At 65.7% G+C, this 115006-nt stretch carries 107 protein-coding genes and 1 pseudogene (2 of these 108 running past the window's edge); 58 read left to right on the top strand and 50 right to left on the bottom strand.

What is annotated here, in order from left to right; all coding sequences use genetic code 11:
• The 3 genes and pseudogenes from H3H55_RS34180 to H3H55_RS34170 all read left to right on the top strand — a co-directional run.
• On the top strand, positions 1–195 hold the 3' portion of the coding sequence (locus H3H55_RS34180) for an AAA family ATPase (RefSeq protein ID WP_193102623.1). Its footprint begins 1008 nt before the window's first position; only the last 195 of its 1203 coding nucleotides appear in the window; the start codon falls outside the window, past its left edge; the stop codon is at positions 193–195.
• Entirely contained in the window at positions 143–1903 is a 1761-nt protein-coding gene (locus H3H55_RS34175) for a cobaltochelatase CobT-related protein (protein ID WP_226800682.1), read from the top strand. The genes H3H55_RS34180 and H3H55_RS34175 overlap by 53 nt, the downstream gene beginning before the upstream one ends.
• A 135-nt stretch (positions 1904–2038) precedes the next feature.
• Positions 2039–2374: pseudogene (locus H3H55_RS34170) on the top strand (transposase); the annotation flags it as partial.
• 222 nt (positions 2375–2596) lie between these two features.
• Here H3H55_RS34170 and H3H55_RS34165 read toward each other — a convergent pair.
• From H3H55_RS34165 to H3H55_RS34130, 8 genes are all read right to left on the bottom strand, one after another.
• The gene (locus H3H55_RS34165) at positions 2597–3466 is read right to left on the bottom strand and encodes a S66 peptidase family protein (protein ID WP_193102622.1); all 870 of its coding nucleotides are present in this window, start codon (positions 3464–3466) and stop codon (positions 2597–2599) included.
• Between the two features lie 402 nt (positions 3467–3868).
• Entirely contained in the window at positions 3869–5638 is a 1770-nt protein-coding gene (locus tag H3H55_RS34160; RefSeq protein WP_193103108.1) for a histidine kinase, read from the bottom strand.
• Positions 5639–5720: 82 nt separating this feature from the next.
• Positions 5721–7142 (bottom strand): HD domain-containing phosphohydrolase, encoded by a 1422-nt coding sequence (locus tag H3H55_RS34155; RefSeq protein ID WP_193102621.1) that lies wholly within the window; start codon positions 7140–7142, stop codon positions 5721–5723.
• 94 nt (positions 7143–7236) lie between these two features.
• The gene (locus H3H55_RS34150) at positions 7237–7674 is read right to left on the bottom strand and encodes a tetratricopeptide repeat protein (RefSeq protein WP_193102620.1); all 438 of its coding nucleotides are present in this window, start codon (positions 7672–7674) and stop codon (positions 7237–7239) included.
• Between the two features lie 368 nt (positions 7675–8042).
• Positions 8043–8642, bottom strand: a complete 600-nt coding sequence (locus tag H3H55_RS34145; RefSeq protein WP_193102619.1) for a hypothetical protein — start codon at positions 8640–8642, stop codon at positions 8043–8045.
• 263 nt (positions 8643–8905) lie between these two features.
• Positions 8906–9646, bottom strand: a complete 741-nt coding sequence (locus H3H55_RS34140; protein WP_193102618.1) for a hypothetical protein — start codon at positions 9644–9646, stop codon at positions 8906–8908.
• Between the two features lie 586 nt (positions 9647–10232).
• Positions 10233–11678: a DEAD/DEAH box helicase gene (locus tag H3H55_RS34135; RefSeq protein ID WP_193102617.1), complete on the bottom strand. Its 1446-nt coding sequence runs from the start codon at positions 11676–11678 to the stop codon at positions 10233–10235.
• A gap of 186 nt (positions 11679–11864) precedes the next feature.
• Complete coding sequence (locus H3H55_RS34130; RefSeq protein ID WP_193102616.1) at positions 11865–12836, bottom strand: LysR family transcriptional regulator; 972 nt, start codon at positions 12834–12836, stop codon at positions 11865–11867.
• Between the two features lie 197 nt (positions 12837–13033).
• Between H3H55_RS34130 and H3H55_RS34125 the strand changes: the two genes are divergently transcribed.
• A complete protein-coding gene (locus H3H55_RS34125; RefSeq protein WP_193103107.1) occupies positions 13034–13885 on the top strand; it encodes an aldo/keto reductase in 852 nt (283 codons plus the stop codon).
• A 92-nt stretch (positions 13886–13977) separates the two neighbouring features.
• Here H3H55_RS34125 and H3H55_RS34120 read toward each other — a convergent pair whose 3' ends face one another.
• Positions 13978–14586: a cupin domain-containing protein gene (locus H3H55_RS34120; protein WP_193102615.1), complete on the bottom strand. Its 609-nt coding sequence runs from the start codon at positions 14584–14586 to the stop codon at positions 13978–13980.
• Positions 14587–15022: 436 nt separating this feature from the next.
• Positions 15023–15337 carry a hypothetical protein gene (locus tag H3H55_RS34115; protein ID WP_129518262.1) on the bottom strand — a complete coding sequence of 105 codons (315 nt, stop codon included), beginning with the start codon at positions 15335–15337 and terminating at the stop codon, positions 15023–15025.
• Between the two features lie 201 nt (positions 15338–15538).
• Between H3H55_RS34115 and H3H55_RS34110 the strand changes: the two genes are divergently transcribed.
• The 4 genes from H3H55_RS34110 (at position 15539) to H3H55_RS34095 (ending at position 18797) form a co-directional block, all read left to right on the top strand.
• Complete coding sequence (locus H3H55_RS34110) at positions 15539–15754, top strand: hypothetical protein (protein WP_193102614.1); 216 nt, start codon at positions 15539–15541, stop codon at positions 15752–15754.
• Between the two features lie 368 nt (positions 15755–16122).
• Positions 16123–17148: a phosphate ABC transporter substrate-binding protein PstS gene (gene pstS, locus H3H55_RS34105; RefSeq protein ID WP_193102613.1), complete on the top strand. Its 1026-nt coding sequence runs from the start codon at positions 16123–16125 to the stop codon at positions 17146–17148.
• 307 nt (positions 17149–17455) lie between these two features.
• Positions 17456–18301 carry a GNAT family N-acetyltransferase gene (locus tag H3H55_RS34100; RefSeq protein WP_193103106.1) on the top strand — a complete coding sequence of 282 codons (846 nt, stop codon included), beginning with the start codon at positions 17456–17458 and terminating at the stop codon, positions 18299–18301.
• Between the two features lie 139 nt (positions 18302–18440).
• Positions 18441–18797, top strand: a complete 357-nt coding sequence (locus H3H55_RS34095) for an STAS/SEC14 domain-containing protein (RefSeq protein WP_129518265.1) — start codon at positions 18441–18443, stop codon at positions 18795–18797.
• A gap of 58 nt (positions 18798–18855) precedes the next feature.
• Here H3H55_RS34095 and H3H55_RS34090 read toward each other — a convergent pair whose 3' ends face one another.
• On the bottom strand, positions 18856–19554 hold the full coding sequence (locus H3H55_RS34090; protein WP_193102612.1) for a hypothetical protein: 699 nt from the start codon (positions 19552–19554) through the stop codon (positions 18856–18858).
• A gap of 284 nt (positions 19555–19838) precedes the next feature.
• Between H3H55_RS34090 and H3H55_RS34085 the strand changes: the two genes are divergently transcribed.
• Complete coding sequence (locus H3H55_RS34085) at positions 19839–20096, top strand: transposase (protein ID WP_413464003.1); 258 nt, start codon at positions 19839–19841, stop codon at positions 20094–20096.
• Here H3H55_RS34085 and H3H55_RS34080 read toward each other — a convergent pair.
• Positions 20089–21357 carry an alginate lyase family protein gene (locus H3H55_RS34080; RefSeq protein ID WP_226800681.1) on the bottom strand — a complete coding sequence of 423 codons (1269 nt, stop codon included), beginning with the start codon at positions 21355–21357 and terminating at the stop codon, positions 20089–20091. The genes H3H55_RS34085 and H3H55_RS34080 overlap by 8 nt on opposite strands.
• A 419-nt stretch (positions 21358–21776) precedes the next feature.
• On the opposite strand from H3H55_RS34080, the gene H3H55_RS34075 reads away from it, so the two are divergent.
• From H3H55_RS34075 to H3H55_RS34065, 3 genes are all read left to right on the top strand, one after another.
• Entirely contained in the window at positions 21777–22370 is a 594-nt protein-coding gene (locus tag H3H55_RS34075; RefSeq protein WP_193102611.1) for a sigma-70 family RNA polymerase sigma factor, read from the top strand.
• Positions 22367–23089, top strand: a complete 723-nt coding sequence (locus H3H55_RS34070) for an anti-sigma factor domain-containing protein (RefSeq protein ID WP_193102610.1) — start codon at positions 22367–22369, stop codon at positions 23087–23089. The genes H3H55_RS34075 and H3H55_RS34070 overlap by 4 nt, the downstream gene beginning before the upstream one ends.
• Positions 23090–23306: 217 nt before the next feature.
• A complete protein-coding gene (locus H3H55_RS34065) occupies positions 23307–23798 on the top strand; it encodes a fasciclin domain-containing protein (RefSeq protein WP_226800729.1) in 492 nt (163 codons plus the stop codon).
• 116 nt (positions 23799–23914) lie between these two features.
• Here the strand turns inward: H3H55_RS34065 and H3H55_RS34060 are convergent, their stop codons facing one another.
• Both H3H55_RS34060 and H3H55_RS34055 read right to left on the bottom strand, forming a co-directional pair.
• Positions 23915–24379: a GNAT family N-acetyltransferase gene (locus tag H3H55_RS34060; protein WP_193102608.1), complete on the bottom strand. Its 465-nt coding sequence runs from the start codon at positions 24377–24379 to the stop codon at positions 23915–23917.
• Between the two features lie 210 nt (positions 24380–24589).
• Entirely contained in the window at positions 24590–24937 is a 348-nt protein-coding gene (locus H3H55_RS34055; protein ID WP_193102607.1) for an energy transducer TonB, read from the bottom strand.
• A 311-nt stretch (positions 24938–25248) separates the two neighbouring features.
• On the opposite strand from H3H55_RS34055, the gene H3H55_RS34050 reads away from it, so the two are divergent.
• Positions 25249–25875 carry a GNAT family N-acetyltransferase gene (locus H3H55_RS34050; protein WP_193102606.1) on the top strand — a complete coding sequence of 209 codons (627 nt, stop codon included), beginning with the start codon at positions 25249–25251 and terminating at the stop codon, positions 25873–25875.
• Positions 25876–25931: 56 nt separating this feature from the next.
• Positions 25932–26300 carry a hypothetical protein gene (locus H3H55_RS34045; protein WP_193102605.1) on the top strand — a complete coding sequence of 123 codons (369 nt, stop codon included), beginning with the start codon at positions 25932–25934 and terminating at the stop codon, positions 26298–26300.
• 119 nt (positions 26301–26419) lie between these two features.
• Here the strand turns inward: H3H55_RS34045 and H3H55_RS34040 are convergent, their stop codons facing one another.
• The 5 genes from H3H55_RS34040 to H3H55_RS34020 form a co-directional block, all read right to left on the bottom strand.
• Positions 26420–26746, bottom strand: coding sequence for an EthD family reductase (locus H3H55_RS34040; protein ID WP_193102604.1), 327 nt, complete (start codon positions 26744–26746; stop codon positions 26420–26422).
• Positions 26747–26811: 65 nt separating this feature from the next.
• Positions 26812–27615, bottom strand: coding sequence for a hypothetical protein (locus H3H55_RS34035; RefSeq protein ID WP_193102603.1), 804 nt, complete (start codon positions 27613–27615; stop codon positions 26812–26814).
• Between the two features lie 238 nt (positions 27616–27853).
• Positions 27854–28144 (bottom strand): toxin-antitoxin system YwqK family antitoxin, encoded by a 291-nt coding sequence (locus H3H55_RS34030; RefSeq protein ID WP_193102602.1) that lies wholly within the window; start codon positions 28142–28144, stop codon positions 27854–27856.
• 138 nt (positions 28145–28282) lie between these two features.
• Positions 28283–28813 (bottom strand): GNAT family N-acetyltransferase, encoded by a 531-nt coding sequence (locus H3H55_RS34025; protein ID WP_193102601.1) that lies wholly within the window; start codon positions 28811–28813, stop codon positions 28283–28285.
• Positions 28810–29403 (bottom strand): helix-turn-helix domain-containing protein, encoded by a 594-nt coding sequence (locus tag H3H55_RS34020; protein ID WP_193102600.1) that lies wholly within the window; start codon positions 29401–29403, stop codon positions 28810–28812. The genes H3H55_RS34025 and H3H55_RS34020 overlap by 4 nt, the downstream gene beginning before the upstream one ends.
• Before the next feature lie 138 nt (positions 29404–29541).
• Between H3H55_RS34020 and H3H55_RS34015 the strand changes: the two genes are divergently transcribed.
• The 3 genes from H3H55_RS34015 (at position 29542) to H3H55_RS34010 (ending at position 30753) form a co-directional block, all read left to right on the top strand.
• Positions 29542–30024 carry a cupin domain-containing protein gene (locus H3H55_RS34015; protein WP_193102599.1) on the top strand — a complete coding sequence of 161 codons (483 nt, stop codon included), beginning with the start codon at positions 29542–29544 and terminating at the stop codon, positions 30022–30024.
• Between the two features lie 170 nt (positions 30025–30194).
• Positions 30195–30383: a hypothetical protein gene (locus H3H55_RS37715; protein WP_319022364.1), complete on the top strand. Its 189-nt coding sequence runs from the start codon at positions 30195–30197 to the stop codon at positions 30381–30383.
• Between the two features lie 13 nt (positions 30384–30396).
• Positions 30397–30753: a helix-turn-helix transcriptional regulator gene (locus H3H55_RS34010; protein ID WP_319022351.1), complete on the top strand. Its 357-nt coding sequence runs from the start codon at positions 30397–30399 to the stop codon at positions 30751–30753.
• A 43-nt stretch (positions 30754–30796) separates the two neighbouring features.
• Here the strand turns inward: H3H55_RS34010 and H3H55_RS34005 are convergent, their stop codons facing one another.
• Both H3H55_RS34005 and H3H55_RS34000 read right to left on the bottom strand, forming a co-directional pair.
• A complete protein-coding gene (locus H3H55_RS34005) occupies positions 30797–31696 on the bottom strand; it encodes a hypothetical protein (RefSeq protein WP_193102597.1) in 900 nt (299 codons plus the stop codon).
• Between the two features lie 124 nt (positions 31697–31820).
• Complete coding sequence (locus H3H55_RS34000; protein WP_193102596.1) at positions 31821–33002, bottom strand: hypothetical protein; 1182 nt, start codon at positions 33000–33002, stop codon at positions 31821–31823.
• A gap of 460 nt (positions 33003–33462) precedes the next feature.
• Here H3H55_RS34000 and H3H55_RS33995 point away from each other — a divergent pair, with 460 nt between their 5' ends.
• Positions 33463–33651, top strand: coding sequence for a hypothetical protein (locus H3H55_RS33995; protein ID WP_193102595.1), 189 nt, complete (start codon positions 33463–33465; stop codon positions 33649–33651).
• 62 nt (positions 33652–33713) lie between these two features.
• Positions 33714–34448 carry an ABC transporter substrate-binding protein gene (locus tag H3H55_RS33990; protein ID WP_193102594.1) on the top strand — a complete coding sequence of 245 codons (735 nt, stop codon included), beginning with the start codon at positions 33714–33716 and terminating at the stop codon, positions 34446–34448.
• A 78-nt stretch (positions 34449–34526) separates the two neighbouring features.
• Here the strand turns inward: H3H55_RS33990 and uvrA are convergent, their stop codons facing one another.
• Positions 34527–40430 carry an excinuclease ABC subunit UvrA gene (gene uvrA / locus H3H55_RS33985; protein WP_193102593.1) on the bottom strand — a complete coding sequence of 1968 codons (5904 nt, stop codon included), beginning with the start codon at positions 40428–40430 and terminating at the stop codon, positions 34527–34529.
• 470 nt (positions 40431–40900) lie between these two features.
• A complete protein-coding gene (locus tag H3H55_RS33980; RefSeq protein ID WP_193102592.1) occupies positions 40901–41059 on the bottom strand; it encodes a hypothetical protein in 159 nt (52 codons plus the stop codon).
• A 413-nt stretch (positions 41060–41472) separates the two neighbouring features.
• Between H3H55_RS33980 and H3H55_RS33975 the strand changes: the two genes are divergently transcribed.
• The 3 genes from H3H55_RS33975 to H3H55_RS33965 are packed head-to-tail and all read left to right on the top strand — an operon-like array spanning position 41473 to position 42763.
• Positions 41473–41943, top strand: a complete 471-nt coding sequence (locus tag H3H55_RS33975) for a DsrE family protein (protein WP_226800680.1) — start codon at positions 41473–41475, stop codon at positions 41941–41943.
• A 15-nt stretch (positions 41944–41958) separates the two neighbouring features.
• Complete coding sequence (locus H3H55_RS33970; protein ID WP_193102591.1) at positions 41959–42372, top strand: DsrE/DsrF/TusD sulfur relay family protein; 414 nt, start codon at positions 41959–41961, stop codon at positions 42370–42372.
• Between the two features lie 10 nt (positions 42373–42382).
• A complete protein-coding gene (locus H3H55_RS33965; RefSeq protein ID WP_193102590.1) occupies positions 42383–42763 on the top strand; it encodes a DsrE family protein in 381 nt (126 codons plus the stop codon).
• Between the two features lie 278 nt (positions 42764–43041).
• Here the strand turns inward: H3H55_RS33965 and H3H55_RS33960 are convergent, their stop codons facing one another.
• From H3H55_RS33960 to H3H55_RS33920, 9 genes are all read right to left on the bottom strand, one after another.
• Positions 43042–43362, bottom strand: a complete 321-nt coding sequence (locus H3H55_RS33960; RefSeq protein ID WP_193102589.1) for a high-potential iron-sulfur protein — start codon at positions 43360–43362, stop codon at positions 43042–43044.
• 283 nt (positions 43363–43645) lie between these two features.
• Positions 43646–43987, bottom strand: coding sequence for a cytochrome C oxidase subunit IV family protein (locus H3H55_RS33955; RefSeq protein ID WP_129518279.1), 342 nt, complete (start codon positions 43985–43987; stop codon positions 43646–43648).
• Between the two features lie 8 nt (positions 43988–43995).
• Positions 43996–44715, bottom strand: a complete 720-nt coding sequence (locus H3H55_RS33950) for a heme-copper oxidase subunit III family protein (protein WP_129518280.1) — start codon at positions 44713–44715, stop codon at positions 43996–43998.
• Positions 44712–45323, bottom strand: coding sequence for a cytochrome c oxidase subunit 3 (locus H3H55_RS33945; RefSeq protein ID WP_193102588.1), 612 nt, complete (start codon positions 45321–45323; stop codon positions 44712–44714). The genes H3H55_RS33950 and H3H55_RS33945 overlap by 4 nt, the downstream gene beginning before the upstream one ends.
• Positions 45320–47074 (bottom strand): cytochrome c oxidase subunit I, encoded by a 1755-nt coding sequence (gene ctaD, locus H3H55_RS33940; protein ID WP_193102587.1) that lies wholly within the window; start codon positions 47072–47074, stop codon positions 45320–45322. Before ctaD ends, H3H55_RS33945 begins: the two co-directional genes overlap by 4 nt.
• Positions 47075–47085: 11 nt before the next feature.
• Positions 47086–48234, bottom strand: a complete 1149-nt coding sequence (locus H3H55_RS33935; protein ID WP_193102586.1) for a c-type cytochrome — start codon at positions 48232–48234, stop codon at positions 47086–47088.
• 325 nt (positions 48235–48559) lie between these two features.
• Positions 48560–49075, bottom strand: coding sequence for a hypothetical protein (locus H3H55_RS33930; RefSeq protein ID WP_193103103.1), 516 nt, complete (start codon positions 49073–49075; stop codon positions 48560–48562).
• Between the two features lie 265 nt (positions 49076–49340).
• Positions 49341–49850 (bottom strand): DUF1269 domain-containing protein, encoded by a 510-nt coding sequence (locus H3H55_RS33925; RefSeq protein WP_193102585.1) that lies wholly within the window; start codon positions 49848–49850, stop codon positions 49341–49343.
• A 266-nt stretch (positions 49851–50116) separates the two neighbouring features.
• Entirely contained in the window at positions 50117–50332 is a 216-nt protein-coding gene (locus tag H3H55_RS33920) for a DUF3820 family protein (protein WP_129518290.1), read from the bottom strand.
• A gap of 215 nt (positions 50333–50547) precedes the next feature.
• On the opposite strand from H3H55_RS33920, the gene H3H55_RS33915 reads away from it, so the two are divergent.
• The gene (locus H3H55_RS33915; protein ID WP_048248396.1) at positions 50548–50736 is read left to right on the top strand and encodes a hypothetical protein; all 189 of its coding nucleotides are present in this window, start codon (positions 50548–50550) and stop codon (positions 50734–50736) included.
• 459 nt (positions 50737–51195) lie between these two features.
• Here H3H55_RS33915 and H3H55_RS33910 read toward each other — a convergent pair whose 3' ends face one another.
• Both H3H55_RS33910 and H3H55_RS33905 read right to left on the bottom strand, forming a co-directional pair.
• A complete protein-coding gene (locus H3H55_RS33910; RefSeq protein WP_226800727.1) occupies positions 51196–51894 on the bottom strand; it encodes an OmpA family protein in 699 nt (232 codons plus the stop codon).
• A gap of 54 nt (positions 51895–51948) precedes the next feature.
• On the bottom strand, positions 51949–56748 hold the full coding sequence (locus H3H55_RS33905) for a YadA-like family protein (protein ID WP_193102584.1): 4800 nt from the start codon (positions 56746–56748) through the stop codon (positions 51949–51951).
• Between the two features lie 1472 nt (positions 56749–58220).
• Here H3H55_RS33905 and H3H55_RS33900 point away from each other — a divergent pair.
• The 3 genes from H3H55_RS33900 to H3H55_RS33890 all read left to right on the top strand — a co-directional run bounded on the left by H3H55_RS33900 (position 58221) and on the right by H3H55_RS33890 (position 61856).
• Positions 58221–59054, top strand: coding sequence for a response regulator (locus tag H3H55_RS33900; RefSeq protein WP_193102583.1), 834 nt, complete (start codon positions 58221–58223; stop codon positions 59052–59054).
• Positions 59047–61401 (top strand): sensor histidine kinase, encoded by a 2355-nt coding sequence (locus tag H3H55_RS33895; protein WP_193103101.1) that lies wholly within the window; start codon positions 59047–59049, stop codon positions 61399–61401. Before H3H55_RS33900 ends, H3H55_RS33895 begins: the two co-directional genes overlap by 8 nt.
• Before the next feature lie 62 nt (positions 61402–61463).
• Positions 61464–61856 (top strand): cupin domain-containing protein, encoded by a 393-nt coding sequence (locus H3H55_RS33890; RefSeq protein ID WP_413464002.1) that lies wholly within the window; start codon positions 61464–61466, stop codon positions 61854–61856.
• 18 nt (positions 61857–61874) lie between these two features.
• Here the strand turns inward: H3H55_RS33890 and H3H55_RS33885 are convergent, their stop codons facing one another.
• The 3 genes from H3H55_RS33885 to H3H55_RS33875 all read right to left on the bottom strand — a co-directional run bounded on the left by H3H55_RS33885 (position 61875) and on the right by H3H55_RS33875 (position 65289).
• Entirely contained in the window at positions 61875–62867 is a 993-nt protein-coding gene (locus tag H3H55_RS33885; protein WP_193102582.1) for a LysR substrate-binding domain-containing protein, read from the bottom strand.
• A 582-nt stretch (positions 62868–63449) separates the two neighbouring features.
• Positions 63450–64310, bottom strand: a complete 861-nt coding sequence (locus tag H3H55_RS33880; protein ID WP_193102581.1) for a ferritin-like domain-containing protein — start codon at positions 64308–64310, stop codon at positions 63450–63452.
• Positions 64311–64341: 31 nt separating this feature from the next.
• A complete protein-coding gene (locus H3H55_RS33875; protein WP_193102580.1) occupies positions 64342–65289 on the bottom strand; it encodes a fatty acid desaturase family protein in 948 nt (315 codons plus the stop codon).
• Positions 65290–65960: 671 nt separating this feature from the next.
• On the opposite strand from H3H55_RS33875, the gene H3H55_RS33870 reads away from it, so the two are divergent.
• Genes H3H55_RS33870 through H3H55_RS33760 form a run of 23 tightly spaced genes read left to right on the top strand, consistent with a single transcriptional unit; the run spans position 65961 to position 89661 of the window.
• Positions 65961–67721 carry a fatty acyl-AMP ligase gene (locus H3H55_RS33870; protein WP_193102579.1) on the top strand — a complete coding sequence of 587 codons (1761 nt, stop codon included), beginning with the start codon at positions 65961–65963 and terminating at the stop codon, positions 67719–67721.
• Positions 67718–68428, top strand: coding sequence for an ABC transporter ATP-binding protein (locus H3H55_RS33865; protein ID WP_193102578.1), 711 nt, complete (start codon positions 67718–67720; stop codon positions 68426–68428). The genes H3H55_RS33870 and H3H55_RS33865 overlap by 4 nt, the downstream gene beginning before the upstream one ends.
• Positions 68400–69617, top strand: coding sequence for an ABC transporter permease (locus tag H3H55_RS33860; RefSeq protein ID WP_193102577.1), 1218 nt, complete (start codon positions 68400–68402; stop codon positions 69615–69617). The genes H3H55_RS33865 and H3H55_RS33860 overlap by 29 nt, the downstream gene beginning before the upstream one ends.
• Entirely contained in the window at positions 69614–70354 is a 741-nt protein-coding gene (locus tag H3H55_RS33855; RefSeq protein WP_193102576.1) for an outer membrane lipoprotein-sorting protein, read from the top strand. Before H3H55_RS33860 ends, H3H55_RS33855 begins: the two co-directional genes overlap by 4 nt.
• On the top strand, positions 70344–71684 hold the full coding sequence (locus H3H55_RS33850; RefSeq protein WP_193102575.1) for a hypothetical protein: 1341 nt from the start codon (positions 70344–70346) through the stop codon (positions 71682–71684). Before H3H55_RS33855 ends, H3H55_RS33850 begins: the two co-directional genes overlap by 11 nt.
• A gap of 13 nt (positions 71685–71697) precedes the next feature.
• A complete protein-coding gene (locus H3H55_RS33845; protein ID WP_193102574.1) occupies positions 71698–72795 on the top strand; it encodes a hypothetical protein in 1098 nt (365 codons plus the stop codon).
• A 59-nt stretch (positions 72796–72854) separates the two neighbouring features.
• Entirely contained in the window at positions 72855–73109 is a 255-nt protein-coding gene (locus H3H55_RS33840) for an acyl carrier protein (RefSeq protein WP_048248936.1), read from the top strand.
• 7 nt (positions 73110–73116) lie between these two features.
• The gene (locus tag H3H55_RS33835; protein ID WP_193102573.1) at positions 73117–73992 is read left to right on the top strand and encodes a hypothetical protein; all 876 of its coding nucleotides are present in this window, start codon (positions 73117–73119) and stop codon (positions 73990–73992) included.
• Between the two features lies 1 nt (position 73993).
• Positions 73994–74614, top strand: a complete 621-nt coding sequence (locus H3H55_RS33830) for a hypothetical protein (protein WP_193102572.1) — start codon at positions 73994–73996, stop codon at positions 74612–74614.
• A 1-nt stretch (position 74615) separates the two neighbouring features.
• Positions 74616–75599, top strand: coding sequence for a ferritin-like domain-containing protein (locus tag H3H55_RS33825; RefSeq protein ID WP_048248940.1), 984 nt, complete (start codon positions 74616–74618; stop codon positions 75597–75599).
• 1 nt (position 75600) lies between these two features.
• The gene (locus H3H55_RS33820) at positions 75601–76590 is read left to right on the top strand and encodes a 3-oxoacyl-ACP synthase (protein ID WP_193102571.1); all 990 of its coding nucleotides are present in this window, start codon (positions 75601–75603) and stop codon (positions 76588–76590) included.
• Positions 76580–77755 (top strand): PLP-dependent decarboxylase, encoded by a 1176-nt coding sequence (locus H3H55_RS33815; protein ID WP_193102570.1) that lies wholly within the window; start codon positions 76580–76582, stop codon positions 77753–77755. The genes H3H55_RS33820 and H3H55_RS33815 overlap by 11 nt, the downstream gene beginning before the upstream one ends.
• 20 nt (positions 77756–77775) lie before the next feature.
• Positions 77776–79350 (top strand): acyl-CoA ligase (AMP-forming), exosortase A system-associated, encoded by a 1575-nt coding sequence (locus tag H3H55_RS33810; protein ID WP_193102569.1) that lies wholly within the window; start codon positions 77776–77778, stop codon positions 79348–79350.
• Entirely contained in the window at positions 79347–80438 is a 1092-nt protein-coding gene (locus tag H3H55_RS33805; RefSeq protein WP_193102568.1) for a hypothetical protein, read from the top strand. Before H3H55_RS33810 ends, H3H55_RS33805 begins: the two co-directional genes overlap by 4 nt.
• Positions 80438–82285, top strand: a complete 1848-nt coding sequence (locus tag H3H55_RS33800; RefSeq protein WP_048248945.1) for an acyl-CoA dehydrogenase — start codon at positions 80438–80440, stop codon at positions 82283–82285. Before H3H55_RS33805 ends, H3H55_RS33800 begins: the two co-directional genes overlap by 1 nt.
• Position 82286: 1 nt before the next feature.
• Complete coding sequence (locus H3H55_RS33795) at positions 82287–83516, top strand: citrate/2-methylcitrate synthase (RefSeq protein ID WP_193102567.1); 1230 nt, start codon at positions 82287–82289, stop codon at positions 83514–83516.
• A 29-nt stretch (positions 83517–83545) separates the two neighbouring features.
• Positions 83546–84208, top strand: a complete 663-nt coding sequence (locus tag H3H55_RS33790; protein ID WP_193102566.1) for a class I SAM-dependent methyltransferase — start codon at positions 83546–83548, stop codon at positions 84206–84208.
• A gap of 3 nt (positions 84209–84211) precedes the next feature.
• The gene (locus tag H3H55_RS33785; protein WP_193102565.1) at positions 84212–85285 is read left to right on the top strand and encodes a TauD/TfdA family dioxygenase; all 1074 of its coding nucleotides are present in this window, start codon (positions 84212–84214) and stop codon (positions 85283–85285) included.
• Positions 85286–85298: 13 nt separating this feature from the next.
• On the top strand, positions 85299–86312 hold the full coding sequence (locus H3H55_RS33780; protein ID WP_193102564.1) for an ATP-binding cassette domain-containing protein: 1014 nt from the start codon (positions 85299–85301) through the stop codon (positions 86310–86312).
• On the top strand, positions 86305–87384 hold the full coding sequence (locus H3H55_RS33775; protein WP_193102563.1) for an ABC transporter permease: 1080 nt from the start codon (positions 86305–86307) through the stop codon (positions 87382–87384). The genes H3H55_RS33780 and H3H55_RS33775 overlap by 8 nt, the downstream gene beginning before the upstream one ends.
• Before the next feature lie 37 nt (positions 87385–87421).
• Complete coding sequence (locus H3H55_RS33770; RefSeq protein ID WP_129518314.1) at positions 87422–87964, top strand: permease; 543 nt, start codon at positions 87422–87424, stop codon at positions 87962–87964.
• Between the two features lie 2 nt (positions 87965–87966).
• Positions 87967–89376 carry an FAD-binding oxidoreductase gene (locus H3H55_RS33765; RefSeq protein ID WP_193102562.1) on the top strand — a complete coding sequence of 470 codons (1410 nt, stop codon included), beginning with the start codon at positions 87967–87969 and terminating at the stop codon, positions 89374–89376.
• 30 nt (positions 89377–89406) lie between these two features.
• A complete protein-coding gene (locus H3H55_RS33760) occupies positions 89407–89661 on the top strand; it encodes a hypothetical protein (RefSeq protein ID WP_193102561.1) in 255 nt (84 codons plus the stop codon).
• 58 nt (positions 89662–89719) lie between these two features.
• Here the strand turns inward: H3H55_RS33760 and H3H55_RS33755 are convergent, their stop codons facing one another.
• The 10 genes from H3H55_RS33755 to H3H55_RS33710 form a co-directional block, all read right to left on the bottom strand.
• Positions 89720–90175, bottom strand: coding sequence for a helix-turn-helix domain-containing protein (locus H3H55_RS33755; RefSeq protein WP_193102560.1), 456 nt, complete (start codon positions 90173–90175; stop codon positions 89720–89722).
• Positions 90176–90186: 11 nt separating this feature from the next.
• Entirely contained in the window at positions 90187–91341 is a 1155-nt protein-coding gene (locus H3H55_RS33750; RefSeq protein ID WP_193102559.1) for an NAD(P)/FAD-dependent oxidoreductase, read from the bottom strand.
• Positions 91338–92759, bottom strand: a complete 1422-nt coding sequence (locus H3H55_RS33745) for an NAD(P)/FAD-dependent oxidoreductase (protein ID WP_193102558.1) — start codon at positions 92757–92759, stop codon at positions 91338–91340. The genes H3H55_RS33750 and H3H55_RS33745 overlap by 4 nt, the downstream gene beginning before the upstream one ends.
• Complete coding sequence (locus H3H55_RS33740) at positions 92741–93049, bottom strand: (2Fe-2S)-binding protein (protein WP_193102557.1); 309 nt, start codon at positions 93047–93049, stop codon at positions 92741–92743. Before H3H55_RS33740 ends, H3H55_RS33745 begins: the two co-directional genes overlap by 19 nt.
• A gap of 65 nt (positions 93050–93114) precedes the next feature.
• Complete coding sequence (locus H3H55_RS33735) at positions 93115–94392, bottom strand: NAD(P)/FAD-dependent oxidoreductase (RefSeq protein ID WP_193102556.1); 1278 nt, start codon at positions 94390–94392, stop codon at positions 93115–93117.
• 168 nt (positions 94393–94560) lie between these two features.
• On the bottom strand, positions 94561–96042 hold the full coding sequence (locus H3H55_RS33730; RefSeq protein ID WP_193102555.1) for an aldehyde dehydrogenase family protein: 1482 nt from the start codon (positions 96040–96042) through the stop codon (positions 94561–94563).
• A gap of 86 nt (positions 96043–96128) precedes the next feature.
• Positions 96129–98003, bottom strand: a complete 1875-nt coding sequence (locus H3H55_RS33725; RefSeq protein WP_193102554.1) for an ABC transporter ATP-binding protein — start codon at positions 98001–98003, stop codon at positions 96129–96131.
• Positions 98003–98959, bottom strand: a complete 957-nt coding sequence (locus H3H55_RS33720; protein ID WP_048248960.1) for an ABC transporter permease — start codon at positions 98957–98959, stop codon at positions 98003–98005. The genes H3H55_RS33725 and H3H55_RS33720 overlap by 1 nt, the downstream gene beginning before the upstream one ends.
• Before the next feature lie 30 nt (positions 98960–98989).
• Entirely contained in the window at positions 98990–99943 is a 954-nt protein-coding gene (locus H3H55_RS33715) for an ABC transporter permease (RefSeq protein ID WP_193102553.1), read from the bottom strand.
• Between the two features lie 79 nt (positions 99944–100022).
• Positions 100023–101609, bottom strand: a complete 1587-nt coding sequence (locus H3H55_RS33710) for an ABC transporter substrate-binding protein (protein WP_193102552.1) — start codon at positions 101607–101609, stop codon at positions 100023–100025.
• Positions 101610–102092: 483 nt separating this feature from the next.
• Between H3H55_RS33710 and H3H55_RS33705 the strand changes: the two genes are divergently transcribed.
• The gene (locus H3H55_RS33705) at positions 102093–102437 is read left to right on the top strand and encodes a cupin domain-containing protein (RefSeq protein ID WP_193102551.1); all 345 of its coding nucleotides are present in this window, start codon (positions 102093–102095) and stop codon (positions 102435–102437) included.
• Between the two features lie 96 nt (positions 102438–102533).
• Here the strand turns inward: H3H55_RS33705 and H3H55_RS33700 are convergent, their stop codons facing one another.
• Positions 102534–103202 carry a haloacid dehalogenase type II gene (locus H3H55_RS33700; protein ID WP_193102550.1) on the bottom strand — a complete coding sequence of 223 codons (669 nt, stop codon included), beginning with the start codon at positions 103200–103202 and terminating at the stop codon, positions 102534–102536.
• Between the two features lie 410 nt (positions 103203–103612).
• On the opposite strand from H3H55_RS33700, the gene H3H55_RS33695 reads away from it, so the two are divergent.
• From H3H55_RS33695 to H3H55_RS33660, 8 genes are all read left to right on the top strand, one after another.
• Positions 103613–104473 (top strand): GNAT family N-acetyltransferase, encoded by an 861-nt coding sequence (locus H3H55_RS33695; RefSeq protein WP_129518329.1) that lies wholly within the window; start codon positions 103613–103615, stop codon positions 104471–104473.
• Positions 104474–104485: 12 nt separating this feature from the next.
• Positions 104486–105412: a 2-hydroxyacid dehydrogenase gene (locus H3H55_RS33690; protein ID WP_129518330.1), complete on the top strand. Its 927-nt coding sequence runs from the start codon at positions 104486–104488 to the stop codon at positions 105410–105412.
• 161 nt (positions 105413–105573) lie between these two features.
• Entirely contained in the window at positions 105574–106974 is a 1401-nt protein-coding gene (locus H3H55_RS33685; RefSeq protein ID WP_193102549.1) for an aspartate aminotransferase family protein, read from the top strand.
• 86 nt (positions 106975–107060) lie between these two features.
• On the top strand, positions 107061–107552 hold the full coding sequence (locus tag H3H55_RS33680) for an Lrp/AsnC family transcriptional regulator (protein ID WP_048248968.1): 492 nt from the start codon (positions 107061–107063) through the stop codon (positions 107550–107552).
• 70 nt (positions 107553–107622) lie between these two features.
• Complete coding sequence (locus H3H55_RS33675; protein ID WP_193102548.1) at positions 107623–109095, top strand: NAD-dependent succinate-semialdehyde dehydrogenase; 1473 nt, start codon at positions 107623–107625, stop codon at positions 109093–109095.
• Between the two features lie 43 nt (positions 109096–109138).
• Positions 109139–110119 (top strand): M14 family metallopeptidase, encoded by a 981-nt coding sequence (locus tag H3H55_RS33670; RefSeq protein ID WP_193102547.1) that lies wholly within the window; start codon positions 109139–109141, stop codon positions 110117–110119.
• A gap of 164 nt (positions 110120–110283) precedes the next feature.
• Positions 110284–111804 (top strand): sensor domain-containing diguanylate cyclase, encoded by a 1521-nt coding sequence (locus H3H55_RS33665; RefSeq protein WP_193102546.1) that lies wholly within the window; start codon positions 110284–110286, stop codon positions 111802–111804.
• 252 nt (positions 111805–112056) lie between these two features.
• Entirely contained in the window at positions 112057–113643 is a 1587-nt protein-coding gene (locus H3H55_RS33660) for a methyl-accepting chemotaxis protein (protein WP_193102545.1), read from the top strand.
• Positions 113644–113716: 73 nt separating this feature from the next.
• On the opposite strand, the gene H3H55_RS33655 is transcribed toward H3H55_RS33660, so the two are convergent.
• The gene (locus H3H55_RS33655; RefSeq protein ID WP_193102544.1) at positions 113717–114025 is read right to left on the bottom strand and encodes a hypothetical protein; all 309 of its coding nucleotides are present in this window, start codon (positions 114023–114025) and stop codon (positions 113717–113719) included.
• A gap of 58 nt (positions 114026–114083) precedes the next feature.
• On the bottom strand, positions 114084–115006 hold the 3' portion of the coding sequence (locus H3H55_RS33650; protein ID WP_193102543.1) for a sugar ABC transporter permease. 277 nt of this gene lie beyond the right edge of the window; 923 of the gene's 1200 nt are visible here — the last part of the coding sequence; the start codon falls outside the window, past its right edge — the gene reads right to left on this strand; the stop codon is at positions 114084–114086.

Genomic DNA, 115006 nt, shown 5'->3' with positions numbered 1-115006 from the left:
TGCCGCGCCGCGTTCGTCCGCGAGGACCTGACCAGCGCGTTCTCGACGCGGCGCCTGCTCGACTGGGCCGAGCTGATGCTGCGCACCGGCGACCCCGAATCGGCCGCCGGCCCGACCATCTATGCGAAGGTCAGCGCGGAAGATGCCGACCTTATCCGCAGCATCATCCGCCACTACATCGACGTCGAGGCCTAGCGCGATGGACCGGGACGACGATGCGCGCGCGCTCCACCTGACACGGCTGGCCCGCACGCTCACGCAACGGCACGGCATCGAAGTGCGGTTCGCGAGCCACGGGCCGGTCGTGCAGCGCGACGTGCTGGTGTTGCCCGATACGCTGCTCATCGGCGATGTCGACGACGACGCGATCACCGGCTTCGTCGACCTCCATGCGGCACGCACACGCTTCGGCGCAATCGACGACGTGGCCGCGCTGGCATCGCCCCGTGTGCGGGCCATCGCGCAAGTGATCGACGATCGGCGCGTGGCCACTCGCCTCGTCGCGATCTATCCCGGCGCGAACACGTTCCTGCGCCGGATGCGCGCGGCGTCGGCCACCGAAACGCTCGGCCGATGGCCCGGGATCGCGTGGCGCGACAAACTGCTGTGGCGCATCGAACGCGCGCTGTGGGACGAACAGCCGTCCGCCATCGAGCGCGTGCCGTCGCTCGACGCGACGATGGCCGCGTCCGACGATCTCGTCGACGACGCGCGCGCCGCGACATCGACGGCCGACAGCATCCGCGCGGCGTACCGAATTGTCGAACGCGTACGCGCGCTCGCGTCGGCCGGCGCCAACAACATGATGTTCACGGCCGATCCGGGCAGCACGATCGACAGCGCGAGCATCGCCGCCGAGTTCGAATCGGACGGACAAAGCGCATCGGACGACGCGCGCGCGCCGGTCAGCGCCGAATCCGGCGCCGGTGCGATCGCCGATACCGAGCCGTCGACCGAAGCGCCCACGCTGGGCGATGCGGCGCCCGGCTCGATCCGCCTGTCCGCCGACAATCGGCCGCTGTTCTCCGTCCCGCTGACCACCGCGTTCGATACGATCACCGACTTCACGGGAAAAGGCGAACCGGCTCGCTGGCATCGCCTCCGTGGCGCGGCCCGCGCGCAGACGGAGCCGCTCAAGATACGGCTCGAACGCGCGTTGAAGGTGGACGAGCAGACGCGCTGGAAGCGCGAACAGGAGCGCGGCCAGCTCGACCGGACTTCGCTCGTCCGCCTGGCGACCACGCCCGGCTATCGCACGCCGTTTCGCGTCAAACGCGCGGCGCCGGGGCGCGACGCGGCGGTCAGCCTGCTGATCGACTGCAGCGGCTCGATGGCCGGCAAGAAGATCGAACTCGCGACCCTCTGCGCGGCCGCGCTATGCGACGCGCTGATGCAGCTCGGCTTCGCGTGCGAAGTGCTCGGCTACAGCTCCGTCGAGGATGCCGCGATGCGCGCGCATTACCGGCGCTGGATCGACGACGGTAAAGAAACCTTCGGCTATAACCGCTTCGTCGAACGGCTCGACTTGCGCGTCTACAAGCGGTTCGATTCCGACAACCCGAGCGGCCTGGCCTGCATCGAATGCGGCCACGAGAATCCCGACGGCGAGGCGTTGAGCTGGGCCGCCGAGCGGCTGCTGTCGAAGCGCGCGCGCCGGCGCATCCTGATGGTGCTGTCGGACGGCTATCCGGCAACCGGCGACGGCAACCCGGCAATCCTGCGCACCGACCTGCGCGCACGCGTCGATGCGCTGCGCGAGCAACGTGTCGAACTGATCGGCGTCGGGATTCTCGACGATGCGGTCGAAGCGTTCTATCCGGTCAGCAGCGTGGTCGAACACTTGCAGGAGCTGCCAGGCGCGGCGTTCAGCGTGCTGAGCGACACGCTGCTGGATCGGCGGTAGTGGCCGGGGCGGCTACCTGACGCGGTTCGCGTGCTTAGAGCGACTAACACAACCTGGACATGATGCTGCGGGCGTCGTATCGTCTACGGCATGGCAGGACGCAAAATCAGTAACGAATTATGGGTGGCGCTGGAATTCGAGCCCACGCTTGATTCCATTCCTGCGGTATCGGGCCTGAACGGGCAGCCGCGCAAGCAGCCGAGCAAACTGCACGCCGACAAAGGGTATGACTTTGCTCGTTGCCGGCGCTATCTGAGACAGCGCGGTGTCAAGGCCCATATTGCCCGCCGTGGTATCGAAAGCAGTGAGCGGCTCGGGCGTCATCGTTGGGTCGTCGAGCGCACACATGCCTGGTTTGCTGGCTTCGGCAAGCTCCGGATTCGCTTCGAGCGCCGCCTCGATATTCATGCCGCTTTGCTCGCTCTGGCTGCCGCCGTCATCTGCTCTAGATTCGTGGATAACTTGTGTTAGCGACTCTAAGCTGGCACACATGGAAGGCTGCGGGAACAGATGAAATCAAGGTGTTGGCGTTCAACGAATCTTGACCGCGCGGGGCGCGAGACGGCAAAAATCTTGGACTGGTATATGCCGCAATTCCGAGACTCCTCCGGTATTCGACCGGGCACCGGCCCTTGTGCCTGTGCCCGGGACGGCCGGCTTTGAATACGCGTTCCTGTCCTTCTAGATTCGACGCTACGCGACGAACCGAATCGCGCTGTTCTCGATGGCAGCCTGGTTGCCGTATTGCCAAGTAATGTTGCGGTGTTCATGTCCGATCGGCAGACCCGAGTAGATCGGCAGGCCGAAGCCGCCCAGCACGTCGACAAGCATCTGCTCGAGCGTGAAATCCGCGCCGTCCGGGATCGGGCAGTGCGTGAATTGCCCGAGCACGAACGCACGGGCTCCGTCGAACGCACCGCTCAGACGCAGTTGCGTCAGGCTGCGGTCGAGCCGGTAGCCGAACTCCGTCACGTCCTCCAGCAGTACGATCGCGTCGCGTGAGCGAAGCGACCAGCGCGTACCCGCGACGCTCGCGAGTACCGTCACGTTGCCGCCGCACAGACGTCCCCGCACTGCACCAGGGGCGCCGGACAAATGCCGCAGACTCAGCGCGGCGCGTTCGTCGCCGGTCAGCACAGCGCGAATGTCGGCACGCGTCGCGTCGTCGACCTTGGTCGCCAGACTGTGAAATGTCGGGCCATGCAGCAAACGCACGCCGGGCCGATCCGCGAGTGCGCAGAACAGTGACGTTGCGTCGGAAAAGCCGATGATCGTCTTTGGCGTTGCGATCTCGTCGGGCAAGTGCTCAAGCAAATGCGCGCAACCGAATCCCCCCCGCGCGAGCCACACGATCTCGATCGACGGATCCATCAGGGTGCGCCGCAAGTCGTCCGCGCGCTCCTCGGCGGTACCGGCGAAATAGCGGTACCGGCTGCCGAGATGCGCGCCCGCCCTGACCTCGAAGCCCCAACTTTCGACGAGCGCAATGCCACGCGCGATGCCTTCCGGATCGGGCGCACCCGCAGGCGCGACCACGCCCACTGCCTTGCGTCGTGATTCCATTGAATGGCTACCTTGATGATGGAGAACCTGCTGAATATACCCGACACCGCTTGCTAACGGCTCAGCCTTGTAACGCAGCGTCGTGCGCGCGGGGATGACGATCGCCGGCGTCCGCGAAACCGCTGCGTTATGTGTCGCTTCGATCCGAGCTTGCCTCGGTCCGTTGGTCCAGCGCCACCCATAATTCGTTACTGATTTTGCGTCCTGACATGCCGTAGACGATACGACGCCCGCAGCATCATGTCCAGGTTGTGTTAGCCGCTCTTGGTCGATGTCTCATTCCGCTTCGTCGGTCCGCGCGAAGCCGTGCCATTCGTCGAGCCGGTTGCGACATGCCCGAGGAAGGTGTCGAGCCCGGCGATTCAGTTGAATTCGACTCGTTCGGCGAACGGTGGCCGCTTCTCACACCCGTTGCTCCAACGCCGCCGCGTTCGCGTTGTCGCTGGCCCGCCGGACCGGCAGCCGAATGCAGAACGTCGTGCCGCGCCCGGGCTCGCTCGTCACGTCGATCGCGCCGCGATGGCGCTCGACGATGCCGTGCGAGACCGACAGGCCGAGCCCGGTTCCCTGCCCGACCGGCTTCGTCGTGAAGAACGGATCGAAGATCCGCCGGACCACGTCGGGCGTCATGCCCGTCCCGGTGTCGCTGATCGCGATCGACACCTGCTCGCCATCGCTCGACGTGCGGATCGTGATCACGCCGCGCTCGGGAATCGCCTGCGCCGCGTTGACCAGCAGGTTCATGAATACCTGGTTCAACTGCGACGGCAAGCATTCGACCTGCGGCAGGTCACCGTAATCGCGCACGATGTCGGCCTTGTACTTGAGTTCGTTATGCACGACGTTGAGCGTGCTCTCGATCCCTGCATGGAGATCGACCACGCTCCATTCATCGCTGACCGGGCGCGAGAAATCGCGCAGGTCCTGCACGATGCGCCGCACCCGTACCGCGCCGTCGATCGATTCGTCGATCAGCGTCACGATCTCGTCGCGGACGTAGTCCAGATCAGCGGCGCGGCCCATCGCCGTCAGCGCGTCGCGGGCGCCGGGGTCGAGCTGCGGCAGCGCCGCCTCATGCGCCGCGACCACATCGAGCAGACTGCGCACCCAGGTCTTCAAGGTATTGAGGTTCGCGCTGACGAAGCCGATCGGATTGTTGATCTCGTGCGCAACGCCCGCCGCGAGCTGGCCGATCGACGCGAGTTTTTCCGACTGCAGCAACTGCACGTGGGATTCCTCGAGCGCATGCAGAAGACGCCGCTGCTCATCCTTCTCCTGTTCGAGCCGTGCCTGCGCGGCCTTGCGTTCGTCGATCTCCGTCGCCATGTTCTCGCGCGTACGCTGCAGCATCTCCGTCGACTGCTCGTAGCGGCGCAACGCGCGTTCGAGTTCCGCGGTGCGCAGTTGCACGAGCCTCTCCAGCGTGTCGGCCATCCCGCGCAAAAAGGTTGTGCGCGCATCGAAGCGGCTGAGCAGCAGCGTGACAATCAGCGTCGCCATCGTAAACAGCGCGACGGTCGTCGCGAGCCACGGCGTGTCGATCCCGTTCGCGGCGCCGCATCGCGCGTCCGGCGCGAAATGCGCGGCCGCCATCCCCGTATAGTGCATGCCGGTAATCGCGATGCCCATGATGAAGGCCGCGCCGACTCGCTGTGCGGTCGCATGGCGCGCCTGCTGCACGCGCAGTGCCTGCGCAATCCATAGCGCGGCCGTCGACGCGACCACCGCGACGCCGATCGATGCGGCGAACAGCGCGGGATCGTAGCGAATGCCGGGCTCCATGTGCATCGCGGCCATCCCCGTGTAGTGCATGCCGGCAATCCCGCCGCCCATCAGCGCCCCGCCCGCGAGCAGCCGCCGCCAGCCCAGCCGCGCACGCGTAACGACGGTCAGCGCGAAATACGACACGAGCACCGCGATCGCGAGCGATGCGCCCGTGTCCAGCAGCGCATAACCCAGCGGGATCGGCAGCGAAAACGCGAGCATGCCGACGAAATGCATCGACCAGATCCCGGTGCCCATCGCGGCCGCGCCACCGCCCAGCCACGCATGCTTGAGCTTCGGGTTGTCGAGCAGCGAAATGAACGCGGCCAGATCGAGCGTCGTATAGGACGCCAGCGTCGCAATGGCGAGCGACAGCAGGACGAGCAGGAGGTTGTAGGTGCCGTGCATGATCGAGCGCCCGAATCGATGAGGATGCATGGCTGCGGCGCGCAGTCGAGCGCACCGCGGCCAGCCCGCCGCGCGTCGTGTGTCAGCCGGGCGGCGCGCTCGCGTTGTGCGTCTGCTTCGAGGCGGCCGAGCCGGCCAGAACAAGGATATCGAACGGCGCCCCTTCCCGCGTCTCGAAGCGGCGCACGAGTTCGATCTGGTGCGCCGACATCACGCTGCCCTTCGTCATCAGCAGCACGCCGCGATGCGTGCGCAGGTCGTCGGCCAGTTGCATCCCTTCGCGCAGCTGCGCGGACTTGATCTCCGCGACCGACGCCGCGATACCGAGACTCGCCGGGTCACGCATCAGCTCGATGCAACGCTCGACGATCTGCGGGTCGTAACGCACGCCCGCCTGCGACTGCAACGCATCGAGCGCCTGCTCGAGCGAATGCGGCGCCCCGATTTCGCCGTTGCGCAGCCCTTCGAAATCGCGTGCGATCGCAACGATCCGCGAGCCGAGCGGGATCGCATCGCCGGCCAGCCCGTCCGGCGTGCCGCGCCCGTTGAAGCGCTCGTACTGGTGCAGCACGATCGATGCGACCTTGTGCAATTGCGCGACAGGCGTCAGCACCATCTGCGCGCGCAGCGGATGCTCCTGGAACAGGCGGTGTTCGTCCGTCGTCATCCGCGTGGTCGGCTTGTGCAGCAATTCGTCGGGCAGCGACAGCTTGCCGATACCGTGCAGCAGCCCCGCGTAATAGACGTCCTGCGCGTGCAGACTGCTCATCCCCGACGACAACGCGAGCCGGCGCGCGATCTCGCCGACCCGCATCGCGTGGCCGCTGGCGGTCCCGCACCGCATTTCGATCATGCTCGCGCACACCTGGACCATCGCCGTGAAGCTGCTTTTCAGGTCGCGTTGTGCCGCTTCGAGGAACATCACGGTCTGGCCGAGTTCCTCGGTGCGCGCGCGCACCTGCGTTTCGAGTTCCGTGTTGAAACGGCGCAGCGCTTCATTCTGTGCCTCCGTCAGCGCGGCCAGCCGGGCGGCTTCGCGGCGCAAGCGCCGCTGCTCCAGCGCCTGTTCGATGGTCATCAGCAGATCGTGGTCGTCCCACGGCTTGTTCAGATAGCGATACACGCCGCCTTCGTTGACGGCCTGCACGACCGACGCGATCTCCGCATAGCCGGTCAGCAGGATGCGCATCGTGTCCGGGTACATGGCCCGTGCGCGGGCCAGAAATTCCGCACCGCTCATGTGCGGCATCCGCATGTCGGACACGATCAGGTCGACTTCGGTCGACGCCAGTATTTCCAGCGCGGCTTCGCCGCTGTCGGCTGTCAGGATGTCGTAACCTGCGGGCCGGAACACGCGCTTGAGCGCCGACATCATGCTCGGCTCGTCGTCGACCAGCAGGATCGACGGTGCGCTGCATGCGTCGTCGGATGCTGCTGCCGCGTCGGCCGCCTCAGCCGTTTCAGGCGATGTCGCGTTCGGTCCGTTTGTTTCGGATGTCGTCATAATTGGCCTCGGATCAATTATTTACATCTTCTCTCTCTGCAACATCGGCTGGCGCGGCGGTTTCCGCATTGGGGGAAACGCTAATGCATTCGGGTCAGGGCGTCTCGATTCCTTCCGCCCGCGTGGCGAGGAATCGCAGGTACTTGCCGTGCTCGTCCTCGAACAGTTCCGGTCCGCCGCCCATGTAGGCGCGCATCAGTTCGTCAGCCGCGCGATCGAGATTGCCGAGTTCGAGTTGGCACTGCCCGAGCCGCAGGTGCAGAAACGGATTGCCGATCGCGTCGGGGAAATGCATCGCGTGGCCAAGATTGTCGCGGCCGGCCGCGTAGTCGCCTCGATGGAAATTCGCGTCGCCGATCGCGGCCAGCAACCAGGTTCCCGCCTCCCAATCGGTCCTGGGCTCGGGAAGCAGGTCGAACGCTTCCCAGTATTTTGCGAGTGCGCCTTCGTAGTTTTCGTCTTCCGCCAATGCATCGCCGGCTTCGCTCAGCGCTACGATTCGCTCGTGAAGCAGGTTGTCCAGTTCTGCCATGTGCGGCCTCCTTTCCGGGAGATGAATGCGGCGTGGTGTGGCGAATGGTTGCGATGCGATCAGGCTGTTACCCGCTCTATCGAAGCCGCATGCGATTGGTTCGCCGCGCCGATTTTGACGCAGCATACCCGAGCGCAGTGAGGCGTGCGCGTCGACTTCGAGAGAGACGGCCGCTCGAGCACAGAATGATCGTCATGCCCCGCGACGGGTGGCGCGTGAATGTGAATGAAGAACGTCGTTGGTGACGGATTTCGGGATCGTCCGTTACCGACCCATTGCGGCCAGCAGCGGCACTTCGAAGCGGACACTCAAAAGCAGGGGAAAGTCCCCATCACTGGTTGTTCCCACTGCTGAAAATTGTCGTCCTATCAGCTCTCTTGAGAAGCTGACATGTAGACATTGATGTACTCCTCTAAATGCCGTTCTCGCAATAGTGACAAATCAATTACATCCTTACCCGATTTTCCATTGGCGTTTTTAAATTTCACCACGACCGATGGTGTCCTCCTGTATCCACCAGTCACAGTTACCTTTTCAATGAAAGCCCATGGGAGTTGCAAATCTCCGTGTTGATAGCCAGTTTTTGAAAGCGTTACTGCAGGCGTGTTGATATTCCACAAAATTCGGACAACGTCGCGAGCCTTCTTTCCAAAGAAAATCGTTGCGGGTAACAACATGGTGCCAAACACGATTGCGGCCAGATGATCATTTGGCTGCTTCGCGGGAGCCCAAAACCACACCGTGTTTATGAACATAAACACTCCGGTGAGGACTAGTAAAGCCATCGCTTCGAACGCAACGGCCCCTCTTGAATAGAAAAAATTCGTGGATTGAGGGATATCTTTGGTTTCTAATATTTTTTTGACCTCGGCATGCCACTTTTCGGCGTCTCTGCCAATTTTTACCATTCCATACGGAACGATGACGAGGAGTGTGGGCAATATCAGTAAAAAAATCAATTTACCCAATTCTCACCCCCCTGACTCAAGCGATAGATCATGGATTATTTTCAATTCATCTTCGAGACTTTTATAGAAGAAAGTGGCCCCGAACTAAGCGTATTGCAATGTAACCCGACCCAACCATTTGCACGCAGTAACTGGCACCCTACAGCTAGAGTATCGCCGATTGTCGGCGATTTCGCCTGATGTGTCGAATGTCGCTTCCTGGCCGGCAGGCGACGGCGAGATCGATGCAGCCGACTAGGTGGGATCGCGACTAGTCCTGGCGATTAGTCAGCTCGGTGCCACCGACCTGACTTGTCACACACGCTGACTCTTTCATCATTCAGCCGGACGTGCTCCTCATTTACCTTCAGCGAGGTCGAAAGATCGATGTCAAAGGCGACGTTGAGCGCCTGCCTGACATGGATAGCCTCAACGGGAAGCTCCCAGGTCAGGAATACCTGAGTGCAATCCTGGCCGGGCGGGAAGTCGTCCACATCAAAACCGCTGCTGCCGCGCCGAATGACGCCATGAGACTGGCAGGTATCGAATATCAGAACCGAACCCCGGGTCAGGGGGATTCGAAGACCCAACGATGGAAAGTGTACGTCCTGACCCTTATCCTCGCTCAGGAAGAGATTGCAGAAGGCCGCGCCGCCATACTGCTCTCCGTCGTGGTGATACCTCGCGCCGCGGCAAGCCATGAGAGCGACGTCACTGGAGGCAAGTACTCCGGGCAGTCCAAGCTTGCTCGCCCAATCAGCCACTGCCTGCACGCAGTGCGAGTAGTCCGGCCAGCGCGCTCGTGCTCGTGCCAGAGGTAACGCCTCAACATCCCCAGGTTCCAGGGTCATGCGGGACGAAATCTCCCTAGCCCAATCCGCGAGCAGACGCGCCGGCGGCTCTGGCACGTCGACCGTGCCGGACAGCACGATGTCACTTACGCGCCGACTGCGGATGGTGTCGCCGCTCCAGAAATAGGAGGTGAGGACGTTTTGGGGCTGGGGTTGCAGGGAAGAGTAGCTCATTTGTCGCAGTGTAAAGCGGCTACCTTGGTCGCCGTGCCATCTCGCGCCAGCGAATGGCGCTTCCCGGACCCATTGCAGCTACTCGATCTGCTCAATAGCGGTCATTCACCGCCCGGACCGGCATGCGCAATTCCCGCTTAATTCTCAATGAGCGATTCGCTGACGAAGACGTTATAAGCACAGAGTCTGAGTATCTCTGCATTCGCGAACTGCGCCGCAAGCGCGTCTCGATTTGGAAACGGGCAGTGCTCATGTATAAACGAAACCCAATAGGCTGCCTGGTTCAGATCGTTTGGCATATTACGTCCTAGCATCGCGGCTTCCGGCGTCAACGCGTCGATTGTCAGCGATTCAGCCGCACCGTCGAACGTCTCAATGTGGCCGAACCTCGCCGATCGGCTACCGATCGACGCTCGCCCCGCGGCCAGCGGCCAGCGGCAGAGCGCGCCGCAGAACGGCCGGTCGACCGTAGGAACTCAGGTGATCGGTCGCCGAACTTTACCGGCCATCCTGTCAAGCTCAGAATCGTCGATACCCAATACGCAGGCTTCGGCTCACTGCGATGGCGTTACTCATCCCCCACGAATCAGGGTTGACGTTTTCCGCGACCACCGGCGGGTTTGCCAGCCGGTTTGCCTGCACCCGCAGCCGGCTTGCTGGCGGGCTTGCCGCGCGGCTTCTGCACACTGAACGGGTTCCCGCTGGACAAACTCGTGCCTTTGCCTGCGGCGACAGCACGCTGCGCCCCGGGCTTGCGTTTGTTTTCGCCGCCTTGCGAGTGCGGCTTCTTGCCGGTTGCCTGCTTGGCGCCCGGCACAGCCTGCGGCACTTTCGGCTTCTTGGGCTTTTTCGGTTTCTTGATGATCTCGCCCGTTGCACTGGTTTCCGGCACACGGTGATCAGCTTCAAAACCCGGCTCTTCTTCACGGGGCAGCGATTGCCGGATCAGCGCTTCGATCGCGGCCAGTTGCGGCGCTTCATCGGCACACACGAGGGACACAGCCACGCCGCTCGCGCCCGCGCGGCCGGTACGGCCAATACGGTGCACGTAGTCTTGCGCCACGATCGGCAGATCAACGTTGATCACCAGCGGCAGGTCGTCGATATCCAGCCCGCGCGCAGCCACGTCGGTGGCGACCAGCATCTGTACTTCGCGTGTCTTGAAGCGCTCCAGCGCACGCAGGCGTGCGGGTTGCGGCTTGTCGCCGTGGATGGTGTCGACCGCGTAACCCGCTTCATCCAGCATGGCCGCGAGGTAATCCACGCCTTTGCGGGTCTTGACGAACACCAGCGCGTGCTCCCATTTGTTCTCGGCCACCAGGTGCATGAAAAGGTCGGGCTTGTTCCTTTTGTCCACCGGCACCACCCACTGCTTGATCTTGCTCGCCGTGACATTGGGCGGGCTGACGCTGATATTGACCGGGCTGCTCAGAATGCCCGCCGCCATCGCGCGGATATCGTCGGTAAACGTCGCCGAGAACAGCAGCGTCTGGCGCCGAGCGGGCAACGCGGCAAACACGGCGTCGAGCTCGCGCGCAAAGCCCAGATCCAGCATGCGGTCGGCTTCATCCAGCACCAGCGTCTGGACCTGATCGAACTGCACCGCGTTCTGGCGATTCAGATCCAGCAACCGGCCCGGCGTGGCAACGAGCACGTCCACGCCTTTGCGCAACTTCATCATCTGCGGGTTGATACTCACGCCGCCGTAGGCAGCCAGAAATCGCAAGTCGAGGCCTTTGCCGTAAGCGACAAAGCTTTGCAGCACTTGTTCGGCCAGTTCACGCGTGGGCACCAGCACCAGCACGCGCGCACGGTTGCTGGACACCGCCGGGCCGTGCTGCACCAGCCGTTGCAACAGCGGAAGCGCGAAACCCGCCGTTTTGCCGGTGCCGGTCTGTGCCGCAGCCATGACGTCCTTGCCACCGAGCACGGCAGGAATCGCCTTGGCCTGCACCGGCGTCGGTGTCTGGTAATTGAGGTCCTGCACATTACGCAGCAAGGGGTCGATCAGGCCGAGCGAGGCAAAAGACATGGACGTGTTCCGGGCTAAAACCGCAATTCTAGCGGTTACCGCGCCGATTGCAGCGCGTACATCAATGGATGGGCGGCCATGGCGGCGTTGGACGCCCGGGCGTTTCGTGGCCTGCTTTCGCGGCCGCTGTCGATCTCTGGCCGGCAATCGCCCGGAAAGAAAATCACACGTGATGAACCGGCCAACTTACCGCGCGCGGACAGATCGCTTCGACCGCACCTTGAACCGCTCGATCTCTTTATCCGTGAGCATGAAATCGTGGCAGTCATGCAGGCGCTCGAACGCGAGATCCAGAAACGCTCGCACGCGCTTCGGCAGAGCAGTTCGGCTTCCGTAGTAAACGTGCAGGCCGATGTGCGTGCTCATATGCTGCACGAGAACCGGCACCAGTCGTCCCGCCTGGATATGCGGCACGGCCGAGAACCCCGCGAGCTGCCCCATCACCTGCCCGGCGAGCACCGCGTGCACTTCGAGCTCCGAGTCGTTCGTCGCGAACGCAGGAGACATCTGCCGATGTTCGAGCTTGCCGTCGACGTTCAGGTACCAGGGCGCCACCTTGCCCGTGGCCGGATGCCGGAACACGCCGCAACGGTGCGCCGCGAGGTCATCCAGTGTCGATGGCGTGCCGTGTGCTTCGAGATAGTCAGGCGCGGCGCACACGATCATCTGGATCGGGAAGAGCTGCCGACCGATTACGCCTTCGCTGGCCGATGCGCCGATCCTGAAGCCGACATCGACGCGATCCAGCACCCAGTTGCCGATTCCGTCATCGAGCTGGACGTCCGGTTGAATACCGGGGTGCGCGCGACAGAACGCGTCGAGCAACGGCATCAGGACGGCCGCGAACGACGATTTCGGCCCGACGATACGCAACGGCCCCGCGATCTCGTCCTTCGATTCCCGTGCGAGGACAAGCGCCCTGTCCAGCGCCTCCAGTGCGGGCTGCGTGTTCTCCAGAAACCGCTGCCCTTCCTCGGTCAGCGCGAGGCTGCGCGTGGTTCGATGCAATAGCCGGACGCCGAGGCGCTGCTCCAGTTGCGCAATGGTTTGACTCGCCGCCTGAGGCGTGACGCCTTGGGCCAGCGCAGCCTTCCGGATGCTGCCGAGTTCCACCGCTTTGGCGAAGGTCGCGATGGCCTTGAAGTCGTTGCTGGGCATGGTCGATGCTTGTGTTGAAGCGCGCATGGTCGAATGCGCATTGCACCAGTATCAATCTCAGCTTGATACTGATGCAACCGGAATTCGACTATTCGCTTGAAACCGCACCTTCTAAAGTAGCGCCTCAGGACCATGAAATCCGGTTCGCCCCGAGCCGGCCTCGTACCGCCATCGACTTTCCGCACCAAGGACCGACCATGCAGGATGTGACACTGAACAACGGGATGACGATGCCGATCCTCGGCTACGGCGTCTTTCAGATTGCGGACGAGGCGGAATGCGAACGCTGCGTCGTCGACGCGGTACAGGCAGGCTATCGCCTGATCGACACCGCTGCGTCCTACAAGAACGAGGAGGCTGTTGGGCGCGGCCTCAAACGGTGCGGGGTGCCGCGCGACCAGCTTTTCGTCACCAGCAAGCTGTGGGTCGAGGATGTCGGATATGAACGGGCTCGGGTGGCCATCGACAAGTCGCTGAAGCGCCTGGGCCTCGACTACCTCGATCTGTTCCTGATCCATCAGCCGTTCTCCGACGTTCACGGTGCGTGGAGAGCGATGGAGGAAGCGCATCGTGCCGGCAAGCTGCGCGCGATCGGCCTGAGCAACTTCCACCCGGATCGTCTGATGGATATCGCGTGTTTCAACGAGGTGACGCCGGCGGTCAACCAGATCGAAGTCAACCCGTTCCACCAGCAGGACGAAAGCGTCGATTTCATGCGCGGGCTTGGCATTCAGCCCGAGGCGTGGGCGCCCTTCGCCGAAGGGCGCAACAACCTGTTCGAGAACGCGCAGCTCGCGGCGATTGCGCAGCGCCACGGCAAGACCGTGGGACAGGTCGTGCTGCGATGGGTGGTTCAGCGTGGAATCGTCGCGCTGGCGAAGTCCGTGCGCAAGGAGCGGATGCTGGAAAACCTGGCCGTCTTCGACTTCGAACTGTCCGACGAAGACATGCAGGCCATCGCAACGCTGGAAACTGGCACGAGCAGTTTCTTCTCCCATCGCGATCCGGCGATCGTGAAATGGATGAGCGAACGAAAACTCGGCCTCTGACGCGCATGCGTCGGGACTGCCGCCGCCGCACGCCAAAGTAACTTTCCGTTCCGCAGACCCAAGATTCGCGAACGCACGCAACGCCTACGCCTTCAACTTTCTGAAGCAGCTCCCGAGGGGTTTGCGGCAGCGAGCAATGACTGCGCGAGGTCCAGCACCTTCGGCCGGGCCAATTCGCCATCCATATAGGGCGCCTCGGCCAACCGCCCGACGGTTTTCAGGCTGCGGACCATGACCTTGCCGCTGTCCGGGTAGGTACAGACCTCGTGCGGATCGTTCATTCCGACCGCAAGATAGACAAGGTCCTCGTCGAACGGATTGGCCAGCTGGTGACCGACGCCGGTGCCCGCGGGGCACGAGATGCAGTCGCCTGCCCGGATTTCCTGCACGGTATCGCCGTAGCGGAAGACCCCTCGGCCGGACAGCACGAAGAACACCTCGTCCTCTCTTGCGTGCGTGTGGAAAGGAAAGGCCGTTCTGCCCGGTGGTATCCGCAACAGGTTCGCACCGAGACGGCCCGGCCTGGCATCAAGGGCCGGCGTCAGAGCCTTCCGTGCGCTTCCCCAATGATCGCCCCCGATGTGCTCGACTTCGTTGACGTCTCCAACGTTGACGACAAGCGATGGCATCGCCGCAGGCTGAGACTCTTGCTCCATTTCTTCTCCGTCGTTGATTATGTGTTTCGAAACGATGGGATCCACTATTTTTCCGTGACCGCGTTCGCTCGAATGACCGGAATCATCGCCCTCACTGAGGCTCGCACGATTTTCCGGGCTGTGTTGTGGGTGCGGGACACGACGGCTTTCCTGCCGTGATGAAGGAGTACGTCCAGTGTAGGACGCTGCGTGGCCAGATTCTGTCACCATTGAAACGGCGGGCAATGGTGTCACCAACATGACTGTCCGCCCGCGCGTTGCCGATCGGCAGCGAGGGAGTCAATGAATTTGCCGGATTGCGGAAAGCGAAAGCCCATCGTCGCGGGCGGTTCGTTCCACGCAGGCAGCAACGCTCGAAACGCTTGGCCGGGTCGCGAAAGTGATTGGCGATGCGGACAAGGATCGTGCCGTTACGCGTGAACGAACCGTCATCCTGCGCGCGGTCTTCAAGCCGCGAGGCTCGTCGACCGCTCGGCGGTGCTCATCGTGTCACCGCCCGGGCATCGTGCCCGGCCCACGTCTTGCCCGTTCTGACGAAATCGGAAATCTTCAAGGGGACAGTATCGGCCTTGGCATTCGAACGCGTCTTCCGGGCGGCGCCCAGGATCGGCGTCAAGTGCTCGTAAAAGCACTCGAGCTGCCGCGCATCGGTCGCCAACCGCTCGAGATCGAGCGCCTTCTCAAGCACCGTCCGCGCGATATGAAAGCGCTGAAGCCCGCGCCCCACGCGAACCTGAAAGACCACGCCATCACTGTTATGCGGCACCCCTGCCCACACAAGCGAACCGCTTTCCATGATGCCTCCGAAAAATCACAATCGTCACATCAATATGCCAGTAAGCTCTCACGGTGCATATGGCGTTTCAAAATTATGACGCTTGGCGGCTCGGTATTTTTACCGCAACGCGTATGTTGCGACGCAACAAAAATGCCCGTAGACTGAGCTCGCACCTTCGATGTAGTTGCCCGCAGTCGCCTGATGACGGGAGAGCACGCCATGACGACTTCTTCATCAGCACCGAGCCAGGCGCCCCCCGCCCTCCACGTATTCGAACAGGATGGAGGCTGGCATTGGGGCATCACGGTTCCTCGCTCAATGGGAAGTGGCTTCAAGCTGATCGCATTCAGCGAGCACGTCTTTACCGCCGAAGACACGGCCCAACGCGACGGCGATCGCGCGTTGGCCTCGATAGTGGCAAGCGACGGGAACTGATCCGGGCGGTTCGGGCAGTTGCACGTTCCTTGAGTTTTCGCATCCAGATGCAATACTCCTATCACCCTTCGACGCGGGACCGCTCGAAGGTCACTGTCGCGGTCAACCGACAGTCATTGCCGAACGACAGCCGGCACATCCAGCTCGACATACCAGACTTCCAGATCAGAACCAGCATGCGGGCGACGCATGGATCCTTGCGTGTTGCCTGAGCCGGCAATTCTGGTCGCCCATGTCGAACGGTCTGCCGGTTACGGCGTTGCAAGCGGTTGCAAGCGACTACAACGACATCGCCGCACGTCGTGAAGTAGTCACAAGCGGGCAGTAGCGTGTAGAACAGCATGCCGACCGAAGACAGGAGGTGTTACATGAACATCCGGATCCTGGTTCCCTGCACCCTGGCCCTTGTTGCCGTCGCCGCTCACGCTGCCGATATCACCGGTGCAGGCAGCACGTTTGCCGCGCCGATTTACACGAAATGGGCCGATGCATACAAGAAATCGGGCGGCGGCAAGGTCAACTACCAAGGCATCGGTTCATCCGGTGGTCTGAAACAGATCAACGCAAAGACGATCGATTTTGCCGGTTCGGACGCGCCGCTGAAGGATGACGAACTCGCGAAGCAAGGCCTGTTCCAGTTCCCGACGGTGGTCGGCGGCGTGGTGCCGGTCGTCAACGTGCCGGGCATGAAGGCCGGCACGCTGACGCTGTCGGGCCCGGTGCTCGGCGACATCTACCTCGGCAAGATCAAGAAGTGGAACGACCCGGCGATCGCCTCGCTGAACCCGAAGGTCAAGCTGCCGGATACCGACATCGCGGTCGTTCGTCGTGCTGATGGCTCCGGCACGAGCTTCATCTGGACGAACTACCTGTCGAAGGTCAACGGCGAGTGGAAGTCGAAGATCGGCGAAGGCACGACGGTCAACTGGCCGACGGGCACCGGCGGCAAGGGCAACGACGGTGTCGCGGCGTTCGTGCAGCGCCTGCCGGGTGCGATCGGCTACGTCGAATGGGCGTACGCGAAGAAGAACAACATGGTCTACACCGCGCTGAAGAACTCGACGGGCTCCGTGGTCGAGCCAAAGACGGAAACGTTCAAGGCCGCTGCTGCGGGCGCGAACTGGTCGAAATCGTTCTACCAGATCCTGACGGACGAGCCGGGCAAGGACGCATGGCCCGTCGTCGGCGCGACGTTCGTGCTGCTATACGCGAAGCAGGACAAGCCGGATCAGGGCAAGGAAACGCTGAAGTTCTTCGACTGGGCGTTCAAGAACGGCAACCAGGCCGCCACGGAACTCGACTACATCTCGCTTCCCGATCCGGTCGTGTCCGAAATCCGCAAGCAATGGAAAGCGAAAATCAAGGACGCCTCCGGTAAAGCGCTGGCGGAGTGAGTGCGCCGGACGGGACGCGATATCGACCGCATACGTCCGTTGGCGAAGCGGGAGCGTCCCTTCAAAAATCGTTCCAAAACGGCCGGTATGACCAGCAGCAGTCGGTCGTGATCGCCGGAAACCGACCGAAACGCGAACCGCCTGGTTGCGCGTCGAGACCCCTGAAAATTTCGTCCGGCAGTCCTGACGTTGAGCACGCTTGCACGGTCTATTCTGTCAGTTGATAGGTGCCCGCTTGCCGGCGCCTGCTCGTTGCATTTTCCGTAACACGAAGCGGCAATATTTTGCGCCGCGACCGGGACGAACCATGGATCAAGGCGGAGACTTTGTCGTGCGCACGATGGCGGCCGACGAGGTGGCGATGTCGGTCGAATGGGCGGCGGCAGAAGGGTGGAACCCCGGCCTGCATGACCCGCACTGTTTCAGGGAAGCTGACCCGGCCGGTTTCTTCGTCGGCATCTGGCGCGGCGAACCGGTCGCGTGCCTCGCCGCTGTTGCCTATGACGATCGCTTTGGCTTCATCGGTCTCTACATCGTGAAATCCGGGTTTCGCGGCAAAGGTTTCGGTATGCGAATCTGGCAGCACGGCATGCGTTACCTGGGAGACCGCAACATCGGTCTCGACGGAGTCGTCGCGCAACAGGCGAACTACAGGAAGTCCGGGTTCCGGCTCGCGTACCGCAACATCCGCTACCAGGGTCGCGTGGACGGCATCGGGTGCGCGCATGTGACGGCAGCGGCCAACGTGCCGTTCGAGCAGTTGCTTGCCTACGATCGCCCGTGTTTTCCCGCGGCGCGCGAGCGTTTCGTCTCCGCGTGGATCGCGCAGCCGGATGCCGTTGCGCTCGCAACAGTCGACGCCGGCCGCATCGCCGGATACGGTGTCGTGCGCCGCTGCAAGGCGGGCTGCAAGATCGGCCCGCTCTTCGCCGATGACGCAGGCGTCGCCACCGGGCTGTTTCGCGCGCTGGCGGCGCGCATGCCCGGCGAGGTCATCGTGCTCGACGTGCCGGAAACGAACCCTGCAGCCGTCGCGCTGGCGGAACGGCACGGCATGACGAGCGTCTTCGAAACCGCGCGGATGTACACGCAAGACGCACCCGCGATCGCGATCGATCGCGTATTCGGGGTGACGTCGTTCGAGCTGGGGTGATGGCGCGAACACGTCGGCCTGCCCTGCCCGGTGCCAACCGGGCGATAGGGAAAGGGGTAGCATGAAGCAATCATCGAACGCCAGGCGCATCCACGCCGCGCCTGATTGTGTGACGTCTCCCTAGTCAGGAGGTCTTACCATGATCCTCTATCACACCGAGCCCGATTCCCCTGTCGTCGAAATTTCCGTCGAAGGCAAAATCACCGACCACGATCTGCGCGAAGCCATCGAGCGCATGCGTGGTGATCTCGAACAGAACGGCAAGACCCGCGTGCTCGAACGCATCGAGCATTTCACCGGCATCGAGCCGAAGGCGTTGTGGACCGATATCACGCTCGGCGTGCCGCTGGCGCGCAAGGTCACGCGCGCCGCCGTGGTGGCCGATGCAGGATGGATCCATGCGGCAATGCATCTGGCGCGGTTCTTTACGAAGGCCGAAGTCAAGGCGTTCCACGTCAACGAGCTGGAGCAGGCGCGCGACTGGATCAAAGCCTGAGCGCCGCGCCGGCTGGCGATCCGACCGGCGGTCGACGGGTCATTCAAATTCGTAGAACTTATCTTCTGCTGAACATCTGCGACAGCAACCAGGCCATGACCATGTTGAACCATGTCACTGGACCATAGAACGGGAATCCCGCGGCGATCTGACCATTAATCGGGTTAAGCGGGCCCGTCATGGTGAACATGCCGAATACGGCGCAGCAGTTCATTAAAACGGCAACCAGCGTGAGGATATTCAGCCAGCCGGGCAGCAGACCGGATTTGATCGAGATGTAAAAGCACGAAAGCCCGAATGGCGCCCAAAGCACCCCAAGCACCGACGCAACCGACCCGAAACCCGCCACGAGCGTATATGGAACCGTCTGAGGCGCGTACTCCTGCACGCCCATGGCGGCCAGGCCGAGTCCAATGGCAGCCCCCCATGCGCCGAGAAAGGCAATATCACTGATCAATGCGATCCAGCTCAACTGATGATATTGGCTGGTGTCCGCATGCCATAGACGGCCTGCCAGCATCCCCGAGATGACGATCATCGGCCCCAGCAGGAACGCGAGCAGGATGGTAGTCGCTTTGAACTGCAATGCATGCGCCGTATAAGCCGACAGCATCGCGGGAATCGATGTTCCGTCGTGAAAGTTCGCCAGATAAAAATAAAGAACGACGTTCAACAAGACCGAGACGATTGCGCCCTGGATGTAGAAGAAAGCCCTGGGCACGTAAAACGTCGGCTTTTCAGCATAAGAAGCGCTCACGATTCGTTCATCCTTGACTTGTCCTGACTGGCCGCGTGGCCCGGAATATCGGGGGGCTGGCATGGAACGCGGCAAGCAACCGAAATGACACGTTCTCGATACAACAATTACATTGACGACTGTAATAGTTGCGTTGACCGAAAGTATTAGGGAAACCCCGCAGGTAGAGGTGAGTGCCGAATCTGGCCGTTGAAGTCGAACGTAAGCGATCCATGATCGGCGTCTACCCAACGGCGCTCTGAGCGACGCGCATAGGTGTCCACCTATTTGGGAGGTGGGCACCTATGGCTGACAAAAACTCAGCGTTGAGACGAGTTCGTCAAAACAGCGACGGCCGTCGCCGCTATGACGAGAAAGGCAAACGCGCATTGGCCGAGGCTGCGTTACGCCCGGGCGTATCGGTGGCTCGCCTGGCGCAGGAGCACGGGATCAACGCCAACCTGCGACGCAAGGGATTTCAAAATATTGGATGGCGCGTGAGAAAGGCCTCGTGCCGGCGTCGCATCCCGGATAGTCTGCCTGAGTCGCTGGCCGTCATTTAAGCGTATAGGTCAACGTCCCATATCCCAGTTGATCGAAGCCACCGCTGTTGGGACCGTAGTCGCCACCGCCGCCTTCCGGCGCGACCTGGCGGGCATAGGCTTCGACGTCCGGCGCGGAGAGTCCTTTGAGCACAACGTAGTGGTTGTAGACGAGTGCCCAGATCGGACGCCCGTAACCGCGCGAATTCGACGAGATGACGGGCTGCGTGACGTCGCTGTTCGTGTATTGCGTGTAAGGCACGTCCTTCCCGAGGTTGTATCGGGCGGCGTATTCCGCTCCGCGCAGGAACCGGTTATCGTCATATCCGTAAAGATCGTCCCCCTGGCTCCAGGCCATCTGGCAGAACGCCCCGAGCAGCGCGATATCGAGCATGGTATGCCCCTGGTCGCGCCCGCTTTCCTGCACCTGACCCAGCCCATCCGGATACAGCTTCCACACCACGTGTTCGATTGAACCGTTGCCGGCGCCATGCCTGAAATAGTCGACCGCTTCGGCATAGATGTCGTGACGGTCGGTCAGGACCCCGATTGCCAGCATGGATGCCATGTTTGCGAGATCCCAGTTGGCCCAGTAGTGGTCGATCTTTCCGCCGTTGTGCCGCGCCAGGAAGTCGTGGTTCATGGGATAGAACACGCCCAGCATCATCGACTGGAAGCGCCGGAAATCGTCGGCGCGCCACAGTGGGGACGTGCGCAGGATTTCGCCGGCGTTCGCCAGCTGGTAGCCGTAAATGCCGGAAGCCAGGAACTTGTCGGAACTGCCACCGATCATCGTCAGCGTGCGCGACCACGCATTCAGGATTTCTATGGCGTGTTGCGCGTAGGCGTCGTCGCCGGTGATCTTCCACCGAAGTGCAAGCGCGTAGGCCGCAGCGGCATCGTTGAAGAGCGTGGCGTAATTCTCTGCGTGGTCGGGGTTGCGTCCGCGATAGATGGCCGACTGCGGATTCGGCTTCCAGTCGAGCGACGCATGCCGGTTGGCAACCAGGCGTTGCCAACCGTCGAACCACGGCTGCCGCCGCGCGGCGACGTTCACGCGCATGCGCGTGAAATCGCTCTCAGTATGCAGCAGGCCGGGGTGAACGAAAGGTGCGCTGGCCATGCGGGCGCCAGGTGCAGGCTTCGGCTGCGCGTCGGTGTGTGACTGATATGAACCGGTCACGTCGGTATGGTGCTGCGTCGCGGCGATGCATCCGCCAAGCATCGCGATGCAAAGAATGGGGATCGTGGCGGCTGCTCGCAAGGACAGACGAAATGCCATACGGCTCCGATAATGGTTGCGCCGGTCTTGCCGAGAAAGAACCAGCATGGATTCGAACAGGAACCGGCATACGATGAACGGGCCGCCGGGAGAAAGCCGCTTCGCAACGTATGAACGGTCCTCGCGACGCTACGGTTGACGGTAAGCATGCCGTAAAGAATCGTCCGTCATCCCGGGAAGACTCATTCCGAGTCTGCGCATACCGATCCATCAGGCGCCGCTTACGGACCGCATATTGTCAAACGACCACACACGTGCATCCGGATGCTCGCCTGGAACGTAACTGAATCGGCAGACTCGGAGATCGCGGGATCGGGGGTACGATGGCAGCTATCGACATACGCTCTCGCGCCCCGCTTCGTCACGCGTCAGATGCCGCCCCAGATTCTTCAAACCACCCGGTGGAGAATTCAGTGCACATGAGAAGCAACCTGGCTTCCGATAGCGAGCGGTCGATCGGCGAATCCGAAAACCGCCGGCGTGAAGAACTCAACCAGCTTCTTCTCGACGCGGGCGCCGGCGATCAAAACGCTTTCAGCACGCTCTACCGGCGCACCTCCGCGAAACTGTTCGGGGTGTGCGTGACGATGTTGCGAGATCGCGGCGAAGCCGAGGAGGTCTTGCAAGAGGTGTATGTCACGGTATGGCATCGGGCCGCGACGTTCGATCCGACACTGGCCAGCGCGATCACCTGGCTTGGGGCCATTGCGCGCAATCGGGCGATCGACCGCCTTCGGCGTCACCGCGAAGTCCACGTCGATGAGTCGACGATGGAAGAAGCGGTCGACGAACGGCCATCGCCCGCCACTGCGGCTGAAAACAGCGAGCAACGGCGGCGGCTGGAGCACTGCCTGGAGATACTGCCCGCCACACAGGGTAGCGTGGTACGAGAGGCATTCTTTGCGGGCGCAACGTATGCGGAACTGGCGGAGCGCCTTCGTGTTCCGCTCGGTACGTTGAAAAGCTGGATTCGGCGCAGTTTGCTCCAACTCAAAGCGTGTCTCGAACGATGAACACCCCACTCTCCAGCCCGAACGACATCCGTTGTGCCGAATACGTATTAGGCGTGCTCGACGGGTCGGAGCGCAGGCGGATCGAACAAGCGATGCAGCGCGATCCTCAACTCGCCGCCAGCGTGGCGCGTTGGCAAAACCACCTGCTGCCGCTGAACGACGACATCGTCGGGATCGAGCCGCCGCCGCACGTATGGGTACGCATCCGGGCCGACCTCGGATTTGCGCCCGCCAATCCGCCTCGCCCACGCGTCAGCTTCTGGAACAACCTGCAAGGCTGGCGCTGGATCGGCATCGGGTCGAGCGTCGCTGCGATCGCGCTCGCTGTCCTGTCGGTTCTGCCGATCCGCCCGTCTACCACCGCAGGGCCCACACATGACGTCTACAAGGTCGCTAGCCTCGTACGCGACGGCGGCACCGCCGGCTGGACCGTGACCGTCGATGTGGAGCGCGCGCGCATGGTGATTGTGCCGGCAAGCGATACGCCCGTCGCGGCCGACCGCTCCACCGAACTGTGGCTGATCGCGCCGGGCGGACGACCCGCGTCCCTCGGCCTGATCGCCGCGGATCGGCCGACTGTCGTGCCGATACCGCGCACGGCGCTCGCCTCGCTGAACGCCAGCGCGATACTGGCCGTGTCGCTTGAACCGCGCGGCGGATCGCCGACCGGGCAGCCGACCGGACCGGTGCTGGCGAAGGGTGCCGTCGGCAACGCATGAGGTTGCTCCACGGTCCGTTCATCGCCGCTTGAAATTCGGCAGTCCCGCATGCATCCGTTGCCGCGTTCGTCTCGTATCTTCGGTAGCTTCCAGCCGGAAGCATCGATCTTTCGGGAGAACCCAGATGGAATCCTGCAGAAAATTGAAAGTGGTCGGCACGATGCTCACCCTCGCGATCGCGCTGGGCGTCACCACGCAGGCCTCGACGGCGGGTTCGATGTCCACGGACAAAACCGTGGAGGTGGGCGGCGCTGCAATGTATCCGTCGAAGAACATCGTCGAGAACGCGGTGAACTCCAACGATCACACGACGCTGGTCGCGGCCGTGAAGGCCGGCGGGCTGGTCGATACCTTGTCGAGCAAGGGGCCGTTCACGGTCTTCGCACCGACCAACGAGGCATTCGCCGCCTTGCCGCCCGGCACGGTGCAGACGTTACTGAAGCCGGAAAACAAGGCGACGCTGGTCAAGGTGCTCACGTATCACGTCGTGCCCGGACGCCTCACCGCACATGACCTGGCCATGGCGGTCGATCAGGGCGGCGGCAAGGCGACGTTGAAAACGGTCGAGGGCGATCCGTTGATCGTCAGCCGCGATGCAAAGGGGTGGGCCATCACCGACGACAAGGGGGATGTCGCGCATGTGACGATCGGCGACGTCATGCAGTCGAATGGTGTGATTCATGTGGTCGACACGGTACTGTTGCCGTGACACTCAGGCTTGGTTCGGGGGCGGATGTGATACGCAGGAGATCTGTTCGTTATCCTGCGTAGTTCTCTGTTCCCGATATCAGCGCTCATCGATAAGCGATCAATAAGCGACGCCCATCAGACAGGTACCCGAAGGATTGGAAAGAGCCTTCCCGGAATGACGGTCGATTCTCTCTCGCCGATTTTTTCTGCACCGAGCGCCAGATAGAATGACACGGCATTGGGATCAGCTTCGATCACGAAACTCCTGATTCCTCTAGCGGCCGCTTCTTTTCTGAGTTCCGACCATAACGCACGTGCGACGCCCTGCCCCATATGATCAGGGTGAATGAATAGCCAGCCGCGAGTAGGTTTATCAGAATCCGTCGAGGCCCTGACCCAGAACCCGATGATCCGTTCTTCAGTTTCGGCTACGAAGGCGATTGAATCTTCGATCATCTCGGGCCTAACCGTAAGGTCGGCTTCCCACAGTTCCAGCCATTCTTTGGGGTAGCCCCAGTGCGCCTTCGAAAGAAATGCGAGCTTCGTCAGTTGGTCTGCATCCGAAGGGCGGCCAGCCCGTATCACAAAGTTGCGGTGCATCTCGTCTCCTGTTCAGCGCGTTCCGGCGAGTCACATCCACGTGAACCGCGATAAGACCCCTGCGCACTACCGTTTGGCGCTGCTGGCCGGCAGCCGGCGGTCGTGATCATCGGCAATTGGCCGAACGACGAACTTCGCGCGGCACGTTCGGGCCGCTGGCATACTCGGACTCGCTCCCCAAAACGCGCACGCTTCAGTGTAATTCCCCGATTACATCGAGAAATCGAACACTTGTTTCCCCTGTACGCCCCTGCCTCCCTTGGGTGGCTCACAAGTCATATTCTCGATCGACTTGACTGACACGCTGTCCAGATCTTCATACCCACTCGATGCAAATACGCTGGCATCGGCAATCTCACCGCTTGCCTTTACGGTAAAGCCCACCACAACCCGACCTTTGTGACCGCTCTGGCGAGCCGTCGCCGGGTACGAAGGAATGGGGATTTTGCAAGAAAGACCGTACGCCGATACAGTAAGACCGGCATCGTTAGCCTCGACGCCATAGGCACCCAGCGTGAACACCATGCCAAACACCGTCAATGCCATCTTCAAATTCACGATCTCAAGCTCCTCAGCGGTTTCTTCGAAGGTGCTTATGGTAAGCGGCAATCATTCAACGGACCAATGCTCGCCAAGAGTGTTGGTCACCTAGGGCCGGTCGTCTCCGGCAACTGGCCAAACGATGAACTTCGCACAGGCAGGTTCGGGCCACTGGTAAACTCGGGCAGCTAAAGCAACCTTCCGGGTCTCATGAGCACCCAACCCACCTCCGTACCTGCAACCATCACTCCAATGATGCGGCAGTACCTGCGGCTCTCCTGACAAGGCTTCAGGCTAGAAGCTACGCCGACCCATTCAACGAACACCTGTTGCCCGAACCGAACATGCACGGTACAAAACTAACGGTAGCGCCGCTGCCGCACCAGTTTTCTGAACCAGCGTTAGTTTTGCTTGATTCCGCGTTCAAGCAAGACCCTACACTTGCCTGGTGCCTGTTCGCAGAAAATCGGGGATTCGACGAACGCCGGACAAATTATCTGAGAAGCTATTTGAGGTATCACCACGATGTACTCATGCCTGCTTTGGGTGCATGGCGAAACGACGACCTCGTTGCCGTGAGCTACTTTGCGCCGGCCTCTTGCGCCGAATCGCCCGGCAGGCTCGCCGAACTAGGACACCAGATTGCGAGCGGTTGTGGTGAATTATCGTTGGGAAGAATCGATTTGCTTCGTGAGCGTCCCCCCTCGAAATCCCCTGATGCGAATTCAAGCCGGATTGAGTTCATCGGTGTATCCCCGATGCTGCAAGGCGAAGGGATCGGGTCGACACTCCTGAATGCAACGTTGGCACATCTTCGCGACACCGAACCGTCCGGGACGATTTCCCTGGAAACGGCGGAGCCGCGCAATATTCCGTTCTATGAACGTCATGGATTTGCGGTCAAGGAATGCATCGAACATCCGGGACTGACGCAATACCGCCTATCGACCAACTAGTCGCGCCCCCCGCCGGCTCGGTATGGAACTCCGCTATGCAATCGCAGGAGAACACGTTGATTGATCTCGTTACGCTGCAAGCCCCCATCGACTACGAAATCGCGAATTCGTTGATCATTGCGACGCCGGAAACATGGCGGGCAGCTGAGATGGTCGTCACGCGCACGGTAGAACACGACCGCCTCGAGATATCGATCACGAACCCCGACGGGATGAAAGACGTCGTCCTCCCGACGGAGGAGATCATTTCCGCTCTTTGGCGATTGGTTGGCTTGCATCACGGGCAGAGCCAGATCTGGGTGAAAGCCGTGTACTCCGTGGCTATGATCGAAGCCGATCAATGGCGCTACTCCGTGTCCTTCGAGTACGCAACGCAAGCTGACCTGGCAGGTGACACCGGGGCAGAACATCAAGAACACTCGTAGACTTTCCCACCGTCACATGAGCACCCAACCCACCGACGTACCTGCAAACGTCACTCCCATGAAGCTCCTCTCGCCCACGTCATACGCGGATGCGGTGCTTGGCGATATCCGAACCTTGGTCAGACTTCCGAACGCTCCACTACCACCTCACTGATTTGCAGCACGGGTTGTATATCCGTGTAATTAGCGATGTCGGCCATGATCTCCTGCGCGTGCGGGGCGCGGGCTGCTTGAAAAGCTTCGACAGAAGTGCAGACGAAGTCGCACTTGGCCACGTAAACAGGATCAGTGCCCGCAGCACCGCCTGCGATGCCCTTGTCCACCGTGTAGTACAGACATGCAGCGCCGAGCCGCTGTTTCACCATTGGCATATGCCTCTCGCGATAGTAAGCATGATCGAATCGCGCGCCTGCGGCGTACGGGTACATGACACTGACTTTGATCATCGGGTTCTCCTGTTGCTGCACGGTAATCGAGGCGGCGCCGACGGTCTGCTTTCCGTCGGCTTCGGTCAGGGCTTCACATCCCCTTGCCTGGAGCCCAGGGTCGCAGCAATGCGACCTTGTGCAGCGACAAGCTGGTCATCCGTGGTCGCCACCAGCCACAAACGTGTCTGCTCCTCGATCTGGCGGTTGTGGTCCTTCAACGGGCCCATCGTGGCAGCGGCCTTCCAGACCACCGGGCCGATTCGGCTTTTCCTGCCCGACGGCGCGCCGACCAGCAGGCAGTAAGGTCCCAGCGGAAGCGATACGAACGGAAGTGCCGGACTGGCGCGCACGCGCCAGTCGATGAAGGGCGTGTCGCCGATCAGCAGCGGCATGGGCAAGCCGTGGAGCACACTGAAGTCGTACAGCGCCAGTTGCTCCCGCATGCCGACGTAAATACGCCGGATATCGGCGACAACCGCCGCGCGAATCTCGTCATCGAACATCGGCTCCTGCGCGTAGCGAGCCAATGCCTCTCGAGCCTCCCGTTGATATGCGCTGCACAGGCCGATCTCCACGCAATCCTGGACGGCGCGCTGGACATCCGCTACAGAACCGGCTTCCTCTGGCTTACCCAACTGAGCTGCCCGCAAAAACCGGGCGAGTCCTGCGTCGTGGATCGCAGGACGATCCGCGGATGCATCGTCTTCAGCGCCGTTGCCAAGGGGCACGTAGACATATTCCTCGGCCGCGAAATGCGATTTCTTGCCGTCATCGAACTTGATTTCGCCATCAACGTAGTCCAGATAGCGAGTCCCGATTCGACCATGCTCCCAAACCCAATTTTTCAGGAGCGGACGGAGTGGATGCAGCCTGTCTTGATCGGTCATTGAATCCTCCAAGCTGCCCAGTATAGTTCCAAGTTGCCGATTGTTCCGTGGAGGACACCGCGATCGATCAGACCGATGGATCAGCCCTTTTCAATCAGTGGCGCGAAGCCCTGCGAGCTCGGCAGCGACCGGCACGACAGGCGACCATCGATCCACTACCGCCGTTGGAACCTGTGTCGCGTCAACGGCTGATTATTGGATAGCGCTTTGCCATTGAGTTAAAAGACCCACCCCGTAGCTACGCCTCCAGTCGCCCGTCGGCATCCCAGTACGCCCAATTTTCAGCTTCCGTTCCGTGGTCGTAGTTGCCAAGCGCCGCCAGTTGTCCGTTTGGATGGAAATCCTTCCAGACTCCATGCTCGACTCCGTGTTCGTAAGTCCCGTCAGACGCGAGCGTGCCGTCCTCTCTGTAGGCGACAAAAGGACCGTGCCGAATCCATCGGCTCCCGTCAGCAGCCAGGTATCTGCTATAGCGGTATCTAAGTGAACCGCTTGCATAAAAGACTTCCGCGATATCCAATTCCGCCATTACGACCTCCCCTTGGTCCGCAGCCACCGACCGCCCAGCGCCGGCGACGCAATAATTCTGTCGATCCGCCCCACGACGGATCATGCAACGGTTCGAACTCCACGGATAGGCGGGATGCCTTCAAAGCGTGCAGCAAATCTAACTGAGTTGCTTGTGGAAGAAGGTTGTGCCGCAAAAGCTGCCATCCGGCATCAACGCGTAATTAGGCACATTCCCTACGCGTTGCCACCCCGCACACTCGTACAGTCGCTCGGCATCACTGCCCGTAACGGTATCAAGTACGAGCACGGACTTGCCAATCTCCCGCGCAACCTCGTCCACAGCGGCCATCAAGCGTCTGCCAACGCCTTGACGTCTCGCGTCGCGGTGAACGAGCATCTTTGCGATATCGGCTCGATGTGGCTGGTTTTCGGGTAGTTCAGTGATCAGTTGCACGGTTCCAACAATTCGACCGTCAGCATCTTCGGCAACGAGGAGAATCCGTTCGTCACGCGTCACGCCGAGCGCAACGTTCTGCCAGAACGCTTCGACTGCTTTCCTCGAAATCGGCAACATGAAACTGACCGACGCTCCCCCTTCGACACAATCGATCAGAACCGCCGACAGCCCGTCAATATGGTCGAACACCTCACCACGACCAACGCGCCGTATTGTTATCGCGCCGCTCATTGTTTGCTCCACGACTTATCAAAAGAAAGATTGCACAGGGCGACGAGGTAGCGTGTCGATCGGCTCGACAAGTTACGGAAGCTGATCGGGCAATCCAGTTTCATGGCGAGGCAATCGCCGGTTTCGAGCCGCCAGCTCCGATCGCCCACCGTGATTTCCATAGCGCCGTCCATCACCCACACCTGCTGGTAGATCTCCGCGTCCCGAACGCCTGTCTCGAAACTGACGTGTTGTCCCGCCGGGAACTCGACTGCGACCAGTTGAATCGGTGACCTTGCAGGCGGGGAAAGGCTACGTCTTACGTAACCTGACGCGGGGTCTGTCCAAAGCAACTGGTTGCTCACCGACGAATGTGGCGACAGTTCGTCCTCCGACGGAGTCTCGTCTCGGTCAAATAGCGACGCGACAGAGACGCCAAGTGCAGTGGCCAACCTGTCGAGAACGACAGCGGTCGGGCTGCTTTCCCCTCGTTCTATAAGGGAGATATTGGAGCGGCTAACCGCGCTTCGCTCCGCCAAGGTGTCGAGCGACCAGCCCTTTGCGCCGCGGAGATCGCGAATTCGTCGTGCGATTGTGTTGTTGACGTCCATCTTATCCAGTTTAACGGATTATTTTTCCAGTAAACTAGAATTCAAGCCCACACTTGTCAACAAGACGCAGGATTGAGTTGCGCTAACGTCCGCTCCTGAACCGCTACTATCGATACTCGCCCTAAAGGAGAACCACCGATGAACCGCCCCGATTTCATCAAGCATTGGACTGCGCTCGAAGAACCGGATGCGCATTGTTATCGCGGCGATACCGAGCCCATGGCACTGGACGCGCCGCTTTCCGCAGCGCTCGGCATTACGCGTATTGGTATCCATCACGTGAGGCTTCTGCCAGGCCGGCGCACGTCATATCCGCATGCCGAAAGTACCGAGCAGGAGTTTGTGTACGTGCTCGAGGGCAAGCCCGATGTCTGGATCGACGGCGTGCTTCACCCCATTGCCGAAGGCGATTCCGTCGCGTTTCCTGCAGGCACCGGAATCTGCCATACCTTCATCAACAATACGAAGGAAGACGTCAGGCTGATGGTGATCGGCGAACGTCCGCGCGACGACAACCGTATTCGCTACCCGCTCAACCAGGCGTATGAACTTACCCGCGCGGACCGTTGGGTAGACTGGCCCGACAGACCGCTTGGAGACCATAACGGGATGCCGGACTAACGCTTGTACCTAGGATCGCAGGGTTCGACGACTTGCCGGATCGAACCTGCGTTTCAATAGCCGGCATCCGAGCGTAGCCGACGCTCGAATGTCCATCTGACGGCATTGGCGAACAGACACATGTGACTAGCGGCCGCCGTTCCTGATCACCGACAACTGGCCGAACGGCGATCCGCGCATTCGTCACCGAGATCTCGCACGCGGCCGATGTCGACCTGCTCGATCTGATGGCCGACGAAGTCGGCTCGTTCGCTCGCCACAAAGCTGCGCAAGACGCGCGCAGTTGGGCCGCAACCGCCGGTATCACACTCGAGACAGGACTGATGCAACTCGCTCGCGCGATACCTGCTGACCGATAAGGAAGACTCCCATATGACGGTAGCTATGAAACCGATCTACCTCGATATCACATCCGTTTCTGACGCGATCTCTCTGTCCCCCGCCGTAATTCACAAGCTGGTGCGTCAGGAGCAATCCCCGAAACCGCGCGCACTTTCTGGGCGACGCGTCGGATGGCGCACGCGAGAAGTCGAAGCATGGGCGGAAGCGAGAACAGTGTCGGAGTTCTTGCCCCCACAAACTGTGGGACGGACCGTCGCAAGGCAAGCGCCAATGAAGCCTAGCCGCCCCGTCACATCGCAACCGCGTGATCTCATTGCCGCGCATTCCCACCCGTGTCGCTGCCCAGAGTCGAAGTACCCTACATTTTCGGTACGGGTTCTGCCGTGAATTGAACCGCACCGTCGACGACCGAGCCATTGCGCCGCGACCCTTACGCTCCGAGGAATTGCGCTGCGCTTACCACGGACGCTGCGAGGACGATTGGCACATTCTGATCGCTGCTGATTTGCACCGTCATCCGATTCGCGCTATTGAAATGAATATGTGTGGAAATCGCGGAGCCACTCAGGTAGTACGGCCACATACCCTTCGCTTGATTGGCTTGGATCGATTGCTGGTCGACTTTGCTAAACGCCGCACTCGATGTGTACTCGACACTCATACCCGATACGACGAGCAAGCCTGCAACAAAGCGTTGCATGTTGCCTTGAGGGCCAAACGTAGATTGCCAATTAATTGTTGATTTCGGGTTCCAAGGATCGCCACTCGTCGTCGAGTGCGCAATTGACAGCGCTGAAGAAACGTACCAGGTGGAAGGCGTTGGCGAAAGCTGAAGCACGTGTTTGAATTCGAACTGACCGGACACGTCGCCAGCGGCGAATTGTGCACTCGGCCCCGAGATGGAGTCGCTGCCGCCCCACAGGCCCCAGAATCCCGTATTGGACTCGGCTTTGCTACTGAACGGAAACTTGACACTAGTAGCTGCCGCAAGCTGCTTCATCAAACGAGCATAGCCGACGCTCCAGGCGGGGGGTTTCTGCCCCCAATCCTCGAGGCGATCCTTTGCGGCCGCAATCGGGTCGAGTTGACCGGTTCCAGCTATCAATGAGTCGATCAACGCGGAATATGCTGCAAAAAACGTGTCGCCACCGCTTGACGCAAAGATCGGTAAGTCGGCGGGAATTGTATTGAAGTAGGACCACAGTGACTCGTCATCCCCGGAGCGGAGCAACGAGGCTGGCTGTAGCACTTGCCAGCCCGACTGAGGAAACCCGAGCGCAGCAAACTCTGTGGTGATAAAGCGACCTTGCAGTTCGGCGAACGAAGCCATGGGTTTGACCTTTCTTCGGTTGCGAATGTCGCGGGATCCAAGGGATCCCGCCCGAAATGAACACAGCGCAGCCACTTCCTTCTGCAAATGGCCGGAATGCCGGCTCACGTATCACTGTCTGACGTCAGCCGTAGAACTTCTGGGTAAGGATCTTCGACGCCCGCGCCTCATGGCCGAGATACTGGCTTGCGGAAAGAACAATGCAGCCGATCACAACCGGTACGCCCTTCTTAGAGGTGATCGTAACGGTCATATTTCCCGTGGCATTGAACGACGCCGACGTATTGGAACCGCTCGAGCCACCGGAACAGTAGAACGGCCACAAACCTGAAGACGAGTTTCTTCTGATCTGCTCCTGCTCACTCTCGCTATAGGTAGCATTAGACGTAACCGTGACGTTCATCTCGTTGACAATCACGAGGCTCGATGCGAACCGTTGCATGTTGCCCGACGAGCCGAATGTCGTTTCCCAGTTGGGTTTTTTTCCGGGAGCCCACGGCTCACTGCCCGGGTTGTTGAATGCGAGGCCGAACGCGGACGAGCTGTACCAGTTGCCCGGTGTCACGTTGAACGGCAGCACGTTGCGGAAGCTCGCATCCACCGATACACCGCTGGATGCGAACTTCTGGCTCAGAGTGGACGTATAGCTGCTGCCCCCCCATAACCCGAAGAAACCGCTGTTCGAACCTTGGGTCCACGTGCTCGACACATCGGTTTGCCAGCTGTTTGTACCGACATGGAAGGATCGAAACGGTGCCTTCTTGAGCAACGCAAGCATCTTCGAGAAGCCGGGCACGAAGGTGACCGACTTCTTACCGCTAGGCAGGTAGGGTCTGACGTTCTCCTGCGCAGCGAAAACCGGATCAAGCATCGCAGCCGCCAGGGCAGACGCGCCCGACACTGCGACGGCAGAACACTGTGTGTTAAGTATCGCCCAATCGCGAAACTCCCTAGCGCCCGGATCAACCTTGCCGAGATCCAACGCAAGTTGATATCTATCCCAACATGCGTCTCCGATCGTTGATTTGAAGTCGTTCGGTGCTGCTTTCAATGCAGACATGACTCCTTGGTAATTAGCAAGGAATTGATTACCGCCCGAGAACTGCGTGTTCCCTGTCAGAGATGCGACGGGAAGATTATTGAAATAGGCCCAGAGTAATTCATCGTCGTACTCATCATCCTCACCCACAAGCGGAGGCGAAGGTTGAATCACTTGAAACGGATCTTTGTTGGAATACCCCAGACCTTGGGAGAGTGCGTTGTAGAATCCAGCCTGAAGATCAACGAAGTTTTTCGGATCTGCCATAACGTTCACCTTGATGTTATTTCAATACATGGTTGAAATGTGCCGATCATTTACCAAGTAAACCTGCCAAATCACTGCAACTTCCAGCATTACTGCGGCTGCTACATTGCTACTGCATTGTCTTGCGCGCCTCCTCGTTTTTCGTATTGGTGCGGCGTTTTTGCGCGAATTTTCCTCGCTACGCGAGGAGTGCATGTTCACGCACACCGATCGTATTGGTTGGACTGAAAAATCCGGAGCATCCCGCGTAGATTCTCGATTTTTCCCAGAACATCCTATGCGCACACTTAGCTATCAAACCAGTCGCATAGAGATAACATAGATCAAAAACCATAAACTTCAAACCTGCCACTTATATCAGCCCACCTCAAGTCAACAATCGTCAATATTATTCAATATCCCCAAAATCAATATAAATAGGCACGAGTTAAATTAATAATATGAGAGCGACACCCTGAATATGGAACAAAAACAGCAGCTTGCAGAAGCGGCTTTTAGCAACCACACCCCGATGATGCAGCAGTACCTGTTCACCAGCCCTGACGAGCGCGCAAACGAAGTGCAAGGCGATCATGTGCACCCGGATGGCATGGCGGCCAACTATGGCGCAGGCACACACCGCAACACACTGCCCCCAACGGCCCGGTGATAAGCTCAACATCGGTGCATCCGTCAGCCCCGACCGCCCACCCACCACCCAACGAGCCCTCCATGCCCCTCGCCCCCGCCGTCCTCTCCGCCTTCACCCCCACCGGCAAGCTGCGCGCGTCGATCAACCTCGGCAACCCGATCCTCGCGAACCGCGACCCTGCAACGGGCGAACCGTTCGGCGTGTCGATCGACCTGGCGCGCGCGTTCGCGGAACGTCTGTCGGCCGAGCTGGAACTCGTCGTGTTCGACGGGGCCGCGAAATCGGTGCAGGCGCTGACCGAGGAGCGCGCCGATTTCGGCTTCTTCGCGGTCGACCCGCTGCGCGGCGAAACGGTCGCGTTCACCGCGCCGTACGTGCTGATCGAGGGCTTTTATCTCGTGCGCGACGCGTCGCCGATCCGCACGAACGCGGACGTCGACCAGCCGCACAACCGCGTGACCGTCGGCAAGGGCAGCGCATACGACCTGTTCCTCACCCGCGAACTGAAAGCCGCGCAGATCGTGCGCGCACCGACGTCGCAGGCCGTCGTGCAGACATTCGTCGAACAGCAACTGGAAGTCGCGGCCGGCGTGAAGCAGCAGCTCGAAGCCGACGCCGCGAAGACGACCGGCCTGCGCCTGCTCGACGAGCGGTTCATGGTGATCCGGCAGGCAATGGGCGTGCCGAAGAGCCGTGGCGAGGCCGCTGCCGCGGTACTGACTGAATTCGTCGAGGAAATGAAAGCGTCCGGCTTCGTCGCGGATTCGCTGCGGCGGCATGGCATCACCGGCGCATCCGTCGCGCCGGCCGCCTGACCACAAAACCGCACGACGCAATAAAAACGGCCCCGGTGTCTGACCAGACACCGGGGCCGCTCATTCGAAGCGCCGTATTCAACCGACTCGCGCTTCTCCCTCACGTTCGGCCTCACCCTCATCCGCACCCGTGCGCGCCAGCACCGGCTTGAGCGCCTGCCCGGTGTGGCTCGCGCTCACCCGCACGAGCGCTTCCGGCGGCGCCGCCGCGACGATCGTGCCGCCGCCCACGCCGCCCTCCGGCCCGAGATCGATGATCCAGTCGGCTTCCGCGATCACGTCGAGATCGTGTTCGATCACGACGACGCTATGCCCCGCATCGACGAGCCGATGCAGCACGCGGATCAGCTTCGCGACGTCGGCCATGTGCAGGCCGACCGTCGGTTCGTCGAGCACGTACAGCGTGTGCGGCGCCTTCTGGCCGCGCCGCGTGATGTCGTCGCGCACCTTCGTCAGCTCGGTGACGAGCTTGATGCGCTGCGCCTCGCCGCCTGACAACGTCGGCGACGGCTGGCCGAGCGTCAGGTAGCCGAGACCGACATCCTTCATCAGCTGCAGCGGATGCGCGATGTTCGAGATCGGCGCAAAAAACTCCACCGCCTCGTCGATCTCCATCGTCAGCACGTCGCCGATGTTCCGGCCGCGCCACGTAACGGCGAGCGTCTCCGGGTTGAAGCGCTGCCCGTGACACACGTCGCACGGCACCTTCACGTCGGGCAGGAAGCTCATGCCGATCGTGCGCACGCCTTGCCCTTCGCACGCGGGGCACCGCCCGTCGCCGGTATTGAACGAGAAACGCGACGCCGTATAACCGCGCGCACGCGCCTCCAGCGTGTCGGCGAACAGCTTGCGGATCGTGTCCCACAGCCCGATATAGGTGGCCGGGCACGAACGCGGGGTCTTGCCGATCGGCGTCTGATCGACTTCGAGCACGCGATCGATCTGCTCCCAGCCGCTCAACGACTCGCAGCCCTGCCATGCATGCGTGACGTTCAGCGACGGCCGCGGCGCACTGCGCGCGAGCACGCTCGAGCGGCGGTTCGCCGCCGGCGCGTCCTGCTGCACGGCCTTGCGTGCGCGCCGCGTAGCCGGCGACGACAGCACGGAGCGGCCGACCGCGTCGAGCAGGTTCGTCATCAGCACGTCGCGCGCGAGCGTCGACTTGCCCGAGCCGCTGACGCCCGTCACCGCGACGAGCCGCGCGAGCGGAATGCCGACCGTGACGTCGCGCAGGTTGTGCAGCCTTGCGCCATGCACGGTCAGCCACGCGTCCGGCACCGCGGCACCGCCCTTCTTGCCCGGCAGGTTCACGGCACGGCGCGGCTGCAGCGGATGCGTCATCGGCTGCGCGAGCAGGCGCCCCGTCACCGAATCGGACTGTGCGGCCAGATCCGCGACCGCGCCCTGCGCGACCAGCGCGCCGCCGCGCTTGCCGGCGCCCGGGCCGATGTCGATGATGTGATCGGCGCGGCGGATCGTGTCCTCGTCATGCTCGACGACGACGAGCGTATTGCCCTTGTCGCCGAGCTTGCGCAGCGCGTCCAGCAGGATCTGGTTGTCGCGCGGATGCAGGCCGATCGTCGGTTCGTCGAGCACGTAGCAGACCCCCTGCAGGTTGCTGCCGAGCTGCGCGGCGAGCCGGATGCGCTGCGCTTCGCCGCCCGACAGGCTCGGCGCCGCACGATCGAGGCTCAGGTAGCCGAGCCCGACCTCCTCGAGAAACGCGAGGCGGCTGCCGATCTCGCTGACGATGTCGCGCGCGATCTGCGCGTCGCGCCCGGTGAGTTCCAGCGCGTCGATCCAGCGGCGCGTGTCCGACACCGTCCACTGCGCAACCTCGACAATCGGATGTGCGTCGAACGTGACCGCGCGCGCGGACGGGTTCAGCCGCGTGCCGTTGCAATCCGGGCACGGCTCGTTGCCGACGCCTTCCGGCTCCTGCTCGTCCGACGGCAGCGTCTGCTCGCGGCCGCGCCCGTCCTCGGCGAGCACCGTGTCGTCGTACGCCGCGCGCTGTTCGCGCGTCAGCGTGACGCCGGTGCCGACGCAGGTCGTGCACCAGCCGTGCTTGCTGTTGTACGAGAACATCCGCGGGTCCAGCTCCGGGTAGCTCGTGCCACACACCGGGCACGCGCGCTTGACCGACAGCACCTTGACCGCGCCGACGCGTGCGGTCGAATGATCGTTCTGCATCGCAGCGTGCAGCCCGTCGAGCGGCGCGAGCAGATGCATCACGCCCTTGCCGAGTTCGAGCGTCTCGTCGAGCACGCGCCGCAACTCGGCTTCGTTGTCCGGCGACACGACGATATCGGCCACCGGCAGCTCGATCGTGTGCTCGCGGAAGCGGTCGAGCTTCGGCCACGGGTCGACCGTCACGAACTCGCCGTCGACGCGCAGATGCGTGCTGCCACGCGCCTTCGCCCATTTCGCGAGATCCGTATACACGCCCTTGCGGTTGACGACGAGCGGCGCGAGCAGCCCGACGTGTTCGCCACGGTGATCGCGCAGCAACTGCGCGGCGATCGATTCGACGGATTGCGACGTGACCGGCGTGCCGTCGTGGATGCAATGCTGCAGGCCGAGCTTCACATACAGCAGCCGCAGGAAGTGCCAGACTTCGGATGTGGTCGCGACCGTACTCTTGCGGCCGCCGCGCGACAGCCGCTGCTCGATCGCGACGGTCGGCGGAATGCCGTACACCGCGTCGACTTCCGGCCGCCCGGCCGGCTGCACGATCGAGCGCGCATACGCGTTCAGCGATTCGAGGTAGCGGCGCTGGCCTTCGTGGAACAGGATGTCGAACGCGAGCGTCGACTTGCCGGAACCCGACACGCCGGTGATCACGTTGAACTTGCCGTGCGGGATGTCGACGTCGAGCGCCTTCAGGTTGTGCTCGCGCGCGTTGACGATCCGCACGACATCCTCGCCTTCGATCGCACGCCGCTCGCGTGCGGCGTTCAGCACGGTCTGCAGCGGCACGCCTTCGTCGGCGAACGGGGCGTCAGCATCCATCGCGCGGTCGTACTGCAGCAGCGCGGCACCGGTATGCGATTCGGCGCAGGCCTTCACGTCGTCGGGCGTGCCCGCGCACAGCACGAGGCCGCCGCCGTCGCCGCCTTCCGGGCCGAGATCGATCAGCCAGTCGGCCGCGCGGATCACGTCGAGGTTGTGCTCGATCACGATCAGCGAATGGCCGGCCGCGAGCAGCTTGCCGAACGCCTGCATCAGCTTCGCGATGTCGTCGAAGTGCAGCCCGGTGGTCGGCTCGTCGAACATGAACAACTTCACACGCGCGACGCGCGCTTCTTCCGTGACGACCCGGCGCCCGTTGACGGCCGCCGCGGATTCGGCGAGGAAGCCGGCCAGCTTCAGGCGCTGCGCCTCGCCGCCCGAGAGCGTCGGCACCGGCTGGCCGAGCTTCACGTATTCGAGCCCGACGTCGACGATCGGCTGCAGCACGCGCAGCACGTCGGCGTCGGTCGCGAAGAATGCGGCCGCTTCGCTGACGGTCAGGTCGAGCACGTCGGCGATGTTCAGCGCGCGGTCGTTGCGCTCGATGCGCACTTCGAGAATCTCGGCGCGGTAGCGGCTGCCGTCGCAGTCCGGGCAGCGCAGATAGACGTCGCTCAGGAACTGCATCTCGATGTGTTCGAAGCCCGAGCCGCCGCAGGTCGGGCAGCGGCCGTCGCCCGAGTTGAAGCTGAACGTGCCGGCGCCGTAGCCGCGTTGCAGCGCGAGCGGCGCCTTCGCGAACAGCTTGCGGATTTCGTCGAACGCGCCGACATAACTCGCCGGGTTCGAACGCGTGGTCTTGCCGATCGGCGACTGGTCGACGAACACGACGTCGCCCACCTGGTCGGCGCCCGTGAGGTTGCGGTACGCACCCGGCGATTCGGTCGCCTTGCCGTGGTGCCGCGCCATCGCCGGATAAAGCACGTCCTGCAACAGCGTGGACTTGCCGGAACCCGACACGCCGGTCACGCAGACGAGCCGCTGCAGCGGAATCTCGACCGTCACGTCGCGCAGGTTGTGTTCGCTCGCGCCGTCGAGCACGATGCGCGGCGTGTGCGCGTCGACCGGCCGGCGCGCCCAGTTCGACGCGTGCGCGACATGCTTGCGGCCGCCGAGATACTCGCCGGTCAGCGTATGCGCGGAACGAATGTCGCCCGGCGTGCCGTCGTAGACGATCGTGCCGCCGCGCTCGCCCGGGCCGGGCCCCATGTCGATCAGCCGGTCGGCCGCGAGCATCACCGACGGATCGTGCTCGACGACCACCAGCGTATTGCCCGCGTCGCGCAGCCGCTGCATCGCCTCGACGATCCGCGTGAGATCGCGCGGATGCAGCCCGATGCTCGGCTCGTCGAGCACGAACAGGGTTTTGGTGAGCGACGTGCCGAGCGCGGTCGTCAGGTTGATCCGCTGCACCTCGCCGCCCGACAGCGTGCGGCTCTGCCGGTCGAGCGTCAGGTAGCCGAGCCCCACGTCGCACAGGTATTTCAGGCGCGTGCGCACTTCGGCGAGCAGCAGCTTCAGCGCATCGTCGAGCAGCGCGCTCGGCAGGCTGACTTCGTCGAAGAAACGACGGATACGCTCGATTGGTAGCAGCATCAGGTCGTGCACAGTCAGGCCCGGCAGCGCTTCGAGCTGCGCGCGGCTCCAGTCGACGCCGCGCGGCATGAAGCGACCGGCCGGCGCGAGCACGCCGTCGGCGTTCGCTTTCGAACCGAGCCGCCATTGCAGCGATTCCGTCTTCAGGCGCGCGCCGCCGCACACGTCGCACGGCGTGTAGCTGCGGTATTTCGACAGCAGCACGCGGATATGCATCTTGTACGCCTTCGATTCGAGATAACCGAAGAAACGCTTCACGCCGTACCACTGGCTCTGCCACTTGCCGTTCCAGTCCGGCGAACCGTTGACGACCCAGTCGCGCTCGGCGTCCGTCAGCTCGGCCCACGGCACGTCGCGCCGGATGTCGGCCTTCGCCGCGTAGCGCATCAGGTCGTCCTGGCACTCCTTCCACGCAGGCGTCTGCATCGGCTTGATCGCGCCGCCGCGCAGCGTCTTGCGCGCGTCGGGGATCACGAGGCCGAGATCGACGCCGATCACGCGGCCGAAGCCCCGGCACGTTTCGCACGCGCCGTAGGCCGAGTTGAACGAGAACATCGCCGCTTGCGGCTCCGCGTAGCGCAGGTCGCTGTCGGGATCATGGAGCCCGGTGGAGAAGCGCCACACCTGCGGCTCGGCGGCCGCGCCGCCGGCGGTTTCCGGCTCCGGCGCGAGCACGTACACGTTCGCGCGCCCGCCGCCGCGCTTCAGCGACGCCTCGATCGCCTCGACGACGCGCACCTTGTCGGCCTGCTGCACGCGGAAGCGGTCGGCCACCACGTCGAGCACCTTGCGCGGCCCGGTGGGCGACGCGACTTCGCGCCGCGCCTGCACGCGCGTGTAGCCGCTCGCCGACAGCCACTGCGTGATTTCGTCGTCGGACGCGGTTTCCGGCAGCTCGACCGGGAACGTGACGACGACGCGCGGATCGTCCGCCTGCGTGCGCGCGACGAGTTCCGCGTAGATCGTCTCCGGCGTATCGTGACGCACCTGCTGTGCGGTCTTGCGGTCGAACAGTTCGGCCGCGCGCGCGTACAGCAGCTTCAGGTGGTCGTTCAGCTCGGTCATCGTGCCGACCGTCGAGCGCGAGCTGCGGACCGGGTTGGTCTGGTCGATCGCGATCGCGGGCGGCACGCCGTCGACGCGCTCGACCTGCGGCCGGTCCATCCGGTCGAGGAACTGCCGCGCGTACGCGCTGAAGGTTTCAACATAGCGCCGCTGGCCTTCCGCGTACAGCGTGTCGAACACCAGACTCGACTTGCCGGAGCCCGACGGGCCGGTAACGACCGTCATTTCGCCGGTGCGCAGGTCGAGATCGATATTCTTGAGATTGTGCTGACGTGCTCCGCGAATGCGGATCAGATTGCTGGATGACAATTTGCCTGCCCGTCTGAGTGAGTTAGCCAGAGTTCACGGTGCCGGAACGCTGCGGCGGATGCCCGCAGGCGCGGCGCACGGGCCGCAGGGTTGCACCGGTGCGGCTCGATTTCGACGGACACTATACTGTATATTCATACAGTTTTCCATGACGACCCTGAAGCCGTCATGGGCAGGCGGCTGGCGTGTCGAGATTCACGTAACGCTGAACTCGGCGCAGCGCCCACTGGCGCGCCGAAAGTCATCCGGCGCAGGCGTTGCAACCAAAGCCATCGAGCATGGGGCTGGGCCTGCGACAGGAAGCGACGCGGACGTCAGGTCTTCCGGCTCGATCGGCCATCTCCAGCCATTCGCTCGCGCGCCGTGATGGGCATTCGAACGTCGGTTCGCCCCGGACACCGGACCAGCGCTGCGCCTGGTCCGCCGCTTTTGCCCCACTCGGGGGCGCTGAGGCGCGCTCCGTACTTGGGTCAGGGCGGATTGCCGCCACCGTCCTGCGGATACCCACGGCCACCGCACGGCTCAGCATGAGCCGACGGTGCGGAGAGGATCGCATAGGTGCCGACGGTGCCGCCAACCACGGTCAGTAGGGCAACGGCAAGCAGGAAACCCTTCATCAGGTGTTTCATGGTTTCTCCCCGGGGAGGCAGGCATATTCGCCCTAAGTCTAGTTCGCCTGATGACCGGGACAAGTACCCTCTGCGACGGGCTGGTCTGAGGCGAAGAGCGAGCATACCGACGTTGAAGTGTGCATGACCACTCAGGCCGATAGTCTGTCCGTGGACTTTACCCGACGAAGGCCTGCTTCGCTTTTCGAAGAGCTATTCACGCTTCGGGATGCTAAAAGACCGTTCGGGGGTCGGCTACGGCCGACCGCGTGGGTCAGAGACCGGCCACGAAGAGGCGCTCGCGCCTGCCGGGGAACGTCCGCTCCGCGGCCCGCACCGGCCGTAACACTCCGGAGAAGCTGCCTGCTTGTGCCGTGCTTCAACAACGGCATGACCACACGCATAAGCGTTCCCGCGCTATGACACGCAGTTACTTGGACTATCTGTCCGTTCTGCTATACCCAATTCATGAGCTGTGCGCGGCCCACGCGCCGCACGGCGAGTCGGTGCCCGTTGCGACGGGCGCGACACCGGGGCAACACATCGGTGGGAACCGCTTTTTTGGGCCGGAGGCCGACATGGCAAATTACCTGTTCGTAGAATCGCGCGATCCATATGGTGCCGGGGATACTCAGCGTGTCGAGGAACTTGTCAGGGGCATACGCCAGAGGGGCAACACGGTCACAGTGTTCCTGGTTCAGAACGGCGTCCTTTCCACTCGTCCGGGGGCAAAATTCAGCGAGCGATATGCGGATCTGACGCGCAGCGGCATCACCGTCCTTGCCGATGAATTCTCCCTGCGCGAACGGGCGATCGGACAGCTGGCGGAAGGTGTCCAGAAGGCGGACATCGGACAACTCGTGGATCTTCTCTTTGTGGCGGGAACCAAGGCCATTTGGCATTGAATTAAGGAGAACGTGATGGCTACCGGTATGAAATTGACCCTGGCACTGATGGATCCCCCGTATGAGAAGGCAGCGAGCACGACGGCGCTGCGCATTGTGGATGCGGCACTGCAACGAGGGCACGACGTAACGGTGTTCGCCTACGAAGGTGCAGTCAATCTGACCATGAAGGCGCAAGCCCCACATGCCAATCCAGTCAAGGGCACATCCGTGGAGGAGGAGGATCACCCGACAACCAGGGACTGGGTGGCAGCCTTGTTTCAACTCGCTGCCCAGCAGGGTGCCAAGCTCGATTGGATCAACTGCGGCCTGTGTGTGGACGAACGCGGCGCAGGCGACTGGATTGAGGGTCCCCGCCGAGGCAGCCCGAAGGATTTTCTCGACGCCTCGATTCAGAGCAACGCTGTGCTGGTAATCCCGACGAAATAGGAGCCGCGCCATGAAAATCCTGAGCATTGTTGAGACAGCGTACCGGGCTACCCTGGAAGAACAGGATGACACCATCCTGTGGCTAAACCATGTGCTGAAAAACGCCGGTGCGGACATCAGCCTGCTGCTGTGCGGGAGCGCCGTGAACTATGCAGCGCGCGGGCAGGATGCCACCGGCCTCGCCTTCGGCGCGCGCCGACAGGTCCATCCACCGGCGCTCGATAAGGATCTGGACAAAATGATCGGCGTCGGCGTTACCGTGTATGCGGTCACCGAGGACATGCACGACTGTGGACTGGCACAGGACGATGTCATCGGCGGCCTGACGCCGCTCGCGCGTGCCGAGATCCCCGCCCTGTTCGACCGCTTCGATCAGGTCTGGCACTGGTAACGGCTCAAGGCTGCACGGCATTCTGCTGACCTAAGGGAATGCTTGCGTTTCGCTCGCAACCGTTGCGGCATGCCGTCAGCACGGCACTCCGACCATACGCAACGGTCGCTGAGCGGCGAGTTGCAGTGATCCGTGAACAAGCTTCCGGAAACTCGTTGCGCTCCAACCTTCACCGCTTCAGCGTTGTCTGCGCATCGACAGCTGGCGACGCGCTGAACGCGCAAGACTTCCGCCCGCCGGGCATCACGAATCCCGGCGGTCAGGTCGCCCCTACCTCGCTACGCCTTTTTCGCATAAGCGCTGCACCAGCCTTTCGCATTGACCTGCTTGCCGCCGAAAATGGCGCACGGCGCCATCGCGGCACCGGTCTTGCCCTGAAAGAACTGGCAATTCGCGCAGGCCTCGCCCGCCTGAAATGTCGGGAACTTCGCATGGTCGACCCGGCTTGCATCCGTCTTGTAGCCGAGGGCCTGGGCGTTCGCATCGGTTTCCTGCACGGCACCGGCCCCGGCATCTGCCGCCGCGGCGCGGCGTCCAAAGGCCAGCGCGGATGCCAGAACGGTGGTGGCAGCAATAAAACGTCTGCGTGAGAACTTCATGGCGTTCTCCTCCATGTTTGTGTGACCGGATGTCCGCGAAGCGTCGCCCGAAAACTCGTCAGGCCCGAACCACACGCGTTCGGGCACTGAAGCATGCCCGCCACGCATGCACGGCGCAGGCCGACAGCATCACCGGCCAGTCATCGCAAAACACCCGTGTTCCGATGATTTCAATCCTGACCACCTCCGATGCCATGACGCCACCCGGCCCGTAACCGCGGCACATCACCCTATCCATCGCGATGCGACACATTCGTCGCCCCCGAACCGCCCTGCGAAGCAATCATCTAAAGAACAGTTCCCGCATACCCAGCGTGTGATGCGCTTCGGCAGCCATCAGCACCATGAGCACCAGCAGGCACAGCGGCGGCATCAGGATCGCGTACACCAGCGCCAGCCGCTCCCACATCATGTGCATGAAGATCGACACGATCAGCCCGGCCTTGGCGATCATGAGCACGACGATCAGCCCCCAGCGCGTCAGGCCTTGCACGCGAAAGTAATCGACCAGGTACGACATCGTGCTCAGCACGAACAGCAGGCCCCAGATCTTCAGGTAGAGGCCAATCGGATGCTGCTGGCCGTGCGCGGCGTCGGGTCGATCGGCGGGATCGGTGTGATCCATGGCTTGCCTCACCACAAATAGAACAGCGCGAAGATGAACACCCACACCAGGTCGACGAAGTGCCAGTACAGGCCGGCAATCTCGACGATCTGGAAGTTGCCGTGCGCGTCGAACCCCGGCTGCCGGATCCTGCGTGCGACCAGCAGCAGGTAGATCACGCCGCAGGTCACGTGAAAACCGTGGAACCCGGTGATCGTGAAGAAGCACGCGCCGAACTGCGCCGCGCCCAGCGGGTTGCCCCAGGGCCGGATACCCTCGTGGACGATCAGCTTGGTCCATTCGAGCGCCTGCATCGACACGAAGGACGCCCCCAGCAGCGCGGTCGCGAGCAACAGCGCGCTGGCGCGCCGGGCGTTGCGCCGGTAGCCGAAATTGACCGCCATCGCCATGGTGCCGCTGCTGGTGATCAGGATGAACGTCATGATCGCGATCAGCAGCAACGGCACATCCAGGCCGCCCACCGTGAGCCCGAACACCTTCGACGTGTCGGGCCACGGCGCCGTGGTCGAGATGCGCACCGTCATGTAGCCGATCAGGAAGCTGCTGAACACGAAGGTGTCCGACAGCAGGAAGATCCACATCATCGCCTTGCCCCACGGCACCTTGAAGGCTTCGCGGTCGGCCGACCAGTCCGTGACGATGCCGCGCCAGCCGTCAGGCCCGGTGTCGGGCGGCGCGGGGGTGGCCGGTTCGCCCGCCGATTCGCCAGGAAGCGTGGGCGAGGTCATGGCGCGGCTCCATACAGCGGCCCGCAGATGGCGGCGACGAATCCGGGGGTGATCCACCACATCGCCGCCAGCAGCACGAGCCAGACCGCCAGCAGAAAATGCCAGTAGAGGGCGCAGAGCGCGATCGCGCGCTGCATCCGGAACGGATCCGCGCGCCGCAGACGCGCGATCGTCATGACCCAGGCCGCCAGCCCGCCCAGCACATGCAACCCGTGCAGGCCGGTCAGCAGGTACAGGAAGCTGTCGGAAGGATTGACGGTGACGGTCTGCCCGGCCGCGGACAGCAGGCGCCAGGCGGTCAGCTGCCCGATCACGAACAGGGCCGCCAGCACCCCGCCGGCGACCAGCCACGCCGCGCGGTGCGGGCTCATCCGCCGCGCACGCTGCATGGCGATGCCGGCCAGCGCCAGCGCGGCGGTGTTCCACCACAGCAGCGCCGGATGCGGGATCGGCTGCCAGTCGGGTTCGCGCATGCGCATGCCAAAAGCGAGCAACAGCAGCGAAAACAAGGTCGTGGCCACCGCCATGAAGACGATCAGGCCGGTGCGCCCCGCATTCGGCAACACCGGTCGCGCATCGGGAACGAAGGGGCGCGGCAGCGTGGTCATTCGTGTGCCTCGCCGGAGTGAAGCGTCGGCCGGGCCGGCTCGGGCGCCGTCGCGGGCGGCTGGTTTTGCGGGACGAAGTCCTGCTCCTGCCCCGGCGGACTGTATTCGTATGCCCAGCGGTAGACGACGGGCTGCTCGGCGCCCCAGTTGCCGTGCACCGGCGGCGTTTGCGGCGTCTGCCATTCGAGCGTGGTGGCCCGCCACGGATTGCCGTCGGCACGCTTGCCGCGCACGAGACTCCACGCCAGATTGAACAGGAACAGCAACTGCGCCGCCCCCACGATCAGTGCAACGACGGTGATGAAGGTGTTGAGCGTCTGCGCCGAATGCGGAATGAAGCTGTAGCCCTGATATGCGTAATACCGTCGCGGCATGCCGAGGATGCCGAGATAGTGCATCGGGAAGTAGATCGCATAGGTGCCGACGAAGGTGATCCAGAAGTGCGCGCGCCCGAGCGTGTCGTCGAGCATGCGGCCGGTCACCTTCGGATACCAGTGGTAGAGGCCGCCGAACACCACCAGGATCGGCGACACGGCCATCACCATATGGAAGTGCGCGACCACGAAGTACGTATTCGACAGCGGAATGTCCACGCTCACGTTGCCGAGGTAGAGCCCGGTCAGCCCGCCGAGCACGAAGGTGCTGATGAAGCCGATGGCGAACAGCATCGGCACGGTCAGGTGGATATCGCCGCGCCACAGCGTCAGCACCCAGTTGTAGACCTTGAGCGCGGTCGGGACGGCGATGATCAGCGTCGTGGTCGCGAAGAAGAAGCCGAAGTACGGGTTCATGCCGGCGATGAACATGTGGTGCGCCCAGACCACGAAGCTCAACGCGCCGATGATCACGATCGCCCACACCATCATCCGGTAGCCGAAGATGCTCTTGCGCGCGTGCGTGCTGATGAGGTCCGACGCAATGCCGAACGCCGGCAGCGCGACGATGTAGACCTCCGGATGCCCGAAGAACCAGAACAGGTGCTGGAACAGCAGCGGGCTGCCGCCGGCATGCTTGAGCGTCTGTCCCATCGACACCACGGCCGGGATGAAGAAACTCGTGCCGAGCGTCCGGTCGAGCAGCATCATCACCGCCGACACGAACAGCGCCGGAAACGCCAGCAGCGCCAAGATGGTCGCGATGAAGATGCCCCACACGGTGAGCGGCATGCGCATCAGCGTCATGCCGCGCGTGCGTGCCTGCAGCGTGGTGGTGACGTAGTTCAGGCCGCCCATCGTCGCCGCGACGATGAAGATCGCCAGCGACACCAGCATCAGCACGATGCCCCACTCCACGCCCGGCGTGCCCGGCAGGATCGCCTGCGGCGGATACAGCGTCCAGCCCGCGCCGGTCGGCCCGCCCGGCACGAAGAAGCTCGCCACCAGCACCAGCACGGCCAGCAGGTAGACCCAGTAGCTCAGCATGTTGAGAAACGGGAACACCATGTCGCGCGCGCCGAGCATCAGCGGGATCAGGTAGTTGCCGAAGCCGCCCAGAAACAGCGCCGTCAGCAGGTAGATCACCATGATCATCCCGTGCATGGTGACGAACTGGTAGTAGTGGCTGGCGTCGATGAAAGCGAACTTGCCCGGAAAGCCGAGCTGCAACCGCATCAGGTCCGACAACACCAGGCCGACCAGCCCGATGGCGATGGCCGTCAGCGCGTACTGCACGGCGATGACCTTGTGGTCCTGGCTCCAGACATAGCGGGTCCAGAAGCCGTGCTGGGCGTGGTCGGTGTGTGCGTACGGCATGGCTGGCTCCGCTATGGCTGGGTGGCGGTGCTGGCAGCCGGCCCGCCCTGCGCCTTGATATAGGCGACCAGCGCGGACAGTTCCTGCTCGCTCAGGTCGAAGTGCGGCATGATCGGCGAGTAGCCCTTCACGACGCGGGCCGTCGGGTCGCGGATGAACGCGCGCAGATAGGCGTCGTCCACCTTCGCGGTGCTGCCGTCGGCCATCGTTTCGGTCTTGCCGTACAGGCCCTGCCAGGTGGGGCCCACGCGCGGGCTGCCGTCCACGGTATGACAGGCGACGCAGCCCTTGGCCGCCGCGAGCGCCTTGCCCTGTTCGGCAAGCGCCTGCGCGCTGCCGCCGGCGGCGGCGGGGGCGGCCTGCACGCGGGCCTGCTGCCGCTGCTCGAACGTGCTTTGCCGCGCCAGCCAGCGCGAGAACGACGCTTCGTCTTCCACCACCACCACGCCGCGCATGTTCGAATGCCCGATGCCGCAGAGCTGCGCGCACAGGATGTCGTAACGCCCTGCCCGGGTCGGCGTGAACCAGAAGGTGGTGACCATGCCGGGCACCATGTTCATGCGCGCACGGAACGGCGGGACGTAGAAGTCGTGCAGCACGTCGCGCGAGCGCGTCAGGACCTGGATCGGCCGGTTGAGCGGCAGGTGCACCTCGGGTGCCTCGATCAGGTAGTTGTCCCGACCATTCGGGTCGGCGGGGTTGAGGCCGAAGGGGTTGTCGTTGCTGATGTAGCGCACGTCCGTCGTGCCCAGCTTGCCGCCGGGGCCGGCAAAGCGGAAGCGCCATTGCCATTGCTGGCCGAGCACCTCCATCTGCAGCACCTTGGGCGGCGGCCGTACGTAGTCCGCGTAGACGAACAGGCCCGGCGCCAGCAACGCAGCCACGCCGACAGAAGTCAGGCCGATCAGCCACCATTCCAGCCGCTTGTTGTGCGGCTCGTAGGCGGCGCGATGCCCGCTGCGGTGGCGGTAGCGCACCAGTGCGACCACGATGAACAGGTTGATCGCGATGAAGAGCGCGCCGGTGATGACGAGCGTGATCGTCAGCATGTCGTCCATGCGCACCCAGTTCGACGCGATCGGCGTGATCCACCAGGGACTGGCAAAGTGAAACCCTACCGCCAGGACGACGATCAGGCTCAGAGCAATCGCAAGCGCCATAGGCCGCCTCGCTGCGTGTCACTCGCTGGAGCCGCCGGCACGACGTTCCCGGCGTCGTCGTGCCGCTTCGTCGTACTCGTGTTGTTGTCTGCGCCGGCACGTCTGCCAGGACCGCTTCGTCACGCGTTGTCGACGACGGCTCTAAAGAAAAGGTACTCCGCGCTGCCGCATCGTGCAAGACAGCGCAACGGGAAACGCCCCCTTATGCGAACCGCTCGAACGGCGGCGTCACGTGCGGCAATACGATGCGCACCGGCCGCCTCCGGCATCGGTTGCCGAAGGCGCCGAGTGTTCGGGCTCGGCGTGGCCGGAACGACGCGATGCGTCAGTCCGCGTCTTTCTGCTTGCGCAGCCGTTCCAGCATGCCGTAGGTCACGGCGGCGACCACGCCGAACAGCAGGTTTGCCAGCAAAGGTCCGGAACCCCGCTCCGACACGAACCATGGAAACACGGCCGTCATCACATAAAAGTTCCACGCGTACGCGACGATCCCGAAGGCCAGCCCGATGGCGGCCTCCATGCCCACGCTCGAATCGAAGCGGAACGGCGCAATGATCGCGGCGAGCATCATCCCCATGATCGCGCCGAGCACGTAGTGCAGCAGCAGCGCCATCGCGACGATTTCGAGCTGGAATTGCGCCATCTGATCGAGCGCGCCGCGGCCCATCACCATCGCGGCGATCTTGTGGGTCGGCTGCCACGGGCTTTCACCGATCACCAGAGTCGCCCAGAAAAATTCCAGCACGATGACCAGCGCACCGCCCGCCAGACCGGCCACGGCAGCGGCGATCCAGTCGGGCGTACGACGCTCCCAATGGTGCGATTGAATGTGCAGCTCCATACGACCTCCTTGCCGACGGTTCGACGTCGGCACTCGCGTTCAGCACGCGCCATGCGCGTCATGCGTACGTCCCTTGTGCGATCCGGAATGGCAGACAGGGGCCAGCGCATACGAAAAAGCCGCACGTTGCATGGCACTGCGGCGTTCTGCTCGCGGTTCTGCCTCGGCGTACCGACAGGCGGTCGCCGTGGTCACGCCAACGCGATCGCGCGCGCGGCGATACGCGTCGATGAACCCGGGGGGCGGGTACGCCGGCGTTCGGGTGTCAGGGGAAGATCGGTGTCGTCGGCTCGGCGCCTTCCAGATCCGCCTTCGGAAAATGCTGGGCGACCATCTCCTCGATTTCCTGCTCTCGCGATCCCGGTACGTCGGCCATGATCAGAATCTGGCCTTCCCGGATGGCTTCGCGAAATCGCTGGAGTCGCACGTTCGGTTCGGCGATGCCGATCATCGCGGCCGTCCACGCGCCGAAGCCCGCTCCGGCCAGCGTCAATGCGACGACGGCGCCGCCCGCGATCACGAGCTCTGCGGGTGGGAACACCAGCGCGACCAGGCCGATCAGCGCGCCCGTCGCGCCGCCGAGCGCCACGCCGCGCTCGAGTGCGTGCACGACATCGCTGCTTTGCAGCAACGATGCTTCGGGCAACTGATCGAGTGTGACGCTGTGATCAGCGAGAACGTGGATATGGCGCCAGATGATGCGTGCGCGCAGCAAATCGTCGACGATCGCTTTCGCCATCTGCGTATCGGGGACGAGGAAATAAAGGCGTCTCATGTTGGCACCCCTTTTCTGCCATCAACTCACCCTCAAGGGAGTATTTTGTATTCTAGGTCAGCAACGGCGACGCGGTAATTGCGCAAATACGAGTGGTGGCGCCGTATGGCCGATTCGGTACCTGTGGCAGTGAGCGCTCTGCGCGTCCCCGCGTGTCGGGCAGGTGCCGCGAGCAACGTCGCGTGCGAATCTCCGGACCAAACGGCAACGACGGCCGATGCGATGCGGGCGGCGTAACGCGCAGCGTCAAGCGCCGCCGATTTGCTCTATCCGCGTTTGCGGAGCGGCTCCAGCAAACCTCTCAGGCCGTTGTGATCGATTTCGTGCATCAGCGCGAGCTGTCGGCCGATTTCACCGCGCGGGAATCCCTCACGGGCCAGCCAGTTGAGGTAGTTCCCGGGCAGGTCGGCAATGAGTCGGCCCTTGTATTTTCCGAAGGGCATGGTGACGGTGACGAGGGTTTCGAGGTCTGGGGCTTGCATGCGCGTATTGTGCACGGCTTTCCGCTCCCACTGCAGGCAGACAGATCGGGGCCGATCGAAGCGCGTGAAACCGCCCCGTCACGCGATGCCGGATCGATGGACCGCTCCGGGTTGACGGCCATCCGTGACGTCCGGCGGAACGGACAAAGCGGATCGCCCGCCCCTCCTCCGGCCTGCTAGACTGAAACTTCCCCCTGCAAACCATGGAGGGAATCATGATGTCCATCTACGTCGTGAAGACCGGCGAGCAGTTCCTCTGTACCGCCGAGGACGGTGACATCGGTATGGCACCGGCGGTTGAAGATGCCACGTCCTTTTGTTCGTATGAAGAAGCGGAAGAAGCGGCCCACGCGCACGCCGATCCCGGGTATGAAATCGTGGCCGTCTGCGTGATCAGACACTGACGCGGCGCCCGCTGTCGGGCGCTCGACTTGTCCGCCCATGCGTGATGTCGGCCCCGTCGCGGCCAGTCGGTCATTGCAGTCCTGCCGATGCGGCGGCGCGCGGCCGCGCTGACACCCGCCTGGCGCGGCAATGCGATGGCGGGCGCCGATGGGCCGACGACGTATGAGTGTCGGGCAAAAACGATCCGTAAACGTGACGAGCGCCGTTGGAAAATCGACGGCGCTCGTCCGGTTCTGATTGTCGTTGCGCGGCCTAGGCGACGGGCGTGGACGCCAACCCGTCCAGTGACGGACCTTCACGGACTTCCCGCTGTCGCCCATGATAACGAGCGGGCGTGCTGCGCGGGCCCGATGCGTCAGGACCAGTTTCCCTCCCGCGCCACGTTGTTTTGGTCTCCCCAACGCAGGATCGTCGCATGTCGGCCGCCGTTGACGATGTCGCTGGCGGCCGCCTGTCTGTTAATTCTGAAGTGAAATCTCCACGCGTCGATTGCTCGCTCGCCCTTCCGCGGTATCGTTCGAGCCCACCGGATCGGCTTCTCCCCTGCCGGTCGCCGTGACGGAATCCGCCTTCAGGCCATGTTCGCGCAAGTACGACGCGACCGACTCGGCTCGGCGCCGCGACAGCACGAGATTGTGCGCCTCCGAACCGACGGCATCGGTATAACCCGTCACCGTGGCACGCGAGAAACGCCGGTCCGCCTGACGACTCAGCAATGCGTCGAGTGCCGCCTGAGCCTTCGGCGTCAACGTTGCGGAGTCGGTCGCAAAGTACGCATCGCCGGTCAAACTGATCTTTTCAACGGCGGCCGGCGCTGCCGCGGCGGGCTCCGGAGCCGGCGCGGGCACCGCGCCGCACTGGAACTCGAGCGACCGCGGGTCGGCGCCTTCGCGCAATGGCGCCGCGGAATCGACGATGCGGACCGCCTCCTTGTCGCACACGCGTGTTGCCACCTTCATGCAGGTCTTTTCGCTCGACAGGATGCCGTGACAGTCGACGCGGAACGTCCGGATACCGTTTCTCGGTTGCAGCTCATACGCGTTGAAGGTCGGCCCGGACGCGCTCGAGCATGCGGCGAGGGACGCCACGGACACAAGCAAGGCAAGAGAGTATTTGTTCACTGGATAACTCCGGAAAATCGATTCGAAATCGCGCATGCGGCGCGGCAGCGCGGCCGCATGCGGATGCGTTCTCATTCGGTGCGCACGGAACTACTTCCACTGGTACAACATGCCGCCGCCAACGACGCGTTGACTGCCGCTGAAACCGCCATTCAGCGTCGCCTTCAGGTTCTCCGTAATGCGCGCCTGCACGCCGACCGCCATCGCCTTTTGACCGAGGAAGCTCGCCGTACCGACCCCCATCGCGAAATTCGAGTCGCGATCCATGTGCGGAATCGACGCGATCGCGGCGGTTGCGGCGATCCCTTCGCGCGCCATCGAATCGGTCTGCTGGATCTGCTGCTGCATCTGCGTCAGCTGGTTGTTGACGGTGTTCAGCGACTGCGTGAACTGGTTCGATACCGCATTCAACTGGTTCACGTTGACCGCGTCGGTGCCCTGCGTGCCGGCCGCGACGTTGACGACCTGGCGCGCCGAATCCGCCGAGCCGACCGCGACGACGTTCGAGCGCCCGCCGTCGTTGCTGCCGGTGCCGATCGCGGTCGAATTGCCGCCCGACGCCGTCGACCCGACCCCGATCGCGGTCGACCCGTTGCCGGACGCCAGCGACCCGTTGCCGACCGCCGTGCTGTTCGAGCCCGATGCAACCGCGCCCGAGCCGCCCGCCGACGAGTTCGCACCGGTCGAGCCCGGCGTCACGTTCGTGCCGCTCGGATTCGTCGTGTACGAACCGAGGTTGGACGTGCGCTGGGTGATCAGCGTCGTCAGTTGGTTGGCGACCGAATCGAGCTGCGACACGTTCACCGCGTCGGAGCCGTTCTTCCCGGCCGCCAGCCCGGTGATCTGCCGGTTGCCGACGTTCACTTCGCCGGCCGACGACTGCGGGGTGCTCAGGCCGTACGCGATGTAGTTGGTCAGCGCGCCGACCGTGGTCAGCGAACCCGCGCCGAGCGCGACGCTGTTCGCCAGCGTCGCCGACGCACCGGCGCCGAGTGCGAGCGCATCGGTCGCATTGCTGTGCGCGCCCGATCCGAGCGCGACGCTGCCCACGCTGGCCGCGAGCGCGTTGGCGCCCTGCGCGACCGACTGCGCGCCGGTGGCCGTCGCGCCGCTGCCGAGCGCGATGGCATCGGCTTGCGCGGAACTGGCCGCCTGGCCGATCGCCACACCGCCCGGCGCGGTCGCGTCGACGATCGCGCCGTTGCCGATGCCCACGCCGTTGTCGCCGTTGACGACCGTCGTCGGGCCGACCGCGACCGATTCGGCGCCGACCGCGAGCGAATCCACCGCCGTCGAGTTCGCATGGAAATACTTCGTGGTCGTGACCGCGAACGACTGCAACGCGCCGGCCAGCTGCCGCACGGTCACCGCGTCCTGCTGGCCGGTGCCGTCCGCGACGTTGGTGATCTGGCGATACGTCTTGCTCGCCGCGTCGCCGACCGATACCGCGCCCAGCAACGTCTGGTCGGTCGTGTTGAACGGAATCGACGCGCTGCCGTTGCGGATGATGCCGGACGCCGGCACCGTCGCGCGATCGGACACCGAGCCGGCGCCGAGCGCGATGCTGCCGTCCACCTTCGCGATCGCGTTCGGGCCGATCGCGACGCTGTCGACGCCGAGCGCCTGGCTGTCCGGCGCGGTCGAGTTCGCGTGGAAATACTTGATGCCGTGCGCGTTGATGTTGTCGATCGCCGAGCCGACGTTGTTGTTGACCGTCGTCGAGCCGTCACCGTTGTAGGTCACGTAGGACGGCGCCGAAATCGTCCCGGTCGTCGGGTTGTAGGTCGCGCCGCCGCCGAGCGCGCCGGCCGTGCTGTTGCCGAGATTGCCGTTGTTCGACGCGATCGAGCTGAGGCCCGTCGACAACGAGCTGATGCCCGTCGACGTGGCGGTCGACAGCGACGTCAGGTTGCTGTTCGTGCTCGACAGGCCGGTGGACAACGAACCGACGATCGTCGAGGTTGACGTCGACAGCGACGTGATCGAGCTCGTCGTCGAACTGAGCCCGGTGGACAGCGAACCGATGCTCGTCGACGTCGCGGTCGACAGTGACGTCACGTTGCTGTTCGTCGTGCTCAGACCGGTCGACAGCGAACCGACGACCGTCGAGGTTGACGTGGACAGCGACGTCACCGCGCTGTTCGTGCTCGACAAGCCGGTGGACAGCGAGCTGATGCCCGTCGACGTCGATGTGGACAGCGACGTGACCGAACTGTTGGTCGAACTCAGGCCGGTCGACAGCGAGCTGATACCGGTCGACGTCGACGTGGACAGCGACGTGACCGAGCTGTTCGTCGAACTCAGGCCGGTCGACAGCGAACCGACGACCGTCGAGGTCGACGTGGACAACGACGTGACCGAACTGTTCGTGCTCGACAGGCCGGTGGACAGCGAGCTGATGCCCGTCGACGTGGACGTCGACAACGACGTCACCGAACTGTTCGTCGAACTCAGGCCGGTCGACGTCGATGTGGACAGCGACGTGATCGCGCTAGTGGCCGACGACAAGCCCGTCGACGTGGAGGTCGACAATGAAGTCACTGCACTGTTGGTTGAACTCAGGCCGGTCGACAGCGAGCTGATACCGGTCGACGTCGACGTGGACAGCGACGTGATCGCGCTAGTGGCCGATGACAAGCCCGTCGACGTGGAAGTCGACAGCGACGTCACCGAACTGTTGGTCGAACTCAGGCCGGTCGACAGCGAGCTGATGCCAGTCGATGTCGACGTGGACAGCGACGTGATCGCGCTAGTGGCCGACGACAAACCGGTCGACGTGGAAGTCGACAGCGAAGTCACCGAACTGTTGGTCGAACTCAACCCCGTCGACAACGAGCTGATACCGGTCGACGTCGACGTGGACAGCGACGTGATCGCGCTAGTGGCCGACGACAACCCGGTCGACGTGGAAGTCGACAGCGACGTCACCGAACTGTTGGTCGAACTCAACCCCGTCGACAACGAGCTGATGCCCGTCGACGTGGAAGTCGACAACGACGTGACGGCACTGTTCGTCGAACTCAACCCCGTCGACAACGAGCTGATGCCCGTCGACGTCGACGTGGACAGCGACGTAATCGAGCTAGTGGCCGACGACAACCCGGTCGACAACGACGACACGCCCGTCGACAACGAACTGACACTCGACGCCGTCGACGTCGACAATGAATTGACCGCCTGGTTCGTCGCAGCGAGCTGCGAACCGTTGATCGCATCCGTGCTCGCCGAACTGATGCGCCCGGCCGCGACGTTGGTGATCTGGCGTTCGGTGCCCGGCGCACCGACGCTGACGACGCTGGTCGGCGTCGTGCCCTGGAAGTTGTACGTGACGCCGCCGATCACCGCGCTTGCCGTCGGATTCGGCGCAGCCGTCGTCGACCCCGAGCCGAGCGCGACATCGTTCGCATTGTTCGCCACGGCCGACGCGCCGAACGCCACCGCGCCCGCCGCCGCCGCGGTCGACGTGTTGCCGAGCGCGAGCGAGCCGGTGCCCTGCGCATTGTTGGAATTGCCGATCGCCACCGCGCCGTTGCCGTTCGCGGTATTGTTCGAACCGGCCGTGACCGCGCCGGTGCCAATCGCGGTGCTCGGATCGCCGATCGCCACCGCGCCATTGCCGCTGACCGTCTGGCCTTCGCCGAGCGCGACGGCACCGGTGCCCGTCAGCACCTTCGAGTTGTTGCCGGCCGCGATCGAGCCCGCGCCCGCGGCAGCCGCAACCGAGTTGGTATCGCCGATCGCGACGGAGGAACCCGCCGCCGCGACGCTGTTGATGCCGATTGCGGTCGAATTGTTGGCCGACGCGGTCGCACCGGACCCCAATGCGGCCGCCGATATGCCGCTGGCGAGCGCGAGATTGCCGAGCGCGACGCCGAACTGCTGCGTCGCGGTCGCCTGCACACCCATCGCGATCGAACTGACGCCCGACGTGTTGGCGCTCAGGCCGAGCGCCATCGACTGGTCGGCGCCGGCCGTCGTGCTCGAGCCCAGCGCGATCGAGCTGATGCCGAGCGACTGCGTGCCCGATCCCGGTACCCCGGCAACGCCACCCCAGCCGATCGCGATCGATGTCCCGCCCTTCGCGCCGCTGTTGACGCCCATCGCGACGGCGGAATTGCCGGACGCCAGCGAGCCGCTACCCACCGCAACGCCGGCCGCACCCGAACTCGTCGACTGGTTGCCGATCGCGATCGTGCCTTGATTGGTCGCCTGTGACGAAAAACCGAGCGCAACGCTGCCAAGGCCCGACGAAACCGCGCCGAGTCCGAGTGCAGCCGCATTCTGGCCAGAGGCCGTGGCATTGTTCCCCAGCCCGATGGCGGAAACGCCGTTCGCGGTCGCGCCACTGCCGATCGCCACCGTGCCGGACTGCGTCGCCTGGGTCTGGTTACCGACGGCAACCGCAAACGCTCCCGAACTGATCGCCTGCACGCCGAGCGCCGCGCTATTGGTGCCGGTCGCCTGCGCGTTGATGCCGACGGCCGTCGAACCGTCGGCCATCGCATGAGCGCCCGGGCCCAGCGCGGTGGCCGACACGCCCTGCGCCGTCGACAGGTTGCCCAATGCGGTCGAATTCTGCTGCGCGGCACTCGAACCGACGCCGATCGAGATCGAACTGATGCCGCCGGTTGCCGACCCGCCATCCTGCGCGTACTGCGCATGCGCGGCGGCATGGAACAAGCCGAGATACGCCGATGCCATCAGCACGGCCAGCCGTCGTAGCGACAGCGCGGAAGGCATCCCCTCGTGTGTCGCGGCCCCCCCGTTCGCGGCCCGCTCCGGCGCGCTGCTCGACGACGCAACCCGCTTGCCGCGCGCGCGGTCAAGCTCCGACGCCGCAACCCAGGCTCCCAATGCTTCGTTCCAGATCGACTTGAACGACTTGTTCATCTTGTCTTCCCTCGGTTCTCATGTGCTGGATGACGCGACAACGCACGCTGCGGCCAGCGAAGACGCATCCCTGCGCGTTCCGCTTGCTTCGCGACGCTCCGCTCTTCACTTTGGATGACTAACTAAACGACTGAGCAACGCTGCACGACACTCGCGATCGTTATCGCGATCACGCGACCGCACCCCGCATGTGCGTGGCAGCACGATGCGCGGCGACGATCGCCGGTTATCGAAACACGGAAGCCGATATCGCCGTCCCGGCGGCGGCACGATGCGCGACGCATGGCCAATGCACGCGCGTGCGCCGTCGCGCCGAACCAGCGGCGACTTCGGATCTCATCGGAAAGCGCCGTTCAGACGCCGGATGGACGGATGCCGGCCCACACCTCGGGGCGGCCCGTCCTGTTTCATTCGGGAGGAGGATGACGTCGCGTGACCCGCGGGACTGAAGCATGCGCCGCCGGATCGCTGACGCTGACGGCCGGCACCGGTTCGCTCGAACCGGTCCGTTGACCTGCCATGCCTGTCGTGTTCATATTTTTCGTGCCCGCCTGATTCGATAGCGCACCGTACGCGACTGCCCCCGGACCTTCGAACCGCCAGGCTGCCAACGCGACGCCACTCACCCTTTCCGTTCGGCTTTCAAACGCATTTTCCGGATTTCCGGAAAAACATCGCCGCCGTGCCGAACGACCCCCGCATCGAATTAATCGATCGAATTTCCTTGACGATTTTTCTTTCTCGATGCTTCACACTCACACAAACCCGATCATTCGCCGGCTCTTCTTATATATCAACGGATACGGCGAAATATGAAGTTTGCATTACCCTCGTGCCAGTTATTTTCCTGCTGCCCCATTCCCAGATCTTGAGAATGCCATCATGCGATGTCACGTTTAACATCGCATGCTGAAGATACGACAGCGATATGCAATCCGCGTGAAACCAGCCCACCTCTGAAGAACCGATTCCAGCCGCGCCGGGGCTAGTGTGCAGGCGTTCTTCCAAACAAACCTTTTCCCGAGCGGAAAAACCCTTTTCCGGAGCGGACGGCATTTACATTCATACGCACGGGCACGAAATCCGATTTACGGGCGAAAGACTTTTTGACCGGCTATCAACAAAATCTTAATCAGGCAAGCAGTGAATTGGCGGATTCAATTTACATCGAGCACCATCGACTTTTCGATACGTGACGCACGAATACATCGCGCGGGCCAAATCAAGTCCAATAACATTGAAACGGAAATAAAGACCGATATCAATATAACCATTCCGGAATATTTTTCCACCTCTTTCGTGCCGACCGAATGCCGCGGCCGAAAACGCGCCGCGCCCCCGCCGGATATGCCCACACAGGCCGCACGGAATCCTCACAATCCGGCTGTTGCCGACATATAATTTTTCGCAACAATCGTGCACATAGCGATGCTTTCAGCCCGTCAGGCCTACTTCCCTACCCGTTCGCAACCATGTCATCCCGCTTGTCCAGTCCGGCGCCGCCTCGCTCCACGCCGGATCTCGCTGACGCACATATTCTTGTCGTCGACGATCGCCCGAACGACCTGCGGCTCCTGACCGAGATATTGCGTGTCGCGCGGTGCCGGATCAGCGTCGCGTTCGACGGGCTGCAGGCCTATCACCGTGCGCAGGCGATCGCGCCCGACCTGATCCTGATGGACGTGCGCATGCCGCGCATGGACGGGTTCGCCGCCTGCCGGCTGCTCGCGTCGACGCCGTCGACGCAGTCCATCCCGGTCATCATCCTGACGGCCGCGGGCGATCTCGAGGATCGCATCGCGGGGCTCGAAACCGGCGCGATCGACTACATCGTCAAGCCGTTCGAACCGGCGGAAGTGATCGCCCGGATCCGCAATCACCTGAAGCGGACGCGGCGCAGCCAGCCGTTTGCACATCTGCCCGAACTGCCCGACAACCCCGAAGCGGCACTGGTGCGCGCGGCGAGCGAGGTGCTGCTGCGCGACCTGCGCCATCCGCCGGCGCTCGAGGATCTCGCCAGACAGGTCGGCACGCACGAAAAGCGCCTGTCCCGCGTGTTCCGCGACCATCTCGGCCAGACCGTATTCGAGTATCTGCGCGACACGCGCCTGCGCGCCGCGATGCATTTCCTCGCGGAGACGTCGATGGGGATCGGCGACATCGCCGAGGAAATCGGCTTTTCCACGCCCGGCAATTTCGCAACGGCCTTCCGCGAACGCTTCGGCATCACGCCGTCCGACTGGCGCCGCCAGCGTCATGCGGCCCACGCGCCGCCGACGCCCGGGGCGCACCATCACGATGCATAGGCGCCACGCCGCCTGGGCGGCGGGATGTCGCGCACTGCTGCTGCTCCTGATGGCGATGGCCGTCACCTGTACGACGGCCCGCGCCGCATCGACGCCGAACCCCGCGCAACTGGAAGCCGTGTCGCTTTTCGAGGACACCGGCACGACGATGACCGTCGATCAGGTCGCCGAACGGCTCGCCGATCCGTCACGCAGTGGATCCTCGGCGACCAAGCCGGCGTTCAACGTCGAGTTTTCCCGGTCCGCATGGTGGGTTCGCGCGACGCTCGGCAACCGCGGCAGCACGATGCGCCCGCTGGTCCTGGTGTTGCTCGACGCGCGCGTCGACCATGCCGACTTCTATCTCCAGCGAAACGGCCAGTGGACACTCGCCAGCCGCTTCCCCACCGCCGACGTCGAAACCGACGGCGACGCGAACCGGCAGCAATCGCGGTACCCGGTACTCGACGTCACGCTGCGCGCCGGCGAAAGCGTCCCCGTGCTGATCCGCGTCACATCGCGCAAGGAAATACGGCTCGCGCCGGTCGCGTTCACCCGCGAAGCATGGTCCGCGCAAGAGTCGCGCGCCACGATGTGGGACTTCGGTTTCTTCGGCGGGTTGCTCGCGCTCGTGTGGTGCGCGCTGCTGATCGGGTTCTTCTCGCGCAGCAGCGTGTTCTACGTGCTGGCCGCGATGGCGCTGAGCACGACGCTGTTCGAAGCGGCGTACCGCGGTTATGCGGCGATGGCGCTGTCGCCCGCCGCACGCGAGTGGGCGGCGCGCGGCGAGGAAGTGTTCGTGTACCTGTCGGTGGCATGCTTCATCGTCTTCATCCTGACGGTCGCGCGACGCGAGCAGGCCCGGATGCCGATGCGTGCCGTCTACATGGCGTTCCTCGCGCTCGAATGCGTCGGCATCGCCGGTGCCGTATGCGGCGACCTGCTGACCTTCACGTGGTTCTGCCTGCGGTTGAACACCGTGCTGGGGATCGTGAACATCTGCGCGGCGTTGACGCTCGCGATCCGCCGGACGCCGACCGCCCGCGTGATGCTGATCGCGATCGCGACCGCCACCTTCAACATGCTGATCCGGATACTCGACGGCATGGACGCGCTGCCGCCATTCCTGTTCTGGCTCAAGTCCGATATCTATCCGAATCCCGTCATCGCGATCATCGGGCTTGCCACGCACCTGTTGGTGCTGGCCGCGTGGATCCACCACGTGGGCCGTCAGCGCACCGAGGCGAGAAAACGGCTCGAACAGTTCCAGCTCACCGAACAGGATCGCCTGCGCGACGAAGTCGCGAAACGGACGGTCGAGCTCAACGACGCGCTGCAGCTGGTCAAGACGCACATGCAGCAAAAGATCGAGACGCTCGGTTATGTCAGCCACGACCTGCGCGCGCCGCTGTCCACCATCAACGGCTACGCGAAGCTGCTGCTGCAAAGCGCGACGCGCGGCCAGGCGCGGCTGATCCGCTCGATCGACCGCAGCATCCGCTACCAGCTCGCGCTGATCGACGAATTGCTCGCGTTCACGAAGGCCGAACTGCAGCCGCTCGGCGTTGCGCCGGACACGACCGACCTGCCCGGCCTGCTCGACGACCTCGGCCACTACGCGGTCGCGCTGTGCGGGCAGCAGGACAACCGGTTCGTCTACCGGCCGGCCACGCCGCTGCCGCGCACGGTGTCGATCGACGGGATGCGGCTGCAGCAGGTGCTGCTCAACCTGTTGTCCAACGCGTCGAAATTCACGCGCGACGGCACGGTCACGCTGTCGGTTCACGCAGCGCGCGACGGCGATGCGTGGCGCCTGCTGTTCGAGGTGGCCGATACGGGCATCGGGATCGACATCACCGGAACCCGCGACATCTTCCGCGCGTATCAGCAAGTGCAGGCCGTGAACGGCGGAACCGGGCTCGGCTTGTTCATCGCGCAACGCATCGTCGGTGCGATGGGCGGCGAGCTGGCCGTCGCCAGCCAGCCGGGTGCCGGCACGACGTTCTCGTTCCCGGTCGTCGCGCCGGCCGTCGGGCATGCGCTCGTGCCGGTGTCGGAGCTCGTCCGGCGGTTTCAGCCGGGCGACGATGCCGAGCCGGAAATCGCCGCGCCCGTGATGCAAGGCCCGCCCGCCGATGCGCTCGACACGCTGATCCTGCTCGCCGGCGACGGGCGTCTCACCGATATCGAGGAATGGCTCGGTCAGGTTTCGGACGATCCGGATCATGCCGACTTCGTGCAGGACGTGCGCCATCACCTCGATATGCTCGATCTGCACGCGATCGAGAAACTGGCCCGCTCGCTGAAACGTGCACACGTTGCCGATACGTCGCTCGACGCCGAGACGGATTCGGCCGAACCGGCCTGACAGCGCAACCGCGGACAGTGCGAGACTGGATCCGCATCCTTCATCCCTGCCTGGAGATCACCGTGCCCGTCAACGTGTTTGCCGAATCATTCGACCTCGAAGCCGCATTCGGCGATGTGTCGGAATACTGGTCGCCCAAAGTCGTCGCACAGGTCAATGATCAGTACGTCAAAGTTGCCAAAGTGCGTGGACAGCTCGTCTGGCACGATCACGCGCACGAAGACGAACTGTTCTTCGTCGTGCGCGGACACCTCAGGATCGAATACGAAGGCGGCCGCGTCGTCGATCTGCCGGCCGGTTCGATGCACGTGGTGCCGCGCGGCACGCTGCACAATCCGGTCGCCGACGACGAATGCTGGATCGTGCTGATCGAACCCGTGCAGACGAAGCACACCGGTGACGTCGCGTCACCGCTGACGCGGACGATCGACGAGCAGTTGCGCGCGGCGCGCTGAATTAGTTCGTCTAACTGACTAACCAACGCGATACATCGGCACGACATTGCTGTCGGTTTTCTCCGGCAGCGACGCAAGCGGGTGGCACGCTTGTTCGAGCAGCCAGTTGGTCAGCACGGCGATATCGAACTCGTTGCAGGCATCCGGGTTCTGGATGAGCACGTAACTCCCGGACGCAACCGTACAGTGCGGAAACAGCTCGACGAGCCGGCCCTGCTTCAGCAGCCCGTCGACCAGCGGCCGCCGTCCAAGCGCGATGCCGTGCCCGTCGACGGCGGCCTGAACAAGCTGGTCGTACTGGCTGAAGTGCAGCGCGCCGGCAGGCCGCAGGCGCGGCACACCGAGTTCCCTCAGCAGATGGCTCCACGCGTGCCATGGCCACTCGCCGCGCGGATCGTCGAGATGCAGCAGCACATGCTTGTCGAGGTCCGACGGCACCATCGACGCGGCGTCGCCCGCGGCGGACACCAGGCTCGGGCTGCAGACCGCAACGACGCGCTCGCGAAACAGCACTTCCGTATCGTCGGTCGATGTACACGGCCCAGCATATCGCACGGCCAAATGCAAACGTTTGCGTTTAAGATCTTCAACTTCGCTCGTTGCCGATACGCGCACGTCGATGTCCGGATAGCTTGCCCGGAACGAACCGAGGCGCGGAATCAGCCACAGCGCCGCGAATGACACGGTTGTCGACAACGAGATCGAGCGCTGGCCCACGCTCGACGACAGCTTGCCGATCACCGATTCCAGGTCGGACAACGCGAACGCGATCGCGTCGTACAGTTCGCGTCCCTTGTCGGTCAGCGTCAGCGAACGGATGTGCCGGTGAAAGAGCTCGATGCGGAGCTGTTCCTCGAGCGCCTTGACCTGGCGACTCACGGCGGACTGCGTGACGTTCAGTTCCTGCCCCGCACGCGTGAAGCTCAGATGACGCGCCGCGCATTCGAAGCCCCTCAGGAAATCCAGCGAAGGCAGACTTCTCAATCGTTTTGCCAATCTCACATTAGCCATACCGCCGCCTCAAAGTTGCACCATCACCAAACAAGTCTCTATTCGTCTCCCAGAGTCGTTTCCTTTCATTTGAATTCGGAAACGATTTTATATTGAAGCATACATGCATCTCATTCTTATTTTCAATCATGACATTTGTATTTATCTATCAATTTTCGCGACCCCCACATTCTTACATAAGCGTTATGAAGTAACGATTTTGTAAATGAATATGTGCACGATATTGCGTCGTGATTGATGCGAAAAACATCGCTCCCACAGCGGATTTCGGGCGGATTTCGCCGTTACGTTGGCAGTTTTCACGCTGCAACGGAGCAATCGCGATATGCCTACAAATCAATTTCAATTACCTGTCTTTTCAATTGATTTACCGTATTACGAAAACATGCAAAATCCCGGCATGCATATCGAATGCATATAAATCATGAATTTCATGTTTATTGCGAACGACTAAACAGGTGGAATTTCGCTTGATTTCAACGCCACCTGGAAATTGACGCGCCGATCATTTCCGGAAATGAATATTCCGCCGATCGCGATTGGCGATCGGAGGTTTTTCACCGCGTTGCGGCCGGCTCCCGACTACACGTCCGCCACCGCCGCGTCCGCGCGCGCCGTCACCTCGCGGCGATAGCGGTTCAGTTCCTGCGCGGTCGCGAACGTGCGCTCGAACAGGATCGACAGGTTGTGCAGGATGCGCTCGACGACCTTCTTTTCCCACTCGCCGTCGAACCGGATCTGTTCGTCGAGCCAGCGCTCGAGCCATTCCGGATCCGGCAGGCGCGACTGCACGGTGTCGCGCGGGAACAGCGCCTGGTTCACGTGCAGGTTGGTCGGGTGCAGCGGCTTCTCGGTGCGGCGCGCCGACGCCATCAGCACGCCGATCTTCGCGAACGCGGCACGCGCGACGTCGCCGCAGTCGTTCAGCGCTTTCTTCATGTAGCGCAGGTACGCGCCGCCGTGGCGCGCTTCATCGCGCGAGATCGTTTCGTAGATCTGCTTGATGACGGGCTCGGTGTGCCAGTCGGCCGCGCAGCGATACCAGTGGTTCAGGCGGATCTCGCCGCAGAAGTGCAGCATCAGCGTCTCGAGCGGCGGTGCCGGGTCAAACTGGAAGCGCACCGCGTGCAGTTCCTCTTCGGTCGGCACCATTTCCGGCTTGAAGCGGCGCAGGTATTCCATCAGCACGAGCGAATGCTTCTGCTCCTCGAAGAACCACACGCTCACGAATGCCGAAAAGTCGCTGTCGTGCTGGTTGTCGCGCAGGAACATCTCCGTCGCGGGCAGCGCCGACCATTCGGTGATCGCGTTCATCTTGATCGTCTTCGCCTGCTCGTCGGTGAGCAGCGAAGCGTCGAACTTGTCCCACGGAATGTCCTTCTCCATGTCCCAGCGAACCGCTTCGAGCGACCTGAAAAGTTCGGGATAGAGCATCGTCGTCACCGTCGTCGAAAGGCGTTCGGGCCAGATGGGGTCATGCCGACTGCGCGGACGCCGGCGCGCCGGCTTCGGCGTCGGGCCCGCGATCGTCCGCATCGTCGTCCACCGTGCGCGGCGACAGCCTGCCGCGCAGCAACGCGGCGTAGAACTGCCGGTAGGTGCGGTGGTAGTAGCGGATCTGCGGCGCGATCGCGCCATGCAGATCGTGCAGTCGCTCGATCGGCAGGCCCGGCATCATGTGGTGCTCGACATGATAGTTGTTGCCGTTCGTGAACCACGTCATGAACGCATTGCTCTCGATCGTCCGCGTGTTGCGGAACGGGTCGGTACTCGTCAGGTCGCAGCGATAGTGTTCCGGCATCTCGACCAGCGCGTGCACGGGCGCCGCGACGAGTACGAGCGGCACGACCCACACCCACACGAAAACCCAAGTGTGCAGCGCGAACGACACGCCGGCCAGCAGTGCGATCGTCGCGACCATCAGCAGGTGATCGCGGCGGATCGCTCGCGACACGAGCGGGTTGTCGCCGAAGCGCGCGCCCGGCACGACGAGTTTCGCGACGTTCTTCGCGAACTGGATATAGTGCGCGGCCATCGACAGCCGCCATGCCCAAAGCCCGAGGTTGACGACGGGGCTCGCGCCGTACTGGTCGCCGTAGTCGAAGAACTCCTTGTTCTCGGGCGTGCCGAGCAACCGGTGATGCCGCAAGTGACTGTCCTGGTATGCATGGAACGACACGAGCATCGGCATGCCGACCAGCACGCCGAACACCATGTTGAGCCGCTTGCTCCTGAACCCCTGGTAATGCAGCGCCTGGTGCTGCAGCTCGACGCCGTGCGCATACATCGCACCGATCAGCACGATGCCGACGATCTTCAGGATCACCAGAGTCGACAGCGCGAACATCATGCCGTGCGCGAGTAGCGCGACGTAGACCGCCAGCTTCAGCGAGAAGACGACGCCGCTCGGGCGGCTTTTCATGTCTGCAACCGGTTTCGGGCGGGCAACAAGCGATGAGGTGACGGACAAAACGCTCTCCTTGGCCGGACCCTCGCCCGGCACCGTGGACATTGACGACGCTGGCGCGCTGCCGGGTTGCAATTCTTCTGTGAGTCGATGCTTCGGACAAACGAATTTTCCGAACGCATTGCATGACGCCCGCGCATGAGCGCACCACATCGTGAACTAGACGACTGGTCGAATGCGACCGACCGGTCACCTAGGGCCTGTTCGCGCTAATAACGGGCTTGCGCTGGCCCCCAGAAGGGCCGAGCGCGAGGAATGCGACGAAGCGAATACTCGACGTATTCGCGAGGAGCATGACGCGGCGATCGGCCCTTCTGGGGGCCAGCCCCACGAATGATTTTTTCCAAACAGGGGAACGCGCCTTGCCGGCCGTATTGCGGCGTCGATCGTCGCTTGTTTGGCGCGGCCAAACGGCGCTCCTCACTCCTTGCACTACGACCGGCAAGGCACGTTCGCAAGCCCGTTATTAGCGGGAACAGGCCCTAGTGAATGCGCGCTGCTCATGCATAGCCTGCAAAGATTCCGTTTGTCGCGTTGCGCCGATCCGGCAAGAATCCGCCTCACTCGACGAACGGCGCCGCCGGCACCGTGGAACGAGCGGCCGTGTTCCTCAACGGGAGATCCTCGTGACGAAGTGCGCATCCACCATCCATCGCCTGATCGAATCGCTCGAGGACGTCGTGGGCGCCTCGCATCGCATGACGTTCGTCGACGACGCGGGCAATGAAGCGGACATCACGTACCGGCGCTTCGCGGAAGCGGTGTTTCGCCAGGCCGGTGCGCTGCGCGAGCTGGGCGTCCGCGAGAACGACCTGGTGATGCTCGCGCTGCCCGCATCGATCGAGCACGCAACCGCGATGATGGCCTGCGTGATGACGGGCGCACTGCCCTGCACCGTGCCGGTTCCCGCGCGGCGTGCCGCCGCCGGGCGACAGGTGGTCGATGTCGCCTGCGAGCTGTACCGGCCGCGCCTCGTCATCGCCACGGACGCGCAGTCGGCCGCCTGGCGCGACGATGCGTTTCCCGCTGCATCCACCCGTGTCGTCGATCTCGCGACGCTGTCGATCGCCGCGGAAGCCGGCGCGCGTGCGCTGATCAGCGCAAAGCGCGGCCGCGATCCGCATCACGTCCAGCTCACGTCGGGCTCGACGTCGCATCCGAAGGCCGCCGTGCTCAGCCACGAGAACGTGGTCGCGAACGTGCTCGGCATCGGCGGATCGGTGCGCTTCGACATCGCGGCCGGCGACGGCACCGCGTCGTGGCTGCCGCTCTATCACGACATGGGGCTGCTCACGCTGCTGTCGAACCTGCACTACCGCGCGCCGTTGCTGATGATGCAACCGAACAGCTTCATCCGGAATCCGCTCGGCTGGTTGAAGCGCATCGCATCGGCGCGCGCGACGACGACGTCGGTGCCGACCTTCGCGTTGCGCTACTGCGTGCGCCGTTTCAATGCCACTGCGATGGAAGGCGTCGACCTGTCCGCGTGCCGCAACATCTTCATCGGCGGCGAACGCGTGGACGACGCCACGCTGCGCGATTTCGCCGCGACGTTCGCGCCGTACGGCCTCGCGGCATCGGCGCTGCAGCCGTGCTACGGGATGGCCGAGTCGACGCTCGCGGTGTCGATGCACCGTGCGTGGCATGAAGGCGCGGTCGACGGCGCCCCGTACGTGATCGCGGACACGCTCGACCGGCGCGCGCTGATCGAGCGCCGCGATGCGCAACCGGCCACCGCGAACGACCGCGGCGAGCCGGAAACCGAAACCGTGCTCGCGATGGGCACGCCGATCGAAGGCATGGCGTTTCGGATCCTCGACGACGGCGATCATGCGCTGCCGGGCCGTGCGGTCGGCGAAGTCGCGATCCGCGGCACGTCGGTGATGCTCGGCTACCTGAACCCCGACGACGGCACGATCGCCGCGCCGCTGACGGCCGACGGCTGGTTCCGCACCGGCGACATCGGCTACGTCGCGGACGGCCAGCTCCATATCCTCGGCCGCAAGAAGGAAGTCATCATCATTCGCGGCAGCAACTACTTCCCGCACGAGATCGAGGAAGCGCTTGCGTCGCACAGCGCGCTGCGCAAGAGCACCTGCATCGCATTCGGGCTGCCCGATCCCGAGACGGGCACCGAACGACTGGTCGTCGCGATCGAAGCGCGGTCGGTCGATGCGACGCCGCAGACGCGCATCGAATGCCAGCAACTGCTCGCGTCGCGCATCGGGTTCGCCGCGCAGGACCTCTGCTTCGTCGAGCCCGGCTCGCTGCCGCGCACGACGAGCGGCAAGCTGCAGCGCCTGAAGTGCCGCGACCTCTACGCGAACGGTGCGCTGCCCGTGATCCATGCGCCGGCGGCCGAAGTCGCACAGGGAGCGTACGCATGACGGCCGCGTCGCTCTCGCCGGTGCTCGAACTGCGCGACGTCACGCGCGTGTACGAAGGGGCCGGCCGCGTCGTCGCGGTGCGCGGCGCGACGATTTCGATCGCTCAACGCGACGTGGTCGCGCTCGTCGGCCCGTCCGGCAGCGGCAAGAGCACGCTGCTCAACCTCGCGGGCTTTCTCGACGTGCCGAGCACCGGCGAACGCTGGCTCGAAGGCCATCGGATCGACGATGCGCCGGACACGCTCGAACGGATTCGCCGCGAGCGCATCGGCTTCGTGTTCCAGCAGTTCAACCTGATTCCGGTGATGTCGGCGCTCGAGAACGTCGAACTCGGCTGCTTCGCGTGGGGCACGCCGCGCACGCGCCGCGAACGCGCCCGCGCGATGCTCGACGCGGTCGGGCTCGCCGCGCGCGAACGCCACCGCCCCGGCGAACTGTCCGGCGGCGAGCAGCAGCGGGTCGCGCTGGCCCGCGCGCTCGCCAAGGAGCCGGCCATCGTGATCGCGGACGAGCCGACCGCGAGCCTCGACAGCACCAACGCGCAGGCGGTCGCCGAGCTGATCCTCGACACCAATCGCACGCTGGGAACCGCTTTTCTGATTGCGTCGCACGACGATCGTCTGTGCGCGCGCCTGCCTCGCCGCATCGAGATGCGCGACGGCGTACCGGGAGTGAACCGTGAACTGGTCGACGTTTGCGTGGCGTAACCTCTGGCGCAATCGGCGCCGCACCGTGCTCACAATGGCGATGATCGGCGTCGCCGCGTTCGCGTCGAGCCTCGCGCTCGGCTACGTGATCGCGACCTTCGACGCGGTGCGCGAAGGGTCGATCGACAGCGGCGTCGGCCATGTGCAGGTGCTGCATCACGGCTACCTCGACCTGATCGGCGAGCGGCCGCTGCAATACGGGCTGACCGCGGACGAGCAGGCCGCCGCGGCACGCGCCGTGGCGACGCTACACGGCGTCGCGACCACCGCGCGCGGCATCGACTTCGACGGACTGATCTCGAACGGCGATCTCAGCTACGGCTTCGTCGGCGAAGGCATCGAGCCGAACCGCGAGCCGCCCGGTTTCTTCGACTATCACTCGGTGCTGTCGGGCCGCTATCTGTCGCCGACGAACGCCGGCACCGAAGTCGTCGTCGGCGCCGAACTCGCGCGCAAGCTCGGCGTCCATGTGGGCTCGGTCGTGCAGCTGATGGCATCGACCGCGCACGGCGGCATCAACGCGACCGACGCGCAGATCGTCGGCGTGATGAGCACCGGCAACAAGGACGTCGACGAGCGGATCGTCAACGTGACGTTCGCCGCCGCGCAGGCGCTGCTGCGCACCGACCGCGCGTCGCGCATCGCGGTGTTCCTGTCGGACACGTCCAACACACAGGCCGCCGCCGCAACGCTGCGCGCCGCGCTGCCGTCGCTCGACGTGAAGACGTGGGATCAGCTCGTGTCGCTGTATCACCAGGTCGTTGCGCTGTACAAGAACCAGTTCTCGGTGTTCGGCGCGATCCTGAGCCTGACGATCCTGCTGTCGATGAGCAACTGGATCCTGATGAGCATCGTCGAACGCCGCCGCGAGATCTCGACGCTACGCGCGCTCGGCGTGCCGGCCACGACGGTGCGCGGCGTGCTGATCCAGGAGACCGCACTGCTCGGCCTGCTCGGCGCGGCCGCCGGCATCGCGGTGGCGCTGCTCACGATGGTCGCGCTCAATCACGCGCAGATCCACCTGCCCGCGCCGCCGGGCCGCGTGAAGCCGATCCTGCTCGAATTCACGGTATCGCCGGCCGCCGTGGCCGCCGTCGAAGGCGCGTTCGTCGTGCTCGGCGTGGCGGCGGCGCTGCTCGCGACACTCGGACTCGCCAAACGCAACATCCTCGAAGGACTCGCCCCATGATCCGCATTCGCGTTTTGTTCGCCGCGCTCGTCGCGTGCACGCCGGTTGCCCATGCCGCCGACGCACCGACGGCCCAGACCATGCTTGCCCGTGCCGACGCGTATCGCAGCACGGCCGCCGACACGCAGACGAACATCGAGATCACGAACCTGGTCGGCGGACAATCCGACGACGCGACGCGTTACCTCGTCTATACGCGCGGCAACGGCGACACGCTCGCACTGACCCGCAGCGGCGAGAACGACGGCCAGAAGTACCTGGCCACGACGCGCGGGCACTGGTTCTACGTGCCGAACACGCGCAGCGCGGTACGCATCAACGGGATGCAGCGGCTGCAGGGCGAAGTCGTCATCAGCGACATCACGCGCACGCATTGGGCGGACAGCTACCGCGCCACGGCCGCGCCCGGCACGACGACGATCGCCGGCAAGCCGGCCACCGAGCTCGACCTGACCGCGACCGATCCCGACAACGTCTATCCGACGATCAAGCTGTGGGTCACGCCGGACAGCGACGTGCCGGTGCGCGCGCAGTTCTTCCTGGCCAGCGGCCTGCTGTTCCGCAGCGCCGATTTCTCCGCGCCGGTCGATGCGAACGGGCGCAAGGTGATCCGCAAGATCACCTATCGCAACGAGATCGAAAAGCAGCGCGCGAGCGTCGTCGACATGCTCGACGGCCAGCCGCGCAAGATTCCGTCGGGCTGGTTCAATCCCGACACGCTTGCCGATGGCCAGTGACCACGACGCCCATGCCGACGCTCATCGTGATCGCCCTCGTCCATCGTCCGGCCGCGCCTGCATGCCGTGCCGGCGCGCATGGCAAGGCGCTGCGCTCGCCGTCCCGCTCGCGCTGGGCTGCACGCTCGCGCACGGAGAATCGCTGATGGACCAGCTCAGCACGCTGAACGGTATCGCGTACGCACGCTCGGTCGACAGCATGGACGGCCATGCGCTGCTCGGCAACCTGATCGGCGACCAGCCGCGCGACCAGCAGGAAGCCGGCCTGCTCGCCCGCATCGACGGCGAGAACCTGTTCATGAACGCGCGCGTCGTCGCGAGCAACCACTCGCTCGGCGCGCAGTCCAGCCGCTTCAACGAGGCCGGCGTGCGCTACGCGTTCGACAACGGGATCACGCTCACGGCCGGCAAGCGGATCGACCCGCTCGACACGTCGCAGGCGTTCTTTCCGCTCGGCTTCTTCCAGAAGCGGGCCGCGACGGCGGACATCTACGATCGTTACGGCGACGTCGAAGGCACGCCGCTCGTCGAGGCGAAATGGGCCGGCGAGCAGACCACGCTGCAGTTCATCGCCGGCGAGAACCGCACGCTGCGCAACGACGTCGACAACCGCGACGTGCAGGGCGCGACGCAGCTCGTGCGCGGCGCGTACAACTGGTCGGGCGGCTCTGCCGCGTTGCTGGCCGGCCGTCACGCGGGCCGCGGCGGCGCCGGCGCGACGCTGTCGTTCGACGTCGCACGCTCGAACACCGTCTATGCGAGCGCGTGGCTCGAACGCGGCACGACACGGCCGCTGCCGGCATTCATCGCGAACGGCACGCCGCTCGATTCACCGGATGCCTACGACGCGGTCGACCGCCGCAACGACCGCCAATATATGTGGCGCAGCGCGGTCGGGATGCAGAGCGCGCTGCCCGGCAACCTGTCGCTGATCGTCGAGTGGTCGCACGACGAGGCACGTTACGACGCGAACCAGTGGCGCCAGCTCGTCGGCGCGGTCCGCGTGAACAACGCGCTGCTGCCCGTCGCGCCCGGCGCCGCGCTGGCCGGCCTCGGCGGCACCGCCGATTTCGTGAGCGTCGACGGCAACCTGCGCGACTACCTGTTCGCACGACTCGGCAAGAAGATCGGCCGCGTCGAGTATTCGCTGCGCGGCGTCTATTCGCCGCAGGACAAGGGCCTGCTCGCGATCGCCCAGGTCGTCGCCGACGTGAACAAGCGCGTGAGCGTCGATGTCGCGCTCACGCACGCGTTTTCAGACAGCAACTCCGAGTACCGGATGGTCGGTCTCGGCACCCGCATCGACGCCGCCGTGCGCGTGCGCTTCTGACAGGAACCCTGCCATGTCCACGCTTTCCGTTTCCGCTTCGTCCGCTGCCCCGCTGTCGCCGCCGCTGCTGTTGCGCGTGGCCGACCAGGCCACGTATCCGGTCATGCGCCACCTCGACACGATCGGCACGCCGCCGCGCGCGGCGGCCCGGCTCGTCGAAGCCGCCGCCGTGCGGCTGCTCGACAGCGAGATGGTGATCGCACTGCGCGCCACCACGCCCGACGTGCTGCCCGATTCGTCCGCCTCGACGCCGCTGCGGCACGACGAGGCGCCGCTCACCGAAGCGCTGCTCGAGCAGATCGGCCGCGAAGGTTTCCACCATCTGTTCAAGCCGTTCATGCGTGCGTTCATCCGCATCATGTTCGGGCTGTTCTTTTCCGACGACCAGAACCGTCGTGCGTGCGACTGCATCGACGCCGGTCACAACTTCGCTTTCCTGATGAGCGACGGCGGCGGGCCGACCCTTGCCGCGTGGCGCACGGTCGTGCGCAGCGACGACAGCGGCCTCGCGCTCACCGTCGACAAGGTGTGGGGCATCGAGGCGCACCGCGACTGCATGGCGGTCGTCGCGGCCCGCTTGCCGGGCGTGATGTTCCCGGCCGCGTACCTCGTGTGGCCCGACGAGTACCGAAAGCTGAAGCGCGCGACCTGCGGCGCACCGTTCCTCGCGGGCAACCTGCAGCTCGCGAACGTCGGCGGCCAGGTCCGCGTCAACGCCGAGGACCGCCTCCGGATCGGCGGCCCGACCGTGTTCAACAAATACCTGACCGTCGTGCGGCCGTACTTCGTCCGCGCGCTGATGGCACACGTCGACTGGCTCGCGCAGACCGGCCGCGTCGAACTCGATGCCGACGCGCGCGCCGTGCACCGTTTCATCGCCAGCGCCGCGCGCAGCCAGACCGACGACGCGCACTACAGCTTCGGCAAGGTGCAGCGCGTGCTCGCGATCAAGCTGCTGTCGAACGAGTTCCTGACGGCACTCGTGCGCGACGGCAAGGTGGCCACCTTCGACGACCAGCGCGACCTGCTGGCGTTTTCGAAGATGGAAGGCAGTTCGTACCGTTGTTATCACGAGCTTCGCAAGAGCCTGCGCTGCGAAGCCGGCAGTTGACCCACGCGACAGGCCGATCGATCCCGATCAATCCACTCAAAAACCCAGGAGCTCCTCTCATGACGACCCAGAACGTTCCGGCCGACGCGCTCGACATCCTGTCCCGCGAAGTCGCGAAGATCCTCAACATCGAGACCGTCGACACGGATGCCGGCATCGGCGAACTCGGCATCGATTCGCTGAACATCGTCGAGCTGATCGTGTTCTGCGAACAGCTGTACGGTTCGATCGATCCGGAAGCGCTGAACATCACGCAATACACGACGCTGCAGCAGCTCGACGCGCAGCTGCGCCGCCAGCAGCACGCCGCCTGACACGACGATGCTCGCGCCTCTTGCCACCGCGACGGCAGCCGCCGTCCAGCCGGCCCCGGCGACCGCGCTGACCGTGCAGGCGCTCGCGTACCGGCGCGTCGCGCCGGCGCGCGACGGCGCGGTCGTGCCGCTCGCCGACACGGCCATGGCGATCGGCGCGCTCGCCTGTGCCGAACGCGAGCGGTTGTGCGGCACGGTCTGCGCGGACGACTACGTGGTCAGCTCGACGATCCTGTCGATGCTGTTGATGAACGACTCGCCGGAGCACCGCGTGTTTGCGCAGGCGCTCGCCGGCGCGAACGACTACACGCCCGACTGGATGACCTGCTCCTACGAATGCGCGGGCTGGGGTTACGTGCTGCGCCGCGCGCTCGCGACGACCGCCGACACCGGGCCGCGCACGCTGCTGCTGCAGATCATCGACATCGACGTGCACGGCTACACGTACTGGCACGGCAATCCGGCATGGGGGCGCTCGGGTTTCGGCGTCTGCACGCTGCTCGTCGATGTCGGCCGCGAGCCGGCGCAGTCGGTGCTCACGGACGCCGCGCCGCCCGCCAGCGCGGTCGTGCGGCTGGGCCGCGACATCCGCACCTTCTGCGCGGCCCGCCCCGGCGTGCACGCGGCGCTGCCGTTCTTTCCGGCCACGTCGCGCCGCGCGCTGCTGGCATCCGTCGGCAAAACGCCGCTGCTGCCGGACGGCCACGGGCTGTTCGGTCATGCGTTCGGCAGCGATCCGTGGCTGTCGGTGCTGCTCGCGCATCGCGACGGCGACACGCCGCGCCGCGCGGCCGTCTGCTCGCTCGCGCTGAACGGCTATTACACGATCGCCGACATCGCGTTCGCGCCGGACGCGACGTTCTCTCTGCACGGCGAGGCGTGACATGGTGCGACCCGTTCATTTCACCTACCGGATCGAGCGCGACGCACGGCAGCCGGTCGCGGTCGCGGCGAGCGCGTACCGGATGCCGCTCGACACGCCCGCCGACTACGCGCGCGCCGCGCTGGCCGAAACGGCCGGCGATACGTACGACGCAGACGACGCACCCGTCGGCGAACGTCGCGTGCTGCTCGACCACGTCCAGTATTTCGCGTTCCTCGCGGAAGCCACCGCGCGGATCCGCGACGCCGTGCATCCGGATGCACGCGTCTTCATCGAAGTCTGCGCGCCGTACTTCGGCGCGCTGCCGGCCGAACTGCTCGCGCCGCACGTGCTGCTCGGCGTACACCTGTACGACGAAGCGCTGCGCGATGCCGCACGCGGCACGCCGATCGTGTGGATCGGCGACCGGATCCTGCGCGATGCGGAGTTCGCCGGCGACAACCGCGTGTGCTGCGCGATCTGGCCCGCCCGGCTCGCCGACACCTTCGACGCGCAACTGCGCGGCCCGTGGCCGTCGTATGCGATCCGCCTCGAGCCGCATCCGGGCGCGTCGCGCGCCCCCGCCACCTTGACCGATTCCGCCCATCATTCCGGCGCCGCCGTGCGGCCGGGGAGACCTTGACATGAATCAAACGCTCACCGTTATGCAGGACACGGCCGATATCCGCTGGTCGATGCCCGTCGATGCGCTGATGTCGAACGACTACGCGCTGCGCGAAGAGGCGCTGAACCGGCTGTACGAAAAAGCGAAGGCCGCGCAGTGGGACGTCGCGACCGACGTCGACTGGAGCCACGAGCTCGATCCGGCCAATCCGCTCGGCATGCCCGACCCGACGCTGCTGATCTACGGCACCGAACTGTGGGGCAAGCTGTCCGACACCGACAAGCGCGAGGTGCGCCATCACGCGCAGGGCTGGCTGCTGTCGCAGATCCTGCACGGCGAGCAGGCCGCGCTGATCTGCGCATCGAAGCTCGCGTCGGCCGAGACCGGCCTGAGCGCACGCCTGTGCGCGGCCGCGCAGATGATGGACGAAGCGCGCCACGTCGAGGCCTACGCGAAGCTCGTCAACGAGAAGCTCGACGTCAGCTATCCGATGAGCCGCTCGCTGAAGGGGCTGCTGCACGACACGATCACGAGCAGCGCGCTCGACATGACGAACCTCGGGATGCAGGTGCTCGTCGAGGGCATCGCGCTGTCGATCTTCCAGAGCGTCGTCGCATACAGCACCGATCCGTTCATCAAGGATCTGTTCGTGCGAATCCAGCGCGACGAATCGCGCCACTTCGCGGTCGGCCGGATCACGCTGTGCCGCGTGTATGCGGAGATGAGCTCGAGCGAACTGCGCGAGCGCGAGCAGTTCGTCTGCGAAGGCGCGGCCGTGCTGTACGAGCACCTGTGCGCGGACGACATCTGGGAACCGATGGGGCTGTCGAAGCGCGAATGCAGCGCGATGGTGCGCGAGTCGCCGGTGTCGAGTTCGATCCGGCGCTCGATCTTCCGGCGCCTCGTGCCGACGATCCGCGAGATGGGCCTGCTCACGCCGACCGTGCAGGCGACCTTCGAAAAACTCGACGTCCTCGACTACGCGGCGATGCCGCTCAACTGACATGACGATGCCCTCTTCCCTCGCATCCCGCGACCCCGGCTTCTGGATCGGCATCGACGCGGTGGCCTACGAGCTGCCGGGCCTGCCCGTCGATATCGAGGCCTGGGCCGCCGAGCGCGACTACCCGGCGCAGCGGGCGGCGGCGATCGCGCAGTCGGGCAGCCGCTATTTCCACATGGCGCTCGACACGAGCGAGACCGACCTCGCGATCGCCGCGGCCGGCCGCCTGCTCGACACGGCCCGCGTGCAGCCATCCGACGTCGGTGCGATCGTGCACGTGCACACGCAGCAGTTCAGCGTGCCGCCCGCGCCGCGCAGCCTGCCGCACGAGCTCGCCGCGCATTTCGGCATCGAGCCGTTGTGGCTCGGCTCCGTCGCGCAGCTGAACTGCGTGTCGGTGGCGGCCGGCATCGAGACGGTCCGCGCGCTGATGCGCCGCCATCCGCAGCTCGACGCGGCGCTCGTCGTGTCGTCCGACCGCGTGTACGGCGAGGATTACCGGATGCGGCAGATGACGGGCGTGCAGTGCGACGGCGCCGCCGCGATGCTGATCGCCCGCAACAGCACGAAGAACCGGCTCGGCGGCATCGCGATCGAGACGCACGCGAAATGGCACCGCGGCTCGGATACCGTCGCCGCGAACGAGGCCGACCTGATCATGATGGAGTGGCCGTACACGCGCAAGGCGATCGACGCGGCGGTCGCGCTCGAGCCGCACGCACTCGATGCGTACGAACTCGTGCTGCCGCACAACGCCGACCTGCCCGGCTGGAACGCGCTGTGCCGCGCGATGCGCGTGCCGGCCGAGCGGCTGTATGCGGAAAATATCTTTGCGCGCGGCCACGCATGCTGTTCGGATTTCCCGATCAACCTGGCCGACGTCGGGCTCGATGCGGTGGCGCGCGGCAAGCGCGTACTCGGCGTGATGCAGTCGAACTGCGGCGCGTATGCGGCCGCCACGCTTCATCCGGTGGGCCGCCATGACGCCTGACCGCCCGCTTCCGCCCGCCGGCGATCACGCATGGATCGCCGACCTGCGCACGCCATGCTACGTGTACGAGCCGGAAGTCGCGATCGCGCGCTACCGGTCGTTGAAGGCGCATCTCGGCACGAAGTTGATCGTGTCGCTGAAGGCGAACCCGAACCAGGACATGCTCGCGCGCTGCGCGCATGCGTACGAGGACGGCGTCGAACTCGCGAGCCGCGGCGAACTCGACGCGGTGATCGGCCGGATCAAGACGCCGCGTTACCTGAACAATCCGTCGATGGACGAGATGTTCATGCGCGCGGGGCTCGCATCGCGCTGCCATTTCGTGCTCGACAACCCGGACGCGGTCGCACGCTTCGTGCCGCTGGCGCGCGAAGCAGCGGCCGGCGGCGGCACGCCGGGCCCGGTGCTGCTGCGCCTGAATGCCGGTGCGCTGGCCGGCGAGCACGCACGCGCGCTGTGGCACGACCACTTCGGGATGACGCCGAACGAAGCGCACGACGCGGTACGCACGCTCGCGGCCGCCGGCTTGGCCGTAGCCGGGCTGCACGTGTTCTCCGGCCCGCATTCGTTCATCCGCCAGGACGCGACGCAGCCCGACACGCTCGCGCTGCCCGAATTGCTCGCGGCGCTTGCACGCGATCTCGCACCGGCCAACGGCGCGCCGCTCGGCTCGCTGAGTCTCGGCGGCGGGTTTGCCGACGATCATCCGGGCGACGCCGCGTTCGCGCGCTATGCGACCACGCTGGCGCCGCTGGCCGGCCACTACGCGCTGGCCCACGAAGCCGGCCGCGCGATCTTTGCCGACGCGGGCGTGTTCGCGACGCGCGTCGTCGCGGTCAAGACGTGGCAGGACCGCACCATCGCGGTCTGCGACGGCGGCCTGTCGCATGCGTTCCTGCTCGCGCAGACCGAATCGGTGATGCGCCGCCTGGCCGCGCCGTCGCTCGTGCGCCGCACACCCGCGCCGCCAGCACGCGGCGTGCCGACGATCTACGTCGGCAGCACCTGCAGCCGCGCGGACGTGATCGGCCGCGACGACACCGGCGCCCCGCCGCAGGTCGGCGACATCGCCGTGTTCGCGCGCTGCGGCGCCTATCACCGCACGTATTCGATGGCGCATTTCCTGTCCCACGACGCCGCGCACGTGTACGTGCGGCCCGCCTAAAACACCCAGAGGAGCCGATCATGAACGCACTGATCAGCGTCGCCGACCTGCTCGAGCACGGCGCACAGCGCTGGCCGCGGCATCTCGCGTATGCCGACGGCGGCGGCGCGATGACTTACGAACAGCTTGCGCGCGCGGTCTGGCGCGCGGCGGCCGCACTCGCGTCGCGCGGCGTGCTGCCCGGCGAGCGCGTCGCCATCTACGCGCCGAAGCGCATCGAGACCGTGGTCGCGATGCTCGCGGCCAACGCCCTCGGCGCGATCTTCGTGCCGGTCAATCCGCAGTTGAAGGAAGCGCAGATCGAACACATCGTCGCCGATAGCGGCGCGGCATTGTTCGTGACCGGCGCGCAGCGGCTCAAGCGTCTGCCGGCACTTGCGTCGCTGGTCGGTACGCGCGTGCTGCTGATCGAGGAACTGGCCGATGCGATCGCCGCACCGGGTGACGCGCCGGCGCCGGCCATCGCCGGCCGGCCGGTCGACGACGATCCGGCCGCGCTGCTCTACACGTCCGGTTCGACCGGCAAGCCGAAAGGCGTCGTCGTGTCGCATCGCAACCTGGTGTCGGGCGCGTTCAGCGTGGCCGCGTACCAGGGGCTGGCCGACGACGATGTCGTGCTCGGCGTGCTGCCGCTCAGCTTCGATGCGGGCCTGAGCCAGCTCACGACGGCGCTGGCATCCGGCGCATGTTATGCGCCGCTCGACTTCCTGCAGCCGGCCGAGGTGCCGCGTTATTGCGACGCGCTCGGCGTGACGTCGATCACCGGCGTGCCGCCGCTGTGGATGCAGCTCGCGTCGGCCGACTGGAGCGACACCGCGCGCACGCGGATCCGCCGCTTCGCGAACACCGGCGGCCATCTCGCGACGCCGCTGCTGCACCGCCTGCAGGCGCTGTTCACGCACGCCGCGCCGTACCTGATGTACGGGCTGACCGAGGCGTTCCGCTCGACCTACCTGGCACCGGCCGACGCGGCGCTGCGCCCGACGTCGATCGGCAAGGCCGTGCCGAACGCGGAGATCCTCGTGCTGCGCGCGGACGGCAGCGAATGCGCGGCCGACGAACCCGGCGAACTCGTGCATCGCGGCGCGTTCGTCACGCTCGGCTACTGGAACCGGCCCGAGCTGACCGCGCAGCGCTTTCGCGCGCTGCCGCGCCGGCACGCCGAGATTCCGCGCGGCGACGTCGCCGTATGGTCCGGCGACATCGTGCGGCGCGACGCGGACGGCTACCTGTACTTCGTCGCGCGCGGCGACGACATGATCAAGACATCCGGTTATCGCGTGAGCCCGACCGAGATCGAGGACGTGCTGTTCGCGCTGCCGCATATCCGTGAAGCGGCGGTGTTCAGCGTCCCGCACCCGGCGCTCGGCGAAGCGATCACCGCATGCGTCGTGTCGACGCTCGACGCCGACGCGTGCCGCGCCGACATCGCGCGCGCCTGCCGCGACGCACTGCCGACCTACATGAGCCCGCTCGTCGTCGAGCCGCTGCCGGCGTTGCCGCGCAACCCCAACGGCAAGATCGACCGCCCGGCACTGAAAACCCAGTATCGCGACACGTTCGCGCGCACGAACCTCGAGGAGACCGCCGCATGACCCTGTCGACGCTCGATGAAACCTGCCTCGGCGCACGTCGCGTCGCCGCGCCCGGCACGCTCGCGCTGTCCGGCGGCGTCGTAGTGCTGCCGCCCGCCGTCATGTTCAGCGCGATCCAGGCGCAGGAGCGCCATCCCGGCTACCGCCACCTGCTGTTGCCGCAGGCCCGCTTTGCGCGACCGCGCGGGATGGGTGCGCTGACGCCTGAAGAAGGCACGCGCCTCGCGCCGGGCGGCCGGCCCACGCTGCGGGTCGCGCCGCCCGGGCGCAGCCTCGCCGATCTCGCCGCCGATGCGGCGCTCGACCTGCGCGACCAGCTCGGCTCCGGGCAGCTCGCCCGCACGACCCACGTGATCGTCGCGAGCTGCGCGCTCAACGAAGGCATCGGCGATTCGGTGGTCGGCCGCATGCAGTACGAACTCGGCCTGCAGCGCGTGACGCCGTTCGCGCTCGGCCAGAACGGCACGCTCGGCTGGTATTCGGCGCTGATGCTGCTCGACGGGCTGCTCGACGAAGGCGACCAGGCGCTCGTGATCCTGAGCGACAAGTGGCTCTATCCGTTCTTCCGCCAGTTCGGCGACCTGGTCGGCTACGGCGACGCGGCCGCCGCGCTGCTCGTGTCGCGCGCGGGCCCGACGCCCGAACCGGCCGTCTGGGGCGGCGTGCGGTCCGTCGCGATCGAATACGGGCCGTCGATCGCCGATCCGTGGGCTGACGCGCCGGCCGCGCTGCGCGACACGCTCGCACCGGTCGCCGCGCGTGCGATCCGCCGCGCACTCGACGGCGCGAAGCTGCGCGCGGGCCAGATCGACTGGTGCGTGCCGCCCGGCTTCGATCCCGGCTTCGCGGCACGCGTGGCCGATGCCGCGTCGATCCCGCTCGGCGCGCGGATCCAGCACGACGGCTCGGGCCACCTGTCGTCGGCCGAATCGGCCGCCGCGCTGATCCGGCTCGCCGGCGCGCTCGACGAAGGCGAGCACCGCACGGTGCTCGTCTGGGACGCGGCGCTGCATGGCGCGGCGGCCGCCGCCGTCGTCGACCTGGCCGGCGGCCTCGACGCCGCGCTCGATATCGAAGGAGACGCGTGATGAGTGCCTACAAGGTAAGCCTGCGCGAGCTGCGTTTTTTCCTGTGGGAACTGTTCGAGGCCGACCAGCGCTTTCTCGAACACGGGCCGTACAGCACGCACGATCGCGCGTCGATCGACGCGCTGCTCGAACGCGCACGCGACTTCGCGCTCGACCTCGGCCGCAGCTACCAGCAGGCGGACGCCGAGGGCTGCACGCTGCTCGACGACGGCCAGGTGCGCATTCCGTCGCATTTCCATGCGCTATGGGCACGGTTTCGCGACGAATGGTCGAACACGCTGTTCGGCACCGCGCACGGGCTGCCGCCGATCGTCACGCAGATGATCTACGAGATGTTCATGGGCGCGAATCCGTCGTTCATGACCTACGGCGGCTTCACGCGCCCGGCGATCAAGCTGCTGCAGATGCACGGCACGCCGCACCAGAAGACGCTGATCGCGCCGCTCGAGGCGTACCGCTGGGATGCATGCTTCTGCGCGACCGAACCGCAGGCCGGCACCGATCTCACCGCGGTCGCGCTGCGTGCGACGCCGCTCGAACGCGATATCTATGCGATCGACGGCGAGAAGGTCTACATCTCGGCCGGCATGCACGAGCTGACCGAGAACACGCTGTATTTCGTGCTCGGCCGCATCGACACCGCGTCGCCGGACTCGTTCTCGCTGTCGTGCCTCGTCGTGCCGCGCTTCTGGCCGGACGAGGAAACCGGCGAACTGCAGCCGAACCATGTCGACTGCATCGGCCTGCCGCGCAAGATGGGGCTCAAGGGCTGCGCGAACACGCATCTGGTGTTCGGCTCGAACGGCACGACCAAGGGCTGGCTGCTCGGCGGCCGCCGCAACGTCGGCCTGCTGCAATTGATGCCGCTGATGAACCAGGCGCGGATGAGCACCGGGATGTTCGGCGTCGGCGTCGCGTCGAGCGCGTACCTGCATGCGGTCGACTACGCGGGCCGCCGGCTGCAGGGCCGGCCGATCGAACGCGCGTCGAACACCAGCGCCGCACGCGTCGCGATCGTCGAGCACGCGGACGTGCAGCGCATGCTCGTCGACATGAAGAGCCGCGTCGACGGCTGCCGTGGCTTGCTTGGTAAGCTCGCGGCGACCGCGACGCGCGCGGCGATGCTCGAAGCGACGCCCGACGCCGATCCGGCCGAGATCGAGCGTCATCGCAAGCTGCAGTTGCTGCTGACGCCGATCTGCAAAGCCTTCATCTCCGACCAGGCGTGGCGGATCTGCGAAACCGCGATCCAGGTGCACGGCGGGCTCGGTTATACCGATGCGAGCCCGGTCGAGCAGAACGCGCGCGACGTGAAAATCCTGTCGATCTGGGAAGGCACGAACTACATCCAGGCGCAGGACCTCGTGCGCGACAAGCTCGGTTTCGGCCGCCATTCGCGGCTGATCCAGTACTACCGCGACGAACTCGACACCTTCCTGGCACGCCAGCATCACGCAGGCACGCACGCGGAACTGCGTCCGCTGTTCGACGCGCTGCGCGCGGGCGCCGACCGGATCGCCGCCGCGCTCGACGACATCGCGCGCGACGTGCAGGACGGCCACACGCACCGCAGCAGCCAGTTCTACACGCGTTTTCTCGAGATGTTCGGCGTCGTCACGTCGGCATGGGTGCTGCTCGAATCGGCGACGATCGCCGCGCGCCGGCTCGACGCACCCGACACGGCCGATACGCCCGCCGAACTCGCGTTCTATCGCGGCAAGCTGAAAAGCGCGCGTTACTACTTCGCGAACGTGCTGCCCGTCGTCGACCAGCATGCGGCGGTGATCGCCACGATGGCGCATGCGGCGATCAGCGTCAGTTGCGAAGAACTCGTGCAGGCGGACTGACATGGACACGACACTCGACTCCGGCGCGGCCGCCACGACCGGCGATGCACCGCGCAACCTGCTCGGCCGCCCGGCGACCCGCCACCGCGGCACCGACATCGACGGCGCGACGCTCGAACCCGAAGCGCTGCGCGTGCGCGATCTCGACCTGAACGCGCTGATCGGCACGACGACGTTCGAAGGCGCGCTCGCGCACCTGTGGTTCGACGTCGCGCCCGGCAGCGTTGAACACGGCGCACACGAAGCGGTGATCCGCGCCCGGCTGGCGGAATGCTCTGCTGCACTGGCACCGGGATCGGCCGCGCAGTTCGTCGCCGCGAATCTCGGCGCGGCGGGCGTCGCGCCGGTGTTCGCGGCCGCGTCCGGCCTGTTGCGCGGCTTCGACGACGTGCTGGCACGCATGCACGGCAACGCGCCGGACGACGCCGATCTCGACACGATGCTGCTGTGCGCGGCCGCCGCGCCGTTCCTGCTGCATGCGGCGATCGAGGGCCGGCCGTTCGCCGCCCTCGGCAGCGCGGGGCTCGACGACGCCGCGACGCAAGCGCAACGCATGCTCGCGCTGACCGGCGCGACGCGCACCGATGCGTCCGCGCAAGCCGCGATGGACATGCTGCTCGTCGCCTGGCACGCCGGCTTCGGCTACATCACGCCGACCGTGCTCGCGCCGCGTGTCGCGATTGGCACCGGCGTCACGCTGACGCAGGCGATTGCGGCCGGTTTCCTTGCGAGCGGACCATCGCACGTCGGCGCCGCGCTCGAAGCGATGAACTGGCTCGGCGCGCTCGCGCTGTCGGTCCCGGGCGGCACCGGCGCACCGGCCGCCGCGCTCGACGCGGCCGGGCGCGCCGCGATCGATGCGGCGCTCGACGCGAAACGCACGCTGTACGGCTTCGGCCATCCGCTGTTCGTCGCCGACCCGCGTCCGCCGCACATGCGCCGCCTGTTCGCGGCGCAGGGCTTCGACGGCGCGTACGTGACGCTGTTCGACGCGTGTTGCGTGCAAGCCGACGCGCGGCGCGCGCTGCGGCCGAACATCGATTTCCTGACCGCCGCGACGCTGCTCGAACTCGGTGTCGCCGCGCCATCCTGGGGCGTCGGCATCGGGCTCGGCGCACGCATCGCGGCGATGGCCGCGCATGCGGTCGAGCGCCGCCGCCGCCCCGCGTTCGGTGTCAACAGCGCGACCGCGCGACGGCTGCTGGCCGCCGTGCCGGTCGGCTGGCTGTGATCCTCTCACCCATTCGTAAAAGGAACGTCATGCTGCTCAAGAACCTGCGCCCGGCGAACGACTACGATCGTTTCGCCACCGAAACGCTCGAACCGTGGGACCTGCTGTTCATCAGCCGCATCCGCCAGCTGGCGCGCGGGATGACGCCCGGCGTGATCGCCGACATCGGCACGGCCACCGGCGTCGTGCCGGTGCGGCTCGCGACCGATCCGGCCATGCGCGGCTGGCGCTACGTCGGCATCGACCTCGATCCGGCGATGCTCGACGAAGGCCGGCCGCGCATCCACGAGCTGGGCCTCGACGACACGGTCGAGATGCGCGTCGGCGACGCGCTCGCACTGCCGTTCGACGACGGCACGCTGACGATGGCGGTCGGCCGCGCGACGCTGCACCACCTGCCCGACAAGGCGCTCAGCCTGACCGAGATGTATCGCGTGCTGGAACCGGGTGGCATCGCGCTCGTGCACGACATGCGCCGCGACGCGCCGCAGCACCTGCTCGACCGCTTCACCGAGATGCGCGCGGCCGCCGACTATCCGCCGACCCACGTCGAGGAAAAGATCACGCTCGACGAAGCGCATGTGCTCGTCGCCGAAGCCGGCCTCGCGGACGTCGCGTCGATCTACAGCCCGAGCGCCGGGCTCGGCGCGCTCGGCTTCGAAATCCTGCTGAAGAAACCGGCGCTGGCCTGAGCGATGACCGATCTCGCCTTCCTCGCCGCGCACGCCGCCGTGCGGCTCGGCGCCGACGATGTCCACTGCTCGGCGGTCGCGCCCGGCGCGACGCTGCCGCTGTGCGTGACGCCGCGCAGCGCCGAACTCGCGACCTCGCCGGACATGTTCGTCGCGTGGTACCGCTCGCGGCTCGACACGATCGACACGCTGCTCGATGCGTGCGGCGCGCTGCTGTGGCGCGGCTTCGCGGTGCCCGACACCGTCGCGTTCGGCCGCCTCGGCGCGCTGTATCCGGCGCACGCGAACGGCTACACGGCGGGCGCCGCGCCGCGCCGGCAGATCGACGGCCAGGTCTACGAGTCGACCCGCATGCCGCCGCCGTTCAAGATCGGGCTGCACCAGGAGATGGCCTACATGCCCGCGTTCCCGCGCCTCGTCGCGTTCTATTGCCGGCAGCCGGCCGACGCGGGCGGCGAAACGCCGATCTGCGACATGCGCCGCGTCACGGCGCGCGTGCCGGCCGCGCTGCGCGAGCGGTTCGCCGAACGCGGCGTGATGTACCTGCGCAATTTCGCGGCGCCCGGCGATCGCGCGGACGGGCTCGCCGCCAACCCGAACCTGCCGTTTGCCGCGTACCACCGGCCGTGGGACGACGCGTTCGGCACCGCCGAGCGAGACGAGGTCGAGCGGCTGTGCGCGGAGCGCGGCGTCGGCTGCCGCTGGCTCGACGACGGCAGCGTGACCGTGTCGCACGTCGGCAGCGCGCTGCGCGCGCATCCGCGCACCGGCGAAACCGTCTGGTTCAACCAGGCGAGTGCGCAGCACCCGAACCCGCGTTCGATGGGCGAGCTCAGCTACCGCTACCTGCAGCGCATGTACGGCGAGCGCGCCGCGTTCCCGTACGAGATCCGCTACGGCGACGGTTCGCCGATGCCGTACGACGATCTCGTCGCGATCTACGACGCGCTCGACGACGAGGAACTGTCGTTCCCGTGGCAGGCCGGCGACGTGCTCGTGGTCGACAACATGCTGGTCGCGCACGGCCGCAACCCGTACCGGGGCGCGCGCGATACGCAGGTCATGCTGTTCGACTGACAGGATCCCGACCATGAGCGTCTCGTTTCTCGCTTCCGTGCGCGCAATGTTCGGCCCGCACACCGCATTCGACCGGCCGCAGCGCTCGGGCACGCAGCCGCTGCCCGATGCGCATGCGCCGGGCGCGGCGCTCGGCGCACGCGCGATCGACGTCGCGGCCGGCGATTTCCGCTTCTCCGCGCGCCACGTCCGGTTCCGGCTCGGCGCGATCACCGCGATCGTCGGGCCGAACGGCTCCGGCAAGACCACGCTGCTCGAGACGCTGCTCGGCTTCCGGCGCGGCGGCAGCGACGTGCGCGTGCTCGACGTGCCGGCCGAGCGCTTCATGCGCGATACGCCATCGCTGCGGCGGCTCGGCGCGCAATTGCAGAAGGTCGAGTACCCCGACCATCTGCGCATCTCGGAGATCGTCGCGCTGCACCGCGCGATGTACGTGCACGCGGATGCCGCGATCACCGCCGCACTCGGCATCGCCGAGCTGCTCGACAAGCCGTGCCGTGCGTTGTCGAAGGGGCAGCGCCAGCGCGTGGACCTCTACGTCGCGCTCGCGCACCGGCCCGAACTGGCCGTGCTCGACGAACCGTTTACCGGCCTCGACCGCCGTTATGCCGGTGTCGTGATCGACCTGCTGCGCGACCGCGCGCGCGGCACGAGCGTCGCGATGATCTGCCACTCCGAGGAGGAACTGGCCGTCGTCGACGATCTCGTGTGGGTGCGCGACGGCGGCGTGCGCTACCAGGGCGACAAGGCGACGCTGCAGGCGGAACTCGTCGGCGCAGCGCGTGCGGTCCTGCATTGCCGCGACGAAGCCGACGCGCGTGCGCTGCGCAAGCGGCTCGCGGCGCTGCCCGGCGTGACCGGCGTGCGCGTGTCGGCGGCGCACGTCGTCGAAGTGTTCGGCGATGCGACGCTGCATCCGAACGTGCACCGGATCGTCGGCGAACGGGGCATCCAGCATCTCGCGCTCGCGCCCAGCACGCCGGGCGACCTGCTGCGTCTCTGCACCGAGGGCCCTGCCCATGACTAAGGTCTTCCTGATCCTCGTTCGCAACGAGCTGCTCGGTTATCTGCGCAGCCGCTCGTCGCTGTTCTGGACGCTCGTGTTCCCGGTGTTCCTGCTGAGCGTGATGCTGTTCGCGTTCGGTGGGTCGGGCTCGCTCGGCACGGCCGACATCGCGTTCGACGTGCCCGGCGGCCCGACCGCTTACAGCCGCGCATGCGAAGCGCAGATCGTCGCCAGCCTGTCGCACAGCGACACGGTCAAGGCGACCTTCGGCGGCAGCGGCGCGGCGGCCGATCGCGTCACCGTCGTGCTGGGCGCGGACGAACGCACGTCGGCCACGATCCGCTACGACTTCAACGGCTCGCTCGCGGTCAAGGCCGCATCGCGCGTGGTCGAGATCGCGCTCGCGCGCTGCGACGCGCAGCGGCTCGGGCTGCCCGCCGCGCAGGCGCGCTTCGAGAACGCGGCGCCCGCGCGCCGCCCGTTCGACTATGGCGCGTTCTTCGCGACCGGCATTCTCGTGATGGCGTTCATGGCGATCGGCCTCAATTCGACGACGACCGCGATCGCCGCACTGCGCGAACGCAATACGTTCAAGCTGTACGTGTGCTTCCCGGTCTCGCGCGGCGTGTTCCTGGCCGCGCTGATCGTCGCGCGGATGGTGATGATGGCGTTGTCGGCGCTCGTGCTGCTGACGGTCGCGCGCGTCGCGTTCGGCATCGCGCTGCCGATCGCGTCGCCGGACGGGCTGCGTGCGTTGCCGATCGTGCTACTCGGCGCGGCGATGGTGCTGAGCATCGGTGTGCTGCTCGCGAGCCGGACCCGTTCGCTGGCGGCCGCCGAACTCGCGTGCAACGTCACCTACTACCCGCTGCTGTTCTTCAGCGACCTGACGATTCCGATGCACGACGCACCGGCATGGCTCAAGGCCGTGCTCGCGTTCCTGCCGACCAACCAGTTCGCCGTTGCACTGCGCGGCGCGCTGGTCGACGGCGCGCCGTACGCGCAGCTCGCGCCGCAACTGCTCGGCATGACCGCGAGCACGGCGCTGTTCCTGTTCGCCGCCGCGCGGCTGTTCCGCTGGCATGACGCATGACGCGTCGCCCGCTGTTTCGACGATGGAGAAAATCCCGATGAAATCGACCAATCCCATAACCGACTACCTTCTGCACGCCAGCAACTTCCTGCCCGCGATCGTGTTCCTGTTCTACGGCCGGCTGGGGCCCGGGCAGCCGGACGTGCGCTGGACGCACGCGTTCCTGATCGGCGGCGTGCTCGCGCTCGTGCACGGCGCGTGGCTGATCCGCCGCGCGGACCGCAACAGCATCGCGCTCGGCGTCGACCTGTTCCTCGTGATCGGCGCCGTGCTCGCGATCGTGTCGCCGACGGGTAGCCGCCTGTGGGGCGAGGAACTCGGGCCGGCCGCGATGCTCGTCTGCGTGCTGGTCGTCGGTATCGTGCATACCGCGTGGTCGGACGGCGGTTTCGTCGACGGCGCGTTCGTCGATCACGCGCGCGCGCGTTCGCTGTCGCTCGTGTTGCTCGCCGTCACCGCCGTCGCGCTCGCGGTGTCGATCACGATGCGGCACAGCCCGCTGTGGGGCGGCGTCGTGCCGCTGCTCGCGCTGGTCGTCGTGCGCGGCCGGCTGCGCAAGCAACTGGTGCGGGCGAACTGACGATGAACGCGCTGCCCGAACGCATCGCGCAGCAGCGCGCGCTCGCCGCGACGCTTGGCGACGGCTGGCTCGAAGGCCCATCGTGCGAGCCGTACGCGACCGACGCGGCACTGATCGGCGGTGTGGCGCTGGGCGTCGCGCGACCGGCATCGACCGCCGACACGAGCACACTCGCACGCGTCGCGGTCGCGCACCGGATCGCACTCGTCGCGCAGGGCGCGCGCACCGGGCTCGTCGGCGCCGCCGTGCCCGATCGCAGCGGCACGCAGTGCGTGGTGTCGTTCGACCGGATGCGCGCCATTCGCGCGTTCGATCCGGCGAATCGCAGCATCACGGTCGAAGCCGGCGTGCGCCTGTCCGACCTCAATCGCGTGGCGGCCGACGCCGGCCTGTGCCTGCCGATCGATCTCGGCAGCGATCCGGCGGCCGGCGGCCTCGTCGGCGCCAACGCGGGCGGCAGCCGTCTCATCAAGTACGGCGACGTGCGCCGCAACGTGCTCGGCGTCGAAGTCGTGCTTGCCGACGCGGCGGGCACCGTGATCGACGCACTCGCGCCGCTGCGCAAGCGCAATGCGGGCTTCGACGTCACGCAGTGCTTCATCGGTGCAAACGGCGCCAACGGGCTCGTGACGGCCGTATCGTTCGCGCTCGCGCCGCTGGAACGCTCGTCCTGTGCGGCGTTCGTCGCGTTCGCGTCGTACGAGGCGGCGCTCGCCGGCCTGCTCGCGTTCGAGCGCGCGTTCGGCGAGATGCTGTCGGCGTTCGAATTCATGTCGGCGGCCGCGGTCGGCTGTGTCGCCGCCGCGTTTCCGGCGTTGCGCATTCCGTTCTCTGCCGGCGATGCCGCGTGCTACGCGCTCGTCGAGATCGCGACCGGCATGCCGGGGCTCGATGCGCTGCTCGAGGAGCGCGCCCTTGCCACGCTCGACGCGCTCGCGAACGAACGCGTGGTGCTCGACGCGGCCTGCGCGCCGGCCGAACGCTTCTGGCGGATCCGCGATGCGTTGCCGACCGCGGTCGCGCAAGGCGGCATCCCGCTGTCGTTCGACGTGTCGTTTCCGCGCGGTGCGCTTGCCGCGTTCATCACCGGCGCCGAGCAATGGATCGCGGCCACGCATCCATCGCTGCGCTGTCATGCGTTCGGCCATTTCGGCGACGGCGGCTGCCATCTCGTCGTGTCGATCCCGCACGCGAGTGCACAACGGTACGGACCGCTGCAACAGGTTGCGCTGCGCGGCGCGCTGTATGACCGCGTCGTGCGCGCGGGCGGGTGCTTCAGCGCGGAACATGGCGTCGGCCCGGTCAATGTCGCGTACTACCGGAAGCTTGTCCCGGCCGAACCGCGGCAGCTCGCCGCTGCCGTCCAGCACGCGATCGACCCGCTGGGTTTGATCGGGCGTATCCGATACTGACGCGCCGCCCAGGCGCCACGGAGAATTCGCATGATGTTTCAACGCCCGCCCAGCGCAGGCACGCCCGCCGAACCGGATGCGGATCAACCGCTTTCCGGCATTCCGACGACCCTGCCCGACTCCGGTGTGGTGGTCAACGTGGACGGCATCGCGTACCTGATCAATCTGCCGCGACGCGACCATGCACGCCCGGCGCTGTGGCGCGACCTCGAACAATGGCGGGACGGCAATTCAAACAACCTCGCGCCATACCGTGTTCAGAAGCCGGATACACGGAAAGACTGATCGTTCGTACCCGAGTGCGAGATGACTCGGCGCGGGCTCGGTGTCATCGTGTCCGGGCTCACCGAAGGGCTAGCGTTTCCGTCTCGCGCGGTCCGGGACACGATCCCGACGTCGTCGAATTCGATCGGGCCGCGTTCGGCCCGTCGACGTAATCGCGCGGCGTGCGCCCGAGCACCCGGCGGAAATGGCGGCACAGATGGCTCTGGTCGAAAAACCCGACCTCGGTCGCGACGACCGACGGCGGCAGCCCCGCGCGCAGCAGATCCTGCGCGCGCCGGACCCGCACGAGACACAGATAACGATGCGGCGAAACACCCAGCTCGCTGCGAAAACGCGCGGCAAACCGCGACACGCTCAGCCCGGCGACCGTCGCGAGCGCCTCGATGCTCAACGGCTGCGCGTACGACGTCTCGATGATGCGCAGCGCGCCGCCGACGGCATGCGACACGGACTGCGCGACACCGAACGGGCGGATCGACGCGGGCTCACCAGCAGAATGAAAAACGTCGGCCATGCGAGGCTCCATCAGGTCGTCGCGTGCGTCGCGTCGGCCGGCGCCGCGAAGCGCGCGATCGCGAACGGATCGATCGGCGTGCTCGTCGCCCCCGTGTCGATCAGCTCCGCCATCGTGTCGCCGACGCCCGGCCCGAGCTGGAAACCGTGCCCGCAGAAGCCGAACGCGTAATACAGCCCGTCGACCTTCGCGCTGCGCCCCATGATCGGCCGATCGTCCGGCATGTAGCCCTCGACGCCGCTCCATACGCGAATGATGTTCAGCCGCGTCAGCGCCGGTGCGACGCGCGCGAGCTGCGTGAACTGCAGCAGCGTGCTCTCGGGCAGCACTTTCGCGCGCCGTTCGTCGAGATAGGCCGGCGCACGCGCGCAGCCGCCGATGACGATGTTGCCGCGCTCGACCTGCCGGAAGTACACGATTTCCTCGATCTGCGGCGACGAGACGCCGACGGACGGCAGGATCGAATACGGCACGGGCTCCGTCACGCACATCTGCGGCCCGTTGACCGCGATCGGCACCGGCTCGCCGAACTGCGTGCTGAGCTGGTTGCCCCACGCGCCGGCCGTCACGAGCAGATTCGGCGCGCAGAACACGCGCCCGTCTTCGCTCGTCGCGCGGAATGTATCGCCGTCCTTCTCGACGGTCGCGATCGCGGTGTTCTCCTCGATCCGCGCACCCGCGCGCACCGCCGCGCGGCCGAACGCCGGTGCGGCGAGCCGCGGGTTCGCATGGCCGTCCAGCGCCGAATGGGACGCGCTCAGCACCTCCGGGCCGAGAAACGGAAACTTCGCGCGCATCGACGCGCCGCGATACAGGTCGAGCTTCAGCCCGTAATGCGCGGCCTCGCGCGCATAAACGTCGAACGAGTCGTCCTGCTCCTGTCGATAACACACGCGAACGTGCCCGGTCTGCAGGAATTCGGCGCTGTGCCCGATCAGTTCGGGCATTCGCCCCCAGATCTCGCGCGAGCGGTTCGCCAGCGGCAATTGCGGCAGGAACCGGCCCTGGCGTCGCACATTGCCGAAGTTGGTGCCGCTCGCCTGCTGCCCGATCAGCCCGCGTTCGAGCAGAATCACCGAGCGGCCGCGCCGGCGCAGGAAAAACGCCGCCGCGGCTCCCATGAAACCGCCGCCCACGATCACGACATCCGCATCGGCCCGCATCATTCGTCCCCCGTCATCGTCGCGGCTTCGGCCCGCGGCGCGGGCGGCGCGCCCACCGCTCGCAGCGCGACCGGCAGCGGCTTCACGGGCGCTTGCCCGCGCAGGCGGCCGACCGCTTCGAGCGGCACGCCGGCCGCGGCGGCAATCACCTCGGCGCCCGCGTGGCCGCAGTAGCGGCCCTGGCAGCGCCCCATTCCGACGCGGCTGAACGCCTTCGCGCGATTCGCTTCGCACGCGCCTTCGTCGCGGATCACGCGGCGCAGCTCGCCGACGCTCACGCCCTCGCAACGGCACAGGATCGTGTCGTCGGACAGCGTCGCGGCCTGCTGCGCGGGCCACGGAAATGCCTGCGCGAGCCCCGCGCTGAAACGGCCCATCTTCGCGCGTTCGCGCTGCAGCGCGGCGACCGCGCGCGCGTCGACCGGCCGCCCGATATCCGTCAATACCGCGAGCGCCGCGAGGCGGCCCGCCGCTTCCGCGCCGTCCGCGCCGAGCACGCGCGCGCCGTCGCCGGCCAGATAGACGCCCGCGACCGAGCTGCGTCCCATGTCGTCGAGCTGCGGCAGCCATTGCCGCGTGTCGCCGTCGAAGCGGAACGCGCAGCCTGCAAGATCCGCGAGCTGCGTCTCCGCGCGCAGGTGGTAGCCCAGTGCGAGCGCGTCGCAATCGATGACCGCGGCGGTGCCGTCGGCCGTGCGAAAACTGACGCCCGATACGCCCTGCGCGGGATCGCCGTGAATCTCGAGCGGCTCGATCCCGTGCTCGATGCGCACGCCGGCGCGCTTCAGCGCACGGGTGAGCGCGATGCCCTTCACGAGCACGTCGGGCCGCGCGAGCAGTTTCGGCAGCGCGCGTAGCCGGTTCGCGGCGGGCGACGTGTCGAGCACGGCCGCGACGGTCGCGCCGGCCTGCACGTACTGGTTCGCGACGAGATACAGCAGCGGGCCCGAACCCATGAACACGACGTTCGCGCCGATCGCGCAGGCCTGCGCCTTCAGCGCGATCTGCGACGCGCCCAGGCTGTACGTGCCCGCGTACTGCCAGCCCTTGACGGGCATCAGCCGGTCGGTCGCGCCCGGGCACAGCACCAGCGCGTCGTACGGGCGGCGCTCGGACGCGCCGTCGTGCGCGGTGTAGAGCGCGCCGCCTGACACGTTCCACGCGAGCGTATCGGGCGCGTAGTCCAGCGACGCGCGCAGGCGCTCGAACGTGTCGTGCAGGTCTTGCGCGCGCACGGCCTCGGTGCCGTACAGCTTTTCGTAGGGGCGCGAGAACGTGTCGGGCTGGCGCCGGTAGATCTGGCCGCCGTCGCGCCGCCCTTCGTCGATCACGAGCGGCCGCACGCCGGCTTCCACCAGCGTCTGCGCGCAGCGCACGCCGGCCGGCCCGGCGCCGACGACGATTACGCGAGGCTCGACCATTGCGCCTCCGGTTGGCGGGTGACGATGTCGAGGCCCGGCTGCACGACGGTCGTGCACGCGCGCAGGCGCTCGCCGCCGGCGGTCCAGACCCAGCAGTCCTGGCACGCGCCCATCAGGCAGAACCCGGCCCGCGCCTCGGGGCCGAACTCGGACTGCCGCACGTGGCCGGTCTGCGTCAGCATCGCGACGAGCAGCGTATCGCCCTCGAGCCCGGTCACCGCGCGGCCGTCGACGCTGAATGCAACCGGACGGCGCCCGGTTTCGGCGAGACGAACGAATCGCCCTGTCATCTGCAACCCTCCTGTCGCGCGAGCGGCCCGCACACCGGCCGGCCCGCCGCGTCGCTGTTCATCATTCAGTGCAGGATGTCCTGCAGCCGGTAGTACGCGCCGACAAACGGCAGGAACCACGCGTGTCCGAAATGGCCCGGCATCGCCGGCCAGTCGAGCTCGCGCCACGGATTCGATGCGGCCGCGCCGTACAGCACGTCCGCCATCACGCGGCCCATATGCACCGACATCTGCACGCCATGGCCGCTGTATCCCATCGAGTAATACACGCCCTCGTGCTGGCCCGCGCGCGGCAGGCGGTCGGCGGTGATGTCGACGAGGCCGCCCCAGCAATAGTCGAGCCGCACGTTCGCGAGCGCCGGGAAATAACCGGCCATCCCGGCGCGCAGGATATCGCCGCTTTTCGCATCCGAGCGCGGGCTCGACATCGCGAAGCGCGCGCGGCCGCCGAACAGCAGCCGGTTGTCCGGCGTCACGCGGAAGTAGTTGCCGATCTGGCGCGACGTCACGTACGCGCGGCGGTGCGGCAGCAGCCGGTTCAGCTGCGCGTCGGGCAGCGGCTCGGTCACCACGATGAAACTGCCGACCGGCGCGATGCGCCGCCGGAACCACGCGAACGGCCCGTGCTGCGATGCGCCGGTCGCGACCAGCACGCGATCGGCCACGATCGTGCCGCGCGTGCAGGTAATCGCGTGGCGCTCGCCGTCGAGCCGCTCGAGTTGCGTGACGGCCGCATGTTCGTAGATGCGTGCGCCGGCCCGCGCGGCGGCCTGCGCGAGTCCGACGCCGAACTTGCCCATGTGCATCTGCGCGCCGTTGCGCTGCAACAGGCCGCCGTGGAATCCGTCGGAGCCGACCTCGTCGCGGATCCGCGACGGTTCGATCAGTTCGATGTCCGGATCGACGTCGCGCCGCAATGCGTCGAAGGTCTTCGCGAGCCCCGCGAAATGCTGCGGCTTCGCTGCCAGCTTCAGCTTGCCGGCGCGCCGGAAATCGCAGTCGATCGCATGGTCGGCTACGATCGTCTCGACACTCTTCACCGCGCTTTCGTACGCACGGTAGAACTGCTTCGCCTGCTCGGCGCCGATTCGTCCGGCAAGCGACGCGTAGTCCTGCGCGACGCCCGTATTGCATTGACCGCCGTTGCGGCCGGACGCCTCCGCCGCGACCTGCGCGGCTTCGAGCACCACGACCGACACGCCGCGCTGCGCGAGCGCCAGTGCCGCCGACAATCCGGTAAAGCCGCCGCCGATCACGACCACATCGGCACGCCCTTCGACGCGCCCTTCGCTACCGGCGCCAAAGGCGGGTCGGGTATCCAGCCAGTACGATTCGAATTTCATCGGATCCTTCGTGAGCATTCCGCGCTCGGACGATCGCCGCCCGGTGAAAACCATTTAATCATCACCAAAAAGCGCAATTGCCGCGTATTGGCGCGCGGCGCGCGCTTCAAACGCTGTTTTGCACGGCCGCGGCAGCACACCGTGCTCGACATGCGCCGGCGCCATCCGTCACGCCTCCACCGACATGTCGATCAGCACGCTCTTGAAGCGCAGGTTCGACTCGTAAGCGTAACGACCGAGATCCTTGCCGATGCCCGACTGCTTGTAGCCGCCGGTCGGGATCACGAAATCCGACGTGCGGCCATAACGGTTGATCCACACGGTGCCGGCCTCGAGGCCGCGCATCATCCGCAGCGCGCGCCCGAGATCGGCCGTATGCACGCCGGCCGCGAGCCCGTACTTGTCGTGCGCGGCGAGCGCGAGCGCCTCGTCCTCGTCGTCGAACGTCTGCACGGTCAACACCGGCCCGAAGATCTCGTCGCGCACGGCCGGCGATTGCGTCGTCACGCCGGTCAGGATCGTCGGTGCGTAGAACGCCCCATCACCGGCGAGCGCGATGCGTGCGCCGCCCGCGACCGCCTGCGCGCCGCCTTCGAGCGTGCGCTGCACGATCGCGTCGATCCGCTGCAGCTGCGGCTGCGACACGATCGGCGCGAGCGTCGTGCCGGCCGCCCAGGTCATGCCCGGCGTCAACTCGGCGAACGCGGCCGCAACCCGGTCGACGAGGCGCGCTTCGACCCCGCGCTGCACGAGCAGCCGCGAACCGGCGACGCACACCTGCCCCGCGTTGCCGGCGATCGCGGCGGCGACCCGCCGCGCGACCGTATCGAGGTTCGGCGCATCGGCGAACACGAGCTGCGGGCTCTTGCCGCCGAGTTCGAGCGTGACGGGTTTCGTGCCGGATTGCGCGCACGCCGCCATGATCGCCGCGCCGGTCTGCGTCGACCCGGTGAACGTCACCTTCCCGATTCGCGGATGCCGGCACAGTGCGTCGCCGGTCGTCCGGCCATCGCCTTGCACGACGTTGAAGATGCCGGGCGGAATCCCCGCCTCGATCGCGAGCTCGGCCAGCCGCAGCGCCGAGAACGGCGTCATCTCGGACGGCTTCAGCACGACCGCGTTGCCGGCCGCGATCGCCGGCGCGATTTTCCACGACGCCATCACCAGCGGGAAATTCCACGGCGCGATCGCCGCGATCACGCCGTACGGTTCCGCGATCGTCATCCCGAGATGATCGCTGCGCGTGGCGGCGACTTCGCCGCCGATCCGATCCGCCCACTCGCCGTAGAAGCGAATGCCTTCGGCGGTAAACGGCACATCCCAGCGCGCCGCATCGGCGATCGGCCGGGTCGAGCCAACCGCTTCCAGCGGCGCGAGCGTCGCGACATCCGCCTCGATCAGGTCGGCCCAGCGCCGCATCGCACGCGCCCGCTCGCGCGGCGCGCGGCGTGCCCAGTCGCGGGTCCTGAACGCGTGCCATGCGTTCTCGACCGCGTGGTCGACGAGCGTCGCGTCGGCGATCGGCAGCGTCGCGTAGACCTGGCCGTCGGACGGCCTGCGCACGTCGAGCGCCGCCGCGCCGTCGATGAAGGCGCCGCCGATGAAGTGCGCGCTGCGCACCGCGACGACGGCCGGATCGAAACTGTTCATCAGGATGACTCCGGGGTGCGTCGCGCCCGGCGCCGACGGAACGGCCAGCGGCAAACGGGCGCGACGAGTGAATGGCGTGGCATGGGCTACAGGCGCACCGGTTGCGACGGCACGGCGGTCGCAACCGGCGGCTCCGCCTGGAAGCGCGCCAGGTCGTCCTCGCTGCGATGGCACAGCACCTGCGCGCCGTTGTCGAGGGTGCGCAGCACGGGCGCCGTCCGGTTGCATACGCCGTCCACCCGCATCGCGCAGCGCGACAGGAACGGGCACAGCCCGGCGTTGTCCGCGCTCGCGCCGATCGGCACCAGCGGCTGGTGGCAGCGCTCGGCCGCATCGTCGAGCCAGCCCGCGCGCAGCTCCGGCGCCGACGACACGAGCAGGTGCGAATACGGGTGATAAGGCGGCGCGCACAGCGCGTCGCGGCTGCCCGTCTCGACCCGGCGGCCCGCGTACAGCACGACGATGTCGTCGCTGATCGCGCGCACCTTGGCGATGTCGTGCGTGATGAACACGTACGACACGCCGAGCTTCGCCTGCAGTTCGCGCAGCAAGTCCATGATCGCGGCGCCGACCACGGTGTCGAGCGCCGACGTGACCTCGTCGCACAGGATCAGGTCGGGCTCCGCCGCGAGGGCGCGCGCGAGGTTCACGCGCTGCTTCTGCCCGCCGGACAGCTCGCCGGTGCGCCGCCCGGCGACGGCCTGCGGCAGCCGCACGAGTTCGAGCAGTTCCGCGACGCGCCGCCGTGCGCGCGTGCCCTTGATCCCGTGATAGAACGCGAGCGGTCGCGCGAGCGTACGCTCGACGGTATGCACCGGGTTGAGCGCGGTGTCCGCATTCTGGAATACGATCTGCACGCGCCGGTGCTGCTCTTTCGTGCGTTTGCCGATGTCGAGCGCGAGCGGCTCGCCGTCGAGCAGGATCTGCCCGCCGGTGGCCGGCACCAGGCCCGCGATCACCTTCGCGAGCGTGGTCTTGCCGGAGCCCGATTCGCCGATCACGCCGACGGTCTGCCCGCGCCCGATGCGCAGGTCCACTGCGTGCAGGATCACCTTGGCCGGCCAGCCTTTCGCGGTGCGGCCGCCGTAGCCGGCGATCGCGCCGCGCACGTCGAGCAGCGGCGCGGGCGCGGCGGGCGCGAGGTTCGCCGCCCGTTCGGCATCGCCCGGCGCGACCGCCGCGATCAGGCTCTGCGTGTACGGATGCACGGGCGCATGCAGGATCTGCTCGGTCGCACCCGACTCGCGGATCACGCCGTCGCTCAACACGATGATCCGGTCGGCCATCTGCGCGACGACGGCCAGGTCGTGCGACACGTACACCGCACTCATCCCGTAGCGCCGGATCACGCTCTTGAACGCCAGCAGCACGTCGATCTGCGTGGTCACGTCGAGCGCCGTCGTCGGCTCGTCGAGGATCACCAGCTCCGGATCGGTGATCAGCGCCATCGCCGCCATCAGGCGCTGCAACTGGCCGCCCGACACCTGGTGCGGATAACGCTTGCCGATCGTCTCCGGCTCCGGCAGCGCGAGCGCGCGAAACAGCTCGACCGCCTTCGCCTGCGCGTCGCGCTTCGACAGCGTCCGGTGGATCAGCGCGCTCTCGATCACCTGGTCGAGGATCGTGCGCGACGGGTTGAACGCGGCGGCCGCGCTCTGCGCGATGTACGCGACCCGGCGGCCGCGCAGCGCGGTCAGCGCCTGCGTGGACAGCGTGCAGACGTCCGAGCCGTCGAGCTTGACCGAGCCGCCGGCGATCCGGCAGCCGGCGCGCGCATGGCCCATCAGCGACAGCGCGATCGTCGTCTTGCCCGAGCCGGATTCGCCGATCAGCGCGAGCACCTCGCCGCGCCGGACGTCGAAGTCGACGCCGTCGACGATCGTCGTTTCCGTACCGCCCGGCCGGCCGCCGACCACGCGCAGCCCGCGCACCTCGACGAGCGGGTTCGATTCGTGTCGCATCAGTGTGCTCCCGCGGCGGCGGCCGCACCCTTGCGGCGGCCGCGATGCGGCAAGCCGTCGATCAACAGGTTGACGCCCACCGTCAGGATCGCGATCGCGACCGCGGGCATGATCGCGACGGCCGAGCCGTCGCCGAGGCTGGCGATGTTCTCGCGCACGAGCGAGCCGAGATCCGCGTACGGCGGCTGCACGCCGAGCCCGAGGAAGCTCAGGCCGCTCAGCAGCAGTACGACGAACGTGAAGCGCAAGCCCGTGTCGGCGAGCATCGGGTGAATCATGTTCGGCAGCATCTCGACGCACGCGATGTACAGCGCGCTCTCGCCGCGCGCCCGTGCGACCTGCACGAATTCGAGCGTGCTGATGTTGACCGCCAGCGCGCGCGCGATCCGGTACGAGCCCGGCATGTAGCTGATCGCGGCCGTCAGGATCAGCAGCGGCAGCGACGAGCCGAACGCGGCGACGATCATCAGCGCGAACATCTTCGACGGGATCGACGTGAGCGCATCGAGCACGCGGCTCATCGTCTCGTCGACCACGCGGCCCGACACCGTCGCGAGCAGCCCGAGCGTCGTGCCGGTCAGCGCGGCGAGCAGCACCGCCGCAAGCGCGAGCAGCACGGTCAGCCGCGTGCCGTACAGGATCCGGCTCAGCATGTCGCGGCCGAGGAAGTCCGAGCCGAACGGCAGCTTCGCGCTGAACGGCGCGAACACGTCGGGCGTCACGATCGTGCCGACGTCGTGCGGCGCGAGCAGCGGCGCGAACACCGCGATGAACAGCATCAGGCTCGCCATCGACAGGCCGATCCAGCCGCCGGTCGTCAATGCGGGGCGCATCGCACGGCGCTTGCGCGGTTGCTCGGGGGAAGGCGCGGCAGGCGGCGTGTCGCCCCACGACGGGCGCGGATCGCCGGGCGGCGGCAGCGCGCTGCTGCGTTGTACGGGTTCGGTCGGGTGCATGTTCGGCATCTCGGGAGAAGGACGGGACGGTCAGGTCCGCAGTCTCGGGTTCGACACGATCGAGCACAGGTCGGCGAACAGCACGAGCGTCAGATAGGCCACGCAGAAGATCAGCGTGCACGCCTGCACGAGCGGAAAATCGCGGTTGCCGACCGCATCGACCATCAGGCTGGCGAGGCCCGGATAGTTGAAGATCGTCTCGACGACGATCACGCCGCCGAGCAGGTACGACAGGCTCAGGGCGATCGCATTGGCGATCGGCCCGATCGCGTTCGGCAGCGCATGGCGCAGCACGACGCGCGCGGGGCTCGCGCCCTTGAGCACGGCCATCTCGACATACGATGCGCTCAGCTGCTCGATCACCGCGGCGCGTGTCATCCGTGCCATCTGCGCGATCACCACCGCGCACAGCGTCAGCACCGGCATCGCATACGCGCGCAGGAAATCGTGGACGCTCTCGATCGGGCCGCTGTACGACAGCGCGGAAAGCCAGTGCAGCTTCACCGCCAGCACGAGCACGGCGACCGTCGCGATCAGGAATTCCGGCGTCGCGACGAGCGACAGCGTGCCGAGGCTGATCACGCGGTCGATCGCCGACTCGCGCTTGACCGCCGCGAGAATGCCGAGCACCAGCGCGATCGGCACCGAGACGCAGGTCGTGATCGCCGCGAGCGTGAGCGATTTCGGCAGGCGTCCGCCGATCATGTCGGACACCGGCATGTCGCTCGACAGGGAACGGCCGAAATCGCCGTGCAGCAGGCCCGCGAGCCAGTGCACGTAGCGCACGTGGGCCGGCATGTCGAGGCCGAACTGCTGACGCAGCGCGGCTACCGTTTCCGGCGTCGCGGACTGGCCGAGCGCGGCCTGTGCGGCGTCGCCCGGCAACAGGTTCGTGATCGCGAAGATGATCACGGACACGAGCAACAGCGTCAGCGCGGTGACCGCGATGCGGCGGCCGATCAATCCGAGCAGAATGCGGTTCATTGCACGGCACTCCGGGAAAGTGAGGCCGTTGCCGGCGCGGAAATCCGCACCGGCAACGCGACCGTGGCGGGCAGCGGCGTCAAGCGTTCCACCACACGTGCTCGGCGAACATGAAGCCCATCATCCCGCCGGTCGGGATCGAGCCGAGACCGCCGAGCCGCTTGTCGTAGCCGTCGAGAAAACTGATGAAGGCCGGAATGCCGATCCTGCCCTGCTGCGCGACGATCACCTGCATCTCGCCATACATCTGCTTGCGCTTCGCATCGTCGGTCTCGGAACGCGCGGCGAGCAGCAACTGATCGAACTTCGCGTTCTTCCAGCCCGACTCGTTCCACGGCGCATCCGACTTGAAGAATTGCGTGAACAGCACGTCGGCGCTCGAGCGCGGATTGATGTTGCCGAAGCCGAGCGGATGTTTCATCCAGTGGTTCGACCAGTAGCCGTCGGCCGACACGCGGTTCACCTGCAGGTTCAGCCCGATCTTCTGGCCGGCCTGCTGCAGCAGCACGGCCATCTCGATCGAGCCGTTCGCGTCCGACGTCGCGTAGATCGGCGGCAGCGCGGCGCCCAGCGCACCGGCCTTCTGCAACAGGAATTTCGCCTTGTCCGGATCGTGCGGCCGTTGCGGCAGCGACGCGTTGAAGTAACGATGGCCCGGCGGAATCGGCTGGTCGTTGCCGATCACCGCGTAACCGCGGAACACCGCCGAGCGGATCTGCTCGCGGTCGAACAGGTACTTGATGCCTTCGACGAAATCCGGGTTGGCGGTCAGCGGGTTTTCGCTGCGCATGATCAGGTCGGTATACAGGCCCGACTTGGTTTCCTTGAGCGCATAACCGGGCGTCGACGCGACACGCTGCGTCGAGCGCGGGTCGACCGCATTCACGAGATGCACGTCGCCCGACAGCAGCGCGTTCAGGCGCGCGGCGCTGTCGCTGATGCCGATCAGCTCGATCTCGTCGAGATACGGCATCCCCGGCTTGAAATAACTGTCGTTGCGCACGCCGACCGTCGTCACGCCCGGCTTGAACGTCTTCAGCTTGTACGGGCCGCAGCCGATGCCGGTCGTGAAGTCGGTCATGCCGTCCTTGACGATCACGAGCTGCGGCGTCGCGAGGATCACCGGCAGGTCCGCGTTCGCGCTGGCGAGCGTCAGCGTGACTTCGTCGGGGCCGGTCGCCTTCGCGTCGGTGAACTGGTCGGCGATCGTCTTCACCTTCGACGCCGTGGCCGCATTCTTGTGGCGTAGCAGCGAGAACACGACGTCGGCCGGGCCGACCGTCTTGCCGTCGTGGAACGTGACGCCCTTGCGCAGCTTGATGACCCAGGTCTTCGCGTCGGACGTGCGCAGCGACTCGGCCAGGTTCATCTGCGGCGTCAGGCTGGCATCCAGCTGCGTGAGGCCGCTGTAGAACATGAAGAAGCGGATGTAGTCGGCGCCCGTCGAGCCCTTGGCCGGGTCGAGCGTATCGGCCGTCGAGCTGGATTCGTTCGCCACGCGGATCTTGCCGCCGCGCTTCGGCGCGGGCGCGGCGAACGCCGGTTGCGCGCCCATCAGCAGCCCGCCGGCCCCGGTGGCCATCATGCCGCCCGCCGCCATGATCCGCATCATGTCGCGGCGCGTGAAGCCGCGGTGATCTCCGCCGTTGTCGATATCGTCGCTCATCCGAACTGCTCCTGACTGTGGAAAGTGGGTCCTGGGGTCCAGCGTGGTTCGAGATTCCCGCCGCGCCCGCCTGCTGGTGGCGAGCACGACGTCGTACGCATTGAGTTCATTTAAGCACCGCCAAAATGCGGGTTGTCGCGATTCAGGGCGCCTGCACGACACGATTCGACCGTTTTGGGCCGTCCGCGCAGCATGATCCGCTGCGCGTTCGCGTCGGCTGCCGCCGCTTCCCGATCGACTCGCGATACATGCGTGACAAAGGGAATCGTAAAGCGGCGGCCGCCGCAGATTGCACCGACAAAATTGCCCGTTCGGCATCCGAAACGCGTTCGGCGGCCTCAAACCGCATGTTGTGCGTCGATCGCGCGCGCGGGTCGAAACGAGCGAAACGTCCTAGTCGCCGACCCCGCGCGCATGCGACAGTGAGCCGCCCTCGCAGCCGCTGCGCGGGGGCGATTCCCCCACCCGCGAGGACACCCACGCATGAAAGTTCAGAAGATTGCCCGCTCCATCGACATCGACTTGCCCGAAGACTGGGGCACGGCCGGATTGCCCGGCAGCGAGCCCGCCCGCGTGTCGGGCCGCCAGGTTGTGATCCCGGGCAGCGAGGCGTTCGACACCGGCGTGTTCGAATGCACGCCGGGCACTTATCGACGCGGCGTGAAGGAAGCGGAGGTGATGCATTTCCTCGCGGGCGCCGGCACGTTTGCGCCGGATGGCGAGGAAGCGATCGCGTTCGGCGCGGGCGACACGCTGTTCTTCGCCGCGAACACCGAAGGGCTGTGGGACGTGCGCGAGACGATGCGCAAGGTGTATGTGATTTTCTGACGCTGGCGGCCCGCTGCGTGCCGCGGGTCTGGCCCGGTGCCCGGGGCAGGCCGGCGGCGCGCCGCACGACAGGTGCGCGCGCAGCCGGCGCGCCGCTTACAGGCCGAGTTGCGTCGCGAGATCGCCGATGTCGGACACCTCGTGGTAGTTGTAGAACGGCGTGCCCGGCTCGTGGCCGCGATTGACGAACGCCTTGTGCGTGATCCCGAGATCCTCGGCCGTCATCAGGTCGTAGCGCAGGCTCGACGACACGTGCAGCACGTCCTGCGGTTCGCAGCCGAGCTTGCCGAACATGTACTCGAACCCCTGCATGCGCGGCTTGTACGACTGCGCCTGCTGCGCGGTGAACACCGCGTGGAACGGCGCGCCGAGCTTGTCGACGTTGCTCATGATCTGGTCGTCCGATGCGTTCGACAGGATCACCAGCTTGTACTTCTTCGCGAGCCGCGACAGGCCGGCCGGCACGTCCGGATGCGGGCCCCAGGTCGGGACCGCGAGATAGAAGCGTTCGGCTTCGGCTTCGTCGAACTTCACGCCGAGCTTGCTGCAGGTACGCCGGATCGCATTGACGACGACGTCGCGGTACGGCTTCCACGCGCCGAGCACCTCGTCGAGGCGATAGCCGGCGAACACGCGCACGAACTCCTCGAGCGCGGCCGGCGACAGGCGGTCGGCGTAAATCTCGCGCGCCATGTCGCCCATCCGGAAGCGGGTCAGCGTGCCATAGCAGTCGAACGTGATGAATTTCGGTTCAAATTGGATCATGGTGACGTCCTGTCGGTGTGAAGCCCCGGCAGGGCCGGGGACGGGCTGGGTTGAATGCAATTGAATCAGGGCAATAAATCCTTCGCGCATCGTTCGGCGCCGCGCGAAACGCACGATCGCCGCGTATTGCCGGGGCTGCACGGCACGATCTGCGGCCTGCTCCCGGCGGGCGACGGGCGGCGAACGCACTGCACTGCCTGCTTGAATCGTACTGGCGTTCGCGCAGCAGAAGCTGCCGGAATGACCGCCCGCGCCGGCACGCAGCACGCGTTGCGTCGCGCCGTTCGACCCGGTTTGCGTCGATTTCGCGCGACCGGCCGCGATCGCCGAAAAACAGGCGAATCGTCCTATCCGCACCGTGGCGCCGCTGGCAGAGTGGATGCGTCATTCCTACCGATCCGGAGTCCGGCGTGGCCGACCTCAACCTTTCCCGCCCGCTTATCTATCGTCCGTTCGCCGAAAGCGACCTTCCCGCCGCGCATCGGCTGTCGGAAGCATTCAACTGGCCGCATCGGGTCGACGACTGGCGTTTCGTGCTGCAACTCGGCAGCGGCTTCGTCGCCGAAGACGAGACCGGCGTCGTCGGCACCGCGCTCGGCTGGCGCTTCGGCGAGTCGCACGCGTCGCTCGGCATGGTCATCGTGTCGCCCGAACGCCAGGGCCGCGGCATCGGCCGCGAACTGCTCGCGCGGATCGTCGACAGCTTCGGCACGCGGGCCATCTTCCTGCATGCGACGCCGGCGGGCGAACCGTTGTACGTGAAATTCGGCTTCGACGTGATCGACACGATCGATCAGCACCAGGGCGCCGCGTTCCAGCCGCCGCTGATCTCGCTGCCGCCCGGCGAACGACTGCGGCCGATCGGCGCGAACGACGGCCCGCGACTTGCCGCGCTCGCGTCGCGGGCGGCCGGTTATCCGCGAGACGGCGTGATCGACGCACTGCTCGGCATCGCCAACGGCATCGCGATCGATCGCGACGGCGAACTGCTCGGCTTCGCGCTGTTCCGCCGGTTCGGCCGCGGCCATGCGATCGGGCCGGTCATCGCGCCGGACACCCTTCGCGCGCAGGCGCTCATCAGCCACTGGCTCGCGCTGCACGAGGGCATGTTCGTGCGGCTCGACGTGCCGGGCGACAGCGGCCTGTCCGACTGGTTGCAAGGGCTCGGGTTGCCGCGGGTCGACACGGTCGTCGCGATGGTGCGCGGCGCGGCGCCCGCGCGCGATCCGGCGCTGCGCGCGTTCGCGATCGTCAACCAGGCGCTCGGCTGAGCGACGCGCACAATGAGCTTCGTCTACAAGGCCGATCCGGTGCGCGGCGCGCAATGGGCACGCCGTTTCGCCGAGCAAGCCCCCGATCTCGCGTTCCGGATATGGCCCGACATCGGCGATCCGGACGCGGTCCGCTACCTCGCCGCCTGGCAACCGCCCGACGATCCGGTCGCGCTGCTGCCGAATCTCGAGATCGTGTTCTCCGTCGGCGCCGGCATCGACCAGTTCGACCTGTCGCGCGTGCCGGCGCACATCCCGGTCGTGCGGATGATCGAACCCGGCATCGTCGACGGCATGGTCGAGTATGTGACGCAGGCCGTCCTGACGATCCACCGCGACCTGTTCGACTATGCGGCGCAGCAACGTGCCGGGGTGTGGCGCGAGCGGCCGGTGCGCGCGGCCGCATCGCGGCGTATCGGCGTGCTCGGGCTCGGCACGCTGGGGCAGGCCGTGCTCGACATGCTGCGGCGCTTCGGCTTCCCGTGCGCCGGCTGGAGCCGCACGCCGCGCACGCTCGACGGCGTCGAGTGCCATGCGGGCGATGCGGCGCTGGACGCGTTTCTCGCCCGCACCGACATCCTGATCTGCCTGCTGCCGCTGACGGACGGCACGCGCGGGCTGCTCGGCGCGCGCGTGTTCGACGCGCTGCCGGCCGGCGCGTCGCTCGTGCAGGTCGGTCGCGGCCCGCAGCTCGACGCGGCCGCGCTGCTCGCGGCGCTCGACAGCGGCCGGCTCGACAGTGCGATCCTCGACGTCACGGACCCCGAACCGTTGCCGGCCGGCCATCCGTTCTGGACGCATCCGCGCGTGCGGATCACGCCGCACATCGCGAGCGCGACGCGGCCCGACACCGCGGTCGACGCCGTGCTCGCGAACCTCGCGCGGCATCGCGCGGGGCAGCCGATGATCGGCGTCGTGGATCGCACGCGCGGCTACTGACCGTTCGCGCGCGCCGGCGCGCGGGCGCAGCAGAAAATGCCGAAGCGCGCCGTGCAAACGCCGCACCCGTACGTTTCACGCGGCAAATTGACGGCACGCGCGCATTTCTCGCTCGGTAGCATGACTCCATCGCTGACACCCGACGAGAGACCCGCCCTGCCATGACCTACTCCGCGCTGATCGAAGCCGATCGTCAACACCTGATCCATCCGGTCGTCAATTACCGCGAGCACGAGGCGCGCGGCGTCACCGTGCTCGATTCCGCCGACGGCGTCTTCCTGCGCGACGCGAACGGCCATACGCTGCTCGATGCGTTCTCCGGCCTGTGGTGCGTGAACGTGGGCTACGGCCGCGACAGCATCGTCAAGGCGGCAGCCGACCAGATGGCGAAGCTGCCCTACGCGACTGGCTATTTCCACTTCGGGTCGCAGCCCGCGATCGAACTCGCCGAACGGCTCGCGGCGCTCGCGCCCGCGTCGCTCAACCGCGTGTACTTCACGCTCGGCGGCTCGGACGCGATCGATTCCGCGGTGCGCTTCATCACGCACTATTTCAACGCGACCGGCCGCCCGACGAAGAAACACATGATCGCGCTCGAGCGCGGCTATCACGGCTCGTCGTCGATCGGCGCCGGCCTGACCGCGTTGCCCGCGTTCCATCGCCATTTCGACCTGCCGCGCGCCGACCAGCACCACCTGCCGTCGCCGTACCCTTACCGGCACCCGCTCGGCGACGATCCGCAGGCGCTGATCGCCGCGTCCGTCGCCGCCCTCGAAGCGAAGGTCGCGGCGCTCGGCGCGGACAACGTCGCCGCATTCTTCTGCGAACCGGTGCAGGGCTCGGGCGGCGTGATCGTGCCGCCCGCGGGCTGGCTGAAGGCGATGCGCGACGCGTGCCGGCGTCTCGGCATCCTGTTCGTGGCCGACGAGGTGATCACCGGCTTCGGCCGCACGGGCCCGCTGTTCGCGTGCGAGACCGAAGGCGTCGAGCCCGACCTGATGACCGTCGCCAAGGGGCTGACGGCCGGTTATGCGCCGATGGGCGCGGTGCTGATGTCCGACGAAATCTACGAAGGGATCGCCGGCAGTCGCGCCGATGCCGCAGTGGTCGGGCACGGTCAGACGTATTCCGCGCATCCGGTCAGCGCCGCGATCGGTCTCGAGGTGCTGAAGCTCTACCACGACGGCGGGCTGCTCGCGAACGGCCAGGCGATGGCGCCGCGTTTCGCGGCCGGCCTTGCCGCGCTGCGCGACCACCCGCTGGTTGGCGATGCGCGTTCGGCGGGCCTGCTCGGCGCGCTCGAACTGGTGGCCGACAAGGCGCGCAAGACGCGCTTCGACCCGACGCTGAACGTGCCCGACCGGATCACGGCGGCCGCCTACGCGAACGGCATCGTGTTCCGCGCGTTCGGCGACGGCGTACTCGGTTTCGCGCCGGCGCTGAGCTTTAGCGCCGGCGAATTCGACCTGATGTTCGAGCGCGTCCGCCAGACGCTCGACGACGTGCTGGCCGCCCCGGGCGTGCGGCACGCGCTCGACGCCGCCCACGCGCAGCCCGCCTGAATCGGGCGAGGGAAAGACGGGCTTGTGGCGGCTACCGTTCGACTCTAAAGTAACTGGACATTCCATTTCTGCCTTCTCACGCGAACATGACGGACAGCAAGCTAGACCGGATCGACCTGCGCATTCTTTCCCAGCTGCAGAAGCGCGGGCGCATGACCAACGTCGAACTGGCCGATGCAGTCGGACTGTCGCCGAGCCCGTGCCTGATCCGCGTCAAGCGGCTCGAGAAAGCCGGCTACATCGCCGGGTACGGCGCGCATATCCAGATCGAGAAGCTCGGCGACGTGCAGGTGGTGTTTACCGAGGTCACGCTGGCCGACCACCGGCGCGAGGATTTCGACCGGTTCGTCGCGGCGATCCGCAATGTCGACGAGATCGTCGAATGCCATCTCGCGAGCGGCGGCTACGACTATCTGCTCAAGTTCGTCACGCGCAGCGTGAGCCACTACCAGACGATCGTCGAAGGACTGCTCGAGCAGAACATCGGCATCGAGAAGTATTTCAGCTACGTGATCATCAAGTCGCCGTTCGTCAAGCGGCACTATCCGCTCGAGTCGCTGTTCGGCGAACGACACTGACGCGCGGCGTGCGGCCGCCCCGGGCGCAGCCGCACGCCGACTTCGAGCCGCCCTCATCCAAGGACCCGACATGTCACTTACCCTCACCCGCACCGAACTCGTTCGCAGTGCGAATCTGATCGACGGCGCGTGGTGCGACGCGCTCGACGGCCGACGTTTCGCGGTCACCGATCCGGCGACGCTCGAGCGCGTGGCCGACGCGCCCGACAGCGGCGCGGCCGACGCGCGTGCCGCAACCGACGCGGCCGCGCGCGCGCTGCCCGCATGGCGCGCGACGCCGGCCCGCGAACGCGCGGCGATCCTGCGCGCATGGCATGCGGCGATCGTCGCGCACACCGAGGATCTCGCGAAACTGATGTCGCGCGAACAGGGCAAGCCGCTCGCCGAAGCGCGCGGCGAAGTCGCGTATGGCGCGTCGTACGTGCTGTGGTTTGCCGAGGAGGCGACCCGCGCGTACGGCGACCTGATTCCGCAACAGCAGCGCGGCAAGCAGCTGAGTGCCGTCAAGGAGCCGATCGGTGTCGTCGCCGCGATCACGCCGTGGAATTTCCCGCTCGCGATGATCGCGCGCAAGATCGCGCCCGCGCTGGCGGCCGGCTGCACGGTCGTCGCGAAGCCGGCCGAAGACACGCCGCTCACGGCGCTCGCGCTGGCGTTCCTCGCGCAGGAAGCCGGCGTGCCGCGCGGCGTGCTGAACGTGATCGCCGCATCGCGCGCGCACGGCATCGACGCGGTGGCCGACTGGCTCGCCGACGGCCGTGTGCGCAAGATCACGTTTACGGGATCGACGCCCGTCGGCAAGCTGCTCGCACGCGAATCGGCCGCGACGCTCAAGAAGCTGTCGCTCGAACTCGGCGGCAACGCGCCGTTCATCGTGTTCGACGATGCCGAACTCGACGCCGCCGTCGATGGGTTGATGGCCGCCAAGTTCCGGAACGGCGGCCAGACCTGCGTGTCGCCGAATCGCGTGTACGTGCAGGCCCGCATCTACGAGGCATTCGCCGCGAAGCTCGCCGCGCGGGTCAGCGCACTGAAAGTCGCGCCGGCGACCGACCCGGCCGCACAGATCGGCCCGATGATCAACGCACGCGCGGTCGACAAGATCGCGCGCCATGTCGACGACGCGCTCGAGCGCGGCGCCCGCGTGCTGACCGGCGGCAGGCGCCTGCCCGAGCTGGGGCCGAACTATTACGCGCCGACCGTGCTGGCCGAGGCGGCCCCCGGCATGCAGCTCGGTTGCGAGGAGACGTTCGGGCCGGTCGCCGCGCTGTTTCCATTCGATACCGAGGACGAAGCCGTCGCCGCCGCAAACGACACGCCGTTCGGGCTCGCCGCGTATTTCTACACGCAGGACGTCCGGCGGATCGCGCGCGTGTCGGCGCGGCTCGAAACGGGCATCGTCGGGATCAACGAGGGCGCGCTCGCGAGCGAAGCCGCACCGTTCGGCGGCGTGAAGGAATCGGGCTACGGCCGCGAAGGTTCGCGCCATGGCCTCGACGACTACCTGTCGATCAAATACCTGTGCCAGGGCGGGCTCGACTGAACGCGCGCCTCATTCTTACGTTTTCGTTACCCGGTATGCCGCCATGAACGCTTTCACCCCCTACCCGATCGAAGTTTCGTTTCCCGACCTTGCGCCGCACCGCGCGGGCAATACCGGCGTCGACCATGTCTATCGCTTCGCGTCCGGCGTGGCCGGCCCGAACGTGATGGTCAACGCGCTCACGCATGGCAACGAAGTCTGCGGCGCGATCGTCGTCGACGCGCTGCTGGCGCTCGGCCTGCGGCCGCGCCGCGGCACGCTCACGCTGTCGTTCGCGAACGTCGCGGCCTACGCGCGCTTCGATCCCGCGCAGCCGGACGCGGCGCGCTTCGTCGACCAGGATTTCAACCGCGTGTGGACACCCGCCGTGCTCGACGATCTGTCGGTCCGCTCGGTCGAACTCGATCGCGCCCGCGCGCTGCGCCCGTTCGTCGACGCGGCCGACTGGCTGCTCGACCTGCATTCGATGCATGAGCGTAGTGCGCCGCTGATCGTCGCGGGGCCGCTCGACAAGGGTGTCGCGCTCGCGCGCCGCGTCGGCGCGCCGGCCACCGTGATCCGCGACGAAGGCCACCCGGAAGGCACCCGGATGCGCGATTACGCGGCGTTCGGCGAGCCGGACAGCCCGAAATGCGCAATGCTGGTGGAATGCGGGCAGCACTGGGAAGCGCGCGCGGTGGACGTCGCGCGCGACACCACGGCGCGTTTTCTGGTGGCGTCCGGCGTGGTCGAGCACGACGACCTGCCCGCGGACTGGTTCCTGCCGCTGCCCGACACGATGCGCGTCGTGCAAGTGACGGAGCCCGTGGTCGCGACGAGCAGCGCGTTTCGTTTCGCGGGCGACTATACCGGGCTCGAACATTTTCCGGACGCCGGTACCGTGATCGGCTGGTCGAACGATGTCCCGGTCGTGACGCCCTATCCCGACTGCGTACTCGTGATGCCGTCGCTGCGGCAATTGCGGCCCGGCGTCACCGTCGTCCGGCTCGGGCGGCTTGTCGACGAATCCGGCGCGCAAGGCTGACGGTTCGGCTTCGACGGAACCGGCGCGCCGGCCGCACACGTTTGCGGCCGGCGCGCGTCGATTCGCTTCGCATCCGGACCTCGATTTCCCCGCTTACCTGCCGTTAACCCGGATTTCAGCGCAGCCTCGGTCATCGCACCGGGCGTTCCCTACGAGCGCGTAGCATGTCCGCATCCACTTGCATCGAAAAAATCGCCGACTGGGCGGGCCGAAACCATCTTGTCGTCGGCGCCCTGGGCACACTGATGGCGCTCGCTGCGCTGAGCATCAGCGCCATGACGCTCTGGGCCACGAGAAGCGGTGTCGTCGAGCATGCGCACGAAACCTCCCGCAACGTCGCCGCCGTGCTGGTCAGCGAGATCGCGCGCACCGTCGAGACGTCCAACAACGCATTGATCGCGCTCGCATCCGATCTCGGCAAACCGGAGGTCCGGCGCATGGACGCCCAGTTGCGGCACGACCTGCTGTTCCAGCGCGCGGCCGCGCAGTACGTGACCGGCATGGGCGTGACGGACCAGTCCGGCCACCTGATCGACGGATGTTGCGGCCCGTCTCACCGTTGGGACTTCAGCGACCGCGACTACTTCAAGGTGCATCGCGACGCGGCGAACGTCGGCCTTTACGTATCGGAGGCTTATCGCGCACGCTCGCGCGGCGGCAAGGAGTCCATCGCGCTGTCGCGGCGCATCGAACGGCCGGACCATACCTTCAACGGCATCGCGGTCGTCGCCATCGACCTCGCCTATTTCGATCAGTTGCTGTCCCGACTGAACGTCGGGCCGAACGGCATCAGCGCGATCCTGCGCGCGGACGGCACCATCCTCGCCAGAAATCCGCCGCTGAGCGACCACCAGATGGTCCGCCTGCGCCGATCGAGGGCCTTCGATCGCATGCTGAACCAGGACTCGGGGTTCTATGCGGCCTACTCGCGTATCGACGGCACCTTGCGGCTGTATACCTTCCAGCGGGTACCCGGTACGCCGCTGATTGCCGTCGTCGCGCCTGCCGAGCGCGACGTGCTGGCCGGCTTCACGCGCATGTCATGGTCGGTCGGCGTGTCGGCATCGTTCATCTGCGCGCTCTTCTGCGCCGTCGTCTGGCTGCTCGCGTTCGCGTTGCGGGACAATCTTCGCAAGCAGACGCTGCTAACCGATCTCACGCGCACCGATCCGCTCACGGGCCTGCACAACCGCCGTGCGCTCGATGTCGCGCTGGCCGACGAATGGGAACGCATCCAGCGCAGCAACGACGGCAGCCTGTCCGTGCTGTTCATCGATGCCGACCACTTCAAGCAGTACAACGACCGATACGGGCATGCGCAGGGCGACACCGCGCTCAGGTTCCTCGCCGAATGTATCCGCGCTCACACGCGGCGGCGCGGCGATCTTGCCGCGCGCTACGGCGGCGAAGAGTTCGTCGCGGTGCTGCCGGACACGGATGAAAGCGGTGCCGCGAAGGTCGCGGAGGCGATCCGCCAGGAAGTGGAACGCAACCGGCTCGCCGAATTTTCCGAGACGGTTCCCGCTTTCACGGTGAGCATCGGGTACGCGACCGGTCATCGCGCACACCCGGCGTCCGTCGATGCGCTCACGCATCAAGCGGATCTTGCGTTGTATGCGGCGAAGCGACAGGGTAGAAACCGCGTGTGCCGCGGAGAGACGGAGCCGCTCGCGCTTGCGGTTTGAGGCGTGCATCGGTCGACAATCTCATGGTCCGCCGGACGGATCGTGACAGTTTCATTACCCTGCAGATTCAAAAATCACGCACTCCATAACGTCTGACGTAAACACCTCTCCCGAGAACGCTCCGAATTGCGCGTTCCCGACCATTGCAAGTTTAGCCGCAAACGATTGCATTTCTTCGACACCCTAAATTCTTCTGAAACCAACCCGATAATAAGGAACGCTATTCAATATCAACGCAACGGGGCATGACAGATGGATAACAGACAATTAATGGTGCGTACCAAACTCACCCTTACATTCGGCCTTCTGACATGCGTGGTGCTGCTCGTTTCGTTCCTCGGCGTCGTATCGCTCAGCAACGCGAACGCGGTGTTCGCGAGCTACGTCAACGGCATCAACGCTCGCGCGGAACTGGCGGCCATGGTCCGTGTCGCCGTCGATCGGCGCGCCATCGCGGCTCGCAATCTGGTGCTCGTGACAACGCCGCGCGACATCGAGATCGAGAAGGATGCAGCGCTGCAGGCTGACCGCGACGTCGGCACACGGCTCGCCGCACTCAGGAACGCCGTTACCCGAGACGCCGACGCATCCGACCAGGCGCGCGAGCTGGTGCGGAAAATCGACCAGGTCGAGGCCAGATATGGCCCGGTGGCACGGGCCATCGTCGACGCCGCACTGAACAACCGTCGCGATCAGGCCATCACGATGATGAACGAACAATGCCGACCGCTTCTGGCGCAACTGGTCGACGCATCGCAGGCCTATAGCGTGTACACGCGCGAACGCGCCGTGCAGATGGTGAAAGAGTCGGAAGACCGCTACGCGGCCCGGCGGGCGCTGCTCATCGTCATCTGTATCGCCGCCGTCGCGGGCGCGGTGGTGGCGGGCGTCATCATCGTGCGAGGGCTCACGCGTTCGCTCGGCACGGAGCCCGCCACGCTCAGCGACATCGCGCGTCGCATCGCCAGCGGCGATCTCGCCGCCGGGTCCACCACCGTCGACGCGCCACACGGCAGCGTGCTGGCTTCCATGCGCGAAATGCAGGCCAATCTGGTGCGTCTGATTTCACAGGTCCGCATTGCGTCCGGCAATGTCGCGACAGGCGCGAGCGAAATCGCGTCCGGCAACCAGGATCTGTCGTCGCGCACGGAACAGCAGGCCGCATCGCTGCAGGAGACCGCCTCCAGCATGGAAGAACTGACGTCCACCGTACGACTGAACGCCGACAATGCCCAGCAGGCGAGCTCGCTGGCCAATAACGCGTCGGAAGTCGCCCAGCGCGGCAGCGCCGCGGTCGGCCTGGTGGTCGAAACGATGACGGGTATCAGCGACAGCTCGACGAAAATCGCCGAGATCACCGGGATGATCGAAGGGATCGCGTTCCAGACGAACATCCTCGCGCTCAACGCGGCCGTGGAGGCGGCGCGCGCAGGCGAACAAGGTCGCGGCTTCGCGGTCGTGGCCAGCGAAGTGAGAAGCCTCGCGCAACGTTCGTCGACCGCCGCGAAGGAAATCCGGCAACTGATCACGCAATCGGTCCAGAAGATTCAGGACGGCTCGCGTCTCGCGAACAATGCGGGCGACACCATGAACCAGGTGACGCAGGCGGTGGCACGCGTGACGGACATCATGGGCGAGATCGCCGCGGCATCGGACGAGCAGAGCCGCGGCATCGCGCAGGTCGGCCTGGCCATCACGCAAATGGATGAAGTCACGCAACAGAATGCGGCGCTCGTCGAAGAAGCCGCCGCCGCATCGAAGTCGCTCGAGGAACAGGGAAGCCAGCTTGCCGAGTCGGTATCCCTGTTCCGGCTGGAAGCGGGCACGTCCGGTGGCTAGCCGTGTCGCCCGTCGAAAAATGGCGCCGACAACGGCGCGTACGAACCGGCGCGCGGAAAGCGCCGCTCGCGCGTCAGCGCGCGCCGACGCGAGCGGCCTCGTTCATCGCGTCGCCGTATCGCTCTGCCCGCTCGACGATACGCGCCAGCCGAATGATGTCGGTCAGCGCGAAATCGCTCGCGTCGGGCCGCGGCCGGTCGCGCTCGTCCGCCATGCGCGTCGCGAACGCGAGCGCTTCGGAGCGCTCGCGCAGCAGTGCCCGCAACGCATCCGCGATGACGCGCCGGTCGCGCGGATCATCCAGGCCGAGCACCGGCGCGTGGCCGTGTTCGACGTCCGGTTTCGCGAGCGGCGCGACCGCCAGCGTGGTGATACCGGGCATGGGCACCGTGTTCCGCTTCATGTCTGCCTCTCTCTTTGACTGACGACCGGGCGCCGCGTCAGCGCCGGTTCGAGCGCGACACCACGTCGATCCACACCGCCAGCACCAGCACCGCGCCCTTGACGATCATCTGCCAGTACGCGTCGACGTCGAGCATCGACATGCCGTTGTCGAGGCTCGCCATCACGAGCGCGCCGATCAGCGCGCCGTAGACGGTGCCCGACCCGCCGCGCATCGACGTGCCGCCGATGAAGCACGCGGCGATCGCGTCGAGTTCGCCCATCGTGCCTGCGGACGGCGAGCCGGCCGCGAGCCGCGCGGTGTTCACGATGCCGGCGAACGCGCACATCAGCCCCATCAGCGCGAAGATCGCGAGCTTCACGCGATCGGTATCGACGCCCGACAGCCGCGTTGCCTCGAGATTCGAGCCGACCGCATAGATACGCCGGCCGAACACGGTCTGCGTCGCGATCCACGAGAAGACGCCGAGCAGCGCGAGCAGCAACAGCACCGGCACCGGAATGCCGCCGTAGCGGTCGAGCGTCGCGACGAACGCGAACAGCACCGCGCCCGCGCCCGCAATCTTCACGGCGTCCTGCCACACCGGCGCGACCGCGAGCCGGTAGCGGCGCCGCGTGCCGCGCTGCCGCACGACCAGCAGCACGACGAGCGCGAACAGCAGCAGCGCGAGACCGTCCCCCGCCGTGCGCGGCAGATAACCCTGCCCGAGGAACACGAAGCCGTCCGACACCGGCGCGATCGTCGAGCCGCCCGTCACGCCGAGCAGAATCCCGCGAAACGCGAGCATCCCGCCCAGCCCGACGATGAACGACGGCACGCGCCGGTAGGTCGACCACCAGCCGTTGAAGAGCCCGACCAGCACGCCGAGCGCGAGCACGGTCGGCACCGTCGCGGCAAGCGGCCAGTGGCGGTTCACGTCGAGAATCGCCGCGACACCGCCGAGCAGCCCAAGCAGCGAAC

Source organism: Burkholderia sp. Z1 (genome assembly GCF_014893795.1).
In the GTDB taxonomy this organism is placed as follows: domain Bacteria; phylum Pseudomonadota; class Gammaproteobacteria; order Burkholderiales; family Burkholderiaceae; genus Burkholderia; species Burkholderia theae.
The sequence above is the reverse complement of the archived record's forward strand: the minus strand, read 5'-3'. Positions and strand labels throughout refer to the sequence as shown.

Bases quoted from the DNA above. Each gene is read 5' to 3' on its own strand.
- H3H55_RS33980 (WP_193102592.1), bottom strand. From the start codon at position 41,059: ATGAAACACCTGATGAAGGGTTTCCTGCTTGCCGTTGCCCTACTGACC.
- H3H55_RS33705 (WP_193102551.1), top strand. From the start codon at position 102,093: ATGAAAGTTCAGAAGATTGCCCGCTCCATCGACATCGACTTGCCCGAA.
- H3H55_RS33965 (WP_193102590.1), top strand. From the start codon at position 42,383: ATGAAAATCCTGAGCATTGTTGAGACAGCGTACCGGGCTACCCTGGAA.
- H3H55_RS33770 (WP_129518314.1), top strand. From the start codon at position 87,422: ATGAAATCGACCAATCCCATAACCGACTACCTTCTGCACGCCAGCAAC.
- H3H55_RS33700 (WP_193102550.1), bottom strand. From the start codon at position 103,202: ATGATCCAATTTGAACCGAAATTCATCACGTTCGACTGCTATGGCACG.
- H3H55_RS33850 (WP_193102575.1), top strand. From the start codon at position 70,344: ATGGCCAGTGACCACGACGCCCATGCCGACGCTCATCGTGATCGCCCT.
- H3H55_RS34075 (WP_193102611.1), top strand. From the start codon at position 21,777: ATGAGAAGCAACCTGGCTTCCGATAGCGAGCGGTCGATCGGCGAATCC.
- H3H55_RS33910 (WP_226800727.1), bottom strand. From the start codon at position 51,894: ATGCGCGATTTCGAATCGATTTTCCGGAGTTATCCAGTGAACAAATAC.
- H3H55_RS34130 (WP_193102616.1), bottom strand. From the start codon at position 12,836: ATGCCCAGCAACGACTTCAAGGCCATCGCGACCTTCGCCAAAGCGGTG.
- H3H55_RS34165 (WP_193102622.1), bottom strand. From the start codon at position 3,466: ATGGAATCACGACGCAAGGCAGTGGGCGTGGTCGCGCCTGCGGGTGCG.
- H3H55_RS33875 (WP_193102580.1), bottom strand. From the start codon at position 65,289: ATGAAAAGCCGCCCGAGCGGCGTCGTCTTCTCGCTGAAGCTGGCGGTC.
- H3H55_RS34160 (WP_193103108.1), bottom strand. From the start codon at position 5,638: ATGCACGGCACCTACAACCTCCTGCTCGTCCTGCTGTCGCTCGCCATT.
- H3H55_RS34140 (WP_193102618.1), bottom strand. From the start codon at position 9,646: ATGAGCTACTCTTCCCTGCAACCCCAGCCCCAAAACGTCCTCACCTCC.
- H3H55_RS34135 (WP_193102617.1), bottom strand. From the start codon at position 11,678: ATGTCTTTTGCCTCGCTCGGCCTGATCGACCCCTTGCTGCGTAATGTG.
- H3H55_RS33895 (WP_193103101.1), top strand. From the start codon at position 59,047: ATGCATAGGCGCCACGCCGCCTGGGCGGCGGGATGTCGCGCACTGCTG.
- H3H55_RS33730 (WP_193102555.1), bottom strand. From the start codon at position 96,042: ATGAACAGTTTCGATCCGGCCGTCGTCGCGGTGCGCAGCGCGCACTTC.
- H3H55_RS34095 (WP_129518265.1), top strand. From the start codon at position 18,441: ATGATCCTCTATCACACCGAGCCCGATTCCCCTGTCGTCGAAATTTCC.
- H3H55_RS33990 (WP_193102594.1), top strand. From the start codon at position 33,714: ATGCCCCTCGCCCCCGCCGTCCTCTCCGCCTTCACCCCCACCGGCAAG.
- H3H55_RS33865 (WP_193102578.1), top strand. From the start codon at position 67,718: ATGACGGCCGCGTCGCTCTCGCCGGTGCTCGAACTGCGCGACGTCACG.
- H3H55_RS33855 (WP_193102576.1), top strand. From the start codon at position 69,614: ATGATCCGCATTCGCGTTTTGTTCGCCGCGCTCGTCGCGTGCACGCCG.
- H3H55_RS33675 (WP_193102548.1), top strand. From the start codon at position 107,623: ATGTCACTTACCCTCACCCGCACCGAACTCGTTCGCAGTGCGAATCTG.
- H3H55_RS34080 (WP_226800681.1), bottom strand. From the start codon at position 21,357: ATGGCATTTCGTCTGTCCTTGCGAGCAGCCGCCACGATCCCCATTCTT.
- H3H55_RS33840 (WP_048248936.1), top strand. From the start codon at position 72,855: ATGACGACCCAGAACGTTCCGGCCGACGCGCTCGACATCCTGTCCCGC.
- H3H55_RS33760 (WP_193102561.1), top strand. From the start codon at position 89,407: ATGATGTTTCAACGCCCGCCCAGCGCAGGCACGCCCGCCGAACCGGAT.
- H3H55_RS33800 (WP_048248945.1), top strand. From the start codon at position 80,438: ATGAGTGCCTACAAGGTAAGCCTGCGCGAGCTGCGTTTTTTCCTGTGG.
- ctaD (WP_193102587.1), bottom strand. From the start codon at position 47,074: ATGCCGTACGCACACACCGACCACGCCCAGCACGGCTTCTGGACCCGC.
- H3H55_RS33970 (WP_193102591.1), top strand. From the start codon at position 41,959: ATGGCTACCGGTATGAAATTGACCCTGGCACTGATGGATCCCCCGTAT.
- H3H55_RS33690 (WP_129518330.1), top strand. From the start codon at position 104,486: ATGAGCTTCGTCTACAAGGCCGATCCGGTGCGCGGCGCGCAATGGGCA.
- H3H55_RS33665 (WP_193102546.1), top strand. From the start codon at position 110,284: ATGTCCGCATCCACTTGCATCGAAAAAATCGCCGACTGGGCGGGCCGA.
- H3H55_RS33745 (WP_193102558.1), bottom strand. From the start codon at position 92,759: ATGGTCGAGCCTCGCGTAATCGTCGTCGGCGCCGGGCCGGCCGGCGTG.
- H3H55_RS33795 (WP_193102567.1), top strand. From the start codon at position 82,287: ATGGACACGACACTCGACTCCGGCGCGGCCGCCACGACCGGCGATGCA.
- H3H55_RS33670 (WP_193102547.1), top strand. From the start codon at position 109,139: ATGAACGCTTTCACCCCCTACCCGATCGAAGTTTCGTTTCCCGACCTT.
- H3H55_RS34065 (WP_226800729.1), top strand. From the start codon at position 23,307: ATGTCCACGGACAAAACCGTGGAGGTGGGCGGCGCTGCAATGTATCCG.
- H3H55_RS33930 (WP_193103103.1), bottom strand. From the start codon at position 49,075: ATGGAGCTGCACATTCAATCGCACCATTGGGAGCGTCGTACGCCCGAC.
- H3H55_RS33735 (WP_193102556.1), bottom strand. From the start codon at position 94,392: ATGAAATTCGAATCGTACTGGCTGGATACCCGACCCGCCTTTGGCGCC.
- H3H55_RS34100 (WP_193103106.1), top strand. From the start codon at position 17,456: ATGGATCAAGGCGGAGACTTTGTCGTGCGCACGATGGCGGCCGACGAG.
- H3H55_RS33845 (WP_193102574.1), top strand. From the start codon at position 71,698: ATGTCCACGCTTTCCGTTTCCGCTTCGTCCGCTGCCCCGCTGTCGCCG.
- H3H55_RS33725 (WP_193102554.1), bottom strand. From the start codon at position 98,003: ATGCGACACGAATCGAACCCGCTCGTCGAGGTGCGCGGGCTGCGCGTG.
- H3H55_RS33955 (WP_129518279.1), bottom strand. From the start codon at position 43,987: ATGGATCACACCGATCCCGCCGATCGACCCGACGCCGCGCACGGCCAG.
- H3H55_RS33830 (WP_193102572.1), top strand. From the start codon at position 73,994: ATGGTGCGACCCGTTCATTTCACCTACCGGATCGAGCGCGACGCACGG.
- H3H55_RS33715 (WP_193102553.1), bottom strand. From the start codon at position 99,943: ATGAACCGCATTCTGCTCGGATTGATCGGCCGCCGCATCGCGGTCACC.
- H3H55_RS34150 (WP_193102620.1), bottom strand. From the start codon at position 7,674: ATGGCAGAACTGGACAACCTGCTTCACGAGCGAATCGTAGCGCTGAGC.
- H3H55_RS33720 (WP_048248960.1), bottom strand. From the start codon at position 98,959: ATGCACCCGACCGAACCCGTACAACGCAGCAGCGCGCTGCCGCCGCCC.
- H3H55_RS34000 (WP_193102596.1), bottom strand. From the start codon at position 33,002: ATGGCAGATCCGAAAAACTTCGTTGATCTTCAGGCTGGATTCTACAAC.
- H3H55_RS34155 (WP_193102621.1), bottom strand. From the start codon at position 7,142: ATGACGACATCCGAAACAAACGGACCGAACGCGACATCGCCTGAAACG.
- H3H55_RS34110 (WP_193102614.1), top strand. From the start codon at position 15,539: ATGACGACTTCTTCATCAGCACCGAGCCAGGCGCCCCCCGCCCTCCAC.
- H3H55_RS33960 (WP_193102589.1), bottom strand. From the start codon at position 43,362: ATGAAGTTCTCACGCAGACGTTTTATTGCTGCCACCACCGTTCTGGCA.
- H3H55_RS33915 (WP_048248396.1), top strand. From the start codon at position 50,548: ATGATGTCCATCTACGTCGTGAAGACCGGCGAGCAGTTCCTCTGTACC.
- H3H55_RS33820 (WP_193102571.1), top strand. From the start codon at position 75,601: ATGACGATGCCCTCTTCCCTCGCATCCCGCGACCCCGGCTTCTGGATC.
- H3H55_RS33710 (WP_193102552.1), bottom strand. From the start codon at position 101,609: ATGAGCGACGATATCGACAACGGCGGAGATCACCGCGGCTTCACGCGC.
- H3H55_RS34115 (WP_129518262.1), bottom strand. From the start codon at position 15,337: ATGGAAAGCGGTTCGCTTGTGTGGGCAGGGGTGCCGCATAACAGTGAT.
- H3H55_RS34060 (WP_193102608.1), bottom strand. From the start codon at position 24,379: ATGCACCGCAACTTTGTGATACGGGCTGGCCGCCCTTCGGATGCAGAC.
- H3H55_RS33785 (WP_193102565.1), top strand. From the start codon at position 84,212: ATGACCGATCTCGCCTTCCTCGCCGCGCACGCCGCCGTGCGGCTCGGC.
- H3H55_RS33755 (WP_193102560.1), bottom strand. From the start codon at position 90,175: ATGGCCGACGTTTTTCATTCTGCTGGTGAGCCCGCGTCGATCCGCCCG.
- H3H55_RS34025 (WP_193102601.1), bottom strand. From the start codon at position 28,813: ATGAGCGGCGCGATAACAATACGGCGCGTTGGTCGTGGTGAGGTGTTC.
- H3H55_RS33905 (WP_193102584.1), bottom strand. From the start codon at position 56,748: ATGAACAAGTCGTTCAAGTCGATCTGGAACGAAGCATTGGGAGCCTGG.
- H3H55_RS34020 (WP_193102600.1), bottom strand. From the start codon at position 29,403: ATGGACGTCAACAACACAATCGCACGACGAATTCGCGATCTCCGCGGC.
- H3H55_RS33660 (WP_193102545.1), top strand. From the start codon at position 112,057: ATGGATAACAGACAATTAATGGTGCGTACCAAACTCACCCTTACATTC.
- H3H55_RS33995 (WP_193102595.1), top strand. From the start codon at position 33,463: ATGGAACAAAAACAGCAGCTTGCAGAAGCGGCTTTTAGCAACCACACC.
- H3H55_RS33920 (WP_129518290.1), bottom strand. From the start codon at position 50,332: ATGCAAGCCCCAGACCTCGAAACCCTCGTCACCGTCACCATGCCCTTC.
- H3H55_RS33925 (WP_193102585.1), bottom strand. From the start codon at position 49,850: ATGAGACGCCTTTATTTCCTCGTCCCCGATACGCAGATGGCGAAAGCG.
- H3H55_RS33765 (WP_193102562.1), top strand. From the start codon at position 87,967: ATGAACGCGCTGCCCGAACGCATCGCGCAGCAGCGCGCGCTCGCCGCG.
- H3H55_RS34030 (WP_193102602.1), bottom strand. From the start codon at position 28,144: ATGGCGGAATTGGATATCGCGGAAGTCTTTTATGCAAGCGGTTCACTT.
- H3H55_RS34175 (WP_226800682.1), top strand. From the start codon at position 143: ATGCCGACCTTATCCGCAGCATCATCCGCCACTACATCGACGTCGAGG.
- H3H55_RS34005 (WP_193102597.1), bottom strand. From the start codon at position 31,696: ATGGCTTCGTTCGCCGAACTGCAAGGTCGCTTTATCACCACAGAGTTT.
- H3H55_RS33885 (WP_193102582.1), bottom strand. From the start codon at position 62,867: ATGGCTAATGTGAGATTGGCAAAACGATTGAGAAGTCTGCCTTCGCTG.
- H3H55_RS34035 (WP_193102603.1), bottom strand. From the start codon at position 27,615: ATGACCGATCAAGACAGGCTGCATCCACTCCGTCCGCTCCTGAAAAAT.
- H3H55_RS33945 (WP_193102588.1), bottom strand. From the start codon at position 45,323: ATGACCACGCTGCCGCGCCCCTTCGTTCCCGATGCGCGACCGGTGTTG.
- H3H55_RS33935 (WP_193102586.1), bottom strand. From the start codon at position 48,234: ATGGCGCTTGCGATTGCTCTGAGCCTGATCGTCGTCCTGGCGGTAGGG.
- H3H55_RS34085 (WP_413464003.1), top strand. From the start codon at position 19,839: ATGGCTGACAAAAACTCAGCGTTGAGACGAGTTCGTCAAAACAGCGAC.
- H3H55_RS33680 (WP_048248968.1), top strand. From the start codon at position 107,061: ATGACGGACAGCAAGCTAGACCGGATCGACCTGCGCATTCTTTCCCAG.
- H3H55_RS33900 (WP_193102583.1), top strand. From the start codon at position 58,221: ATGTCATCCCGCTTGTCCAGTCCGGCGCCGCCTCGCTCCACGCCGGAT.
- H3H55_RS34125 (WP_193103107.1), top strand. From the start codon at position 13,034: ATGCAGGATGTGACACTGAACAACGGGATGACGATGCCGATCCTCGGC.
- H3H55_RS33815 (WP_193102570.1), top strand. From the start codon at position 76,580: ATGACGCCTGACCGCCCGCTTCCGCCCGCCGGCGATCACGCATGGATC.
- H3H55_RS33835 (WP_193102573.1), top strand. From the start codon at position 73,117: ATGCTCGCGCCTCTTGCCACCGCGACGGCAGCCGCCGTCCAGCCGGCC.
- H3H55_RS34070 (WP_193102610.1), top strand. From the start codon at position 22,367: ATGAACACCCCACTCTCCAGCCCGAACGACATCCGTTGTGCCGAATAC.
- H3H55_RS33775 (WP_193102563.1), top strand. From the start codon at position 86,305: ATGACTAAGGTCTTCCTGATCCTCGTTCGCAACGAGCTGCTCGGTTAT.
- H3H55_RS33655 (WP_193102544.1), bottom strand. From the start codon at position 114,025: ATGCCCGGTATCACCACGCTGGCGGTCGCGCCGCTCGCGAAACCGGAC.
- H3H55_RS34015 (WP_193102599.1), top strand. From the start codon at position 29,542: ATGAACCGCCCCGATTTCATCAAGCATTGGACTGCGCTCGAAGAACCG.
- H3H55_RS33790 (WP_193102566.1), top strand. From the start codon at position 83,546: ATGCTGCTCAAGAACCTGCGCCCGGCGAACGACTACGATCGTTTCGCC.
- H3H55_RS33740 (WP_193102557.1), bottom strand. From the start codon at position 93,049: ATGACAGGGCGATTCGTTCGTCTCGCCGAAACCGGGCGCCGTCCGGTT.
- H3H55_RS34010 (WP_319022351.1), top strand. From the start codon at position 30,397: ATGACGGTAGCTATGAAACCGATCTACCTCGATATCACATCCGTTTCT.
- H3H55_RS33825 (WP_048248940.1), top strand. From the start codon at position 74,616: ATGAATCAAACGCTCACCGTTATGCAGGACACGGCCGATATCCGCTGG.
- H3H55_RS33750 (WP_193102559.1), bottom strand. From the start codon at position 91,341: ATGATGCGGGCCGATGCGGATGTCGTGATCGTGGGCGGCGGTTTCATG.
- pstS (WP_193102613.1), top strand. From the start codon at position 16,123: ATGAACATCCGGATCCTGGTTCCCTGCACCCTGGCCCTTGTTGCCGTC.
- H3H55_RS34040 (WP_193102604.1), bottom strand. From the start codon at position 26,746: ATGATCAAAGTCAGTGTCATGTACCCGTACGCCGCAGGCGCGCGATTC.
- H3H55_RS33685 (WP_193102549.1), top strand. From the start codon at position 105,574: ATGACCTACTCCGCGCTGATCGAAGCCGATCGTCAACACCTGATCCAT.
- H3H55_RS33810 (WP_193102569.1), top strand. From the start codon at position 77,776: ATGAACGCACTGATCAGCGTCGCCGACCTGCTCGAGCACGGCGCACAG.
- H3H55_RS33780 (WP_193102564.1), top strand. From the start codon at position 85,299: ATGAGCGTCTCGTTTCTCGCTTCCGTGCGCGCAATGTTCGGCCCGCAC.
- H3H55_RS33805 (WP_193102568.1), top strand. From the start codon at position 79,347: ATGACCCTGTCGACGCTCGATGAAACCTGCCTCGGCGCACGTCGCGTC.
- H3H55_RS33950 (WP_129518280.1), bottom strand. From the start codon at position 44,715: ATGACCTCGCCCACGCTTCCTGGCGAATCGGCGGGCGAACCGGCCACC.